The following is a 112,760-nucleotide window of genomic DNA, read 5'->3' as shown; positions in this document are numbered from 1 at the left end:
GCCGTCCCTGGGGCGATACTGCGTCTCCATCGCCCGCTCGCTGGGCCGCGCCGCGGTCGCCAAGTACGACGGCGCGGCCCAGCGCGCGCAGGCGTGGTCGCGGCCGGTCTGTGACACGGGCTTCGCCACCGGGGTCGCCTCGGTCGGGTGAACTCGCGACGAGCCCCGCGCGAACTCCCCGCGGCCCCGCCGAACCACGCCCCGGTCCTCCTCCGGGCGGGGTGAAGCCGGGCCGCCCTGTCGTTTAGGGTGCGCTGCATGAAGCGTGCCGAGCAGTCAGCCGACCCCCACCGCCTCACTCCTACGGTCACGCAGGCGGTCCTGCTGGCCGGCGGGCAGGGGACGCGGCTTCGGCCGTACACCGACGACCGCCCCAAACCGATGGTGGAGATTCCCGGTACGGGGACGCCGATCATCGGCCACCAGCTCGAGTGGCTGGCCGCGGAGGGGGTGACGGACGCGGTGGTCTCGTGCGGGCACCTGGCCGGGGTGCTGCAGAACTGGCTCGCCGCGACGCCGCTGCCGCTGCGGGTCACCACGGTGGTGGAGAGTGAACCGCTCGGCCGCGGGGGCGGGTTGAAGTACGCGGCGAAGTCGCTGCCGCGCGCGGACGAGCCTTGGTACGCGACCAACGGGGACATCTGGACGCGGTTCTCGCTGCGGGAGATGGCGGCTTTTCACGAGGAACGGGACGCTACGGCGACGCTGGCGCTGGCCCGGCCGCGGATTCCTTGGGGGGCGGTGGAGACGAATGAGTTCGGGCAGGTGCTGGACTTTATCGAGTCGCCGCCGTCGCCGTATCTGATCAACGCGGGGGTGTACGTGTTCACGCCCGAGTTCACGTCGCTGCTGCCGGATCTTGGGGATCATGAGCGGACGACGTTTCCGCGGCTGGCGCGGGAGCGGAGGTTGGCGGGGTTTCCGATTCCGCAGGGGGCGTATTGGCGGGCGATCGATACGGCGAAGGATCTTAGTGAGGCGGCGCGGGAGTTGCAGGGTGACCGGACCGCACGGGGTACGTCTTGAGGGGGTGACCGGACCGCACGGGGTACGTCCTGAGGGGGTGACCGGACCGTCCGGGGTACGTCCTGAGGTGGGCGCCGGATCGTACGGCGGTGGGGGGTTGCTCGCGCAGTTCCTCGCGCCCCTGAAGGGGCCCGCAGCGGCCAGCCACCCTGAACCCCTGGCGGGGGCCGCACAGCCCAGCCCCCTGAGGTGGGCGCCGGATCGTCCGACCGTGGCCGGTTGCTCGCGCAGTTCCTCGCGCCCCTGACGAGCCCGTGCGGCTAGGCGCCCTGGGGGGTGGATTGGGGGGTGGCGCGCATGCCCAGGAGGAGGCCGGTGGCGGGGGGGCTGCCCAGGAGGCCGCCGATCGCGCCGGTGGGGGGTTTGGTGGCGGGTGGGGGAGCGGGGGCGGCGGTTGGTGGGGGTGGGGGGAGTTGGGAGGGCTGGGCGCCGCCGCCGGTGGTGGCGGAGCCGGTGGAGCCGGACTCGTGGGTCGGGGTGCCGCCGGCCCCACCGGAGGTGCCCGTGCCGTGGTTCTGGCCGGCGGCCGGCGGAGCCGCCTTCGTGGTGGGCGGCCGGGTGGGCTGAGCCGTGTGCTGCCGCCCGGTCCCGGCCGTGGCGGACCGCGACGGCGTCGGCGAGGGCTCGCCGGTGGTCCCGGGCGCGCCCGACACCTCGGGCAGCGGGGCGCCGGGGAGCTGGTTGGTGGGGGTCACGCTGGGACCCGGCCGGTGGTCGGCCGGTGTGGTGGCCCGTACGGCCGCGCCGAGCACGGAGCCGATCAGCAGCGTGGAACCGGCGATCACCGTGGCCAGCAGGGTGCCGCGGCGCAGCACCCGGCGGCGCAGGTCCCATACCGAGGCGCGCGGGCCGAGGCGCCGCCAGGCGTCGCCCGCCAGGTGGGCGTCGATCGAGTAGACGGGGGCGCCGGCGATGACCAGCGGGCTCCAGGCGGCGAGGTAGATGAAGTCGGGCGCGTCGTAGACCGGGACGGTCCGCCAGCTCACCGTGACCAGCAGGGCGACCGACAGGGCCGCGCCGAAGACCGCGGCGACCCGCTGCCAGAGGCCGCAGACGGTCAGTATCCCCACCACGACCTGGAGGAAGGCGATGCTGAGCCCGGCGCCCACCGGGTGGTCGAGCGCGGCGTTGCGCAGCGGTTCGGCGAGGCCCCACGGGTGCAGCGAGGAGAGCCAGTGGACCATCGAGCCGCGCTTGCCGCCGTCGAAGTAGACGCGGTCGCAGAGCTTGCCCATGCCGGCGTAGATGGAGACGAAGCCGAGGAAGACCCGCAGTGGGAGCAGCACGATGCCGAGGTTGAGCCGGCGGTCGGGATACCAGGCGTGCTTGGCGGATTCGCCGCGGCGGTCCCGCACCCTGCGGAGCTCGGGCTCCCCGTCGCCGCCGGTCCAGCCGACGCCCGGCTCGTCGTCCACCGGATCGTACGCACCCCTGACCGGCCGCACCCCGCCGAGCAGCCCGGTCTGGGAGCCGCCCGAGCGCTGGCCCACCACGGTGGGCATGGTCCGCTCCCGCATCCGGGGCAGGACCTGGGTGGCTCCCCGAGCGGCGACACCGCCGGCGGCATCCGCGCCGGCCCGCCGGACCGCCTGCTGCAGCTCGCCGGCCAACGGATCGCCCGGCGCGGAGTTCCCCGACCACACCAGCGGCGCCGGACGGCGCCTTCCGGCGGCGGAGCCGGCCGGCCGGGCCGAACCGCCCGCCGTGGCCGAGCGGCCGGAGACGCCCGAGACCAACGGAGCCATGGGAATCCGCGCCGACTCGGCCAGCCCGAGGGCACGTCCCGAGATCGCCCCGAGCTGCACCCGGAAGCTCGCGTGATTGACGATGACCTGGGCGGGATCGCTCGGAACCCGTGCCATGGTCATCACACGCTCATCAAATCCCGGCGCCCCTCCCCCCGTAGGAGTGCGGGGTGTTCTGGTGTCCACACTCATCTAACCGAGTGACGCGCCTTTAGGACACTGCCTGACCGCGTTACTGACTGCCGTCCCAGCCGATCAGGTCGCCCGGACGTACCACCCGTCCACCGTACGGCGGTTGACGGCGGTCACTACCGGGTGCCCATGGAACGAAGCCCACGGAACGACCCGCCCACGGAACGGCCCGCCCGCCGACCGCTACGCCCGCCGCCGCGACGCCTCGTACAGCACGACGCCCGCCGCCACCCCCGCGTTGAGCGACTCCGCCCCGCCCGGCATCGGAATCCGCACCAGTACGTCACAGGTCTCGCCGACCAGCCGGGAGAGCCCCTTGCCCTCGCTGCCGGCCACGATGACGACCGGGCCGCCGAGGAGTTCGAGGTCCTGGAGCTCGACATCGCCGTCGGCGGCGAGCCCGACCACGGTGAGGCCGGCCTTCTGGTAGGCCTCCAGCGTGCGGGTGAGGTTGGTCGCGCGGGCCACCGAGACGCGGGCCGCGGTGCCCGCCGAGGTCTTCCAGGCGCCCGCGGTCATGCCCGCCGCGCGCCGCTCCGGCACCACGACGCCGTGTCCGCCGAAGGCCGCCACGGAGCGGACGACCGCGCCGAGGTTACGGGGGTCGGTGACGCCGTCGAGCGCGACGATCAGCGGGTCCTCGCGCAGATCGGCCGCGTCGGCCACCAGGTCGTCGGGGTGGGCGTATTCGTAGGGCGGGATCTGGAGCACCAGGCCCTGGTGGTTGAGGCCGGCGGTGATCCGGTCGAGCTCCGGCTTGGCCGCTTCCAGCAGCGGCACCCCGCGGTCGGTGGCGAGCTTGATCGCCTCGCGGACGCGGTCGTCGTTGTCGATGTACTGCTGGACGTAGACCGCGGTGGCCGGGATGTCCGCGCGCAGCGCCTCCACCACCGGGTTGCGGCCGACGACCATCTCCGAGCTGGACTTGGAGCCGCGGCCCGAGGGGCGGCGGGACTGCGCCGAGACGGTCCGCTTGGCCTGGGCGTTGGCGACGCGGTTCTTCTTGTGGCCCTTGCGCGCCTCGGCGGGCGGCGTCGGGCCGCGGCCTTCGAGGGCCCTGCGCCGCTGCCCGCCGCTGCCGACCGTGGCGCCCTTCTTGTTGCTCGTACGGCGGTTCCTGCGCTGGCTGTTGCCGGCCATTTCGGCACTCTCACTTCATCGGTCAAGCTCAACAAACGTCAAAGGGCGCGCCGGACGACGCGCGGGGGGCCGGTGCCAGCGGGCACCGTCCCATGGACTCAGCCTCAGCCCCGCAGGGCCCAGCGGGAGCCGGTCGGTGTGTCCTCGATCTCCAGGCCCGACTGCACCAGCCGGTCCCGGATCGCGTCGGCCGTCGCGTAGTCCTTGCGGGAGCGGGCCGACTGGCGCTGCTCCAGCACGAGCTGGACCAGCGAGTCGACCACGCCGTGCAGGTCGTCGCCGCGTTCGGCGCCGGTCCAGTGCGGGTCGAGCGGGTCGAGGCCGAGGACGCCGAGCATGGCACGGACCTCCGCGAGCCGGGCGACCGCCGATTCCTTGTCGTCGGCGTTGAGCGCGCTGTTGCCCTGCCGGACGGTGGTGTGCACGACGGCGAGGGCCTGCGGGACACCCAGGTCGTCGTCCATCGCCTCGGCGAAGGCGGGCGGCACCTCGTCGGCGGGCAGCACGACCTCGCCCGCCTTCTCGGTGACGCGCTGGACGAAGCCCTCGATCCGCGCGAACGCGGACTCGGCCTCGCGCAGCGCCTCCTCGCTGTACTCGATCATGGACCGGTAGTGCGGGGTGCCCAGGTAGTAGCGGAGCACGATGGGCCGCCAGCGCTGGACCATCTCGGAGACCAGCACCGAGTTGCCGAGCGACTTGGCCATCTTCTCGCCGGCGATGGTGACCCAGGCGTTGTGCACCCAGTAGCGGGAGAAGGCGTCGCCGAACGACTTGGCCTGCGCGATCTCGTTCTCGTGGTGCGGGAAGATCAGGTCGATGCCGCCGCCGTGGATGTCGAAGGCGGTGCCCAGGTACTTGTGGGCCATCGCCGAGCACTCCAGGTGCCAGCCGGGACGGCCGCGGCCCCAGGGGGTGGCCCAGGACGGCTCGCCGGGCTTGGCCGCCTTCCACATGGCGAAGTCGCGCTGGTCGCGCTTGCCGACCTCGCCCTCGCCCTCCGGCTGGCGGAGGTTGTCCAGCTCCTGGTTGGAGAGCTCCAGGTAGTCGGGGTAGGAGCGCACGTCGAAGTAGACGTTGCCCTCTGCGACATAGGCGTGGCCGCGCTCGATCAGGCCCTGCATCATCTCGATCATCTCCGGCACATGGCCGGTCGCCCGCGGCTCATAGGTGGGCGGCTGGCAGCCGAGCGCGTCGTACCCCGAGGTGAAGGCGCGCTCGTTCTCATAGCCGATGGACCACCAGGGGCGGTCCTGTTCGGCCGCCTTCCTGATGATCTTGTCGTCGATGTCGGTGACGTTGCGGATGAAGGTGACGTCGTAGCCCCGGTAGTGGAACCAGCGCTGGAGGATGTCGAAGTTGAGTCCCGACCGGATGTGGCCGATGTGCGGGGCCGCCTGCACGGTGGCGCCACACAGGTAGATCGAGACACAGCCCGGCGTGAGCGGGACGAAGTCACGTACCTGGCGCGCGTTGGTGTCGTACAGGCGAATGGTCACCCCTCAAGGGTAGTCGGCCGGAGCGGGTGCCTTGTGACCTATAGGGCACAGGTGTACGTGGCGCCAGCCGCTCTTAAGATCCCCGACGCGCCCGGGCCGGGTCGGGGAGGCTCCCGAGGGCCCCGGTGCGCGCCCGAACACCCGCCCAAGGCCGTCCCAGGCGCTCCTCAGGCGGTGACGCGTACGACCAGGGCGGTGGCGATCGCCGACAGGCCCTCGCCGCGTCCCGGGAAGCCGAGGCCGTCGGTGGTGGCGCCGCTGACCGCGACCGGCGCGCCGACCGCGGCGGACAGCACCCGCTGGGCCTCCTCGCGCCGCTTGCCCACCTTGGGCCGCTGCCCGACCACTTGGACGGCCACGTTGCCGATGACGAAGCCGGCGGCGCGGACGATCCGGGCCGCCTCGGTGAGCAGGGTGAGCCCGGAGGCACCGGCCCATTCGGGGCGTCCGGTGCCGAAGTGGGCGCCGAGGTCGCCGAGGCCGGCCGCGGAGAAGAGCGCGTTGCAGGCGGCGTGCGCCACCACGTCGGCGTCGGAGTGGCCGGCGAGTCCGGGGCCCTCGCCCTCCCAGCGCAGGCCCGCGCACCACAGCTCGCGGCCTTCCTCGAAGGCGTGGATGTCGGTGCCGATGCCGACCTGCGGCAGCGGGTAGCCGGGGGGCAGTGCCGGGGGCCCCGCGGCGGGCCCAGGACCGGCGGCCGCGGGGCCTGCGAGGCCGGAAGAGCCGGCCGCGCCCGTAGGCGGCTCAGTACCCATCCGTGGCCCTCCTGCGGGCGAGTACGGCCTCGGCGAGCACCAGGTCCAGCGGCCGGGTCACCTTGAAGGCCTCCTCGTGGCCCGGGACGACCAGCACGGGCACCCCGAGCTGCTCCACCATGCTCGCGTCGTCGGTGACGTCGTGGGTGACCGTGGCGTGCGCCTTGGCCAGCAGGGCCCGGTCGAAGCCCTGGGGGGTCTGCACGGCCCGCAGCAGCGCCCGCCTCGGCGTGCCGGTGACCTGTCCGGTGTCCGGGTCGACGCTCTTGACGGTGTCGGCCAGCGGCAGCCCGGGGACGACCGCGGGCGCGCCACTCCGTACCGCGTCCACGACCGCTTCGACGGTCTCGACCGGCACCAGGGGGCGGGCCGCGTCATGGACCAGCACCACATCGACGTCCTCGGGCAGCGCGGCGAGGCCGAGCCGGACCGAATCCTGGCGGACGTCCCCGCCGGGCACGACCAGTATGTCGGTCGACTCGGGCAGGCCGTGGGCGTCGAGCAGCGCCCGCACCTCGGCGGCTCCCTCGGCGGGCGCCACCACGACGATCACCTGTACGGCGCGGACGCGGGCCATCGCGCGGACCGCGTGGACGAGGATCGGCACCCCGCCCAGGGTGCGCAGCGCCTTGGGCGCGCCGGGGCCGAGCCGGACGCCACGTCCGGCGGCGGGAATGACGGCTGCGGTACGCAGGTTTGTGTCCTTGCGGGAGATGGGTATCGCACTCAAGGTGCCTGGCACGGCGCTCCACCCGACCCCTTCCGTGAAGTCGGGTGGGACGCGCCGACAAGCATGCCGCAGCACCCGGTCATGGCGCTCAACCGGGTGCGGCGGCAGGTTCCCCGTGGTGTGCGGGGGTGTGCGTCTTCGTAGGTCGGTACGTCACATCGGCGCAGATTGGTGTGCCGTCGTTCGTCGCGATACGAGAGCGTCCGAGACCCGAAAGGGGGGACGGTCTTACGACGCGAGGACCTCGTCGAGCAGTGCCTCGGCCTTGTCCTCGTTGGTGTTCTCCGCCAGAGCCAGCTCGCTGACCAGGATCTGCCGGGCCTTGGCGAGCATGCGCTTCTCGCCGGCCGACAGACCGCGCTCACGCTCCCGGCGCCACAGGTCGCGCACGACTTCCGCGACCTTGATGACATCACCGGAGGCGAGCTTCTCCAGATTTGCCTTGTACCGGCGCGACCAGTTGGTGGGCTCCTCGGTGTACGGCGCGCGCAGCACCTCGAAGACCCGGTCCAGACCCTCCTGACCGACTACGTCGCGTACGCCGACGAACTCCGCATTGTCCGCGGGCACACGTACCGTCAAGTCGCCCTGGGCGACCTTGAGCACCAAGTAGGTCTTGTCCACGCCTTTGATCTGGCGAATTTCGATAGCCTCGATCAGCGCGGCCCCGTGATGGGGATAGACCACGGTGTCGCCAACCTTGAACGTCATGTGACAGGTACCCCTTCCGTGGCTATCCAGAGTAACACGGGAACGCCCTCTTCTGAATGGCGTTTTCGCAGGTCAGGGCACATCTCAGGGCTTGACAAGCGGCTATGGGACGTGCTGGAGGGTGCGCCCGGAGAAGGGTATTCGCAGGTCGGAGCGGGTATACGGCGGGGTGGAAACCTGCCCGTTACGGCCTCGGACACACAGGAACAAGGGGCCATACGTCCGTGTTTGTCCCTCCCGGAAGAGTGGATCTTCGCTACTCCGTTCGGGTTCAGGTCCGTGATGATCCAATTTTGCACCGTCATGGAATACAAGAACACGTAAAGGTGCGGGCCCGGTGCGCGGAGCCCGGGAGGGCTCGGTAATCTAAGGCCGCCAGAAGATCTTCCAGACCTGCCCAAGGAGATGCGCCGCCGTGGTCCGCAGCTTCCGTCGCGGCGCCTACGCCGCCGTTCTCGCGCTCTCCCTCGCATCCCTTGCCGCCTGCTCGGCCGGAAACGGCGCCGGGTCTTTGCAGATCAAGCCGGACAGCGCGTCGGGCATCGAGGGCCCCATCGAGGTGCAGAACGCCTTTGTGCTCACCCAGGCGAGTGGTCCGGCCACCGTCTCGGCCCGGCTCTACAACAACGGCACCACCGCACAGACCCTGGAGTCGGTGAAGGTGGCCGGCTCCCCCGCCGCCGTCAGCGGCGCGCACGGCGGCAAGACCGTCACCGTCCCGGCGCACGGCAGCGTCCTGCTCGGCGGCAAGGGCAATCCGGTGGCGACCATCGACACCGGGAGCGAGTCGCTGCGCGACGGCGACGTGCAGACCGCGGTCTTCGTCTTCAGCCGGACCGGACAGGTCGCCGTCGCGATCAACGTCACCCCGGCGACCGGCTACTTCAAGCCATTCGGGCCCGGGTCGCTGCCGACCACCGCGGCCCCCACCCCGAGCGGCGCGGCGACGCCGACGGGCAGCCCGGCGCCGGGCGCCACGGACACGGCCACACCGACCGGAACGCAAACCGGAACGCCGACCGGCACTCCGTCGGGCACGCCGACCGACACCGCCACGGACGGCACGACCACCAACTCGTAAGCGGGCAGGCGAAGGGGCCCGGCATCGGCCGGGCCCCTTCGCGCACCCCGTTCAGCCGCCCCTGGGCCCGATCCGGTGCACGGTCCGGTTTACGGATTTACGGTCCGGTTCACAGTCCGGTTTACGGCCCGGTTTACGGCTCGAACTTGTAGCCGAGGCCGCGGACCGTCACCAGGAAGCGCGGCGCGCCCGGGTCCGGCTCGATCTTGGCCCGCAGCCGCTTGACGTGGACATCGAGGGTCTTGGTGTCGCCCACGTAGTCGGCGCCCCAGACCCGGTCGATGAGCTGCATCCGGGTGAGCACCCGGCCGGCGTTGCGCAGCAGCATCTCCAGCAGGTCGAACTCCTTGAGCGGGAGGTCCACCTTGCCGCCACCGACGGTGACGACGTGCCGGTCGACGTCCATCCGGACCGGCCCCGCCTCCAGGGCGGCCGGGGAGATCTCCTCGGGCTCGCCCCTGCGGCGCAGCACCGCGCGGATGCGCGCCACCAGCTCGCGCGAGGAGAACGGCTTGGTCACATAGTCGTCCGCGCCTATCTCCAGGCCGACGACCTTGTCGATCTCACTGTCCTTGGCGGTGACCATGATCACCGGGACATTGGACTTGAGCCGCAACTGGCGGCAGACCTCGGTGCCGGGCAGGCCCGGCAGCATCAGATCAAGCAGGACCAGATCGGCGCCATTGCGTTCGAACTCGTCCAGCGCGTCGGGCCCGGTCGCGGAGATGGCGACCTCGAAGCCCTCCTTGCGGAGCATGTACGACAGCGCGTCACTGAAGGACTCTTCGTCCTCTACGACGAGTACGCGGGTCACGGGAGGACCTCCGGGGCGGGGATGTGTTCGGGGAAAGTCTGGAAAAGCTGGTCGTCCGACGGCTCGTCGGCCGGGTCGGCGTCCGCTTCGGCCTCGGGATCGGTGCCTGGCGGAAGCGCGCGGTCGCGGGCGATCCCTGCCTCGGGAAGCCGCAGTGTGAAGGTGGAGCCCTGGCCTTCGGCGCTCCACACCGTGACCTCCCCGCCGTGCGAGGCGGCCACGTGCTTGACGATGGACAAACCGAGCCCGGTGCCGCCGGTGGCCCGCGAGCGCGCCGGGTCCACCCGGTAGAAGCGCTCGAAGACCCGGTCGCGGTCCTTCTCGGAGATGCCGATGCCCTGGTCGGTGACGGAGATCTCGATGAGGTCTCCTCCCCCGGAGCCTGCGGCCCGGGAGGTACCCCCAGAGGCGGGGATCCGCCGGCCGGCTATCCCGACCCGCGTGCGGGCCGGGCTGTAGTTGACGGCGTTCTCCACCAGGTTGCCCAGCGCGGCGGCGAGCTGGCCCCGGTTTCCCCAGATGAAGAGATCGGGGGTGGTTCCGGTGGCCATGGTGATCTGTTTGGTGTTGGCCTGGTGCCTGCACCGGTCGACGGCCTCGGCCACCAGGTCTTCCACGGCGACCGGCTCGGCGTCGTCGAGCAGGTCGTCGTTCTGCACCCGGGACAGGTCGATGATCTCCTGGACCAGGCTGGTCAGCCGGGTGGCCTCGATCTGCATCCGGCCGGCGAACCGGTTGACCGCCTCGGGGTCGTCGGCCGCGTCCATCACGGCCTCGGAGAGCAGCGAGAGCGCGCCGACCGGCGTCTTCAGTTCATGGCTGACGTTCGCCACGAAGTCACGGCGCACCGCCTCGATCCGGCGGGCCTCGGTGAGGTCCTCGACCAGCAGCAGCACCAGCCGGGAGCCCAGCGGGGCGACCCGGGCCGAGACCGCGAGCCCTTCGCCGCGGCCGGCGCCGCGCCGCGGCAGATCGAGTTCGACCTGGCGTATCTCGCCGTCCCGCCGGGTCTCCCTGGCCATCTGGAGCATCTGGTCGACGGCCAGCCGGCCGCCGCGCACCAGCCCGAGGGCGTACGCCGCCGAGCTGGCCTTGACCACCGTGTCGCCCTCGTCCAGGACGACCGCCGAGGAGCGCAGCACCGAGAGCACCGTGTCCACGCCCGGCGGCAGTACGGCTGTCATGTTGTCGGGCCTCATCGCGGTACGGGTGGGGCGGGCCTGTTCCCGCTCACTCCAGCGGAACGCGAGCACGGCGACCACACCGGTCAGCAGACCGGCCAGCGCACTGGCTGCGGCGACTGCCGCGTTCACGTCCATACCTCCAGATTAGGTGGCTCGTTCAAACACTCCACAAGCCTGAGAGATACCTCTCGGATGTACGTTGCCAAGAGTTCACCTCCACGTGGGGGGCGATTCACTCTGGGTGCGCGGCCGGTACGCGTAGGACCGCGAGCGTGACAGCGTGGAGGAGAAACCTCTGTACGGACGGAAGGAACGCGATGCGGGACGCATACCACGAGGAGCTGGACTCGATCGGTGACGGGCTGGTCGAGATGGCGCGGCTCGCCGGCTCCGCGATCGGCCGGGCCACCACCGCGCTGCTCGACGCCGACCTGAATGTCGCCGAGAGCGTCATCGCCGCCGACGAGAAGGTGGACGACCTCCAGCGCGAGCTGGAGAACCGGGCCATCACCCTGCTGGCACGGCAGCAGCCGGTCGCGACCGACCTCCGGATCGTCGTCACCAGCCTGCGGATGAGCGCGGACCTGGAGCGTTCCGGCGATCTGGCCCGCCACGTCGCCAAGCTGGCCCGGCTGCGTTTCCCGAACTCCGCGGTGCCGAGCGATCTGCACAGCACCATCCTGGAGATGGGTCAGCTCGCCCAGCGGCTGATGGCGAAGTCCGCCGAGGTCATCGTGACCAAGGACGTGGACGACGCGCTCCAGGTCGAGGCGGACGACGACCGTATGGACGAGCTCCACCGGGCGCTCTTCCAGCACCTGCTGGACGACCGCTGGAAGCACGGCATCGAGACCGCGGTGGACGTCACCCTGGTCGGCCGCTACTACGAGCGGTTCGCCGACCACGCGGTCTCGGTCGCGAAGCGGGTCGTCTACCTGGTGACCGGTGAGCACGCGGACGAGCTGACGCCGGCGCCGACGGTGGTGGAGGGGGCCTGACGGGGGTCTGACGGCGGGGGGGCTGACGGCAGGGGGCGGGTCACGGCGGCGGGCGCGTAGCGGGAGGGCGCGGAACGGCGGACGTCAAGGCGGCGGGGCAGGCGGGGGCGCGGGGCGCGTACGGCGCGGGGGACGGCGCATCGGCGAAATGTCCGCGCGCGCCCTTGAAGCACGGGTTCGGGTGGGGGTTCACTGATGCCAGGCAAGTCCGAGGAGGCTGCACTGATGTCGGAATCCCCCACGCCACCGCCCGACCGCCACGACCGGCCCGCGCCCACCGATGGCGTGGCCCCCTTGCGTACGCCGCTTCCGCTGCTCGCCGCCTGCGGCTGCGGTTCCGGCTGCGGCTGCGGCTGCCAGTCCGGCGCCGCGTGCCAATGCGGCGGCGCTCACTAGGTCGTCCTGGCAGAGGTGACGTCCCCGTAGTGCCCGTAGAGCTTGCGGCGAAGGCCCGTTCGATTCCGCCCCGCCCGGATCCGTCCGGCGGGGCGGAGTGCGGTCAGGGGCGGAGTCCGGTCGGGGGCGACGTGCGGTCCGGCACGTAAAGCGATCGAGGGGCCGAAAGCGGCGATGCCCGGCGGGTCGGGAAGCTGAATGCGGGCGATTCGGGGCAGGTTACCTTCCACCGCATCCAGGGAGAAACCATGCGCATCCACACCGTCGCCACCATCGGGTTACTCGCCACCACCGCCTTGCTGACCGCCTGCGACCCGAACACCGCCACCGGGGGCAACGCGGCGAGCCCCGGCGGCAAGCCCGCGACGACCAAGACCGTCCCCAAGCTGACCGGTATGGGGTTGCAAGCCGCCCAGGACGCCGCCCAGTCGGCCGGCTTCCCCAACCTCACCTCGCACGACTCCGCCGGCCGTGGCCGTACGCAGCTACTGGACCGGGACTGGAAGGTGTGCTCGCAGAAGCCGGCCGCCGGCGCGCGGGCCTCGACGGCCACCAGGCTCGACCTCGGCGCCGTCAAGGAGAGCGAGACCTGCCCGAGCAGCGACAAGGCGCCGCCGGCCAAGGCGGGGAAGTCGATGCCCGACTTCCTCGGCAAGAGCCTCAACACCGCCACCGAAGCGCTGGCTTCCGGCACCTTCATCAGCACGCGCGACGCCACGAGCAAGCACCGGATCATCGTCGTGGCGTCCGACTGGAAGGTGTGCACGCAGTCCCCGAAGGCGGGGACGGCGCTCGGTGATCAGCACGTCAGCTTCACCGCGGTGAAGTTCGACGAGACCTGTCCCTGAGCGCGGCCGGTCTTCTCCCGCCCTCGGCGGCCTTTGGTGATCTCCGGGCGGGTTCGTGGGGGCCTTCCCCCGTTTGACGGAGAGAGCGGATGTCTCCGCCGTTCGTAGCCCAAGTGAATCTTCTCGTGCATGACTCTTGCCCCTCGGGGCGACGGTCGCCACGCTACTCATCGGATGTATCCATCCGATGTCCTGCCTGGCCGCTGCATACGGAGATCCCTTGACGCGCCTGCCCAGCCTTGCCGTTCCCCTCGCTCTGGCCGCCGCCTTCCTCGCCGCCGCCGGTGCGCCGCCCGCCCAGGCGGCGCCACCCGATCGCGGTTCGACCCCGACGTTGCATGTCTCCCCGGACGGCCGCGGCACCGCCTGTACGGTCGAGCGGCCGTGCGGGCTCGGCGTCGCGCACCGCGAGGCGGGAAGGCTGTCGGCGCTCGCCGTAAATCATGCCGGCCACGGCGGCCACAGCGCGCACCAGCCCGCCGCCTCCGTCCTGGTCGAACTCCAAGGCGGCACCTACCGGTTGACCAGCCCGATGCAGCTCGGCCCGCAGGACTCGGGTACGCCCGGCGCGCCCGTCGTCTACGAAGCGGCGCCCGGCCAGCAGCCGGTGTTCAGCGGCGCGGTCCAGGTGACCGGCTTCCGGCAGGTGGACGCGACCCGGCACATCTACCGCGCCACCGTCCCGGTCGGCACCCAGAGCCGTGAGCTGTTCGTGAACGGAACGCGGGCCGACCGGGCCCGCGGCCCGCAGAACCCCGGCGGCTTCTCCGTCACCGCCACCGGTTTCACCACCTCGGACCCCTCCTACGCCGCCTGGCCGCACACCCCCGGCATCGAGGTGGTCCGCAACAACGCCTGGAAGCAGCTCCGCTGCCCGCTGACCGCCATCTCGCCGAGCGCGTCCGGCGGTTCCGATCTGACCGTCGACCCCGACTGCTGGCGGAACAACCACACCGCGGTACCCAACCCCGGTTTCCCGCTGAACGGCGCCGGGTTGCCCACCCTTGACGGCATCACCTGGATCGAGAACTCACCGGCCCTGCTCGGCACGCCCGGCCAGTTCTATCTCGACAGCGCGGCCGGCCAGTTGTCGTACGTGCCGCGCCGCGGCGAGGACATGGCGACCGCGGATGTCGAACTCCCGCTCACCGAGGAGCTGGTGGACCTCGCCGGTACGCCGGGCCATCTCGCGCCGCTCAACGACACCGCGCCCGGGGCCGGTTACGCCGGCACCTGGACGTATCAGAGCGGGCGGCACTACGGCGATCTCCAGTCGGACGTCCACTACACCGCCACCAACGGCGACTCCTTCTCGTACACCTTCACCGGCACCGGCATCCAGGTGCTCTCGGAGACCAACTCCGACGAGGGCAGGGCCGATGTGTACGTGGACGGCGCCAAGGTCTCGTCTGTGTCGGGGACGGGCGGCGGCGGTACGGAGCGGCTGGCGCAGCAGGTGCTGGCGTCGGTGACCGGGCTCGCCAAGCGCACGCACACGGTGAAGGTGGTGAAGACCGGCGGGCAGTATCTGCTGGTCGACGGCTTCACGGTGATCCCGGACACGGTGGCGCCCGTGCACGACATCACCTTCGCCGGCATCACCTTCGCGTACACGACCTGGAACGCGCCGAGTTCGCAGGGCTACGTCGACAACCAGGCGGGCGTGCTGTGGGATCCGCGGACGCAGGCGCCGACGCGTATCCCGGCCGCCGTGCAGGTGCACCGCGGGGCGCGGATCTCCTTCACCGGGGACACCGTGTCGCACACCGGTACCAGCGGGATCGAACTGGCCGACCAGACACAGGACTCGACGGTCAGCGGCAGCACGATCACGGACACCTCGGGCGTGGGCGTGGCCGTCGGCGAGGTCGACGACTACTACCAGTCGTTGCCCGCGCTGATGACCAGCGGCAACACGGTCTCCGGCGACATCGTGCAGACGCCGGGGCAGGAGTTCTCGGACGCGGTCGGCATCTGGGTCGGCCACAGCCGCGGCACCACGCTCGCGCACAACGATGTCGGCTACACCCCGTACTCGGGCATCTCCATCGGCTGGGGCTGGGGCTGGGCGTCCTCCTGCGACCTCCAGGCGCGGCAGGGGCTGCCGGTTCCGTGTCTGCACGGCACGACGTACTCCGGCGACAACCACGTGGTCGGCAACCATGTGCACAGCGTGATGGGCAAGCTCTTCGACGGCGGGCCGGTCTACACGCTCGGCGGGCAGGCGCTGGCTTCGGAGTTCACCGGCAATGTGCTGTCGGAGTGCGTCGACGGGTGCAACATGATCTACCACGACGAGGGCAGCTCGCTGTGGAACACCCATGACAACGTGGTGCGTTACGGCAACGGCTCGCTGTGGCTGAACCTGTGGACGCCGAGCATCCACGACGACTCGATCCACGACAACTACACCGACACCGCCGCGTACAACAACAGCGGCACCGCCATCGACTTCCACCCGTCGACGGTGGTCACCGACGGCGACTGGCCGGCCGCCGCCAAGGCGATCATCGCCGCGGCCGGTCCCGGCACGCTCCCCGGCGCGACGGTGGACGACGACGATCTGCGGGTCGACTACCACGGCGCCTGGTCGTCGAGCGGCTCCCGGGCCCTCGGTGATCTGCACGACGGCGTCCACTACACGCAGGCCGACGGTGCTTCCGCGACGATCTCGTTCACCGGGACGGGTGTCAGCTTCTTCACCGAGACCAACTCCGACGAGGGGCTCATCGGGGTGTCGCTCGACGGCGCCGACCGGGGCACGGTGAATGCGGATAGCGCCCAACGCCAGTCGCAGCACGTGCTGTTCACGGCGAGTGGGCTGGCGCCGGGGCCGCACACCCTGACGCTGACGAAGGAGTCGGGGAGCTATCTGCTGGTGGACGGCTTCAGGTTGAGCTGACGGCTTAGGTTGAGGTGAGGGGTGGGGCCGGACGGGTAGGCGCGACGGCCCGCCCCGGCGCCGGACGGGGGCGGGCCCGCGGCGCAACGGGGGTCAGGCCTTGGACGGGCGGGGCAGGGCGAGGGTTTGGAGGGCGCGGACGAAGGCTGCCGCGTCCTCGGCGGGGAGCGGGGCCAGGAAGTGCCGCTCCATTTCCTGGCGGGCGGCTTCGGCGCGGCGGCGGAGGTCGTGGCCGGCGGGGGTCAGCCGTACCGCGTTCCTGCGGCGGTCCTGGGCGCTGCGTTGCCGTTCGACCAGGCCCTTGCCCTCCAGCGCGTCGACGAGCGCCACCATCGTCGTACGGTCCACGCCGAGCCGGTGCGCGGCGTCCGACTGGGACAGCGGCGCGGCCACCGGCTCCGTATCGGCCGCGAGGACGGCGAGCACCGCCAGTTCGCGGCCGTCGACCCCGTACGGCTCGAGCGCGCGGGCCGATGCCTCGGCGAGTTGGGCCTGGGCGTGCTTGAGGAGGTAGCCCAGGCGGGTGCCGAGCGGATGCGCGGGCGCGGGGGGCGGGTCGCCGGTCATGGCCGGAGCGTAGCCGAGACGGGTATAGTCAGCTTGACTGATGATCCGCTAGAGTGACGTTATGCCCGCCATCGCCGCACCCCCGTGGTGCGCGGCCGTCGAACCGAAGGGCCTCCACCGTGAGCGACCGGCAGAACCCGGTGACGTTCGGCGTCAAGACCACCCCGATGCGCGTCGGCTACGACGAGATCCTGCGCGTATGGCAGGAGGCCGACGAGCTGCCGCAGATCGCGGACGCGTGGCTGTGGGACCACCTGATGCCGATAGCCGGGCCGCCGGACGGCGGGATCCTCGAAGGGTGGACGCTGCTGAGCGCCCTCGCCGCGCGGACCCGGCGGCTACGGCTCGGCCTGCTGGTCACCAGCAACCGGGTCCGCGAGCCGGCCGTACTCGGCAAGATCGCCACGACGGTCGACGTGATCTCGCACGGCCGGCTGATCATGGGCCTCGGCGTCGGCGGCACCCGGCAACCGCCCGGCGCGGGCGGCATCGCGGGGGCGAACCCGGCGATCGCCGAGTACGCCGCTTACGGTCTGCCGCTGGTCTCCGCGGCGGAGGGCATCGCGCGGCTGGCGGAGACCATCGCGATCCTGCGGTCCATGTGGACGGAGGAGGTCTTCGACTTCGACGGCCGCCACTACACCCTGCGGGGCACCCGCAACGAGCCCAAGCCCGTGCAGCGCCCGGGCCCGCCGCTGCTGATCGGCGGCTGGGGCACCCGTACGCTGCGGCTGGTCGCCGAGCACGGGGACATCTGGAACGTGCCGGGGCCGCCGCACAACAGCCTTGACCTCATCGCCGAGCGGGGCCGGGTGCTGGACGCGCACTGCGCGGCGATCGGCCGCGATCCCGGGGCGATCGTCCGGTCCGTCCAGTACATCGTCTCGTACGACGATCCCGCCGCCGACCGCGCGGCCGTCCTCGACCTCATCGGGGCCGGCCTCACCCACATCGTGCTCAGCCTCCGCCCGCCCTATCCGCGGGGCGCGGCGCGGTGGCTCGTCGACGAGATCATCACACCGGTCCGCGAAGCCCTTCCGCCAAGCTGACTACCGCCCGGGCCGCCACCCGTGCCGCCGGTGCCGGCCGCGCAGCACGCGAAGCCCGTCGACCCCGCGCACGACCGACGCGACGCCGAGCACCACGAGCACGACCTCCAACACGGTGGTCGCCGTCGAGTTCCCGCCATCGGCCCCGCCGACCAGCACCACCGCCGCCTGAACGGCGACCAGCACCCCGGCGACGATGCCCAGATACCCGGCGGTCCTGCTCCTCGGCACGAACCGCCACCACGGCCCACCCGCCGGATGTCCCCAACTTCTTGCGTTCCCGGTCGACATACAGCCTCCCTCTCTCGCACGTACCCCCTCCGCTGCCCCGCCCCCCTGTCCTGAAACAGCCACCCCAGGTACGACGACGACGCGGAAGCCGCTGACGGCCGACGGAGGGTCCCAGGAGACGCCCCGCCGCGCCCGCTAGTGCCTGATACCGGACTTCGGCGCCCTGTCGCACCATGAGGTCCCCCAGGTCGCGGGTGTTCCTCTCCCAGACCGTGGTTGAACGTGTTCAAATCCTATGGGAGCATCATGGTCCAGCTTCAGGGGGAGGGCAGGATGGGAGCCACAGAGGCGTCTCAAAGAGCGAAGGACACAAGGGGCTTCGGCGGGGCGACCGTCGCGGCTCTCGTGTGGGCAGCAATGATTGCTGCCAGTCCTTGGCTGTCATCGGCCGTGAATGGTGCCGACTCGACGGGCCTTACCTTCGTTTTCAGCATGATGGTCTGCGGCTCCGTGCCCTCCTTCCTGCTGGGGGCACACCTGGGACTCAACCGCGCGTGCTGGGTTCTGGGGACATCTGGTGCCCTGGGGCCTGTCCTCTGGTTCCTGGGCTCAGCGGCCCTCGGCGATCCAAACTCGGCCTTCGCGGTTTTCGCTTTGGTGTTCGTCAGCGCACCCTTGCTGGGAGGTGCGATCGCGGGTTGGTGGTGGACATGTCCGCACCGATGAGGGGGCACCACAGCGCCCTCGGTCGCTAGTGCTGTGACCGCCGAAGGTTCGCCGGGTTGAGGGGGTGCACCCCGTGAGCGAGGCGGTCGGCGGTGAAATTCATGGATGCTTCGATCACTCGCCGCCTAGGGTCTGCCGCATGACTCTCGCTTACGATGCGACCGGAGACGGTCCCGCGCTGGTACTACTGCACTCCGCGGTGTGCGACCGAAGGATGTGGGATCCGCAGTGGCCGGCCCTGGTCGATGGCGGATACCGGGTGGTGCGTTGCGACTTCCGGGGCTTCGGCCAGACTCCCTTGCCGGACCGGCGCCACAACGACGCAGAGGATGTACTGGACCTGCTGGACGCCCTCGGCATCGAGCAAGCGGCGCTGATCGCCTCCTCGTATGGCGGACATGTTGCTGTGGAGATCGCCGCACGCCGTCCGGACCGGGTCTCCGCCATGGCGCTGTTGTGCGCCGGACTGCCGGGGCATGAACCCACCGATGAGCTGCGCGCGTTCGGCGAGCGGGAGGACGCGCTGCTTGAGGCGGGCGATATCGCGGGGGCCGTGAAACTGAACGTGGACACCTGGCTGGGACCGGACGCCGAGGAGGCGGTCCGGGAGGAGGTGCGCGGGATGCAGCGGCATGCCTTCGAGGTGCAACTGGCCGCCCCCGAGGGGGCCGGACGGACCAAGGTGGAGATCGACCTGTCAGCGATCAAGGCACCCTGTCTCGCTCTTTCGGGCGGCCGCGACCTGGCGGATTTTCGGCAGATCGCGGCCCGGCTGCCGGGTCTGCTCGCCGACACCCGGCACCTCGAACTGCCCTGGGCCGGCCATCTCCCCAGTCTGGAGCGGCCTGCCGCTGTGACGAACCTGCTGACCGGCTTCCTACGCGAGATGGTCCCCGCTGGCTGAGCGTGATTTCCGGGTGTCCCGGTCAGGCCGCCTGTGCGAGGCGGCGGCCGCCCCAGCGGACGCCCTAGTGGACCTCGACGGGGTTGGCCCAAGAGGCGTTGGTGGGGTGAAGCACGGTTCAACCTTGTTTTTCTTCGCCCAGGCGCGGATCTTGGTGCCGTTGTGGGCGGAGAGGTTGTCCATGATCACGTAGATCGGGGCGCAGTCCGGGCGCGAGGCGCGGATTGACTTCAGCGCGGTCAGGGAGTTCACGGCTCCTTTGCGGCGGCGGTTGACTCCCCACAAGGTGTCGTCGCCGACCGAGTAACAGCCGCGGAAGTAGGTCACCCCGTGGGTGCGGTGGTAGGTCGCAGGGGCCCGGTCGGGCCGGCTCCGCTTCGCCCAGCAGGACCCGGCGGTGGGTCGGATGCCCAGCGGGCCGAACCCGTCGAAGGCGAAAACGCGGTCGGGGAAGTGCTCCAGGACGTGTTCGATGCGGTCGAGTTTGGTGTCGCGCTCGGGGTCGGTGGACTCCTTCCAGGTCTTGGTGCACTGGAAGGTGATGCCGCGGCGGCCGATACGGCCCCGCACTGTCATGAGCCGGTAGTGCGCGGAAGACCAGGGCGACCGGCGCCGTGGACGTGAGCCGCCTGTCGGACGCGACGCATCGACAAGGAACCGTGCACCCGGTGTCAAAGCGGCGGCCCGCAGCCGGAACTACCGTCGTTGACAGCGGAGACTCCAACGGCCGCTCGACTGCGGGCACCGCGAGATGGATGTGATCCGAGCAGTGCACGAGGTGACCGGCCTGAGCTTCTGGGAAAGCCGGGGCCTGGCGCGCCAAGCTCCCGTCGTTCTTCTTGGGGGTCTGTCTGCGTACAGGGCCCAGTCCGCTGTCGCTCTGCTCCAAAGTGCGGGCGCCAGAGCGGAGTGGAGGCAGGAACCGGAGCCCGGAGAGCGCACCGCCACATTGCCCTGACGGCCCACGGACGGCCCCGGATGCCAACGTGCCCCCTGCCTGCGGGAGAAGCCGCAGGCAGGGGGCATGGTCGCGCCAGAGAACTACTTCTTGCCCTGGTTCTTGACGGCCTCGATGGAGGCCGCGGCGGCGTCGGGGTCGAGGTAGGTGCCGCCGGGGGTGAGGGGGTGGAAGTCGGGGTCGAGGTCGTAGGCGAGGGGGATGCCGGTGGGGATGTTGAGGCCGGCGATGTCGGCGTCGGAGACGTTGTCGAGGTGCTTGACGAGGGCGCGCAGGGAGTTGCCGTGGGCGGCGACGAGGACGGTGCGGCCGGTCAGCAGGTCGGGGACGATGCCGTCGTACCAGTACGGCAGCATCCGCTGGACGACGTCCTTGAGGCACTCGGTGCGGGGCCGCAGCTCCGGCGGGATCGTGGCGTAGCGCGGGTCGTCGGACTGCGAGAACTCCGTGCCGTCCTCGAGCGGCGGCGGCGGCGTGTCGTACGAGCGGCGCCAGAGCATGAACTGCTCCTCGCCGAACTCCGCGAGCGTCTGTGCCTTGTCCTTGCCCTGGAGCGCGCCGTAGTGCCGCTCGTTCAGCCGCCAGGAGCGGCGCACCGGGATCCAGAGGCGGTCGGCGGCCTCAAGGGCGAGCTGTGAGGTACGGATCGCCCGCTTCATCACGGAGGTGTGCACCACATCGGGGAGCAGGCCGGCGTCCTTGAGCAGCTCACCGCCCCGGACCGCCTCCTTCTCGCCCTTCTCGTTGAGGTTGACGTCCACCCAGCCGGTGAACAGGTTCTTCGCGTTCCACTCGCTCTCGCCGTGGCGGAGCAGGATCAGCTTGTACGCAGCAGCAGCCATGAGTCGAGCGTAGTGGAAATGCGTTGGCGCCTCCCAGCCCCCCTCTGTAATGTGCGCCAGGCACCATGGACCATTACGCAAGACGACCGGGAGAGCAGCGTATGAGGGTGGGCACGCAGGCGGCGCGGGCGGTACGGGAGACGGTCGGCGGATTCCCCAGCCAGTACTGGTGGTTGTGGACCAGCACCCTCATCAACCGCCTCGGCGGCTTCGTCGTCCCCTTCCTCGCGCTCTATCTGACCGTGCGGCGCGGCTACTCCCCCTCGTACGCCGGCCTCGTCGCCGCCCTCTTCGGCCTCGGTGGCGCGGCCGGCGCCGTCATCGGCGGGGTGCTCGCCGACCGCGTCGGGCGGCGCCGGACCCTGCTGGTCTCCCAGGTCGCCGCCGCGCTCGCCACCGCGGTACTCGGCCTGGTCGTCAACCCGCTGGGCATCGCGCTCTTCGCCACGCTGCTCGGCCTGACCGCCAACGCCTCGCGGCCCGCGCTCCAGGCGATGATCGCCGACCTCGTCCCGGCCAAGGACCGCGTGCGTGCCTTCTCGCTCAACTACTGGGCGGTCAACATCGGCTTCGGTGTGTCGGCGGCGGCGGCCGGCTTCATCGCGGCGGCCGGCTATCTGTGGCTCTTCCTCGGCGACGCGGCCACCACGCTGCTCTGCGCGGTCGTCGTCTTCGTCAAGGCCAAGGAGACGCTGGCGGCGCCGGCCCCCCGGGAGGCCGGCCCGGGCACGGGCATCGGCACCGCAACCGGCACGGGCACTGGCACCGGCACCGGCACCGGCACCGAGCCGGTCCGCATCACGCTGAAGGACGTCGTACGCCACCGCCGCTTCATGGCCCTGGTCGCCCTCACCTTCCTGATCGGCAGCGTCCAGCAGCAGGGCAACTCCACCCTCGCCATCGACATGGGCCTGCACGGGCTCTCGGCGCGGCAGTTCGGGCTGGTCGCCGCGCTCAACGGGGTGGTGATCGTGCTGCTCCAGATACCGCTGACCCGCGCCCTGCGCGCCCACCGCAGCGGCAGCCTGCTCGCTGCCGGGTCCCTCCTGCTCGCCTGGGGCTTCGGGCTGACCGCCTTCGCCGGCTCGGTCGGCTTCTACGCCTTCACCGTCGTCGTCTGGACGCTCGGCGAGATCGTGCACATGCCCGCCTCGATGTCCGTGGTCGCCGACCTCGCCCCGGCCACCGCACGCGGCCGCTACCAGGGCATGTACAGCCTCTCCTGGTCCGCCGCCGCCTTCGCGGGCCCGCTGGCCGGCGGCCTCGTCCTCGACCACCTCGGCAGCGACGCGGTCTGGATCGCCTGCACGGCCGTCGGCACGGTCGCCGCCGCGGGCTACCACCTCCTCCTCCGCCCCCGCCCCCACCCCGAGCGCCCCGCCGAACTCACCCCGACCCGCCTGACCTTGCCCTCCTGACCGGGGGGGTGCGGCGGGGGGATGCGCGGGGGTGGCCGCACACCCGGGGTTGATGGCCGGGCGCGGCAAGCGTGGTGGGAGGGTGGGGGTGTGGATGAGGCGCGGGTGAAGGCGGCGGTCGGGCGGATTGAGGGGTATCGGCGCGGGTTTGAGGTCGCGTTCGCGGAGTACTTCGCGGGGTTGGTGGCAGCGGGGGTGGAGGGGCCCGGGGGGAGTCGGTATCCGCGGGAGTGTGTGGAGTTGCTGCGGGACCTGTCGTTGCGGGGCGGGAAGCGGCTACGGGTCGCGCTGGTGTACGAGGCGGCGCGGCTGGTGACGGAGGAGGACGTGGCCGGGCTGGCGGAGGCCGCGTTGAGCGTGGAGCTGATGCAGACGTACGGCCTGGTCCACGACGACATCATCGACGACTCATCGGTGCGGCGGGGCGGCCCCTCGACCTATTACGCGTACCGGGAGCGGTTCCCGGGGCAGGAACGCAAGGCGCTGGGGCTGGCGGTGCTGGCCGGGGATCTGGCGTGGACGCTGGCGCTGCGCGTACTGGCGGAGGGCAAGGCCGATCCCGAGGTGCGGATGGCCATGCTCCAGGTGCAGTTGCGGGCCGGGCAGGACGCGGTCGTCGGGCAGTTGACCGACCTCGAACGGGACACCCACCCGCTGCCGAGCCGCGCACTCCTCGACGCTGTCACCGAGTTCAAAAGCACCCGCTACTCGATCCTCGCCCCGCTGCGGTTCGGACTGCTGGCGGCGGGCGAGGACCTCGACCGGTACGACGAGCGGCTGCGCCGGTACGCCTCGCTGGTCGGCCGCTACGAGCAGATGCGCGACGACTACCTCGACCTCTTCGCCGACCAGGCGGCCCTGGGCAAGTCGGCGGGCGCCGACCTCCGCGCTGGCCGCCGTACGTACGTCGTCTGCGCGATCCTGGAGGCGGCCACCGCCGCGGAGCAGGCGGAGGTCGAGGCCGCGCTCGCCGATCCGCACGGCACGGCCGAGACGATCGCCCGCGTCCGGGAGATTGCCCAACGGCACGGCGTGGATGCCCGGCTCCGCGCCGAGATGCGCCGCATCGCCGAGGCGGCCTCGGCGGAAGCGGGGACGTGGCGGGGGCAGTGGCGGGGGCAGTGGCGGGAGGAAGCGGTCGGCTTCTTCGAGCTGCTGCCGCTGTGGAGCGTCGACCGGACGAGGTAGGGGACGCGGCGCGGAAGCGGTCAGGTGGGGAAGCGGCCGGACTTTACGTCTGCCATGAACGCGGTCCAGCTCGCGGGGGTGAAGCGGAGGGCCGGGCCCTCCGGGTCCTTGCTGTCCCGGACCGGTACGACGCCGGGTACGCCGTCGGCGACCTCCACACATTCGCCGCCCTGGCTTCCGCTGTAGCTGGACTTACGCCACCGGCCGACCTCCACGCATTCCCCGCCGGAGCTGTTGCTGTAGCTCGACTTGTGCCAGTCCATGCCCTGCGACGTGTCGTCCATCATGCGCTGTACTCGTCCTTCAAAACGGAGCGGATGAAGTTAAGCGACTTGCCCGGGTCCAGGGCTACCGCTTGCAGGAGATCGTAGGACAAGTTAGCCGACACTACGTTTTGCCGCCCCTGCATAATCCGGCCGCTCATCATGCCTTCGGCGTACACCACGTCGTCTCCGTCGTCGTAGCCCCAGATCGTGAAGGAGCCATCGAGGCCCGCATGGTTCTCGGTGCGGAGGCGTACCACCTGAATCACCGTGTGCGGCGACTCGGCTTCGTGGAGCAGGCGTTGGAGCTGGTTGACCATGACGCTCCGGCCGCCGACCGGTCGCACCAGGGCCGGTTCGTCCAAGATCACCCAGATGAACGGAGGATTTTCCCGGGTCAGGATCTCCTGCCTCCGCATTCGGCCCGCGACCTCGATCTCCAGCCGGTCGGCGGGCATGCGGGGCAGCCCCCACTGCATCAGCGCACGGGCATAGTCCTCGGTCTGGAACAACCCATGCACGACCTGCGCCTGATACGCACGGACCTTGGCGGCCCGCGCCTCTTCCTTGGCCGCACCCTTGAACCACTCGGGAAACGGATCCTCCAGCACCCTCCGGAGGATCCGCTGGAACCGATCCCCCGTCTCCAGCGCCGCGTCCACCTCCCGGCTGAACGCCAGCGACGGCGTCCGCCGCGCCGCCTCGACATTGCACACCTGCTGGAAGCTGTACGTCGTGTGCGAGGCCAGCGCCCGGAGCGACATCCCCTTCGCCTCGCGGGTGGTCTTCAGCTCCTCCCCGTAGAAGTGCAGCCACGAGCCGCCCGGTTGCTCTTCGCCTGCTCGGCTCATGGCTCACCTTCCTAGTATTCGGACGGCGCCGGAGACGCCTGTCCTCTATCACTCAGGGTTGATCACGACCAGCCTAGGAGTAACGAAGGTCACATGAGACCCGAATGCTGAAAGACGAAAGGCCAGGCACGTGAGTGGAGTTCCGATCGCGGTGGTGATGCCCACAGATCCCGAGCAGGTCAAGCCCCGGCAGTACACCCCTCCCCAGCGGCTCTGGCCGGCGACTCCCAGCGGCGTTCGGAAGGCTCGGCACGCGCTCACGGATCAGCTCGCGGAGTGGGGCATGTCCGAGCTGGCCGACGACGCCGGGCTCGTGCTCTCCGAGCTGATGACCAACGCGCAACGGCACGGGCGCGTGCCGGACCGCCGGATCGGCACCAGTTTTCTGCGGGTGAAGGAGGGGGTGGTGATCGAGGTGCACGACGCCCGCAGCGAGCGGCCGGTGCTCACCAAGGCCGAGGAGACCGACGAACGGGGGCGGGGGCTGGCGATCGTGGAGGCGATCACCGATGGGCGCTGGGGCGTCACCGATCGGGACGGGCCCGGCAAGGTGGTCTGGGCCGCCGTCCTCGGGCTTCTGGCGTTTCTCGCCCTCGCGGAACCTACGCCTGATCTTCCGTCAGATGAGTGAACGCCTCAAGGTTCCTGGTGGGTTCGCCGCGGGCCACCCGCCAGGCGTACTCCTTGCGGATCGCGCTCGCGAAGCCCAGCTCCAGCAGGGTGTTGAAGGAACCGTCGGCGTTCTCCAGTACCGCGCCGAGCAGTTGGTCGATCCCTTCTGGAGTCACCGCGGCGAGCGGCAGGCGGCCGTTGAGGTAGACGTCGCCGTGCTGGTCGATGCCGTAACTCAGGCCGTACATCTTGAGGTTGCGCTCCAGCAGCCAGCGGTAGAAGTGCTCGTGGTTCTCGTCGGGGTGGCGGACCACGAAGGCGTTGAGGGAGAGCGTGTGGCGGCCGACGATGAGCTGGCAGGTGGTGGAGAGCTTGCGGGTGCCGGGGAGCTGGGTGACATACGTGCCGGGGGCCGGTGACTCCCAGGGCAACTCGGCTTCCCGGAGGGCCTGTTCGATGACACGGGCGGCGGTGCGGGAGGCGGCGCGGGCGGGGTCGTCGCCGCGGAGATCCCGGTCGGTGCCGCGTTCCGGGTCGTCGCCGCGGAGTGCCGGGTCGGTGCCGCGTTCCGAGTCGCTACCCGTTCCCGGGTCGGCCTCCGGACGACCGCCCGCCCCGGCGGCCTGGCCGGATTCCCGTGCGGTACCGGCCCCCGGGGCGGTACCCGGACTCCCCTGCTGCTCAGCCATGGGCCGATCGTAGGTGACGCCGGTGCTCGTACTGCGCCTCCGCGTACACGTCGGCCGTGTCCTCCGCCGCCGTGTCCCAGCCGAAGTGCCGCGCGTGCCGGGCCGCCGCCGCGCCGAGGACGTCGTCCAGGTGCGGCTGGTCCACGAAGCGCCGCAGCGCCACCGCGTAGTCGCGCGGATCGTGGCCGGAGACGAGGAAGCCCGTCTCCCCGTCCCGTACCGCCACCGGCAGACCGCCGACGGAGGCCGCGATCACCGGGGTGCCGCACGCCTGCGCCTCGATGGCGACCAGGCCGAAGGACTCGTTGTACGACGGCATGACCAGGACGTTCGCCGCCCGGTACCAGTCGGCGAGCCGCTCCTGGTCGACCGGCGGCTGGAACCGTACGACATCGGCGACGCCGAGTTGGGCGGCGAGCTTGTGCAGCGCCTCCGGCTTGGCGAGGCCGCTGCCGCTCGGGCCGCCGACCACCGGTACGACGATCCGCTCACGGAGCGACGGGTCCTCGTCCAGCAGCATCGCGGCCGCGCGGATCAGCAGGTCGGGGGCCTTGAGGGGCTGGATCCGGCCGACGAAGAGCGGGATCAGCGCGTCCGCCGGCAGGCCGAGCCGGGCCCTGGCCGCCGCGCGGCCCGACGGCACGAACCGGGCCAGGTTGACGCCGGGATGGACCACCGCGAGCTTGTCGGGGGCCGCCCCGTAATGCCGTACCAGCTCGGCGGCCTCCTCCTCGGTGTTGGCGATCAGCCGGTCGGCGGCGGAGACGATCTGGGTCTCGCCGATCACCCGGGCCATCGGCTCGGCGCAGTCGCCGGCGGCGAGCGCCGCGTTCTTCACCTTGGCCATGGTGTGCATCGCGTGCACCAGCGGCACGCCCCAGCGCTGGGCGGCCAGCCAGCCGACGTGGCCGGAGAGCCAGTAGTGCGAGTGGACGAGGTCGTAGTAGCCGGGGCGGTGGCCCGCCCAGGCCTGCATGACACCGTGGGTGAAGGCGCAGAGCTGCGCGGGCAGCTCCTCCTTGGCCAGGCCGCCGTACGGCCCCGCGTTGATATGGCGGACGGAGACGCCGGGCGCCAGCTCCACCTCGCAGCGCAGCCCGCCCTCGGTGGCGCGGGTGAAGATCTCCACTTCGATGTCCCGCTCGGCCAGACGCTTGGCCAGCTCCACGATGTACACGTTCATACCGCCGGCGTCGCCGGTGCCCGGCTGGTGGAGCGGGGAGGTGTGGACGCTGAGCATCGCCACCCGTCGTACCCGCCGGCCGCCGACGCCCCACCGCTTGCGCGGGCCGCCGCGCAGCGCGCCCAGCTTGGACGTGTACGTGGTCACCATGCGTTCCTTCCCGTCCCGCGGAGCTGATCCTGGCGTCAAACGTGCTCAACGTCGGGGAGCCGCATTCAATTTCCGCGTCGCCGAATCGATACGCGGGGAAGGTAGGGTGCGCTCCCGCCGAACGGGTGGTTGCCCCTCGGTGGCGGCCGGTGGTGGCCGGTGGTGGCCGGTCGGCGCTCTTTCGGCCTCTTCCGGGGGTGCCGGGCCGGCTCGGGGCGCTCGTCTAGGCTCGTCGGCATGAGCGGTGTACGCGCGGTGGGCGTGGTGACCAGGGGGACCACCAACCCGAACCGGCTGCGGCGGATGGACCGCTGGATCGCCGCCACCCACGGCCGGGCGCTGCGTGGCGCCGACGACCCGCTCGCCGTCGACCTCGGCTACGGCGCGGCGCCGTGGACCGCGGTGGAACTCCTGGGCCGGGTGCGCCGGGTGCGCCCGGACGCGGAGGTCGTCGGCATCGAGATCGACCCGGCGCGGGTCGCCGCCGCCCAGCCGTACGCCCGTGACGGCCTCACCTTTCTGCACGGCGGCTTCGAGGTGCCGCTGCCGGGCGGGCGGCGGCCGGTGCTGATCCGGGCGGCGAACGTTTTGCGGCAGTACGGCGAGCCCGAAGTGGCCGCGGTCTGGGAGCGGCTGCGGGCGCGGCTGGCGCCCGGCGGGCTGCTGGTGGAGGGCACCTGCGACGAGATCGGGCGGCGGCATGTGTGGGTCGCGGTGGGGCCCGAGGGGCCTCGTACGATCACCTTCGCGACCCGGCTCGCTTCCCTTGAGCGGCCCTCTGACCTGGCCGAACGGCTGCCGAAGGCGCTGATTCACCGCAATGTGCCGGGGGAGCCGGTGCACGCTTTTCTGACCGCGTTCGACCGGGCGTGGGCGTCGGCGGCGCCGCTGGGGGCGCTGGGGGCGCGGCAGCGGTGGATACGGGCGGTTGGTGAGCTGCGGGAAGCGGGCTGGCCGGTGGTGGACGGGCCGGGGCGGTGGCGGCAGGGGGAGGTCACGGTGGGGTGGGGGGCGGTACGGCCAGGGGGTGCTGGGGCGGTGCGGCCGGGAGGGGGGTGACGGGAGGGGCTGAGGGGGTCGCCTTCGGCGGGGTTCAGCGGGCCTTTCGGTGGGCAAAACGCGAAGGCTGGGCGTCAATTCGGGGCAAGGTTGTGCCCCTGAGGCGTGATGTTTGTCATGTGCGGATCCGCACATGAGGGCAGAAATCCCGCTCTGGCCACGGCATATGACACGGACGGTTGACACGTGACTCTCCCGTGACGGCCTCGGCTGCCACTAAGGTCGCCTGACTGAGCCCCTCGGGGGAGGCGAATCGACGTGGGGCCTGGTCGGAAGGAGTCGCTTGATGTCCGCTGCGAGGCGGGACACCGAAGGGCCCTCAGCCACCGTTCTCGGGGCCGAGGGCCCTGAGAACGTAGTGCCGCCGGCGGACGGCTCCGGCGAGCAGTCCGGCGCCCCGGTCCTCCCCCGTCAGCGGCAGGACTCGGCCGGCGTTGCCGCCATCACGCTGCTGGTGATCGGCGAGGACCCGACCGGCGCCTTCACCGCCCCCTGGTTCCAGGAGGGCAACGGCCCGCGCCTGCGGATCCTGCGGGCGCGTAACCTCACCGCGGCGGGCCGGCTGCTCAGCGACGACGTGCACTGCATCCTGCTCGACCTGCCCGACGTACTGGAGAACCTCCGGCAGGTGCTGCGGCTGGCGCCCGGCACCGCCGTCCTCGTGCTCACCGACGGTACGGACGAGGGGCAGGCGGCCGAGGTCGTACGGGTCGGGGCGCAGGACCATCTCGCCCGGCACGAGATCGATCCGGCCACCGTCACCCGGGCGGTCCGCTACGCGGTGGAGCGCAAACGGGCGGACCTGGCGCTGCGGCAGCTCACCGAGACGCGGCTGCTGGCGCAGGAGAACTCCCGGCTGGAACGGGGGCTGTTGCCCACTCCGCTGCTGGGCGGCGCCACCGGGCTGCGGTTCGCGGCGAGTTACCGGCCGGGGCGGAGCCGGGCGCTGCTCGGCGGCGACTTCTACGACACGGTGCGGACCCCGGACGGGGTGGTGCACGCGATGATCGGTGACGTGTGCGGGCACGGGCCGGACGCCGCCGCGCTGGGTGTGGAGCTGCGGATAGCGTGGCGCGCGCTGACTTTCGCCGGGATCCGCGGTGAGGCGCTGCTCGGCACGCTTCAGGAGGTGCTGGAGCACGAGCGGGCGGACGAGGAGACGTTCGCGACGTTGTCGGCGCTGGACATCGCGCCGGACGGGCGCGGGGCGGATCTTTATCTGGCGGGTCATCCGGCGCCGTTGCTCGCCGGGCCGGGGCGGGTGCCGGCGCTGCTGCCGTACGAGGACGGCGGGCCCGCGCTCGGGCTGCTGCCGGACGCGTCCTGGGCGCCGATCCGGGTCGGACTCGACCCCGAGTGGATGCTGATGCTCTACACCGACGGCCTGATCGAGGGCCGGATCGGCGAGGGGACGCTGCGGCTGGGCCAGGACGGGATGGTCCGCATCATGGCGCGGCTGCTGGCGACCGGGCTCTCCGGGGAAGCGCTGCTGGACGCGGCGGTCCGGGAGGCACGGGAGCTGAACGGCGGGGAGCTGACGGACGACGTGGCGGTCGTCCTGCTGGAGCGGCGCGTCTGAGGGTTGCCCTGCGGGGCGGCGGGGGTTTTGCGGGTTGCCCCGCGGGCGGCCGGGGTCGGGCTCAGCTCGCCGGCGCCGGCGAGGCAGGCGCGGGCCGGCTCGCGGGGGTCAGCGGCGGCCGTTGTACGGGCCGTAAGGGCCGTCGCTGCTGCTGCCGCCGCCGGGGCCGTTCGGGCCGCCGCGGCGGAAGCCGAGGCCGCGGCGGGGGCCGCCGAGGCCGCTGATCTCGCGGACGGCGGGCCGTACGTCCACCATGTAGACGATCACGGCGACCAGGGCGATCAGCGGCAGGAAGCTCATGATCGGCAGGAAGAACACCACCGCCCCGGAGACGGCCAGCACGATCAGCCAGAAGGTCTTGGTCTTCTTGTCGGCGGCGCGGTACGCCGCGTCACGACGGAACGCGGCATCGACGAACGCGTACGCCGCGAAGAGGGTGAGCGCCCAAGAGACCAGGGCCAGCCCGGAGAGAAACCCTGTGATCAGCACACCGTCCACCGCCTTCGTCGTAAGTCGCGTCGCCGTACGAGGTAGGTCGTACGGAGTGAGGTCGTACGGCGTGAGCCGTCGCGCCGGGCGGCGCCTTTCGCGGTCCCTTTGCCGGTTCTACTTGCTGGTCCTACCGTAACCGTCCTACCCACCGAACGGGTCGGGCGCACAAAGCGTGCCCCGACCCGTTCGGGTGAAGCGTCAAGGTCCCGTCAGGGTGCCCGCGGGCCTCTGCGGGGTGGCGGCGGCTCGCCTCGGGCCGCGGACTCGCCTCAGTCCGCGGTCTTGTCGGTGCGGGGCGTCTTGCGGGGGGTGGCCGTCCGGCGCGGCGCGGCCGGCCTCTTCGGCTCGGGGGCCGGCCGGGCGCTTGCCGGGGGCTCGACGACGGCGGCGATCTCCACCACCTCGTCGGCGGCCTCACCGCGCCAGATGGCCACCGCGCCCTTGCCGCGCTCGGCCAGCTCGTCGTACGTCTCGCGGGCCTTCACCGCGTACTCCGCCGCGCGGCCCACGCCCTGGAGCGCGAGGTCCTGCACGGACTCGCCGAGCTTGCGGAAGTCGCGCAGCTCCTTCAGGTCCTTCAGATTCAGCTCGGCCAGCGTCCCGTTGAGCCTGGCCTGCGTCTCCTTGGCCTGGGCGCTGACCCGGCCCTGGACGACCTTGGGGTCGGTGGCGCGCAGCTTCTCGATGTGGTCCGGCGCCTGCTCCCGGATCCGGCCGATCAGCGCGGGCACCTCGCGGAGCTTCTCGGCGGCCAGGTCGGCGGTGCCCGCGAACGCGTACAGCGGCCTGGGGTTGCGAAGGCTGTTCACGATGTCGTCGGTGATGGTCATCTCTGGTGTTCCTCCCGTACCGGGGCGGCGCCTGCCGTGTCGCGGCCGGCCGTCCCCGTCAGTTCGTCGATTGCGTCCGCTGCGTCCCCCGCGTTTCCGCTGTCTTCCCCGGCTGCTCCGGTCGACCCCGCCGGGGTCGCCGGCTGACCGGCGGCCGCCACGTTCTCCTTGCGGAAGGACTCGTAGATCTGGATGAGCACCTGCTTCTGGCGTTCGTTGATCGACGGGTCCGTCAGGATCGCCGCCGGGACCGCCAGCTCGTCCCGCTCCCGCGCGTCGAGGATCCCCGCCTGCACGTAGAGCGTCTCCGCGGATATGCGTAGGGCCTTGGCGAGCTGCTGGAGGATCTCGGCGCTGGGCTTGCGCAGCCCCCGCTCGATCTGGCTCAGATACGGATTCGACACACCGGCCGCCTCCGCGAGCTGCCGCAGGCTGAGCTGCGCACCACGCCGCTGCTCCCGCAGGAACTCCCCGAGCCCTCCCTTTGTCAGCGCTCCCATGGGGATAGCGTGCCTCTTAGCGCTAACTTTTGCAAGCATCCTGCTTGCAGCGGCACGCACCCGGGTGTGACGTCGCTGTGGCTGAGCACGATGGGGCGACAGGCCGGGCCCGGCGATCGTGCCTTCATGCGCCTCCGGCGCCGGGGGCCGGGGGCGCGGGCGGTCGCTCAATGGTGAACGCGCGGGTGACCGGGTTGACCCGGGCCGGCAGCACCGTCCCCTGTGTGGCGCTACCAAAACGGTACGTCGGGACGTGGTCGCCGCACTCGAACGGTTCGAAACCGGGGCCGCTGACGCGCATCAGGAGCCGGACCTGGTGGTAGTCGTCGTTGGTCGGCGGGGCGGAGGCGACCGCCAGGACCAGTGCGGTCGCGTCGACGCCGAGTGCGGCGAGCTGGAGCGTGGCCCGCCGTTCTTCGCGGGCGGAGAGGATGGTGGACAACCCGACGCAGGCGACGAACGCCGCGGCCAGGGCGAGGCCGGCGCCGGCCCACACCCACCCGCTGCCGGTCTCATCGAGATCGGCGGCGGTGCGGACGGTGACGTAGACGAAGGCCCCTCCCGCGCCCAGGAACAGGACCGCGCCCACAATGCACGCGATTGCCGTGATCACAGGGCCCTTGGGGTCCAGCAGGACGGGTTCGGGGGAGCGGGCGCTGGCCATGGCCGCACCCTAGCCAAGGAGACGCGGCGTGCGCAGGGGTGCGATCCGGCCGCCGGGCGTTCAGCGGGCGGCCGCTGCTCTGAAGCGTTCAGCCACGCGGACTCGTCACCCTGTCGTTGCCCGCTCGACGTCGGCTGCCGGCCCGGAACAGTGACCGGCTACCTCGCCGAACGCGGACTCGACGTCGGCCAGGGCGACGTCCCGTGGACATGCCTGGCCGACCCCGAGTGCCACGAGTCCTGCGTCCTCGCCCGGCCTTGACGCGGAGTGTCCTGGGTACCGCCGCTCCGCAGGGCCGTGCGTGGGGGCGGGGTCAGGCGGTGGTGAAGGCGCGGTAGACGGTGGTGACCGTCTGGGCGCCGCCGGTGGCGGTGATCCTCGCGCTCAGGGAGACTTCGGCGCCGGCGGGCTGGGCGGGCAGGGTGGCCGCCCAGGCGCCGCCGGGGCGGGTCACGGTGAGCTGGTGCCAGCCGCGGCCGCCGTCGGTGGAGCCGAACACCTCGACGGTCTTCGCGGAACTCGGCCACATCGGGACGCCGGCCTGGGTGCTGGTGCGGTCCAGGGTGAGCGGGATCGAGACGGCGTGGCCGGCCGGGAGGCGGTTGGACAGGTCGAGGCCGTTCGGCAGGAAGCGGGTGAGGAAGGCGGGCGGGACCGCGTCGGAGGCCGGGGCGGCGTGGAAGGAGAAGGCCACGTCGGTGGCGGTGGACATCATGCCCGCCGGCTGCGGCATGCCGGTGGCGTGGCGGTAGCCGTGGACCTTGAGGGTGTAGGCGGCCGAGGTGGTGATCGGCGCCCAGAAGGTCTTGGGGCCCTTGGCCGACTGGGAGTTGCCCAGGCCGGTCTTCGTCACGACCGCCTTGCCGTCGCGGTAGAGCGTCGCGGTGGCGTTGATGGTCATGTCGGAGCCGGTGGCGGCCGGGTCCGCGATCAACCCCGAGGTGTAGAAGCCGAGTTCGCCCTTCCGCACCCAGGGCAGGTAGCGGCTCGGGCCCCACACCGCCCGGCCGAAGGTGAGGGTGCCGGAGGAGCCCGCGGCGACGGTCCGGGCGCTGTGCCACGTGTCGAAGCCGAAGTTCCAGGAGCCGGCGGTCAGATGGTAATTCCGTTGGAGCGGCAGCTTGGCGAAGGCCGGGCGCGCCGAGGCGCTCTCTCCGCACGCCGTCCCCTGCTGCGCCACGTCCACGGCGCTCGTGTCGCCGTTGTACGAGGAGGGCCCGACCGTCGCCTTCACGGTGACGCTGCCCAGCGCGGCGCGGGGGACGGTCACGGCGGCCCCGTCGAGCCCGGTGACGCCCCTGACCGTATAGATGTCGGGCTGCGCCGCGGCCTCCCACATGCTGATGTAGCCGAGCTTTATCTGCGGGTCGGCGGAAGGGATCGTGTAGACCGGGGCCCGGGTGCCGAAGGAACCGTCGGTGAAGGTCGAGTCGGCCGCCAGACCCTGCACGGTCCCGACGCAGACGGTGGCGGTCGACTCCTGGACGTATCCCGCGCCCGGCGCGGTGTCGAGGCCGATCGCCAGCCGCTTGCCCTGCCGGGCGTCGAAGGTGAGAGCGCTCGGGGCGCCGTCGCCGATGGTCACGGTCTGCGCCGCGAGTGTCTGCCCGGTGTCGCCGTCCTCGCTGATGCGTACGGTGACTGCGTAGCGGCCCGGGGAGAAGGTCAGGGCGGTGCCGGTCCGGTAGTAGGACTGCGAAGGGTCCGGCGGGGTCGCCGGGTCCAGACTCGTCACGGTCATCCACGAGGCGACGGCCGTCCCCTCCCGGTCCAGCGTCGTCACCTTGAGCGATCCGGCGTCGGCGGCCGCGGGACCCGCCGTGCCGGCGATCACCGCGGGCACGGTCACGGCGACCGCGATGGCCGCGGCACATGCCCTGGCCCGCCCGGTTCGTATGCGTCGCAAAGAAAACCCCTCCCCTTGTTCTGTTGTCCTTCAGATGAACGAGAGGCCCGCGGGGTTGTCCCCCGCGGGCCTCTGACTTCGCGCCGCCGCCGTCCTGCTGCCGGGCTCAGCCGAGCGCGTACACCCGGTAGACCGTGGTCTCGGTGGTGTTGCCGCCGGCGTCGGTGACCGTCGAGCGCAGCGAGATCGCGCCGGAGGACGGGTTGGCGATGTTCACCGACCAGGCGGAGCCGCTGTGCCGCACGCTCTGCGCCGCCCAGGTGACGCCGCCGTTGTTGGACGCCCAGATCCGTACGGACTTGACGGTGTCCTTGGGCGTCGACGTGTCGCCGTTGCCGGGGCGTACCGGCCACAGGGCCACCGTGGTGGTGGTGTGCGGCTTGGCGGTGCTGTTCATGGTGAGGCCGCCGGGTACGAACTGGGTCAGGAACCCGGGGATCGTCGCGTCGGTCCTCGGGTTGACGTCGAAGTGGAACGTCGCCGTGGACGCGGTCGAGAGCATGCCCTTGGGGTATGTGACGCCCGGCCGGTAGCGGGCCGAGGTGACGGCGAGGGTGTACCAGCCGGTGGACTTCAGGCCCGCGCCGAAGAACATGTCCGGGTTTCCCCAGTCGGTCTCGGTGCCCTTGGCGATCACCTTGCCGCCGAAGCTCAGTTGGGTCGTGCTGCGTTCGCTCGCCTCGCTGCCCTCCGTGGAGGGGTCCTGGAAGGCCATGCTCGTGTCGTACGCGATGCGGCCGCCGGACACGTACGGCATCGCACGGCCCGGGCCCCAGGCGGAGCGGTAGAAGATCTGCGAGACCGGCGCGGTGCCGGGCACGGCGTTCACCACGCGGTAGTGGGAGCCGACCTCCGCCGTCGAGTCGCCGTCCGTGGCGTCCTCGGCCTCCTCGTCCGACTCGACGGTCCAGGAACCGGCGGTCAGGTGCAGGGTGGCGGTGAACGGGAAGGCGGCGGCGACCACCTGGTCGGACAGACCGCCGGCGCACGTGGTGTATCTCGGTTGCACCCGCAGGCTGCCGTCGATCCCGGCCTGCGGGCCGCGCCGCGCCTGGACGGAGACGGTGGTCATGTTGCCGCGGGCGAAGGTGCCGCCGGGCGCGCTGGGCAGGCCGGTGTAGCCGCCCTTGGCGAGCAGCGTGTCGGAGCCCTTCTGCCACAGGGAGGTGTAGCCGAACTGGAGGTCCTTGGACGCGTTCGGGATCACGTACACGTGACCCGCGTCGTTGTAGCCGGTCGCCAGGCCGATGCCGGACGGGCCGGCGCAGATGTTCGCGTCCAGGCGCTGGGAGTATCCGGCACCCGGACTCGAACTCAGGCCCACCTTCAGGGGCTTGCCCTTGCGCGCGTCGATGGTGGTCGCCACGTTCGAGCCGGCGACGGTGACGATCTGCGCGCCGAAGGTGTCGGTGTCGTCCCGGCTGTTCCAGATGTCGGTGGTGACCGCGTAGCGCCCCTTCGGCAGGGCGATGGCCTTGCCCGACGTACCGCTGTAGAACGTGCCGCTGGTCAGCTCGCTGAACGTGAGGTATGTGGTGATTTTGCCGCCCTCGCGGGTGAGCGCGGTCACCGTCACCGACCCGCCCGCCGCCTGCGCGGGCACGGCTGCCGCCGAGACCAGCACGGGTGCGGCGAGGGCCGCGGCACTCAGCAGCGCTGCGGTTCTTCGCATGAGTTTCCCCTCCCCTTGGTGTGGCTCACGCGGTTGTCGCGGCCCGCGCGAGCGGAAAACCGGCCGAGCATAACAGCGGGCGGCGGCGGGCCCGATGGAATGAGGTGTGGGTGGGGCGTGGGCGGGCATCGGGGGGCTCGCCGGACGGTGTGTCAGGGGTGATCGGCATCATGGGGGCATGATCAATCCGCATCTGTCCACCGGCAGTATCTGGAGGCTCCGGCACGGCGGCCGGGAGATCGCCCGGCTGACCGTGACCAGCACCGACATGTCATGGACGCGGGCCGATGTCGAGGCGCTTCCCGGGTTCGAGGAGTTCCGTCCGCTCTTCGCCGACCACGAGCGGGCTTTCCGCGAGGAGGACTGGGAGTTGGCCGATGCCTGCTACGCCCGGATACGCGGTGAGCTCACCCTGGCCTTCCCCGACGGGCGTCCTGTCGCCGGGTTCATCATCCGCATTCGTGACGACGGCACCGCGAGCTGGCGCTGGTACGACGAGCCCTTCGACAGGATCAGGGGGAGGCGGTGACGCGTCGGATCTGCTGCTTGTGGGACCAGGTGGTGGGTGGGGAGCCGGTCGGCCAGGCGTTGCCCTGACCAGTTGGGCGGATGGCTTGAGGGCCACCCGGAGCTGGGCGGGGCGTCGTCAGCCGGATCGGTCGGGTTGTGGCGGGCGGGTCATGAAGATGTCGATCGGGTCGTGGGATTCGACGGCGAAACCGTGGCGTTCGTAGAGGCGGCGGGCGGCGCTGCCTCGCAGGACGTTCAGGCGTACGGTCAGGCCGCGCGTGTCGGCGTGCTCCAGTACGGTGCGCAGGACGGCGGAGCCGAGGCCTCGGCCCTGGTGGGGCGGGGCGAGGTAGAAGTGCTCGAGCCACTGGCCGCCTTCGGCGGGGCGGACCGTGACGGAACCCGCGAGTTCGGCGGCGACCATGATGATCGAGGTGTGCCGCGCGGAGAAGGAATCGCGGAGCCGCTGCCGCACCCGGTGTTCGTCGTAGCGGCCGAGGCGGGTCAGATCCGGCCGCATGACCGTGGCCCGCAACTCGGCGATCGCCTCGACGTCCGCGGCCGTCGCGGTACGCAGGCTCCAGCCCGCGCCCAGCGCCGGCGTCCCCGCCCGTATCGCCGCGTCCCGTCGCGTCCCGTCCCCCACCTGCGCGTCCATGGCCGCAGTCTCTCAGCCCGGCCGCGCTGCATAAGAGACCCCCCGCGCTGGACAAGGAGCGGGCCCGCCGGGCGGGGGCTGCTTGTCAGGCGGGGACGCTCGAAGCAGACTCTCGCGGGTGGACAGCGTGGACAGCGTGGACAGCGTGGACGAGGTCGTGGTGGTGGAGGACGGGGTCCGGCTGTGGGCGACCCGGGCCGGCGAGGGAACTCCCGTCGTCTTCTGCCACGGCGGGCCGGGGCTGTGGGACTTTCTGGCGGAACCGGCGGCGCTGTTGGCGGACCGGGCCGTCGTGTACCGCTGGGATCAGCGGGGGTGCGGGCGGTCGGAGCGGCGCGGGCCGTATTCGGTCGGGCGGTCGGTGGCCGACCTGGAGGCCGTACGGCGCCACTACGGGCTGGAGCGGATGGCGGTGCTGGGGCATTCGTACGGCGCTCACCTGGCACTTCAGTACGCGGTCGACCATCCAGAGCGGGTGAGCCGGCTGGTCTACGTCTCCGGCAACGGGATCGACAGCCGTGACACCTGGCGGTCGACGTACCAGCGCAACCTGCGGGCCAACCTCGGGGAGCACCTGGAGCGCTGGGAGGCGCTGGGCCGGCTGGACGACCGCACCGAGGGGGAGGAACGGGAGCGGTGTGTGGCGCAGTGGTCCGCGGACTACGCCGACCGGGAGCGGGCCCTGGAACACGCCGAGGCGTCGGCCACCCCCTGGTTCGGGGTGAACCTCGAGTGCAACAAGACCATCAACGCCGAGGCCGACCGCACCGCGGGCATCCCGGAGCTGCGGGCGGCCTGCGAGCGGCTGGACGTGCCGGTGCTGATCGTGCACGGAGCCGAGGACATCCGGCCGGAGTGGGCCCTCGACTCCCTGGCGCAGGCCCTACCCCGGGTCTCGCGAACCCTGCTCCCCGGCGCCGGCCACCTCCCGTGGGTGGAGGACCCGAGCGGCTTCCGTACCGCGGTCGGCGATTTCCTGGCGGGCTGACCGACGGCTCGCCGCGAGGGAATGGTCAGGAATGGAGAAGCCCGCGGCCGCGGGGGGCGGCTAGCGTCACGGACAGGGACATCCGGGGTGCGCGTGGCTCATCCACGGATGTCCGTCCGCCAGGCGGCCGGGTGTTTCGGCCGGCGCATCGATTCTCAGGAGCGACCATGACCACCACCTCTTCCACCAAGGGAATCAGGACCGTGCTGCATCCCGTCTCCGACGTGGCCAAGGCGAAGGCGGTGTACGCCGCGCTGCTCGGCGTGGCGCCGGTGGCCGACGAGGCGTACTACGTCGGGTTCGAGGCCGAGGGGCAGCACATCGGGCTGGTGCCGAACGGCGCGTCGCAGGGGATGACGTCGCCGGTCACGTATTGGCACGTGGCGGACATCGAGGCGAAGCTGGCCGAGGTGACCGCCGCGGGCGCCGTGGTGAAGGAGTCCGCGCACGATGTCGGCGGCGGCCGCCTGGTGGCCACCTTCACCGACCCCGACGGGAATGTGCTCGGGCTGCTCCAGGACCAGTGAGCGCCGGCCCACGCGCGGGAGACGGCACGTCGACCAAGGGAGTCCCGATGAGCACGGCCGCGAGGAAGGGCACACCGCCCGCCGCGCCACCCCCCGCGTCGTCCCCGGCGCCCCACGCCGGGCCGGGCACCGCGCCCCAGGACGCGCCCCACCCCGCGCCGGCCACCGCACCCCACGCCGCGGACCGCCAGGACCTGATCCGGGTGCACGGCGCCCGCGTGAACAACCTCAAGGACGTCAGCGTCGAGATCCCGAAGCGCCGGCTCACCGTCTTCACCGGCGTCTCGGGATCAGGCAAAAGCTCCCTGGTCTTCGGCACGATCGCCGCCGAGTCGCAGCGGCTGATCAACGAGACGTACAGCGCCTTCGTCCAGGGCTTCATGCCGACGCTCGCCCGGCCCGAGGTCGACGTGCTCGACGGGCTGACGACCGCGATCATCGTGGACCAGCGGCGGCCGGCCGCCGACCCCCGCTCCACGGTCGGCACCGCCACCGACACCAACGCCATGCTGCGCATCCTCTTCAGCCGGCTCGGCCACCCGCACATCGGCTCACCGAACGCGTACGCCTTCAACGTCCCCTCGGTCTCGGCGAGCGGCGCGATCACGGTCGAGCGCGGCGCCGGCAAGACCGTACGGCGGACCTTCACCCGTACCGGCGGCATGTGTCCGCGCTGCGAAGGCCGCGGCACCGTCTCGGACATCGACCTCACCCAGCTCTACGACGACACCAAGTCGCTCGCCGAAGGCGCGATCACCATCCCGGGTTACAAGGTCGACGGCTGGTGGACGGTCGGGATCTTCATCGAGTCGGGGTTCCTCGACCCGGACAAGCCGATCCGCGACTACACCAAGAAGGAGCTGCACGACTTCCTCCACAAGGAGCCGGTGAAGGTCAAGATCAACGGCGTCAACCTCACCTACGAAGGGCTCATCCCCAAGGTGCGGAAGTCGTTCCTCGCCAAGGACCGGGAGGCGATGCAGCCGCACATCGGTGCGTTCGTGGACCGGGCGGTCACCTTCACCGCGTGCCCGGAGTGCGGCGGCACCCGGCTCAGCGAGGCGGCCAGGTCGTCCCGGATCGGCGAGGTCGGCATCGCGGACGCGTGCGCGATGCAGATCAGTGACCTGGCGCGGTGGGTGGGCGGCCTGGACGAGCCGTCGGTGGCGCCGCTGCTCGCCACGCTGCGCCGGACGCTCGACTCCTTCGTGGAGATCGGCCTCGGCTATCTCGCGCTCGACCGGCCGACCGGCACGCTGTCCGGCGGCGAGGCGCAGCGCGTCAAGATGATCCGCCACCTCGGCTCCGCGCTCACCGACGTCACCTATGTCTTCGACGAGCCCACCACCGGCCTGCACCCCCATGACATCCAGCGGATGAACGGCCTGCTGCTGCGGCTGCGGGACAAGGGCAACACGGTGCTGGTCGTGGAGCACAAGCCGGAGACGATCGCGATCGCCGACCACGTCATCGACCTGGGCCCCGGCGCGGGTACGGCCGGCGGCACGGTCTGTTTCGAGGGGACCGTGGCGGGGCTGCGGACCGGCGGTACGCTCACCGGCCGCCACTTCGGCGACCGGGCCGCCCTCAAGAAGGCGGTACGCGAGCCCGCCGGCGCGCTGGAGATCCGCGGCGCCACCACGCACAACCTGCGGAACGTGGACGTCGACATCCCGCTCGGGGTGCTGGCGGTCGTCACCGGGGTGGCCGGGTCCGGCAAGAGCTCGCTGGTGCACGGGGCGCTGCCGCGGCAGGCGGGGGCGGCCGGGGTGGAGGTGGTGTCGGTCGACCAGGGCGCGATCCGCGGCTCGCGGCGGAGCAACCCGGCGACGTACACCGGGCTGCTCGACCCGATCCGTAAGGCCTTCGCCAAGGCCAACGGGGTGAAGCCGGCGCTGTTCAGCGCCAACTCCGAGGGCGCGTGTCCCAACTGCGACGGCGCCGGCGTCGTCTACACCGACCTGGCGATGATGGCCGGGGTCGCCACCCCGTGCGAGGAGTGCGAGGGGAAGCGGTTCGAGGCGTCGGTGCTGGATCATCACCTCGGCGGGCGGGACATCAGCGAGGTTTTGGCGATGTCGGTGGGCGAGGCGGCGGAGTTCTTCGGCGCGGGCGAGGCGCGGATTCCGGCCGCGCACACCATCCTCGGGCGGCTCGGCGACGTGGGGCTCGGCTATCTCACGCTCGGCCAGCCGCTCACCACGCTCTCCGGCGGTGAGCGGCAGCGGCTGAAGCTGGCCACGCACATGGCGGGCAAAGGCGGGGTCTACGTGCTCGACGAGCCGACCGCCGGGCTGCACCTCGCGGACGTCGGGCAACTGCTCGGGCTGCTGGACCGGCTGGTCGACTCCGGCACGTCGGTGATCGTGGTCGAGCACCACCAGGCGGTCATGGCGCACGCGGACTGGATCATCGACCTCGGCCCCGGCGCCGGCCACGACGGCGGCCGGGTCGTCTTCGAGGGGACTCCCGCGGCGCTGGTCGCGGCGGGATCGACGGTGACGGGGGAGCATCTCGCGGGGTACGTGCGGGGGTGACCGGGAGGGGCTTGGGCCGCCGGCCCGGCGCCCGGCGTCCGCCGGCGGGAGGTCGCGGCGGGGCAGCCCCGTGCCGGGGTTCCGGGCCGTCGCACGGGGCGGGACCCGGCTACCCGCCCGGCGGCCGGGCCGCGTCCGGTCCCGGGACCCCGGACCCTGAGTGGGGGCACTTGTCGAACGCCGGGTGAAGCCAGGCCGGGTCCGGCGGGGGCCGGAACCGGGCGCATCCGGAGGTGTCACCTGGCCAGGGGCTGGGTGAAGCGGAGGAGGTTGCCGGCCGGGTCGCGGAAAGCGCAGTCGCGGACGCCGTAGGGCTGGTCCATCGGCTCCTGGATGACCTCGCCGCCCGCCGCGCTGACGCGTGCGAACGTGGCGTCGCAATCGTCCGTCGCGAAGATGACCCCGCGCAGCAGGCCCTTGGCCATCAGCTCCGCCATGGTCCTGCGGTCGGCCGGTGAAGCGCTCGGGTCGGCGAGCGGCGGTTCGAGGACGATGTTCACCTCCGGCTGCGCCGGCGCCCCGACGGTCACCCAGCGCATCCCCTCGAAGCCGACGTCATTGCGCACTTCGAGGCCGAGCACATCGCGGTAGAAGGCGATCGCCTTGTCGTGGTCGTCAACGGCGATGAAGCACTGCGAAAGCCTGATGTCCATGCGGCCAGGCTAGGCTGTGCCACCCTGGCCGCGCGCCCAGCGGCGTTTCCCGGGGCGGGCCGGAGGGGCGCCGTCGCCCGATCGGCCGCACGGCGAACAGAGGGGCAACCTTGCCCCGTTAACGCCGCGCCTCAAGGCCGTGCCGCCGAGCCCGCGCCCACCTTCCGGACCGGCCGGGTATGAATCATCGCCACGCACGCCGGGATCGCAGCGCCGTGCTCATGGCTCCGGGCCCGGTACCCGCTCGGCGTCTCGCCCACCAGCCGGGTGAAGCGCGTGCTGAACGACCCCAGCGACGTCGCCCCGACCGCGAAGCACACCTCCGTCACCGTGAGATCGCCGCGCCGCAGCAGCGCCTTGGCCCGCTCGATACGGCGGGTCATCAGATAGCCGTACGGTGTCTCGCCGAACGCCGCACGGAAGCTGCGGGAGAAGTGCCCCGGCGACATCAGCGCGTCCCGCGCCAGCGCCGCCACGTCGAGCGGCTCGGCGTAGTCGCGATCCATCCGGTCGCGGGCCCGCCGCAACCGTACGAGATCGTCGAGATCCTGCCGCTTCACCCGTTCAGTTTCCCACAGCGCCGAAGGCGGACTCCCCTGCGCCACCCGGCCGCCCTGCCGAAGGTCAGCGCAGCGTCCGCGTGCGGTGGGCGAGGTAGGGGACGAGAGGGGAGCGAGGGTCGAGGTGGTGCCAGGGGGTGGGGGTGGCGCGGTTTTTCAGGGTGCGGAAGAGGGGGCGGGCGGCGGGATCGGCGGCCAGGGAGAAGGCCATCGCGAAGGTGTTGAAGGGGAGGGTCCAGTCGCGGTGGCGGACGAAGGCGGGGTGGAAGACCGAACGGGCGGCGGCCTCGTGCAGGGCGGCGAGGACGCCAGGGCTGCCGAGGTAGCCGGACTCCGGATCGGCGCCGCGGTCCACCCACTCTTCGAGGTGCGCCAGGGCGACGAGTTCGCCGAGCGGGCCGCCGGCCGGAGCGGCCAGCATCGCCTCCCGGGCGAAGGCGTGCATCCGCTCGGGCGAGCCGCCCCACGTCCGCGACAACTGCCGCACCCACTCCCGGTGCGCGGCGGCATGGCCGGGAGCACGTGAGCGGGTCGCCTCGAAGCGGCGCTCGGCGCTCTCCTGCCCGGCGTCGAGGCCGCGGCCCGAGATCTGGAGGAAGTACCGGGGCGCGGCCCACAAGGGCTCCCGCTCGGCCACCTCGCGGAGGTGCTCCTCGGCGCTTTCCAGCCGGGCCCGGAAGAGCCGCCGCTGCGGCTCCGGCACGGACAGTGCCGCGTCCCCGCCCCGCGCGTGCCACGCCCACGCGATGTGCCGGGCCCCGGAGACCAGCAGGGCGAGCGGATCGTCGGGCGCGGCGGCGACCACCTCGCCGATCCACCGCTCCGCCCCCGAGACGGTCGCCATCCCCTCGACCAGGAACGTCAGATCCTCGGCGTCCGCCGCGGCGGCCAGCCGTTCCCGTATCAGCGGCCACTTCCCGGCGTCGCCGGCCCGGGCCGCCGCCCGGATCTCCGCCAGCCGCGGGTCGCCGTACGTCGCGTCGATCGTGGGGGCGCTCCCGCGCCGCTGCCAGAGGAACGTGTCCCCCTCGGCCTGGCGGACGACCAAGCGCGTGTACCACATGACGACGGGCCCTCGACCTTCACGGTGGGTGACGCGGGGCCGACCTGGAGCGGCCCCGCTTGGGTGGGTCTCCACCCAGTATCACGCCCCGCCGGCCACCCCCCGCCGCCACCGCCGAGCCGCTCCGCCGCAGGTCCGGGCCCGGGCCTCAGCGGGCGACCGGTGCCGCCGGGCGGTGGCCGGGCGGCGCGGTGAGTCGCCGGGCGGCGAACTCGCGATTGGCCGTCGTCTGCTTGCGGTAGGCGTCGGGCAGGTCCGGCAGGGCGAGCAGCCGGTCGCAGGCCCGCAGGGAAGCCGCCGGATCGCCGACCCAGTAAGCGGTGATCGAGTACTCGAAGAGCAGCCCCCAGCGGTACACCCACGGCTGGATGAAGAGCAGATCGTCCGGTTCTTCCCGGTCAAGCGCCGCGACGACGAGGGCGTGCGCGGCGTGGTGGCGGCCGAGCCCGCGCAGCCGGGAGACCAGTTCGTAGCAGGCCTCCAAGCGCTGCGGCCTGACCTCCCACGCCTGGGAGAGCGTGTCCATCGCACCCGGCCAGTCACCTGTCTCGGCCTTGAGGACGCCGACCTGCAACAGCGCGTAGTAGACCTCCTCGACCCAGCCGCCCATGTGCGCGCGCCGGTCGTAGAGCGCGATCGCTTCCTCGGTCCGCCCCACGTCGCGCAGCGTCTGCGCCAGGTAGAAGACGGTGCGCGGGTTTCCCGGGTCGCGCTGGAGCTCCGCGGTCAGCAACTGGGCGTCGCGCTCGAACTTGTCGCCGCGGGAACCGCCGTCCGCGAAGTCCTGGATCACCAGCGCGTCGAGGTTCACCTCCCCGAGATCCTGGTCGCAGGTCAGGTACTCGTGGGTGACGCCTTCATAGCGCCAGGCGACATCGCCCCTGACCAGCCGCTTGATGCGGTAGGAGACGGAGCCCTCGTGCCGGAGCATGTACGTGTCCGCGGTCAGCGGCGGAAGGTCGTCCTCCTGGCGCACCACCAGGTCCGCGTCGAGCAGCAGGAGGTAGTCGGCCTTGCCGCGCGCCCGCCGGATGTTCGAGGTGCGGTTGTGGCCGAAGTTCACCCAGGGCTCCTCGTGCAGCTCACCCGGGACACCGGCGAGGGCGGTGCGGATCAGCTCCTGGGTGCCGTCGGTGGAGCCGGTGTCGGAGATCACCCAGGTGTCCACCAGGCCCGCCACGGAGGCCAGGCATCGTTCGATGACCTCCGCTTCGTTCTTGACGATCATGCACAGGCAGATCGACGGCTTCATGTCATCACCGGTCCCGAGTTCTGTGGGGTGGTTGGCTGTGGTTCGCGCGCGTGGCGTCGTGTGCTGCCGACTGGTGCCGACTCGTACGGCAGGTGCCGGCCCCGGCCACGGCGCGCGGTGGCGTCGTGACCGGGGCCGGCGATCCCGCGATCAGCGGAGGTGCACGCCGTACTCTCCGGTCACGGGGAGCACTCGGCGACCGACGTGACCGTGCCGGCGAGCAGACCCACCGGGACGAAGGCCACGACATTCCACTGGTTGGGGTTGACGCCGTCCCGCGACGAGGAGGTGACCTGGAGGACGCTGGCGTTGCTGAGCTCGAACCCGCCGCCGAGCAGCGTCGATCCGACCGGGCAGACCGCGGTCGCGGTCACTGAGCCGAGCAGCGGCTGCGCCGTCACCGGGGTGCCGGCGACCTCGCTGCTGCTCACCGGTCCGGCCGCGCCGGTGGCGCCAGTGGCACCGGTGGCTCCGGTCGGACCAGCGGGCCCGGTCGCGCCCGTCGGACCCGCGGGACCGGTCGCACCGGTCGCGCCGGTGGCACCCGGAGCACCGTCAATGCCGGCGGCACCCGTCGCACCCGTAGCACCCGTGGGACCAGCAGGACCCGTAGCACCGGGAGCACCGGCAGCGCCGTTGGCGCCAGCGGCACCCGTCGAACCCGTGGCACCGGTCGGACCGGCGGGACCCGTCGCACCCGTGGCGCCGGTCGCACCCGGAGCACCGTCAATGCCGGCGGCACCCGTCGCACCCGTAGCACCCGTGGGACCAGCAGGACCCGTAGCACCGGGAGCACCGGCAGCGCCGTTGGCGCCAGCGGCACCCGTCGCACCCGTAGCACCGGTCGGACCGGTGGGACCCGTCGCACCCGTGGCGCCGGTCGCACCCGGAGCACCGTCAGTACCGTTCGCACCGGCCGGACCCGTGGCACCGGTCGCACCGTTGGTGCCGGGGGCACCCGCGGAACCTGTGGCACCCGTCGCACCAGTCGGACCAGTCGGACCAGCGGGACCCGTAGCACCGGTCGCACCCGGAGCACCGTCAGTACCGTTCGCACCCGCAGGACCGGTCGCGCCGGTGGCACCGTTGGTGCCGTTGGTGCCCGGCGCGCCCGCGGGACCCGTGGCGCCGTTGGAACCCGCAGGACCGGTGGCGCCCGTAGCGCCGTTGGAACCGGCCGGACCCGTCGGACCGGTGACGCCGGTGGCACCGTCGGTGCCATTGGTCCCGGCAGGACCCGTCGGGCCGGTGGCACCGGTCGGCCCCTGCGGGCCGGTGGGACCGGTCGGGCCGGTGGGACCGGTGTTGCCGTCGTGGCCGCAGTTCCACTGCTGCGGACGGCAGTGCTGGCCACCGCCGCCCTGCCCGCCGCTGGTCGCTGCGGAGGCGACGCCCACGGACGCGGTGCCCGCGAAGATGGCGCTCGCCATGGTCACACCGCCGACCAGACCCCACAGCCGCTGACGGCGTGCACGGGTGGATATGGCCTGCCTGGATCGTTCGCTCATGACTCACCTTTGTGAGAGAAGGGTCGGGAAATTGCCCTGGAACAGCGGCAACGCCCTTATCGTGACCATACGAACATGAGCGCGCACCCTCAGTAATGCATTCGAGCAGGGGGCGGATCCGCCACCCGGGGACACCCGGCGGCCCGGAATCCCGGCGCTCACACCGGGACACGCCGCCCCCGGCCGGGACGCGCCGGATCACCCCGGTGGCGCACGCCCCGAGCGGCCCCGGCACCACCCATCACGGGCGGATACCGGACACAACGGCAGCCGTACGGCACATGGCGCGACAGTGAACCAAACCGGACATCTCAGCTCGGACGAGATTTGTTGAACTCTTGAGCAAGGTTGCCCCGTGATAGAGGGCGAGGCTCCCGTCGGCCGCCGCGCGAGGCGGTCGACGGGGCCGGCCAGGCAGACAGCCTGGTGTGGATCTGCGAAGAGTGAACGATGGGTAAAAGCGCATGAAAGCAACCGCATGGGCCGTCGGCATCGCTGCCGTGGCGGCAGGACCGTTCATCGGAATGACGGCCGCGCAGGCCGCCCCCACTCCGCACACGGTGTACGTCGCCGGGCACGGTCAGAGCACCAAGGCCGGCCCGGTGTTCAGCTCGATCAACCAGGCGATCGGCGCGGTGGCGACCGGCGGGACGGTCGTGGTCGAGAAAGGCACGTACCACGAGGACGTGGCCGTCACCAAGGCCGTCCGGATCGAGGGTCAGCGCGGCGCCACCGTCGACGCGACCAACCTGATCAACGGCGTCAAGGTCACCGCCCCGGACGTGACGGTGAGCGGCCTCACCGTCGAGAACGCCGTCGGCGAGGGCATCCTCCTCCAGAACACCAGCTCCGTCACGGTGGTGGGCAACAACGTCCACACCAATGACACGGGCGTACGGCTGGTCGATCCCGTCGCGAACACCTACCCGTTCTGCCAGCCCCAGGGCGCGATGGCCAACGACTGCGGCGAGAACATCCACCTGGTCGGCAGTTCGCACAACGTGGTCCAGGGCAACACCGTCACCGACGGCGCCGGCGGCATCCTGCTCTCCGACGAGACCGGCCCGACCTCGCACAACCTGATCTCCGGCAACAACGTCGCCGACAACCACACCGCGTGCGGTGTGGTGCTGGCGGGCCACAACCCGGCGGCGGCCCCTGGCGGCACGCCCGCGCCCACGGTGGCCGGTGTGTTCGGCAACACCGTCATCGGCAACAGCATCAGCGGCAACGGCCTCCAGGGCGGCGGCGGCGCGGGCGTGCAGCTCGCCACCGGGCTGCCGGGCGGCGCGGTCTACCAGAACACCGTCACGCTCAACGCCATCAACGGCAACGGCCACTCCGGCGTCACCCTGCACAGCCACGCCCCGGGCCAGTACCTGAACGGCAACGTGGTGACCGCCAACCAGATCGGCACCAACAACCTCAACGGGGACAAGGACTTCACCCCGCAGGACAACGCGACCACCGGCATCTTCGTCGGGACGGCCGCCCCGGTCTCCATCACCGTCCGCGACAACGTGATCAGCAACGACAAGGTCGGCATCTTCACCACCGGCCCGGTCACCGCGACCGGCGAGCGCGGCAACGTCTTCCTGCGCGACGCGGTCTCCATCTCCACCAACTGAGCGGCTCGGGGCTTGTCGTCGGAGCGCGCCGAGGGCCCCGGTGAGCCTCCTCCCTTGATCCTCCCCCTGAGCGCTTGAGCCGGCGACCCCCGCCGCTCAAGCGCTCAGCCGCGTGCGGACCACGTACCTTGACCTTCACCCTGGGGAAAAGCCCAGCATCGGTGGGGCCGGACAAGACGTCCGGTACGAGGAGCGGCCGGGTGACCCGGTCCGGGCCGACGGGGCGAACAGGCGGTGGCGGAGATGACGGTGGAGCTGCTGAGCATCGGGGCCTTCGCGCGAGCCTCCCGGCTGTCGGCCAAGGCACTGCGGCTGTACGACGAGTTGGGGCTGCTGCCACCCGCCCGGGTCGATCCGGCGAACGGCTACCGGTTCTACGCGCCCGAGCAGTTGGCACAGGCCCGGCTGGTCGCATGGCTGCGGCGGCTCGGGATGCCGCTGGCCCGGATCCGGGACGTGTGCGCGCTGGACGCGGCGGCCGCGGCGCGGGAGGTCCGGGCGTACTGGGCCGGCGTCGAGGCCGAAACGGCCGCGCGCCGCGACCTGGCCGCCTTCCTCGTACACGAGCTGTCACGGAAGGACGACCCGATACCCATGTCATCGTCATCGAACGCGGCACCGCTGGCCATTCGTTACGCCGCACGCTCGGACCAGGGCCTGGTCCGCGCGAGCAACCAGGACACCGCCTACGCGGACCCCCGCCTGCTGGCCGTCGCCGACGGCTTCGGCGACGGCGGGGCGCGGGCCGCCGCCGGGGCCGTCGAGGTGCTGCGGCGGCTGGAAACGGACGGCGTACCGGCCGGTGAACTGCTCAACGTGCTGGAGGACGCGGTCGAGTCGGCCCGGCTCGCGGTGCGGGGCGTCGCGGCCACCGCGCCCAGGCCGGACGAGGTGGGGACCACGCTCACCGCCCTGCTCTGGACGGGCTCCCACCTCGGTCTCGTGCACATCGGCGACTCCCGCGCGTATCTGCTGCGGGACGGCGGGCTGTTCCGCATCACGCACGACCACACCATGGTGCAGTCGCTGATGGACGAGGGCCGGCTGACCGCGGCGGAGGCAGCCTCGCACCCGCAGCGGTCGCTGCTCGCCCGCGCGCTGGACGGCGGCTCCCCCGCCACCGCCGACCTCCGGCTGCACGAGGCCAGGGCGGGCGACCGCTATCTGCTCTGCTCCGACGGCCTGTCGACCGTCGTCGCGGAGGAGGAGATCCGCCGGGTGATCCGTACGGCCGCCGACCCCGACGAGGCGGTCCGCGAACTCATCGCACTGGCCCGCCAGGCCGGCGCCCCGGACAACGTCGGCTGCGTGATCGCCGACGTCGTCACCCCGTAAGGCCCTGACCCCTTCGCGGCTGCCGACGCCGCGCCCTAGCCGCCGAGGGCGTCCAGTTTGGTCCGGTCTTCGGGGGTGAGGGGGATCGCGGCGGCGGCGACGTTCTCGGTCAGGTGGGCGGGGTCGCCGGTGCCGGGGATGGCGAGGACGTGGGGGCCGCGGTGCAGGGTCCAGGCGAGGCGGATCTGCGCCGGGGTGGCGTCGTGGGCGCGGGCGACCTCGGCGATGACGTCCTCGGCGGCCGGCCCCATCGCGGCCGGGCCGGTGCCGCCCGGGCCCGCCGTGCCGACGATGGCGAAGAACGGTACGAAGGCGATGCCCCGCCGGCCGCACTCGGCGAGCAGCTCGTCGTCCAGGCGGTCACCGAGGGAGTAGCGGTTCTGGACGCAGACCACGGGGGCGATCGTCAGCGCCTCGGTGAGCTGGTGCGGGCGGACGTTGGAGACGCCCAGGTGCCGGATCAGGCCGGCCGCGCGCAGCTCGGCGAGGACGCCGAACCGTTCGGCCAGCGCGTCGGGGCCGTGGACCCGGAGGTTGACCACGTCGAGGTGGTCACGGCCGAGCTGCCGCAGGTTCTCCTCCACCTGGCCGCGCAACTGGTCGGGGCGGGCGGCCGGCGTCCACTCCCCCGACGCGTTCTTCCCCGGGCCGACCTTGGTGGTGATGACCAGGCCTTCCGGGTAAGGGCCGCCCAGCGCGGTGTTGATCAGCTCATTGGCCGACCGCAGCGGCGAGAAGTAGAAGGAGGCGGTGTCGATGTGGTCGACCCCCAGCTCCACGGCCCGCCGCAGCACCTCGATCACCCGGGCCCTGTCACTCGGCCCGCCGTCCGCGGCGGCGGTCAGCCGCATCGCCCCGAACCCCATCCGGTTGACGGTCAGATCGCCGAGCCGCCAGGTCCCCGCGGCCCCCGCGACCGCCTCTGAGCCGGCCGAAGTCGTCACCGTGTCCGCTGTCTCATCCCGTGCATCGCTCATTTCGCCGATCCTGGCACAGCGGGCTGTGCGCCGACCGCCTGGAAAGGGGCCGGAGAACCGTCGGGGCCGGTGAGCCATCGGGGCCGGGGTGCCGGGAAGGGACAGGCGCCGATCGGTGAAGGAACGGTGTCCGAGGGGGCGCCCTTGACACCAAACGGTGACCCGCAGACTCTGATCTGGGCGCGGGCCGAGGCCGTCGGCAGCCGTTCGGAACGGCCGATTCCGCTGCTCTGAGCGCGAGTTGGCGCCACGACCTGGGAAAAGCCGGTGGGAGGCAGGGGCAGGCCGGGGGGCGAGCCGGGGAAGCAGGAGAGGGGCCGGGAGGGGCCGGGAGGGGTCCGGGAAAGCCGGGAATGCCCGGGGAAGCGGGGAAAGCGACCTGTCGCAGGCGGGCCGGGGCACGGGCGGGTCGGACGGGGACCGAAACGCGGATGTGAGCAGAACCGGTCGGACAGAGCCGTCGGACCGCCGTCGCGTTGTGGAGGAGCTGTCATGCGCGGGCCAGACGCCTACCCGACCGTGTCAGGGGTGGCGGCGGCTGCCCGCGTGCTCACCGGGCGCCACCCCGACCTGTGCCGGATGCGGCTGGCCGGCGAGTCCCGGGCCGGGCGGCCGCTATGGCTGCTGTCGGTCGGGCACGGCCGCCGCCACGTGCTGGTGGTGGCCGGGGCGCAGCCGGACGCCCAGGTCGGCGGGGCGACCGTGCTGCTGCTGGCCGAGCAGGCGGTGTGGGATCGCCGGCAGCTCGCCGACGCCAACCTGACCTGGGATTTCCTGCTCTGCCTCGACCCCGACGGCACGATGCTCAACGAGACCGGGCCGGCCGGCCGGCGACCGTCCACGGTGCATTTCCGCCACGCCTTCCGGCCCGCGGCGGCCGAACGGCCGGAGTGGGCGGACGCCTTCCGCGCACCCGGCGACGGGCTCCCCGAGACCTACGCGCTGGCCGCCGTCATCGACGAGTTACGGCCGGTGCTCCAGTGCACGCTGCACGCCACGGACGTGGGCGGCGGCGGGGTCCGGCTGACCGCCGAACTGCCCGGGATCGCCGAGCCGCTGGGAAAGTTCGCCGCCGAGCTCGACATACCCGTGCAGACCGCGACGCACGAGGCGCTCTACTGGGACACGCCGGGGCCCGGCGTCCATGTGCTGCCGCCCGGCGGGGTGCGGCGGCGGCTGACCGGTGAACCGGCCGACGCCACCGGATCCACCTGGCACCGCCCGCACCGGCACGGCGGGACCACCGCGGTGGTCGAGGTGCCGCGGTGGGCGAGCCGGCGGATCGCCGACCCCGCCCCGCACCCCGACCCTGCGCACGCGGTCAGCGTGCTCGCGGCCGGGCTGCGCAAGGACGGCTCGGCGGTCAGCGCCGCGCTGGACCGTACGGTGGGGCTGATCGGGCGGGTGGACGACCCGCTGCTGCGGGGCGCGGAGCAGGCGGTCGGCGAGTTCGAGGGGATGGCCGACGACTGCGAGGCGCTGGTCGGGCCCTGCCGGGTGCCGCTGACCATGGCCCATGTCTGGGCCCTCGACATAGCCGCCCGGCGGCTCTCACTGCACGCCTCCGGCATGCTGCTCCGGCTGCTCGACGAGACCTGCGGCTATCTCGAGGACGATCCGAACGCCGAACCGTCCCGGCTCCGCGCCCGCCTGGACCGCCGGCTGGACGTGAGTGCCCGCGACCTCATCTCCGCGTCGGACGCGCGCTGGGTGCCGGTGGGCGCGCAGGCGGAGCTTCAGGCACGGACGGTGCTGGCGGCGGTCGAGCGGGTGGAGTGAGGGTTTTTTGGGGGCGCGGGGAACTGCGCGAGGGCAACCATCGCGCCGGGTGCCGTACGGGAAGGGGGTGGGTGGTTCGGCCTCCCCCCGGCTACCGCCCGGCGGGGGCTCCCCGCGCAGTTCCCCGCGCCCCTGACGGGACCCAGCAGAACCGCCGGGTACGGATCCGGCTACCAGGGACGCGAGCACCGCGCGACGGGTTCTTGGGGGCGCGGGGAACTGCGCGACGGCAACCACCGCGCCGGGTACGGATCCGGCTACCAGGGACGCAAGCACCGCGCGGGGGGCCGATGCCTTCCTGGCGAGGTCATGACATCTCGTTAATTGGCCGAGGCCGGTCTGGAGGGCCCGCAGGCCGGGCAGTCGGGGCGGCGGGGGTGGCGCTGGAGGACGGGATCGCCCAGGGACATCAGGTTCACGCCGTAGCGGAAGCCGGGCTCCATCGGGGGCACCCCGGTGAGCAGGGACAGCGCCGCGTGGGCGACGAGGCTGCCGGAGAGGGCGGCGGTGACGGCGCTCGCGGGGTTCCACGGCATCCGGGGGGACGCGGCGTCCTCGCTCTGGTCCGGGCCCAGCCGCAGATCGCGGCGCTCGGCCTCACCGGCCCGCAGACACTCCCAACAGGGGCCGTCACCGGGCACATGCACCCCGGCGGTGACCAGCGGGCCGCGATAACCACCCTCCACCCAGGGCAGGTTGATCTCCAGACAGATCCGGTTGGCCCAGCGGCGGATCTCGGCGGGCCGGTCGGCGCCGAGGACCAGCAGGTCGTACGGGCGGTCCTCGCCATAGGTCAGCAGCGCCCGGAGCTCGTCCGGGCCGCGCACCTCGCGCCGCTCGCCGGTCACCGTGACATCGGAGTTGAGCGACCGGAGCGCGGCCACCGCCGCCTCGGCCTTGGGCGAGCCGATGTCGGTCTCCCGGTAGATCAACTGCCGGTTGAGATTGGAGAGTTCGACCACGTCGGGGTCGACCGTGTGGACCTGGCCCACCCCGGAGGCGACCAGCAGTTGGGCGGCGAACCCGCCGGTGCCGCCGACGCCGAGCACGATCACCCGGGCCCCGCGTAATCGGAGCTGCGCGTACCAGGGGCTGAGCCGGGGGCTGAGGTCCATCCAGCGCAGCAGGGCGACCCCCCGGGCGTGCCGGACCGGGTCGCGGGCGCCGAGTCCGGCGGGCAGTGGCGCCGCCGCGTCGTCCACGTACCCCGCCTGCCGCAGCTCGGTCATGGCGGCGGCGACGGTCGCGGGGGTGATCTCCGGGTGCCGCCCGTGCACCTCGGCGACGGTCTGCGCGGCCGTACGGGTGCCGTCCATCGTCTCGGTGAGGGTCCAGATCCAGCCGTCCGGGTCGGCGATCTCGGCGCCGATGCCGAAGATCACACTGCCGATCCGGACATTGCCGTCGACGGTCCGGTAGGCGCGGTGCTCCGGCTTGATCCGCGGCCGGCCCGGTGTCGTCCCGGCGGTCCCCGCACCCGCGCCCGCGCCGGCTTCCATACCCCTACCGCTACCCGGCCCTGCGGCCATCACCGCGCCCGGCCCGGCCGCGGTGACCGCGCCGGCCGACGGCAGTCTCGTCCCGGCGCCGCCTCCGGCGCCCGCACACGGCTCGTCGGCTCCGGATTCATGAAGTGCGCCCACGTCAACCTCCCCCGTCAACGTCTGCCCCTTGACACTCTCGCGGCCCCGCCGCAGCCTTGGCAAGGCGCGTGGGACGACCGGGGGTAATTCGCCAACTACCCTGCGCCTCAACCGACTTGGACAGAGAGGAGCTCTTGTGGCAGCCGTTATCGTCATTCGGCCACTGGACAAGAAGGAGACCACCGGCGACAGCAACTCCAACGGCACGTGACGTCGGCGATGGCCGACGCGTACCCAAGCGTCGCGGGGGTCGCCGCTGCGGCCTCCGCGTTCGCTCGGGTCCACCCGCGGCTGAGCACCCTGCGCGACGTCGGCCGCTCCCGTGAGGGCCGCCCGCTGCGCCTGCTGAGCTACGGGCGCGGCCGGCGCAACGTGCTGGTGGTGGCCGGGCCGCACTCCGACGAGCGGATCGGCGCCGGGACGGCGCTGCGGCTGGCCGAACGCGTCGCCGCCGACCCCTCGCTGCACGCCCGCGCCGACGCCACCTGGCACTTCCTGCTCTGTCTCGACCCGGACGGCACGATCCGCAGCGAGGCGGGTCCAGAGGTCCGGCGCACCCCGGCCGAGCACTTCAGATACGCCTACCGGCCGCCCGCCGACGAACAGCCGGAGTGGGCCCCTTCGGTGCGGGACGCCGACGATCAGCTCCCGGAGTCCCAGGCGCTGATCGACCTGATCGACGAACTGCGCCCCTTCCTCCAGTGCTCGCTGCACGGCAACGACCTCGGCGGCTCGTGGATCCAGCTCACCCGCGACCTGCCGGGCCTGGCGGAACCGCTCGGCAAGCTGTCCGCCGAGCACGACGTGCCGGTGCAGACCGGCACCTACGACGCGCTGTACTGGACGGTCTCAGGACCCGGCGTCTACGTGATGCCCGCGCCCGGCCGGCCGGCCCAGTTCGACAGCCTGCCGGAGGACGTCAACCGCTCCACCTGGATCCAGCCGCACCGCTACGGCGGGATGACCGCGCTCTTCGAGGTGCCGATGTGGGCGAGCCGCAAGGTCGCGGACACCGACCCGCACCCGGACCCGGCCCGCGCGCTGTCCGGGCTGGCCGGGCTGCTGCGCCACCAGTCAGAGCGGGCCGGGGCGCTGCTGGGCCAGGTACGGCCGCTGCTGCCGGCCGGCCGGGCCGATGCCTCGGGGTTCACCGGACGGGGCCCGGAACCGGTGGCCGCGAGCCGGGCCACCCTGCTGCGGATCGCGGAGGACCTCACCACGATCTGTCCGCTGATCGCGGACGACTGGGACCGGCTGTACCCCTCGCCGGTGCCGCTCACCCGCGCCCACCTGACCGCCCTGGACATCGCGGCCCGGCGGATCTCGCTGCGGGCGACCGGCACCATGCTGCGGCTGCTGGACGGCCTGACCGGCCATGACGTCCCCGGGGGGCTGCCCGGCGAAAGACTGCCCGGCACCGCGGGGGGCCGGATCAGGGCGCAGTGCGAACGGCAGCTAGCCCGCTGGTCCGACGACCTGGCGGCCGGACACGACCTGTGCTGGGTGCCGGTCCGCGACCAGGTGGCCCTCCAGACGGAAAGCGTGCTGGCCACCTTCCGGCTGCTCAACGAGGAGTAGCCCCACCCACGGAACAGGCGGGGCCGGCCGTCGTCCGGCCCCGCACCTGCCGTCCGGTCAGACCCTGGCCGCGGTCAGCTCCGCCGCCACGAGTTCGGCGACCTGGACCGCGTTGAGCGCGGCGCCCTTGCGCAGATTGTCGTTGGAGAGGAAGAACGCCAGGCCGTTGTCGACCGTCTCGTCGCGGCGGATCCGGCCGACGAACGAGGCGTCGCGGCCGGCCGCCTGGACCGGGGTGGGGATCTCGGAGATCTCCACGCCGGGCGCGGCGGCGAGCAGTTCGTACGCCCGCTCGACGCTGATCGGCCGGGCGAAGCGGGCGTTGACCTGGAGCGAGTGGCCGGTGAAGACCGGGACGCGGACGCAGGTGCCGGAGACCTTGAGCTCCGGGATCTCCAGGATCTTGCGGGACTCGTGGCGGAGCTTCTGCTCCTCGTCGGTCTCGAAGCTGCCGTCGTCGACGATCTTCCCGGCCAGCGGCAGCACGTTGAACGCGATCGGACGGGCGTAGACGGCCGGCTCGGGGAAATCCACCGCGGCGCCGTCGAAGGTGAGCCGGTCGGCGTGCTCGGTCACCTTGGTGGCCTGGCCGTGGAGTTCGGCGACGCCGGCCAGACCGGAGCCGGAGACGGCCTGGTAGGTGGTGGCGACCAGCGCGATCAGGCCGGCCTCCTGGTGCAGCGGGCGCAGCACCGGCATGGCCGCCATGGTGGTGCAGTTCGGGTTGGCGACGATGCCCTTGGGCCGGTCGGCGAGCGCGTGCGGATTGACCTCGGAGACGATCAGCGGCACCTCGGGGTCGCGGCGCCAGGCCGAGGAGTTGTCGATCACGACGGCGCCCTGCGCGGCGACCTTCTCGGCGAGCTCGCGCGAGGTGCCGCCGCCGGCCGAGAAGAGCACGATGTCCAGACCGCTGTAGTCGGCGGTGGCCGCGTCCTCGACGGTGATCTCCCCGGCGGGCACGCCGCCCGCGCCCTCCCAGGCCAGCGGGCGCCCCGCCGAGCGGGCGGAGGCGAACAGCCGCAGCTCGGTCACCGGGAACTTCCGCTCGGCCAGCACCTTGCGCATGACCCCGCCGACCTGTCCGGTCGCGCCGACGATTCCGATCCTCATACCGGTCTCTCTCCGATCTGGTCGCGCCCGCCGGGCGTACCGGCCGGAGGCGTTGGTGTGCCCGCCGGTCCGAGTATCCTCCGGGCCGGCCCGGCGGCGGGCGCCGGTTTCAGGTGACGAGACGCACAGGCCCGGTCACGAGTCTGACCCGCCCGCACCGAGAAGGTCCAGTAAATTGTCGTGCGGTCGATCGTTAAGGCGTCCTAAACTCCCGCGCATGCACGAGATCGCGTACGAGATATCGACGGACCCGGACCGGCTGGACGTGGCCCGTGTCCACCGCTGGCTCGCCACCGACGCCTACTGGGCGCTCGGCCGCCCCCTGGCCAAGCAGCGGGCGGCGATTTCGGGGTCGCTGAACTTCGGTGCCTACCACTCCACCACGGGCGAGCAGCACGCGTACGCCCGCGTCGTCACCGACCACGCCACCTTCGCCTGGCTCTGCGACGTCTACGTGGCCCCGGACGCCCGGGGCGGCGGCCTCGGCACCCGGCTCGTCACCGCCGTACGCGACCACCTCGCCCCGCACGGTCTGCGCCGTGTCCTGCTGGCCACCGCCGACGCGCACGGCCTCTACGCCAAGGTCGGTTTCGAGCCGCTCGCCGACTCCGCCAAATGGATGACGCTGGGCCTTCAGTAGGGGCCGGGCGGGCGCGAAGGTCTCGACGGGTGCCAAAGGCCCGACCGGTGCCAAGGACCCGACCGGCGCGACCGGCGCGTCCGGCTCAGAAGACGTCCGGGCACCAGGGGCGGCGGGCGGTACGGAAGAGGGCCGTCGCGGTGCGGGCCGCGCCGGGCCGGTGCTCGGTGAGGCGGCCGAGGGCGGCCAGCCGTTCCGGCGACTCGTCCCCGAGGTAGAGCCAGGCCAGGTCGGCGACGGACAGACTCAGATCGGCGTCGGCGCCGGTGGGGGTGCACACGGCCGCGCCCGAGGCGTCGGTCTCCAGCAGGAAGCGGCCGCCTGCCAGGCCCGCCGGATCCCGCACGTCGAGGACCAGCGCGGCCGGGCCGCCGCCGTAGGTGCGGGCGGACAGCGCCGCCGGGGTGTCCAGCAGCCGCAGCCACATGAAGTCCGCGTAACTCTCCAGCCGGGCCGCCCGCGGGTCGCCGAGCAGCAGCGGAAGGACGTCGTCCGGCGCGCGGTAGGAGGAGTTGAGCCGGGTGACCCAGTCCAGGGAGAGCAGAAAACGCCACAGGGCCGCTTCGGCGGCCGGGGTGGCCCCGATCAGCTGAAGGACGTTCGCGTCCTCCTTGGGCAGCTTGTTCGGCCAGGGATGGTCCTTGACCCGCCACGAGGCGAGCCCCTCGATCCGTCCCGCCGCGTCCCGGTAGAAGGCGAAGAACGGCTCCTCCCACGGATCGTCGGTCGGATACCGCACCTCGCCGACGGCCCGGTCCCACCACACCTGCTCGCGGTCGATGGCGCCGGCGATGCCGGTGCGCACCCGCTCGTAGAGCCCGGGCCCGTGCTCGCGGACCTCGGCGATCGTCGCCAGGTCCACCCGGCCGCCGTCGGCGGGCCCGGCGTAGCGGCCGTCGAGCGCGGCCCGGGGTATGTCGATCTCCCAGACGGACACCCAGGCGGCGGGACCGAAGCCGAAGCGGCCGTAGATCGGGTACTCGGCGGCGATCAGGATCGCCAGCGGCTCCCCGCGCTCCTTGGCGGCGGCCAGGTCAGCACCCATCATCCGGCTGGCCAGGCCGCGCCGCCGATGGGTCGCGGTCACCGAGACATTGGTGATCGCCGACGCGGGCAGCACCGCCCCGCCCGGCACCGTCACCTGGCGCGGCATGCTGCGGAAGGTCGCCACGCACCGCCCCAGGTCGTACGCCCCCTGGGTCCGGTCCGGGTGGAGCCTGGGCAGACGCATCGCCAGCTCCTCGTCGGGCACCGGGGGCGAACGGTGGAAACCGACGTTCAGCGCCCGCATCCAGGCGGCGGCGTCGGCGCCCTCGGATGCTTCGAGCGTGCGGATCTCAAGGCTCATGGCCGCACGCTATGCGGGCCCCTCCGGCGGCCGCACCCGAATTTGTCCGGCGCCGGGCTCAGCGGCGGGGTGCGGGGGCCGAGGCGCGGGCAGGGGTGAAGCACGTCAGGGGTGAGGGTGCGGGCTCAGGGGTGCGGCGCGGGTTCAGGGGTCAACGTGCGGGCTCAGCCGTCCGCCAGCAGGTCGTCGACATGGGCCTCGCCGTCGCGATACCGCCGGGTGATCTCCGCGGAGCAGCCGTCCACCGTCGCTTGCAGCGTGTGCCGGCGGCGGGAGACCCGCTGCTCGTACCGCACCAGGCGGCCCTTCGCCGCGTGCAGTTCCGGGTCGGTGCGCGCCGCCAGGTCGGAGAGCTCAACCTCGGAGAGCATCTCCTCGGCGAGCAGCCGGACCCGCTCGGTGAGCGGTGTGCCGAGAGTGACGTGCCGGGCCGAGGAGCGCACCCGCGACGGCCCGTCGGTGAGGATCTCGGAGAGCCGGTCGACGATCGGCCCCTCCGGTTCGGCGGCGGAGCCGTCCTCGCGCGCACCGCCGGCCGGCCCGCCGCGGCGGGCCAACTCGGCCTGGAGGATGTCGATCCTGCCGTGCAGCATCCGCCGCAGATAGGAGAGATCGGCCTCCTCCTGCTGCGCGTCGCGGCGCAGCGCCCGCAGCGCGACCAGATCGAGCGTGCCCAGTTCGGGCCCGGGGGTGTCGGCGAGCGGACCGCGGGGGGCGGGCGGTCGCGGCGGACCGGGGGCGTCGGCCTTCAGCATGCGGTGGCCCTTCCTGGTGGGCGCCGTCGGCGCGGCGGTCGGGGCGGCCGTGCCGGACGCCGCGGTGGATGGTGTTAACGCGGTGCCGGAAGTCTGTCCAGCCCCAGATGTGGTCATACCTGTCATCCCCTCCTCGCGGCCCCTGCGCCGCCCGGCTCCGATGCTGCCACTTGCCGCTCACACGCCGCAGCGGGTCTGCACCCGAACGGCCGTCGCGACAGTTGTGCGAGGCGGCCGACCGGGTGTGCCACCGAGGCCGGCCGGCCCGATCCACCCAGGCGGGGGAGGCGGGGGCGGCGCCCGCCACAATGGGCGTATGCGAGCGGTGGCCCAACGGGTGAGCGAAGCGAAGGTCGTCGTCGGCGGAAAGACCGTCGGCGCCATCGAGGGACCGGGGTTGTGCGTCCTGGTCGGGGTGACGCACGACGACACCGAGGAGAAGGCGGCGGTGCTGGCCCGCAAGTTGTGGACGCTCCGCATCCTGCCGGACGAACGCTCCTGCTCGGACATCGACGCGCCGCTGCTGGTGATCAGCCAGTTCACGCTTTACGGTGACGCCCGGAAGGGGCGCCGCCCGACCTGGAACGCCGCCGCGCCCGGCGCGGTCGCCGAGCCGCTGGTGGCCGAGGTGGTCGAGCGGCTGCGCGCGCTGGGGGCGACCGTGCAGACGGGGCTCTTCGGCGCGGACATGAAGGTGTCGCTGACCAATGACGGGCCCTTCACGCTGGTGGTCGACGTCTGAGCACGGGCGGGCCTGGGGGCCGTGGGCCGCGGAGGCCCGAACCTCGGCCTGCGGCCCGGACCGCCTACGGCGCGACGACCGTTTCCTGGGCCGCCGCGGTGTCCTCGGCGAGCAGCACCGCCCGCTCCGGGGTGTTCCGCTTGACCAGCGCGAGCGCGATCGGGCCCAACTCCCAGTGCCGGGCCGAGGACGTGATGAACCCGACCGTACGGCCCTCGCCGCCGTCGGGTCCCTCGGCGCCGTCCGTCGCGATGCGGACCGGGGCGCCGTGCCCGGGCAGCCGGACCTCGCTGCCGTCCAGGTGCAGGAAGACCAGCCGGCGCGGCGGCCGGCCCAGGTTGTGCACCCTGGCCACCGTCTCCTGCCCCCGGTAGCACCCCTTGTTCAGGTGCACCGCGCTCTCCAGCCAGCCCAGTTCGTGCGGAATGGTCCGGTGGTCGGTCTCCAGGCCGAGCCGCGGCCGGTGCGCCTCGATCCGCAGCGCCTCATGGGCGAGCACACCGACCGCCGGACCCGTACCGGCCGCGAAGGACTCCAGTTCGGCGCGGGGGACGAAGACGTCCCTGCCGTACGGCGTCTCGCGCACCGCCCACTCGGCGGGCACCGGGGTGATGGACCCGGCGGGCAGGAAGACCACCCCGTAGGCGTCGGTGGCGTCGGCGACATCGACCCGGTAGAAGAACTTCATCGACTCCAGGTAGGCCAGCAGCGCCTGCTGGGTCCCCGGCTCGATGTGCATCCAGGTCGTGGCGCCGTCGTCCACCAGATACAGCGCGTGCTCGATATGACCGTGCGCGGACAGGATCAGCGCCTCCGTCGCGGTGTGCGGGGCGAGGTCGTCCACGTGCTGGGTGAGCAGCAGATGCAGCCAGGACAGCCGGTCGGCGCCGCTGACCGTCACCACGCCGCGGTGCGAGAGGTCCACGAAACCGCTGCCGTTCGCGAGCGATCGCTGTTCACGGAAGAGGTCGCCGTAGTGGGCGGCGACCCCCTCGTCGGGGCCTTCCGCGGGGACGGCGCCGGGCAGCGACAGCAAAGGGCTCATGGTCATGGGGTCAAGCGTACGACGCGTCAGTCGTGGCGCGGCCGGCCCGCCGGGTCGCCCGTCCCGGTGGTGGCCTCGGGGCCTTCGCCGGCCGCGGCCTTGCGGGCGCAGTCCCGGCAGCGGCCGAAGATCGCGAAGTGCTTCATGTCGGTCTCGAAGCCGAACCTGTCCCGCAGGTCGTCCTTCAGCGGCGTGGCCACCTCCACATCCGCCTCGGTGACGGAGTCGCAGTCGCGGCACACCAGATGCATATGGTCGTGCTGGTCGGCGAGGTGGTAGGTGGGGGCGCCGTGGCCGAGGTGGGCATGGGTGACCAGGCCCAGCTCCTCCAGCAGCTCCAGGGTGCGGTAGACGGTCGAGATGTTCACGCCCGAGGCGGTCTTGCGCACCTCGCAGAGGATGCCGTCGGGTGTCGCGTGCTCCAGGGTGCCGACGGCTTCCAGGACAAGCTGCCGCTGCGGGGTCAGCCGGTAGCCCCGCTGCCGCAGGTCGCTCTTCCAGTCGGTGGTCGCCACCCCGCCAGTGTAGGTCCGTTGGCGGCGCGGCTACTTGAAGAAGGCGATGCCGTCGTCGGGGAGGTCCTTCAGGTCGGCGACCCACTCGCGGGGATCGACCACCTTCTTCAGGTGCGCCGACATGTACGGCCGCAGCGGCACCGCCGGGGTGCTCTTCTCGCCCACCCACATCAGGTCGCTGTTGACGTAGCCGTAGAGCCGCTTGCCGCCGCTGTACTCGGCGGCGGTGGGCAGCCGGGCGACCGCGTCCGTGACCAGGTCGATCTGGGGCTTGCCCGCGGCCAGCTCGCCGGTCCAGATCTCGGCGACGCCCTCGTCACGGGTGATCGTCACATCGACCTGGCGCTCGGCGTCGATCCGCCAGTACCCCGTCTCGTTCTCCAGCGGGCGGACCTTCTTGCCCTCCGCGTCCAGCACCCAGGTGCGCGAGGTGTACTCCAGGAAAGGGCGGCCGTCGTGGGTGAAGACGACTTCCTGCCCGAAGTTGCACTTCTCGGCGCCGGGGAAGTCATGGACACCCGCGCCTGTCCACCGGCCGAGCAGGAAGGCCAGCGGCACCAGCTCGGGGTGCAGGTCGGAGGGGATCTCGATCATGTCAGCGCTGGCCCTGGTAGAGCTTCTTCACCGCGTAGAACGCGAACAGCGCGATGCCCACGCAGATCAGGACGAGCAGGGCGTCGAAGTAGTACTGAATTCCCACGGACGTGCTCCTAGAGCGGGCATGCGGTCAGGGCCGGAGACAAGTCTAATGCGCGGCCCCGACAGCGGCGCGGCCAGGCCCGACAGGTGATCTCCTGGTCCGCCGCCGGGTCCGGCGCGGGGGTGCCCCGGGGCACCTGAAACCGGGACGTTCCGGACGGCGGGGAAGAGCCGGTCAGCGGCCTGTCGTGAGGCGCTCGTACTGCGCGTCGAGCAGGCGCTGGAGGGTGCCGCCGGAAAGGGTCCGGGCGCTGCTCACGGTGAGCGTGATCTGCACGTCGCCCTGGTACGAGACGGCGGCCACGGCGTCCGAGCTCTCGGCCGACGCCGAGGTCAGGCGGTAAGCGCGAGCCGGGTACGCTCCGGCGAGCGCGATCCTGGCGCCCTGGAAGTGGCCCTGTTCGTAGTACGCGGCGGCCTGGTCCGGCGCACCGAACCTGGCCAGCTTGACGGTGACCTCGCAAACGCCGTCGGCCGTCAGATACGTACGGTAGGCGCCGCCCCGGAATCCGTAGGTCTTCAGCGCGGCGCGGGCTTCGGCGGGGTCGACGGCGGCCGAGGAGATGTCGTCCGCGCTGAGCGCCTCGCCGGCCGGGTCACCGTAGACATCGGCGTCGCCGGGCGGCGTCAGCAGGAAAAACCGCAGGTCACCGCTGTGCACACCCTTGCTGACGTGCCCGGTGAGGCGCCCGGCCGGGGCCGCGCCGGTCGGCGCGGGCTCGGCGGCGGTGCCGGCAGGGGACGGCGTGGCACCGGCGGGCGCCCCCGCGACCGTCCGCGCGCTGTGCGAGGTGCCGGGTGCCGCCGTCGTGTCGGCGGGCCCGGAGTGCGACGGGCCGAACGCGATCACCAGCCCGGCGGTGAGCGCCACCAGAGCGGTCAGCCCGACCCCGGTAGCGACGAAACTGCCCCGGCGGCGACGGGAGCCGCCGTCGTTGTGTTCCACGAAGCCCCCCCGGGCGATGACGTCCATGTGTGCGGTGCACACGGATCAGATGTATATCACCCCTAGGCTGTGGCCATGGCGAACAAGCTGGTGATCAAGGTGACGGCGGGGGCCGACGAACCCGAGCGCTGCTCCCAGGCCTTCACCGTCGCGGCGGTGGCGGTGGCCAGCGGGGTGGACGTCTCGCTCTGGCTGACCGGTGAATCGGCGTGGTTCGCGCTGCCGGGGCGGGCCGCCGAGTTCGAACTCCCGCACGCGGCCCCGCTGCCCGATCTGCTGGCCGCCGTCCTCGCCGCAGGCGAAGTCACCCTCTGCACCCAGTGCGCCGCCCGCCGTGACATCGGCGAGAAGGACGTCCTGGCGGGCGTGCGGATCGCGGGTGCCCAGGTGTTCGTCAGCGAGATCATGCCGGAGGGCGTCCAGGCCCTGGTCTACTGAGCGCCGGCGGGGTCACTTCCCGCCCCGGCCCCGGGCGTGGAAAGAGCCCGCCGCGCGCGTCGCACAGCGGACCCTCCGGCGCCTAAGGCTCGTGACGGTCCCCGTTCTTCGGGTTCTTCGGATCCTTGCCCCGGCCGGACTTCTTGTTGTCCTTGCCTTCCAGCTCCGCCCACCAGTCGTCGGACTGGGGATCGCCCGACTCCTCGTCGAACCACCGTTCGTGCGGACCGCGCCGGTTGGCGACAATCGCCGCGACCGGGGGAATCGCCGCCGCGATCAGGCACATGCCGATCGCGGCCGGCACAGACCAGAGACGTACGACCGACCAAGCGAGGACGAAAAGCACTACGCAGGTGCCCATCATGGCGAAATACCAGCGACGACGGCGCACGTGCACACCTCCCAAGTCCGTCCGACGCCGCGAAGTGACATCACCCGCCGGACGGAGTCCGGCGCAGCGGCTCGAAGCCGGCGAGGCCCGCCAGGGCCGAGCAGTGCGAGAAGCGCATCAGAGGGATTCAGCCCAGTGACGACGGCGCGCGAACACACTTCAAAGGTACGTCCCTCCCGGCCGATCGGCACCACGCGGACGAAGGGCCGCGACCCCCTTGCGCGGGGTCGCGGCCCTTCGGGTGCTAAACCTGTGGACGGTTAAAAACGCCGCTCGGGAAGCCGGCGCCCACCGGCCGTCTCACAGGGCGATGGCCACCTCGGCGGCCGTGCCCTGCTGGGCGACGACCGTACGGTCCACGGTGGCGCCGGGGACCAGGGCCCGCAGCGTCCAGGTGCCGGGAGCCGCGAAGAAGCGGAACTGTCCGGTCGCCGATGTGGGTACCTCGGCGGTGAACTCGCCGCCTCCGTCGAGCAGTCGTACATAGCCGGAGACCGGCTCGCCGTCGCGGGTGACGGACCCCTGGATGATGGTCTCGCTCGCCACGTCGACTCCCGCCAGATCCGGCCCGCCGGCTTTCGCTCCACACATATGGATCAGTCCTCGCCTTGTTCCGGTGGTCAGTTGGCGCCGAGCTCGATCGGCACGCCGACCAGCGAGCCGTACTCGGTCCACGAGCCGTCGTAGTTCTTGACGTTGCCCTGGTCGAGCAGCTCGTGCAGCACGAACCAGGTGAGCGCGGACCGCTCACCGATCCGGCAGTACGCGATGGTGTCCTTGGCGAGGTCCACGTTCTCGTCCTGGTAGAGCTTGGTGAGCTCCTCGTCGGACTTGAAGGTGCCGTCGTCGTTGGCGTTCTTCGACCACGGGATGTTGCGGGCGCTCGGCACGTGGCCGGGGCGCTGCGACTGCTCCTGCGGCAGGTGCGCGGGCGCCAGCAGCTTGCCGGAGAACTCGTCGGGCGAGCGGACGTCGACCAGGTTCAGCGAACCGATCGCGGCCACCACGTCGTCGCGGAAGGCGCGGATGGAGGCGTCCTGCGGCTTGGCCTTGTACTCGGTCGTGGCGCGCTGCGGCACCGCCGCCACCAGGTCGCGGGAGTCCAGCTCCCACTTCTTGCGGCCGCCGTCGAGCAGCTTGACCGCGTCGTGGCCGTAGAGCTTGAAGTACCAGTAGGCGTAGGAGGCGAACCAGTTGTTGTTGCCGCCGTAGAGCACCACGGTGTCGTCGTTGGCGATGCCCTTGGCCGACAGCAGCGCCTCGAAACCGGCCTGGTCGACGAAGTCGCGGCGGACCGGGTCCTGGAGGTCCTGCTTCCAGTCGATACGGACGGCGTTCTTGATGTGGTTCTTCTCGTAGGCCGACGTGTCCTCGTCCACCTCGACGATGACCACCTTCGGGTCGTCGATGTGGGCCTCGACCCAGTCGGCGTCCACGAGGACGTCACTGCGGCTCATGCTGTTCTCCTCCGGAGCGGTACGAATGTGCGGTGGCGCGGTGCGCGGTGCCGGAGCGGGCGCGGACGGCGTGCGGACATGCCGCGCGCCGAGGGAGGCGGCCGGTGCCTGCCGAAGACCGCCGATCGGCTGACGACCGCTGCCGACGTCCGCGGAAGACACGGACGCGGGACAGGGGCGGGCACCCTGCGACGAGGCCCTTCCGGCGGATCCGTGCCGGGTTCACGGCGGGATCCGGCCGGCCTCGGCGGCCGGCCGGCGGCCGGCGGCGTGCCGCCCCTAGGTCATGCGACACAGCATGGTGGACACGCGGCACAGGTCCACTGCCCGCCGCTTGGTGAGATCCACCTGTCGCTTCATAGTCCCGATCGTAGGGATATGAACCATCGAGTGTCACCGCCGTCTCGGATAACGAGACAGGATTGTCCGAATGGCGGAATAGGCAGACAGCGCGTGCGAGCCGTTCACCGGCGCGGGGGGAACGCGCTTTCGGAAGCCACCCCTCAGTTGGCGAGCACCACGTGCTTCCCGGTCGCGGAGACGGAGATACCGTCCGGCGTCGCGGACACGTCGGAGAGCGCGATACCGGCCGGCAGATGCGTGAGCTGGGTGGTGAAGTCGATCTGCTTCCTGACCTGGCTCTCCAGGCCGAGCGCGGTGAACGCCTTCGGCAGCCCCTGCGCGTGCAGGGTGATCGAGTCGGCGTTGTGCACGGTGACCTGGCTCAGCACGCTGAGCTTCGCGCTCAGGAAGGTGCCGGCGAGCTTGACCATCGCCCGGCCGCTCGGGTCCGTGCCGCCGTACGACACGGTGATGCCGGCCGGCGCCGCCTTGGTCAGATCCGCGTAGGTGATGAACGCGGTGCCGCTGGCGTTGTCGGCCACCGCCCGGCTGAAGCTGTTGGAGAGCTTCACCCCGTGCAGGTCGGCGCGGAAGCTGTCGATCCGCACCGACTCGCCGCCGTCGCCGGCCGCGATGTCATGGGCGGTGATCTTCACATCGTGCAGCTTGCCGGTGGCCGCCTGGGTCAGGAACGGGAACCCCTCGATCGACACCTTCGGCTTGTGGCTGAGCCCCTCGCTGCTCTGGGCATGGTCCGCCGCCTTGTTCTCGGCGAGATTGACGGCGACCCGGTCCGCCGCGACGAAGAGACCGCCGAGGATCACCACCACGATCAGAACTATCCGCGCCACTCGCATCCGTGCGCCACTCCCCGATTGTCCGCCGCCGATGTGCCGGCCGCTGGATCCGTACGTCCAGCCGGCCTTTGATCCGTGTCCCCGGCCTTCCGCTCCCGACACACCTGACGGGCGGCGGGGTCCCGCGGTTCCCGCGCAGGTCAAACCGTTATGGGCGGGTCGCTCTCGCCGGGTGTCCGCGGCGCCGTCAGCTCAGCACCCGGCCGAGGACGTAGACGAAGGGCGCGGCGGCGGTCAGCGGCAGCGCCACCCCCGCGGTGAAGTGGACGAAGCGGGACGGGAAGTCGTAGCTGGCCACCCGCAGGCCGATCAGCGCGCAGGCACCGGCGACCAGGGCGAGCAGCGCCGCGTGCGGACCGCCGAAGCCGGTGCCCGGACCGGTCGCGAGACCGGTGGCGGTCGCCGCGGCCAGGGCGAGCAGCAGCGACACGGGCTGACCGCCGGGCAGCGGCAGCGCGCGGACCACGGTGGCCGCGGCGACCGCGAGCACACCGACCACCACCGGGTCGGTCCCCGCGTGCGAGGTGGCGGTGGCGAGGAAGCAGGCGGCGAGCACGGCCAGCAGGGTCGAGGCGGAGGTCGCCGTCAGCGACGACAGCCGCTCGTCCGAGCTGCCGTGGTGCCGCAACTGGAGCACGAGCACCAGCAGCAGCCACACCCCGAGCGTGCCGGCCAGTGCGAGCGGGCCGTGCCCGCCGTCCACCGCGAGCAGCGCGCCATCGGCGGTGACGCCGCCGAGGAACGCCAGCGCGATGCCCTGCCGGGCCGGCCACATGCCGTTGAGCCGGAACCAGCCGGCCGCCGTGACCGCTTGCAGCACCACCAGCACGACGGCGAGGCCGGGCTTGCCGACCGCCGCCCCGCCGGCCAGCAGCAGGCCGAGCACGGCGGTCAGCCCGGCGGGCTGTATGCCCGGCGGGATGATCGGCGAGCCGGTACGGACGGGGGCGGCGGGCCGGCCATCGCCCTGGGGGGTGACCTGCGGCCCGGCCGGCGCCTCCTCGATGGGCGGCAGCACGGCGGTGTGCTCGATGCCGCCGCGATCGTACGGCCGGGGGTCGGCGTACGCGTGCGGCTGCTGGGGCTGGGGCTGCGACTGCGGCTGCGACTGCGGCTGGGGGTATCCCTGCGGCTCGGACCACTGCCGCGAGACGTCGTACGTCCGGCCGCCGGGGCCGGCGTGCGGCTGCGTCGCGGGGTCGGACCACTGCTGGGGGGCGCCGTACGCGGGGTCGCCGTACGGCTGACCGGCGTACGGCTGACCGGCGTACGGCTGACCGGCGTACGGCTGGGCGCCACTGCCCGCTGGGTCCACCGGGTTCTGGGGGCCGGCCCACTGGCCGGCGCCGTCGTCGTACGTCTGGCCGCCGCCGTACGGCCGCTGGTCCGTCCACTGCTGCGGCTCACCGTAGGACTGCCCGCCCGTGGCGGTACCGGCTTGGGCGGCCTGGCCGCTCGCGTCGCCGTACGCATGCCCACCGCCGTACGGCTGCTGGTCCGCCCACTGCTGCGGCTCGCCGTAGGACTGCCCGCCCGCGGCCGTCTGTTCCCAGGAGCCGGCCGGCGCGGTCGGTGACGCGTCGGGGCCGGGCCACTCGGCGCCCTGGGGGTAGCCGGCGCCGTAGCCGTACGCCTCCCCTGAGCCCTGGCCCGGGGCGAAGCCGTCGCCGTAGCCGTCCGGCGGGAACGCCGTGCCGTAGCCGCCGTCGTGGCCCGGGCCCGGGTCCCGGCGGTGGCCGCCCGAGCCGTCGGGCCCGGGGCGGTCCGAGGACGCCGAGGGGTCGGGGGTGGGGCCGTAATCGTGGGTACTCATGATCATCCTCCCGCGAACGGTGGGAGGACCTCCACCGTGCCGCCGTCAGGCAGAGGGACCGCGGTGTGGTCGCGGGTGCCGACCGGGGTGCCGTCGACGAGGAAGGAACAGCGGCGCAGGACCTGGGCGAACTCCGGCCGCGCGGTGTGCCGTTCGCGTGCGGCGGCGAGCGCCTCGGCGAGGGTCGCCGCACGGTAGGGCTCCTCCGCGGTGCCCGCGGCGGCCTTCGCGGCGGCCCAGTAGCGGATCCTGCCCGCCACCGGCCGCGGGGCCGTTTCGGGTCCAGCCATCACGGTCCGTCCTTCGTCTCCGTCGTCACTCCCCGACCGGCCGGGTCGGCCGGCTCGTCCCGGTCGTCCGGGTCGTCCGGCCGGCACCACGGCTGTCCGGGCTCCGCCGGGACCGCCGGTCGCTCGTTCTCGTCACGTGCGTCGTGCCGGGGTCCATCATGGCCCGTCCGCGTCAGATCCCGGGAATCACCGCGACGCGGGCGGTCAGCCAGTCGCCGATCCTGGCCAGCAGTTCGGGCCCGGCCGCGTTCTCCGCGTGCCCGAAACCGCGCTCGATCCACAGCTCCGCGTCCGGGTGACCGGCCGTCTCGGCCGCCGCGGCCAGCGAGTAGGGGTGGTCGAGCGGGAAGTAACCGTCCCTGTCGCCGTGCACGATCAGCAGCGGGGTCGGCGCTATGTACGGCACCGACTCGACCGGGGAGCGCGGCACCGGGTCCCAGTCCGCCGCCTGGATCCGGGTCTTCAGGCCGTACCGCGAGACCAGCCGCCCGGTGGGCCGGGTGATCGCCCAGTGCACCCGCCGCATGGGCGCGGTCCCCCGGTAGTACCAGCGGGCCGGCGAACTCACCGACACCACGGCCGCCACCGGTTCGTACGGTCCGTACGGCTCGGGTGGCTCATGTGGTTCTCGTGATTCTCGTGGGCCGTGCGGACCGGCACCGGCACCGTTTCCACTCCCGAGCCCGTAGCCGTCCGCCGAGCCGCCCGCGTGCCGCAGCACCACCGAACCGCCCATCGAGAAGCCGACGGTGGCGACCCGCTGGTAGCCGAGCCGCCGGGCCCAGCGGACGGCCGCGTCCAGGTCGAACACCTCGCGGTCACCGACCGTGGAGTGGCCGCCGGAGTTGCCGTGGCCGCGGAAGGAGAAGACCACCACTCCCCCGTAGGCCCGCAGGGTCCGCGCCGCCCGTCGTACCGCCGGCCGGTCGAGCGAGCCGGTGAAGCCGTGTGCCATCACGATGCAGAATCGATCCAGTCCGGCCGGGCCGCCCAGCCCGGCCGGCCCGTCCAGCCGGTCCGCGTCGGCGCCTTCGCCTGCCGAGTCCACCGAGTCCACCGAGCCCGCCAAGTCCGCCGGGCCCGCTCCCGGCAGGTGCTCCGCCTCGATCGTGACGCCGTCCGAAGTCAACAGAATCGCGCGCCGACCACCCGAAGTGATCGAAAAAACACGCGGACGTTTGTCATCGGTCTCGGCAGATCTGTCCATGTGGGCTATTCTTCCGTTCAAGAGGACCTGGGCAATGTCGCCCCCGGGTCCTTTCGTGCTTTCCGGTAGCGGGATGCGTCACCCCTGACGTGTCAGGTCCGGATGACGATCGACGGGAGCGCCCGGTGAGTTCACTCCTGCTTCTGACCAATGCCCTTCAGCCGTCCACCGAAGTGCTGCCCGCGCTCGGGCTGCTGTTGCACAGCGTCCGCGTGGCGCCCGCCGAGGGCCCCGCCCTGGTGGACACCCCGGGCGCCGATGTGATCCTGATCGACGGCCGGCGTGATCTGCCACAGGTCCGCAGCCTGTGCCAGTTGCTCCGTTCCACCGGCCCCGGCTGTCCGCTGCTGCTGGTGGTCACCGAGGGCGGCCTCGCCGCCATCACCGCCGACTGGGGCATCGACGACGTCCTGCTGGACACCGCGGGCCCGGCCGAGGTCGAGGCCCGGCTGCGGCTGGCGATGGGCCGGCAGCAGATCACCACGGACGACAGCCCGATGGAGATCCGCAACGGCGACCTGTCGGTCGACGAGGCGACGTACAGCGCGAAGCTCAAGGGCCGGGTGCTCGACCTGACCTTCAAGGAGTTCGAGCTGCTGAAGTACCTGGCGCAGCACCCCGGCCGGGTCTTCACCCGGGCCCAGTTGCTGCAAGAGGTCTGGGGATACGACTACTTCGGCGGCACCCGGACCGTGGACGTGCACGTGCGGCGGCTGCGCGCCAAGCTCGGCGTGGAGCACGAGTCGCTCATCGGCACGGTCCGCAACGTCGGTTACCGCTTCGTCACCCCGGAGAAGGTCGAGCGGGCGGTGGAGGAGGCGGCCCGCAGCGAGGCCGCCCAGGGCCGCGGCACCACCGGGCTCGGGACGGGACGCGCGCCGGGCAGCGGCGGCTTCGCGGACGGCCACACCAGCGGTGCCGCCGGCACCGGCAGCCGCACATCGGCTGAGCAGACGGTATGACGATCCGTGTGACGGCTGGATAGACCCGCGTAGACTCCGGTCGTGCCCAAGGTGACGCGCGACGACGTGGCCAGGCTGGCGGGGACCTCGACCGCGGTCGTCAGCTACGTCATCAACAACGGACCGAGGCCGGTAGCCCCGGCCACCCGCGAGCGCGTGCTCGCGGCCATCAAGCAGCTCGGCTATCGCCCGGACCGCGTGGCCCAGGCGATGGCGAGCCGCCGTACCGACCTCATCGGCCTGATCGTGCCGGACGCGCGCCAGCCCTTCTTCGCGGAGATGGCGCACGCGGTCGAACAGGCCGCGTCCGACCGCGGGAAGATGGTGCTGGTCGGCAACTCGGACTACCTCGACGAGCGCGAGGTGCACTATCTGCGGGCCTTCCTCGGGATGCGGGTCTCCGGGCTGATCCTGATCAGCCAGGGCCCCAGCCAGAACGCGGCCGCCGAGATCGACGCCTGGGACGCCCGGGTGGTGCTGCTGCACGAGCGCCCCGAGGCGATCGACGACATCGCGGTGGTCACCGACGACATCGGCGGCGCCCAACTGGCCACCCGCCACCTGCTGGAGCACGGCCATGAGTACGTCGCCTGCCTGGGCGGCATAGAGATCACGCCGGTCACCGGCGACCCGGTCACCGACCATGTGGTGGGCTGGCGGCGGGCGATGGAGGAGGCCGGCAAGTCCACCGAGGGCCGGCTCTTCCACGCCCCCTACAACCGCTATGACGCCTACAAGGTGGCACTTGAGCTGCTGGCCGGTCCTGACAAGCCGCCGGCCATCTTCTGCGCCACCGACGACCAGGCGATCGGGGTGCTGCGGGCCGCCCGCGAGCTGCGGATCGACGTGCCGGAGAAGCTCGCCGTCGCCGGGTTCGACGATGTGAAGGAAGCCGGGCTGGCCGACCCGCCGCTCACCACGGTGGCCTCCGACCGGCAGGCGATGGCCAGAGCCGCGGTGGACGCCGTGCTCGACGACTCGCTGCGGGTGCCGGGCGCGCGGCGCGAGCGGCTGCGGACCTTCCCGTCCCGGCTGGTGGTACGCGGTTCCTGCGGCTGCCACGCGAGCTGATCGCGCCCGCTGGCCGGCCCAGCGGCCGTGAGCCGGTGAGGAACCCCCACCGGGCGGCAGCCGGGGAAAGGCCGAACCGCCCACCCCCGCCCGTACGGCACCCCGCGCGGTGGTTGCCGTGCGCGGTTCCCCGCGCCCCCAAAACCCACCGCAACCCCGCCCGCAAACGTGCCTCGCGCCCCTGATAGCCGGATCCGCATCCGGCGGTTTCACCGGGTCCCGGCAGGGGCGCGGGGTAGTGCGCCGGCCCGATGCCGCCGGACCGGTGGGGCCGGCCAGGACGCCGGTGCGTGCCCGTAAGCGATCTTCCTTACATGGGGCATACCCACTTCTGTCGGGCTTCTCAGCGTGTGCTCAGGAAGCTCTCATGATCGGGCCGCACAGTCATAGGCATGACCGAGAGCAACCGCTACAGCGGAGAACCCCAGGACCCGCACGACCCGCAGGCACCGCTCTACTTCGGCCCGCACACGCCCCCCGCGGCTTACGGCAGCGATGCCGCGGCCGCCGGCGAGGGCGGGGTCAACGGTTTCCCCCAACCTCCTGGCTACGCGCCCATGCCCGCCATGTCCCCGGCGCCCGGCGCGCCCTACGGACCCGCCGAGCCGCAGCACCGGCGCCGGACCGGCCGGCCGATCGCGCTCTTCGCCGCGGTGGCGCTCGCCGCCGGGGTGATCGGCGGCGGCGCGGGCGCCCTGATCGGCAACTCGACCGACCACCACAGCAGCACGGCCGCGGCCGCCAGTGCCATCAACGCCAGTGCGATCAACGGCACGGTGGCCGGCGTGGCCAAGGCGGTCAGCCCCAGCGTGGTGCAGATCGACGCGACCACCAGCCAGGGCAAGGCGACCGGCGCCGGCGTGATCATCACCTCGGGCGGCCAGATCGTCACCAACAACCACGTGGTCGCGGGTTCCGACTCGATCTCCGTGACCTTCAGCAACGGCAAGACCGCCGCCGCGTCCGTGGTCGGCACCGACCCGCGGAAGGACCTGGCGCTGATCAAGGTGAACGGTGCGAGCGGACTGCCCGCCGCGACGCTCGGCGACTCCTCCGGCCTGGCGGTCGGCGACCAGGTGGTCGCCATCGGCTCGCCGGACGGTCTGACCGGCACCGTCACCAGCGGTATCGTCTCCGCGCTCAACCGCGATGTGACGGTGCCGGTCGAGGACGGCCAGAGCCAGCAACAGCAGCAGTTCGGCGGCGGCGGCCAGTGGCCCTTCTCCTTCGGCGGCAACCAGTTCAACGGCGACACCGGCTCCTCCACCACCACGTACAAGGCGATCCAGACCGACGCCTCGCTCAACCCGGGTAACTCCGGTGGCGCGCTGATCAATATGAGCGGTCAGATCATCGGCATCAACTCGGCGATGTTCGCGCCCTCCTCGTCCAGCGGCGACGACTCCGCCAACCCGGGCAGCGCCGGGCTCGGCTTCGCCATCCCGATCAACACCCTGAAGTCCGACCTGGCCCATCTGCGGGCCGGCGGGTCGAACGACAGCAGCGGGAACACCGGCGGGAACACCGGCTCCGGCAACGGCTCCACCAACGGCAACAGCGGCTTCGGCAACGGGTTCGGCGGCGGGTTCTGAGCCTGATCACGCGGCTGACGCGGGGACCGGGTCCGGGCAGGCGGCCGGGCCGGGACCCAGCGCCGATCCCGGGCCAGAGCCCGACCCCGATCCCCCCGAGTCCGGCCCGGAACCCGGCTCCGATTCCGGCCCCGATCCCGGCTTCGGATCCGAGCCCGATTCCGGGCATGCCGTCGACGGCCCCCGGCGATCCCGCCGCGCCGGGGGCGGGCCGTGCGACGCTGGACGCACCAGAGATCCCCGGCCCGATGTCCGTCAGCGAGGTATCCGAGACCATGAGCACCGGCGAGAGCGGCGAGGCCCCCGCCCGCATCCTGATCGTCGACGACGAGCCCGCCGTCCGGGAGGCGCTGCGCCGCAGCCTGGCGTTCGAGGGATACGACACCGAGCTGGCCGCCGACGGCATGGCGGCGCTGGAGCGGGCGGTCGCGTACCAGCCGGACGCCATCGTGCTGGATGTGCTGATGCCGAGGATGGACGGACTGACCGCGGCCCGCCGGCTCCGGGCAGCCGGGGTGACCACCCCGATCCTGATGCTCACCGCCCGGGACACCGTCGGCGACCGGGTCACCGGCCTCGACGCGGGCGCCGACGACTACCTCGTCAAACCGTTCGAGCTGGACGAGCTGCTGGCCCGGCTGCGCGCCCTGCTGCGCCGCAGCGCCTACGCGGCGGGCGGCGGCCAGGCCGGCGCCGGCCACGACCAGGCGCTCACCTTCGGCGATCTGCGGATGGACCCGGCCACCCGGGAGGTGACCAGGGGCGGCCACCCGGTCGAGCTGACCCGCACCGAGTACACCCTGCTGGAGCTCTTCCTCACCCACCCGCGCCAGGTGCTCACCCGGGAGCAGATCCTGAAGTCCGTGTGGGGCTTCGACTTCGAACCCTCGTCCAACTCGCTGGACGTCTATGTGATGTACCTGCGCCGCAAGACCGAGGCGGGCGGAATGCCGCGGGTCGTGCACACCGTGCGGGGTGTCGGCTATGTGCTGCGCGCCCCGGAGGGCGGCCGTTCGTGAGTAGTCTGCCGCTGCGGTCCCGGCTGACGATCCTGACCGCCTCCGCGGTGGCGATCGCGGTGGCGCTCGCCGCCCTGGCCTGCTGGCTGATCACCCGGGACCAGCTCATCAACCAGCTCGACTCCTCGCTGAAGGCGGTCCGGCTGGACACCAGACAGGTGCTGGACTTCGCCGAGCGATGTCCGCAGGACCCGCAGAACGGCGAGCTCGCGCCGAGCTTCTACACCGTCCAGCTCATCGCCACCAACGGGGCGGTGTGCACGGTCACCGGCCCGTCGCCGATCCCGGCGAGCGCGGGCGACCGCGCGGTGGCCGACCACCGGCAGCAGAGCAGCGTGCACAGCGCCAAGGCGAACAACGGCGTACGGATGCGGGTGGTCACCTACCGGGTGACGGACGCCGACGACTTCGGCGTGCAGCACGTCGTCACCGTCTCCGTCGCCCGCCCGCTCAGCGAGGTGAACCACGCGCTCGACACCCTCGCCCTGGTACTGCTCGGCGTCATCGGCGTCGGCGTACTGGGGGCCGGTACGGCCGGCCTGTGGATCGCCAGGACCGGGCTGCGGCCGGTCGACGATCTGACCCAGGCGGTCGAGCACATCGCCCGTACCGAGGATCTCAATGTGCGGATCCCGGTGGACGGGCAGGACGAGATCGCCCGGCTGAGCGCGTCCTTCAACGCGATGACCGTCGCGCTGGCCTCGTCCCGCGACCGGCAGCAGCAGCTCATCGCCGACGCCGGCCATGAGCTGCGCACCCCGCTCACCTCGCTGCGCACCAATATCGAGCTGCTGGAGCGCAGTGAGGCGACCGGGCGGGCGCTGCCGCCGGAGGACCGGCGGGCGCTGCTGGCCTCGGTCAAGGCGCAGATGACCGAGCTGGCCGCGCTCATCGGCGACCTCCAGGAGCTGTCCCGTCCGGACGCGGCCCGCACCCTGGAGGTCGTACCGCTGCACAAGATCACCGACGCGGCGCTGGAACGGGCCAGGCTGCGCGGACCCGATCGGCGGCTGCTCACCGATGTCCAGCCCTGGTACGTCAGGGGCGAGGCGCCGGCGCTGGAGCGGGCGGTGGTCAATCTGCTGGACAACGCGGTGAAGTTCAGCCCGTCCGGCGGCGAGATCGAGGTCCGGCTGCACGGCGGGCAGCTCACCGTGCGGGACCACGGGCCCGGCATCCCCGCCGAGGAGCTGCCGCATGTCTTCGAGCGGTTCTGGCGGTCGCCGACCGCCCGCAGCCTGCCCGGCAGCGGGCTCGGGCTGTCGATCGTCCGGCGCACCGTCCAGCAGTCGGGCGGTGAGGTGACGCTGGCCGCCGCGCCGGAGGGCGGCACCCTGGCGGTGCTGCGGCTGCCCGGCGCCCCGACTCCGCCGCCGGAGGAGCCGCCGCAGAGCTGACGGGCCTGGCCCGGCCCGCCCAGCCCTGCGACCGCTCTCCCGACGGAGCGATAGCGGCCGCTGCCGCTGGCCGCTATCGCTCGTGCCGTGTTGTTGCTGCCGGCCCGTCTAGCCGATGACGGTCACCCGGTCCCCGGCCGGCGGCGCGATCGGCGCCCCCGCGGTGGAGTGCGCGGTCAGGTAGGTGGCGAAGGCCGCCAGGTCGTCGCCGCCGACCAGCGGGTTCACGCCCTGGCCGAGTGCGGCGAAGCCGTCGCCGCCGCCGGCCAGGAAGTTGTTCTCCGCGACGCGGTAGGAGGCGGCCGGGTCGACCGGGGTGCCGTTGAGCTTGATCGACCCGGTCACCACCTGGTCGGCGCCGGTCTTGGTGGTGTCCAGGGTGTACGTCAGGCCCGCCGAGATCTGGAGGATCTTCGGGGCGGTCAGATTGGCGCCGCTGACCTGCTGCTGGAGCGCGGCGATGAGCTGCGCGCCGGTGAGCGTGGTGAGGTTGACGGTGTTGCTGAACGGCTGCACCGCGAAGCCCTCGGCGTAGGTGACGACGCCGTCGCCCTCGCTGCCGGTGGACGCGTAGACCAGGTCGGTACGGATGCCGCCGGGGTTCATCAGCGCGAGCTGCGTCGTCGGGTCGAGGGACTTGCCGTAGGCGAGCTGGGCGTCGGCTATCAGGTCGCCGAGCGGGGTCTCCCGGTTGCCGGTCCGGCCGATGTCACCGCTGATCCAGCCGATGGTGCGGCCGGCCACCGGCGCGGCGAGGGTGTTCCAGCGGGCGATCAGCGCGGTCATGTCGGCGGCCTTGGGCTGCACCCGGTCCACGACGTGGTTGGTGCCCTTGACCGAGGTACGGACGATGTCGTGGGTGCGGACGTCGTACTTCATGTCCAGCTCGGTGTAGAGCCGGCCGAAGGAGGAGGCGCTGGTGACCAGCCGGGGCCGGCCGGCCGGGTCCGGGATCGTGCAGACGTACGAGTTGTGTGTGTGGCCGGTGACCAGGGCGTCGACGTCCGGCGAGATCTTCTTGGCGATGTCCACGATCGGCCCGGAGATGCCGGTGCCGGGGCCGCCAGCGTCGCAGTTGTAGTTGTAGTTGCCGCTGACCGGCACGCCGCCCTCGTGGATCAGCGCGACCACCGCGTTGACGCCCTGGCTCTTGAGGATCTTGGTGTACTTGTTGACCGTCTCGGCCTCGTCGAGGAACTTCAGGCCCGCGACGCCCGCGGCGGTGACGATGTTCGGCGTCCCCTTGAGAGTGACGCCGATAAAGCCGACCTTGACGCCCTTGACGTTCTTGACCACGTAGGGCTGGAGCAGCGGGCGGCCGGTCTGCTCGTTGACGACGTTGGCCGACAGGATCGGGTAGTCGGCGCCGGGGAAGGTCTGACCGGGCTGGTAGCAGCCGTCGACCGGGTGGCAGCCGCCGTTCTGGAGGCGCAGCAGTTCGGTCTTGCCCTCGTCGAACTCGTGGTTGCCGACGCTGGTGACGTCCAGGCCGATCTTGTTCATCGCCTCGACGGTGGGCTCGTCGTGGAAGAGCCCGGACAGCAGCGGGCTCGCCCCGACGAGGTCACCCGCCGCCACCGTCAGCGAACGGTCGTGGCCCTTGCGGGCGGTGCGGAGGCTGGCGGCCAGATACTCGACGCCGCCCGCCTGCACCGCCTTCACGCTGCCGTCCGCCTGGAGCTCGTTCACGCTTCCCGAGGAGCCGGCCGGCGGCTCCAGGTTCCCGTGGAAGTCGTTGATGGCGAGCATCTGGAGGTCGACGGTCCGGTCCGCCGGCGGCCTGCCGTGGCCGCCGTGGCCGTGAGCGGGCGCGGGACAGGCCGCGATCAGGGCCCCGACGGCGGCCAGACCGGCCACTCCCATCGAGATTCTGCGTGCCAGAAACATGGATCCCCTCGCGTCGTGTGGTCAAGTACGGGTCGAGCGCGGACAAAGAGTGATTCACGCGGTGTGCAGCATAGGGTCAACGCGCGTAGCACGGCAGGCCTTTGGGGTGAATCCGGGATGACACACCGGTGCGCGCCCCGCCGGGGTCAGGCGCGGCTCGGCGGCCGACCCCGGCGGGCCGGGCCGGCCCGGGGGCGGTCGGCCCGGCGGCCGGGCCCGAGCGGACCCGGGACACCGCCCGCGGCGGGGTGCACACCGACACCGGCTCCCGAGGCGGCGCCGCGGCGCCCTCGGGGATGTGCTCGGTCAACTCCGCCGACGCCGCCGGATCGGCGGGCCGGCCGGGCGGCGTGGCGTCGACGTCCGGCAACACGTCGTCGACCGCTCGCCGATGCCCTCCACCCCCGGAAGGCCGTCGCCCGGGTCACCACGCAGGGCCGCGAAGTCCACCTCAAGGCGCCATGCACATCGATCATCCGGAGATCTCTCCCGAGCGGTACGCGCACTCCGCGGCCGAGGTCGGGGTGGAAGGGCGGCGGGGCGGACTGCGGGTGGGGTTCGGTGGTCCGGTGGGCTCGGGGGAGACGGCCACGGTGGCGGCGCGCTGCCGCAGTCGGCGGCTCCGTCTCAGGATGTGAAAAAAACTGTCTCACTCTGCGGATGGCTGGCATAGTTGGCGGCACCACCTACCGAGGAGGTGCCGTCATCGTGCGACGGTGGTTCATGCTGGCGCTGGGTACCGCCGCGCAGACCGCGGCCTGCGCGTTCGTCTACGGGGTCCCCTATCTGGCGGACGAGCTGCGCCACCGGCAGCACCTGACGCTCACCCAGGTGGGGCTGCTGGTGGCCTGCCCCACCGCCGGGCTGGTGCTCGCGCTCTATCTGTGGGGGGCCGCCGCCGACCGCTGGGGGGAGCGGGTGGTGATCGCGGCGGGTCTCGGCGGGGCGGCCGGGGCGCTCGCGGTGGCCGCCTGGGGGCCGCGCGGGATGGTCGCCTTCGGCGGACTGCTGGTGCTGGCGGGGGCGGCCGGGGCGTCGGTGTACTCGGCGAGCGGGCGGCTGGTGATGGGCTGGTTCTCGGCCCGCGAGCGCGGGCTGGCGATGGGCATCCGGCAGACGTCGACCCCTCTCGGCATGGGCGTGGCCGCGCTGGCCATGCCGCCGCTGGCCGGCGGGCACGGACTGACCGGCGCCATCGGCTTCCTGGCCGCGCTCTGCGGCGCCATCGCCGTGCTCATCGCGGTCTTCGCCGCCGACCCGGCCCGCCCGAAGGCCGCCGCGAGCGAGCCCGCGCCGAATCCGTACCGCGGCTCGAACCTGCTGTGGCGTATCCACGGCTCGGCGGCGCTGCTCGTGGTGCCGCAGTTCACCGCCGGGGCCTTCGCGCTGGTGCTGCTGGTGGACGTGCGCGGCTGGTCGCCGGTGCACGCCGGGCAGCTCATCGCGGTCGCCCAGGGGCTGGGCGCGCTGTCCCGCATCCTGGTCGGCCGCTGGTCGGACCGGGTGGGCAACCGGCTGCGGCCGATGCGCCAACTGGCGGCGGCGACCGCCGCGGTGGTCGCCGCCGCGGCCGTGTCCACCGCCTTTCCCTCGCCGCTCACCCCGGTGCTGCTGGTCGCCGCCATCGCGCTGACCTCAAGCACCAACGGGCTCTCCTTCACCTCCACCGCCGAGCGGGCCGGTCCCGCCTGGTCCGGACGGGCGCTCGGGGTGCACAACACCGGACAGAATCTGACCGCCGCCGTCGTACCGCCGGTCATGGCCGTTATCATCTCGGCCACCGCCTACTGGCCCGGCTTCGGGCTCGCCGCGGCCGCCGCCTGCGTCGCCGCGGTGATCGTTCCGGTGCCGTCACCGGTGGCTGCCACCGCCGACGCGGGGGCTGGTCGTACGATCTCGGCATGAGCGACCGGCGAATCGAGGAACTGTCCGAGCTGCCGCGGGACACCGCGGCCGCGGCCGCGGAGCTGATCGAGGCGGCGGCCGCCGCCGACGGCCGGCCGGCGGTCTCCGAGCAGGGGCGGCTGCACATCAGGCGCGGCGCCACGGAGGGGGTACGCCATCTGCTGCTGTGGACACCGCGTCCGACCGGCGAGACGGCGGGCGACGAGGGCGCCGGCGCATCGGGCGGGGCGTCCGGCGACTCGCCGAACGGCACGACGGACGGCACCGCGAGCGCCGCCGCCGATCAGGGCGGCGCCGAGGAGCTGACCGGATACGCCCAGATCGACGGCACCGACCCGGTGGAGGCCCCCGCCGCCGAGCTGGTCGTCCATCCGGGGCGCCGCTCGCAGGGCCACGGCCGGGCGCTCGGCGACGCGCTGCTCGCCGCCACCAGCAAGAGGGTGCGGGTGTGGGCGCACGGCGGCCACCCGGCCGCCCGCCACCTCGCCGTCGTGCTCAAACTCAAGCTCTTCCGCGAGCTCCACCAGATGCGCCGCCAACTGGACCCCGAGCTGACCGGCCTGCCGGAACCGAAGCTGCCCGCGGGCGTCACCGTCCGTACCTTCGTCCCCGGCCAGGACGAGGCCGCCTGGCTGGGGGTGAACGCCGCCGCCTTCGCCCATCACCCGGAGCAGGGCGGCCTCACCGAGCTCGACCTCGCCGACCGCGAGGCGGAGCCGTGGTTCGACCCGGCCGGTTTCTTCCTGGCCTTCCGGGGCGCCACGCCGGCCGGCTTCCACTGGACCAAGGTGCACGCCGACGAGCGCCTCGGCGAGGTGTACGTCGTCGGGGTCGCCCCCGATGAGCAGGGCAGCGGCCTCGGCAAGGCGCTCACCGCGATCGGCCTCCGCCACCTCGCCCGGGACCGCGCTCTGCCCACCGCGATGCTGTACGTCGACGCCGACAACGCCCCGGCCGTCTCGGTCTACGAGCGGCTCGGCTTCTCCGTGCACGAGACCGACCTGATGTACCGCACCGAGAACTGACGGATCCGGGCTCAGCCGAACCGGCGACCGGCGGATCCGGCCGCCCCCGCCACCCCGGCCGCCCCGGCCGCCCCGGCCGCCCCGGCCGCCCCGGCCGCCCCCCGCCGGAAGTGCCCCGCTTGCCTGACGGCCATGCGCGCGTTACCGGCGATTCAACCGCGCTTGCGAGCATCACAGGATGCAGCCCGCTGCGCCACCCCCCACCGTCCCGCCCGACCTGCCGAAACCCGCGGGTACCCGGGACAATGGAGCGACGGCCGAGCGACGCCTCGGAAACGCCGCCGGTCGCGCGTTCGACGTGCCGGAAGCGGAGGAGGGCTCGCACCCTATGGCCCAGACCAATCACCCCAGTGTTCCCATCGCGCCTCAGACGGCCGAGGGGGACCCCACCGGGGACGGCTCGTTCCGGCCGCGCGTCGTGCCCGACCTGGCGCCCGAGCCCCCCGACCTGGCCTCGGCCGGCGAGGAGTACGACGAGGAGCTGCCCGAGGGCCGCTTCCTCGACCGCGAGCAGAGCTGGCTCGCCTTCAACGAGCGCGTGCTGGAACTCGCCGAGGACCCGACCACCCCGCTGCTGGAGCGCGCCAACTTCCTGGCGATCTTCGCCAGCAACCTGGACGAGTTCTTCATGGTCCGGGTGGCCGGTCTCAAACGGCGTATCGCCACCGGCGTCGCCACCCGCTCCGCCTCCGGGCTCCAGCCGCGCGACGTGCTCGACCTGATCCTGACCAGGTCCCGTGAGCTGATGGCACGGCACGCCGCCTGCTTCCAGAACGACGTGGCGCCGCAGCTCGCCGACGAGGGCATCCACGTCATCCGCTGGGCGGATCTCACCGAGAAGGAGCAAGCCCGGCTGGCGACTCTCTTCCGGCAGCAGATCTTCCCGGTGCTGACGCCGCTGGCCGTGGACCCGGCCCACCCCTTCCCCTACATCTCCGGCCTGTCGCTCAACCTCGCCGTCGTGGTCCGCAACCCCGTCTCCGGGCACGAGCACTTCGCCCGGGTGAAGGTGCCGCCGATCCTCTCCCGCTTCCTTGAGGCGGGCGCGCAGCGGTTCGTACCGCTCGAGGACGTGATAGCGGCCCACCTGGACGAGCTGTTCCCCGGCATGGAGGTGCTCGACCACCACATGTTCCGGGTGACCAGGAACGAGGACCTGGAGGTCGAGGAGGACGACGCGGAGAACCTGCTCCAGGCGCTGGAGAAGGAGCTGATGCGCCGCCGCTTCGGCCCGCCGGTCCGGCTCGAGGTCGAGGAGTCCATCGCCCCCAGGGTGCTGGACCTGCTGGTGCACGAGCTGAAGATGAAGCACGCCGAGGTCTATCCGCTGCCCGGGCCGCTCGACCTGACCGGACTCTTCGCCATCGCGGGCCTGGACCGGCCGGAGCTGAAGTACCGGCGGTTCATCGCCGGCACCCACCGCGACCTGGCCGAGGTGGAGTCGGCGTCACCGCCGGACATCTTCGCGGCGCTGCGCGAGCGGGACGTACTGCTGCACCACCCGTACGACTCCTTCTCCACCTCCGTGCAGGCCTTTCTCGACCAGGCCGCCGCCGACCCGGACGTGCTGGCCATCAAGCAGACGCTCTACCGCACCTCGGGCGACTCACCGATCGTGGACGCGCTGATCGACGCGGCCGAGGCGGGCAAGCAGGTGCTGGTGCTGGTCGAGCTCAAGGCGCGCTTCGACGAGCAGGCCAACATCAAGTGGGCCCGCAAGCTGGAGGAGGCCGGCTGCCATGTGGTGTACGGCCTGGTCGGCCTCAAGACGCACTGCAAGCTGTCGCTCGTGGTCCGCCAGGAGGGCGACACGCTGCGCCGCTACAGCCACGTCGGCACCGGCAACTACCACCCCAAGACCGCCCGGCTCTACGAGGACCTCGGGCTGCTGACCGCCGACCCGCAGGTGGGCGCGGACCTCTCGCACCTGTTCAACCGGCTCTCCGGCTACTCGCGGCGGGAGGCGTACAACCGGCTGCTGGTCGCGCCGCGCAGCCTGCGCGACGGGCTGGTCAAGCGGATCGTGGCCGAGATCGAGCACCACAAGGCCGGCCGGCCCGCGTACGTCCGGATCAAGGTGAACTCCATCGTCGACGAGGTGATCATCGACGCCCTCTACCGCGCCTCGCAGGCCGGGGTGCCGGTGGACATCTGGGTGCGCGGGATCTGCGCGGTCCGCCCCGAGGTGGCGGGCCTGTCGGAGAACATCCGGGTCCGCAGCATCCTCGGCCGCTTCCTCGAACACTCCCGGGTGTTCGTCTTCGGCAACGGCGGCGAGCCCGAGGTGTGGCTCGGCAGCGCCGACATGATGCACCGTAACCTCGACCGCCGCATCGAGGCGCTGGTCAGGGTCGCCGACCCGACCCAACGCGCCACCATCGGCCGCCTGCTGGAGCTGGGGATGTCCGACGAGACGTCCTCCTGGCACCTGGCGGCCGACGGCAACTGGACCCGGCACAGCTCCGACTCCGAAGGCCGGCCGCTGCGCAACATCCAGGAGATGCTCATCGACGCCCGGAGGCGCCGGCGTGGCCCATCAGCAGCTACCTGACAGCCTTCGCGGCCCGGGCTCCCTCGCGGACGCCCCCGTCGACCGGGGCGCCGCGCGGCCGGGCGGCGCGCTGCCGCGGGGCCGGAGCGGCCGGGCCGCGAAGGCCGCCCAGGACACCGCGGCCGCTCAGGGCGCGCTGCCCTCGGCCGCCGGGGGCGGGCCCGACGCCGGTACGGACGTCGCGCACGAGCGGGCCGCCGGGGCGGGAACGGAAGCGGGCACACGGCCGGGCGACGGTGCCGGCGGCCGAAGGGCGCGCGGCGGCCCGGCGGGCAGGGACGTCACGCGTGATCGCGCGGACGACGGGGACACGGGGAGCGGCGCGGTGGCCAGCGGCAAAACGGCGGCGGGTGACCGCCCGGGCGGCGCCACCGGTGCCCGCACCGCGGGCGAGGCCCTGGCCGGCTATCTGCGGGAGCAGGCCACCACCTTCCTGCGCGGCCTGAGCCTGCGGACGGAGAACGAGGGCGACTCCGACCTCCTGCTGCGCGGCAGCTCCCGCCGGATCGCCGGGGTCCTGCACACCTACGCCCCGCTCACCGACCCGGCCTGGGCCGAGCCGCTGCGCGGCGAACTGGGCTGGCTGTCCAGCACGCTGGGCCGTGAACCGCAGTACGTGGGCCGGCTGACCCGGCTGCTCGAGGCGCTGCGCCGGCTGTCGGCGCCGGGCGCCGACCAGCCGGTGCCGGCCGGCGCGAAAGGGCCGGCCGGGCCGGCCGCGCCGGCCGGCGGCGGTCCGCTGGCACTGGGCGCCGCCCGCGCCGCCGCCCTGCTGGAGCGGCAGCTCACGCTGGCCCGTACCCGGGCGCACTCCGCGACGCTCCAGGCCATGGGCTCCGCCCGGTTCCACGGCCTCGCCGACTCGATCGCGGTGCTGGCCTCGGAGGTGCCGCTGACGGCGACCGGGAGCGAGCCGGCCGCGACCGTACTGCCGCCGCTGGCCGGGCAGGCGTACCAGCGGCTGTGGGACGCGGCCGGGACGCTGCCGCTGCACCGGGCGACGCAGCCGTACAACGCGGAGGCGATGCGGGCCTCACTCGGCGCCGAGCTGACCACCGACCTCCAGGACACTCCCTGGCACCAGGTACGGATCCTGCTGCGGCTGGGCCGTTACGCCGCCGAGGTGCCCGGTTGCGGGGTGCCGGAGGATCCGCGGCTCACCGAGGCGGGCCTGCTGCTGCAACGGCACCGGGAGGCCGCCGAGTCGGCCGCCGCGGTGGCCGCCGCGGCCCGCACGCCGCGGATAGCGCCGGCGACCGCCTACGCCCTGGGGGTGCTGCACGCCGACCAGCGGCACGAGGTGGAGGCCGCCCGCTTCGCCTTCTCCCGGCTGTGGGAGCAGTCCGGGCTGCCCACCCGTCCGCCCGGTGCGTCACCACGCCCGGGGCGGGGAACACGAAGCTCATGATCGGCCGGCCCGAGGACGGGCGCGACGACTACGGGCGCGACGACAACAGGCGTGGTGACCCGGCGACGGTGCGCGCGGCGGGCGTGGTGCTGTGGCGGCGCTCGCCCTACGACGGGGGCGTGGAGATCGCGCTGATCCACCGGCCGAAGTACGACGACTGGAGCCTGCCCAAGGGCAAGTTGAAACGGGACGAGGAGACCGCGGCGGCGGCGCTGCGCGAGACCCGCGAGGAGACCGGCATGGAGTGCGTGCTGGGCGCGCCGCTGCCGACCACCCGCTATCTGGTCGAGGGCCGCCCCAAGGAGGTCCGTTACTGGGCCGCCGAGGCGCGTTCCGGCGTCTTCTCGGTCAACCGGGAGGTGGACCGCATCGTCTGGCTGCCGCCGGTGGCCGCCCGGCACCGCCTCAGCAACGACCGCGACCGCCCGCTCATCGACGCGCTGCTGCGGACGTTCACGGTCTAGCGCAGGTCCGGCTCACGGTCTGGTGATCGGTCCGGTCCACGGTCCGGTGCACGGTCCGGCGCCCGGCCCGCGCGCACCCCGCCCGTCCGGCCCGGCCCCGCCGCCCCTCAGCCCTGTCCGCGCCCCACCCGCGACCTCTTCCCGGATCTCGTGATCGAGTCGTGATCCCGTCGTTATCGCGCCTTTTCCGTTAACCCCGTGTGTCCCATACGTGACAGCCCACGCAAGATCATCAAAGTGCGCCACCACCCTGACGGACGAGGTTCACCTTCCGTTCACCATCCACCGAAGGTCACTTCACCTCATCTGCCTACGTTCGGGTTACCGGTGAGCAGCGTGTCGCCGGGTGGATGCAGATACACCAACCCTCTGCTTCGCCGTCCACCGGCGGACTCTCGGAAGGAACACACGAAGGTGAAGTTTCAGCGTAAGAGCGGGCTCCGGGCCCTGACCGTCGGCGCGGTCGCGATTACCGGCGCGCTCGTCCTGACCGCCTGCGGTTCGGACGACAACAACGACAGCAGCGCCACCCCGTCCGGCAGCGGTCAGCCCTCCGCCAGCGCGAGCGCCTCCAACGCGTCGTCCATCTCCTGCGAAAAGGGCCAGATCCTGGCCTCGGGCTCCACCGCCCAGCAGAACGCGATCGACGCGTGGGTGAAGAACTACCAGCAGGCCTGCGCCGGCGCGACCATCAACTACAAGGGCTCGTCCTCCGGTGAGGGTGTCGTCGACTTCAACCAGGGCACGGACGCCTTCGCCGGCTCCGACTCCCCGCTGAAGCCGGCGGAGGTCGCCTCCTCCAAGAAGGTCTGCGCGAGCGGCGAGGGCATCTCCATCCCGATGGTCGGCGGCCCGATCGCGGTCGGTTACAACCTGCCCGGCGTCGACGGCCTGGTCCTGGACGCGCCGACCCTGGCGAAGATCTTCAACTCGAAGATCACCACCTGGAACGACCCGGCGATCAAGGCCCTCAACCCGAGCGCCACGCTGCCGAGCACCAAGATCCAGACGGTCCACCGCCAGGACGAGTCCGGCACCACGGACAACTTCACCAAGTACCTCAAGGGCGCGGCCCCGTCCGCGTGGCCTTACGAGCACGCCAAGGCGTGGGCGGGCAAGGGCGGCCAGGCGGCCGCCAAGTCCGCGGGCGTGTCGGCCCTGGTGAAGCAGACCGAGGGCTCCATCGGCTACTTCGAGCTGTCCTACGCGACCGCCAGCAGCATCCCCACGGTCAAGATCAACACGGGTGCCCCGGCGCCGGTCGAGGCCTCCTCGGCCAACGCCTCCACGGGTATCGCCTCCGCGAAGATCGTCGGCACCGGCTCGGACCTGTCGCTCGACCTGAGCGCCACGTACGTCACCAAGGAGGCCAACGCCTACCCGATCGACCTGGTGACCTACGAGATCGCCTGCGACAAGGGCAACAAGGCCTCGACCCTGCCGCTGGCCAAGTCGTTCCTGACCTACATCGCCAGCGCCGACGGCCAGTCGCAGCTCAGCACCCAGGGCTACGCCCCGCTGCCGGACGCCATCGCCGCCAAGGTCCGCAGCACCATCTCCACCCTTTCCTGATTGAAGCCGGCGGGTCCCGGGGCCGCTTTACGGCCCCGGGACCCGCCGCGCATCCGGTGCACCGCCGCCGGAGGAGCCACCCGGCCCCTCCACCCAGACCGGAGAGTCCCCATGACAACCACCGCTCCACCGACCGAAGCACCACCAGCCCCGTCCCGGACCGTGACGCGCCCCGGTGACCGGATCTTCTCCGGCCTGGCCCGCGGCTCCGGCATCTTCCTGCTCGTGGTCATGGCCGCGATCGCGATCTTCCTGACCATCCGCGCGGTCCACGCGATCTCCAAGGACCACGGCAACTTCATCACCACCTTCGAGTGGAACGCCGCCCTCAACCCGCCGTCCTTCGGCGTGGCGGTCCTGGCCTACGGCACCGTCGTCAGCTCGATCATCGCGATGGTCATCGCGGTCCCGATCGCGGTCGGCATCTCGCTCTTCATCACCCACTACGCGCCGCGCCGCCTCGGCGGACCGATCGCGTACGTCGTGGACCTGCTCGCCGCCGTGCCCAGCATCATCTACGGCCTGTGGGGCGCGATCTTCCTGGTGCCGCACCTGCACGGCCTGAACCTCTGGCTGGACAAGTACTTCGGCTGGACGGTCATCTTCGACAAGCAGGACCCCAACTCGTCGGCCCGCTCGCTGTTCACCGTGGGCATCCTGCTGGCGATCATGATCCTGCCGATCATCACCAACGTCAGCCGGGAGGTCATCCGGCAGGTGCCCAAGATGCACCAGGAGGCGGCGCTCGCGCTCGGCGCGACCCGCTGGGAGGTCATCCGGCTCTCGGTGCTCCCCTTCGCCCGCTCCGGCATCATCTCGGCGTCCATGCTGGGCCTGGGCCGCGCGCTCGGCGAGACCATCGCGGTCGCCACCGTGCTCTCCGCCTCGCCGCAGCTCTCCGCGCACCTGCTCGACCCGATGGGCGGCACCTTCTCGCAGAACATCGTGGCCAAGTTCGGCGAGGCCGACAACTTCGGCCGGGACGCGCTGATCGCCTCCGGTCTGGTCCTCTTCGTCATCACCCTGCTGGTCAACGGCGCCGCCCGGATCATCATCCAGCGCCGCAAGGAGTACTCGGGGGCCAACGCATGACCGACCTCACCACGACCCCGGTCGACAGCGCCCCCAAGCCCAACCACCTGGCCTCCCGCCGGCTGCCGCGCTGGACCCCGCTGGCCATCGCGGCCGGCGCCATCGCGGTCGCCTGCGCCATCGGCGCCGGCGCCGGCCTCGACAGCCAGATCCAGTGGGGCCTGATCGCCCTGGTCCTCTTCGTGGCCGGCAGCTACGTCATCACCAGCCGGGTCGAGGGCAGCCGGCAGGCCAAGGACCGGATGGCGACCAGCCTGGTCTGGGCGAGCTTCGTGCTCGCCGTCATCCCGCTCTACTCGCTGGTCGAGACGACCATCGCCAAGGGCGTGAAGGTCCTCAACGGCACCTTCCTGACCCACTCGATGAACAACGTGCTGACCATCGGGCCCGGCGGCGGCGTCTACCACGCCATCATCGGCACCCTGGAGCAGGTCGGCATCGCCACCGTCATCGCGGCGCCGCTCGGTATCCTCACCGCGATCTACCTGGTGGAGTACGGCAAGGGCTCGCTCGCCAAGTGGGTCACCTTCTTCGTGGACGTCATGACGGGTGTCCCCTCGATCGTCGCGGGTCTGTTCATCCTGTCGGTCTGGTTCGTGGTGGTCGGCTCCGCCCCGCAGTCCGGTTTCCCGGGCTCGCTGGCGCTGGCGATCCTGATGATGCCGGTGGTGGTCCGCTCCACCGAGGAGATGCTCAAGCTCGTCCCCAACGAGCTGCGCGAGGCGTCCCTGGCGCTCGGTGTCCCCAAGTGGCGCACCATCACCAAGGTGGTCCTGCCGACCGCGATCGGCGGTGTGACCACCGGTGTGATGCTGGCCATCGCCCGTATCTCCGGCGAGACCGCGCCGATCGCGCTGCTGGTCTTCGGCAGCAACATCATCAACAACAACCCGTTCAGCGGTCCGCAGTCCTCGCTCCCGTACTTCATCTACGAGCAGTACGGCAACGGCAACGACGCGAGCTACGACCGCGCCTGGGCGGCAGCCCTCGTCCTCATCGCCTTTGTGATGATCCTGAACCTGGTGGCCCGCGGCATCGCCCGCTGGAAGGCGCCGAAGTCCCGTTGAGCGGCCCCGCCGCGTGACCGGTGACCCGGTCAGAATCCAGCAGAAAAGAAGTGATCCCCATGGCCAAGCGAATAGACGTCAGCGGCCTGTCCGCCTTCTACGGCAGCCACAAGGCCATCGACGACATCTCGATGACCGTAGAGCCCGGCTCGGTGACGGCCTTCATCGGCCCGTCCGGCTGCGGCAAGTCCACCTTCCTGCGCACCCTCAACCGTATGCACGAGGTCACCCCCGGCGGCCGGGTCGAGGGCAAGGTCCTGCTGGACTCCGAGAACCTGTACGGCCCCGGTGTCGACCCGGTGACGGTACGCCGCACGGTCGGCATGGTCTTCCAGCGGCCGAACCCCTTCCCCACCATGTCGATCTTCGACAACGTGGCGGCCGGCCTGCGGCTCAACGGCGTCCGCAAGAAGAACGAACTCGACGGCGTCGTCGAGAAGTCCCTCAAGGGCGCCAACCTCTGGAACGAGGTCAAGGACCGCCTCAACAAGCCCGGCTCCGGCCTGTCCGGCGGCCAGCAGCAGCGGCTGTGCATCGCCCGCGCCATCGCGGTCGAGCCGGACGTGCTGCTGATGGACGAGCCGTGCTCGGCGCTCGACCCGATCTCCACCCTCGCCATCGAGGACCTGATCGGCGAGCTGAAGTCGAAGTTCACCATCGTGATCGTCACGCACAACATGCAGCAGGCCGCGCGCGTCTCGGACCGTACCGCCTTCTTCAACCTGTCGGCGGTCGGCCAGCCCGGCAAGCTCATCGAGATCGACGACACCCAGCGGATCTTCTCCAACCCGTCCGTGCAGGCCACCGAGGACTACATCTCCGGCCGCTTCGGGTGACACAGACCGCCGTGCGGTGCTGCATGGCGGTGCCATCGCACGGCGCACAGGCCCTGCTTCCCTGACGGGAAGCGGGGCCTGATCCGTCTCCTGGACGGTTGTGCCGATTGTGTGCCGGATCCCGGCCGGGGGTCAGCCGAAGAGGAACCTGATCACGTAGAAGCCGCCCGCGCCGACCAGCCCGGCGGCCGGCATGGTGATGAACCACCCGGCGACGATGTTCTTGGCCACACCCCAGCGCACCGCCTTCACCCGCTTCGTCGCGCCGACGCCCATGATCCCCGAGGTGATGACATGGGTGGTGGAGACCGGCGCGTGGAAGAGGTACGAGGTCGCGTAGAGGATGCCCGCCGACGTCGTCTCGGCCGCGAAGCCCTGCGGCGGGTCCAGATCGATGATCCGGCGGCCCAGCGTGCGCATGATCCGCCAGCCGCCCGCGTACGTGCCCAGCGACATGGTGGCCGCGCACACCAGCTTCACCCAGACGGGGATGCCGGTGCCCCGGGCCGGGTCGTGGATGATCAGCGCCAGCACCACCACCCCCATGGTCTTCTGCGCGTCCTGGAGGCCGTGGCCGAGGGCCATCCCGGCGGCCGAGATGGTCTGGGCTATTCGGAAGCCGCGCTTGGCCTTGTGCGGGTTGGACCGCCGGAAGAGCCACAGGATCAGCAGCATGATCGCGTAGCCGACGACGAAGCCCGCCACCGGCGAGACGAACATCGGCACGATGACCTTGTCCACCACGCCCGACCAGTGCACGGAGACCCCGCCCGCCAGCGCCGCGCCGACCAGCCCGCCGAAGAGCGCGTGGGTCGAACTGGACGGCAGCCCGAGGTACCAGGTGACCAGGTTCCACAGCACCGCGCCGGCCAGCCCGGCGAAGAGCACGCCCATGCCCGACCGGCCCTCGGGGGTGGAGATCAGGCCCTTGATGACGGTGTGCGCGACCCCCTGGCCGAGGAAGGCGCCGACCAGGTTCATCACCGCGGCCATCGTCAGGGCCGCCTTGGGCGTCAGCGCCCGGGTGGAGACCGAGGTGGCGATGGCGTTGGCCGAGTCGTGGAAGCCGTTGGTATAGGTGAAGGAGAGCGCGACGGCGACCGTCACGATCAGCACAAAGGTGTCCACGTCGGGTCAGGACTCCTTGACCGCGATGGTCTCCACCGTGTTCGCCACGTGCTCGAAGGCGTCCGCGGCCTCTTCCAGCACATCCACGATCTGCTTGAGCTTCAGCACCTCGATGGCGTCGTACTTGCCGTTGAAGAGCTGGGCGAGCAGCTTGCGGTGGATCTGGTCGGCCTGGTTCTCCAGCCGGTTGACCTCGATCCAGTACTCGGTGAGGTTGGACATCGTGCGCAGGTTGGGCATCGCGTCGGCGGTCAGCTCCGCGGCCCGGGCCAGCACCTCGATCTGCTGCTCGACGCCCTTGGGCAGTTCCTCGACGTTGTAGAGGACGACCAGGTCAACGGCCTCCTCCATGTAGTCCATGATGTCGTCGAGGGAGCCGGCCAGGGTGTAGATGTCCTCCCGGTCGAACGGCGTGATGAAGGATGAGTTGAGCTGGTGGTAGATCGCGTGCGTCGCGTCGTCGCCCGCGTGCTCCGCCGCCCGCATACGCTCCGCGATCTCCGGCCGGGTCGCCGAATCGGCCCCGAGCAGTTCCATGAGGAGCTTCGAACCGGTGACGATGTTGTCCGCGGACGCGGCGAACATGTCGTAGAAGCTCGTCTCCCTGGGGGTCAGACGAAAGCGCACGTTGAGGTCCTCGGGGTGCTCGGTTTCGGTCTCAGGTAATAAGCAGTGCTGAGCGGTGTCGCGCGGTGGTGATGGCTACCGTGACACCCAGTGTCGCCTATGGCCACAAGCCCCCCTGACGAGGGATGCCTCGCACAATGTATCGATTCGGTAAGGTATACCCATCGGGGGTATAACGGACAGAAGGGCGGGGAGGACGGATGGAGTCGGAGAGCGTCACGTCGGCGGGCGGCACCGGAAACGGTCACGCACAGCCGCACGGACCCCATGGCTACAGCCACGACAAGGAGTCCCATCTCAAGCGGCTGCGGCGGATCGAGGGCCAGATCCGGGGGCTTCAGCGGATGGTCGAGGAGGATGTCTACTGCATCGACATCCTGACGCAGGTGTCGGCGAGCACCAAGGGGCTCCAGTCCTTCGCGCTCCAACTGCTGGAGGAGCATCTGCGGCACTGCGTCGCCTCGGCGGCGGTCGGCGGCGGCCCGGAGATCGACGAAAAGGTGGCGGAAGCCACAGCGGCGATAGCGCGACTGCTGCGGGCCTGAGGGTCCCGCCCGGGGTCCGGGGGCGGGCCGCGAGGTCCCGGGAGAGTCCGGGGCCGCGGGGAATCACTCGACGGACGGCGCCACGGCTCAGTTGACGGCGGGCGCCACGACGCGGGCCACCTCGAGCACCTCGTCGATCCGGGCGAAGCTCAGCCGCTCCTCGTCGGCCGCGGACGCGGCGATCATCAGCTCACCGCACAGTTCGATCTCCATCAGTGCCACCGGGTCGTCCTGCACCGAAGTTCCGGGCGACGGCACCATGCGCGCACCACCTCCTCGCTCACGACCCGCCCCAGACCGGTCGGTCCGTCTCCAGCGTAGGGACCATACGTGCTCCGGCGCATGGCACGGATGGACCATTTCGATGAGGCCCGATCCGGCGGGGCCCTTACCCCGCTTGTGCAGAAACGATCTTTCCGCTCCAGATGTCCGCAGCTCGGGGCATGATCACGGGCACCGGTGAGCCGAACCGGTCGAAGCGGGTGGTAGAGACCACTGTCACATCCTGCCCGGTGCCGGGTGCCCGGCCGGCCGGGCTGAAGGTGAAGCGCTGGGTCAGCTCACGGATCCGGCCGGCCCCGTCGAGCCACGCGTCGAAGGGCACGTCCGTCACCGTGAAGCCCTTGGCCGCCGCCCGCAGCGGGCCGCGCGCCGCGGCGGGGGTGGCGCGGGCGGCACGGACGATGTCGGCGCTGCCCCGGTAGTGCCGCACCCGCACCCCGTCCACGGTCTCCTCGCCGACCAGCGTCACCTGCTGGGCGCCGCGCAACAGCTCGGCCGCCGCCAGCGGTTCGGTGGCGCCGCCGGTCACCAGGTTGCCGTCCGGCAGCCGGGTGGTGTCCACCCGCACCCACTTGCCCTCCGGCACACCCGCGCCGCGGTCCTTCATATAGAGGGCGCCCGGTGTCAGCAGCTCGGTGATCGGCTTGTGCTCCTCCGTGCCGGTCGCGTCGGCCGGCAGCTCCAGCGTGAACTCCCCCTGCCGGCGCTCGTAGTCGAACCCGCCGACCCCGGTGATCGTCAGCCAGGTGCCGCCGCTGGCCATCCGCATCGACGTCCGCACCCGCGAGCTGCCGGCCCGCACCAGCGCGTCGGCCGCCTGCCCGACGGCCTTCGCTCCGCCGGGCACCCCCTCCCGCCCCTCGGCGGCGGCGCCGCTCCCGCCGCACCCGCTGAGGCAGCCGACCACGAGCACGGCCAGCACGGCGGCGAGCGTCGTCGGCGGGACCGGGGTGACTTGGGCGGCCGGGACGACCGGGGGCACCGGGCCGCCGGTCCGGGCGGGTAGGGCGGGCGGGACGGGCGGGGCGGCGAGGTGTGGGCCGCCGGGCGCCGGCACCGCTCCCGGGACCACCGGGTCCGCCGGGACGCCGGGAACTACCGGGCCGCCGGTCCGGGCGGGCGGGGCGGCGGCGCGGCGTTGCGCCGGGGACTCGCCGTCCGGGGCTCGTCGGTCACGGGGCCGGCCGGCGGCTCCCAACCGCTCGGCACGCGCGGCGCGGGCCGCTCGGATCGGGCGCGCCGCTCGCAGCGCCCGTACCCCCGTGGACATCGGTGCCACCATCACTCATCCATCCCTGTACGGCCGCCGCCCGGCGCCGCCGGCCGATCGGCTGGGGGCCTCACCTCGCTAACGACGGTGTTCCGCGCGCCGTCACGCCCATTACCGTGGGGTCGTGCGCAATGTGATCACCACCGTTGCCCCCGCCCGCGCCGTCGCCGACGCGGGGGGCGGCGGAGTCGGCGCGCGCGGCGGCGACGCCGCGGAACACCGGACCTCCGTGCTCGAAAAGGGCTCCTTCGCCTCGGCCCGCTGCACCTGCGGCTGGCGCGGCCCCGCCCGCCGCTCCAGAGACCGCGCCCGCCGCGACGCCACCACCCACACCGCGACCTGACCCCCCGCCAACGCCCCGCCCCGGCGGCCGGGCGGGAGATCCCGGGCCGACCACCGGCACCCGCCGCGAACCCACGCACCGGCCGCGGGCGGCCCCGCGCCGCGCCCTCGGAAGATCGTCGCAACCGCGACCCCCGCTGGCGGAGGCGCTGCGGACCCCCAGGATGCCCGGGGCAGCGCGGGGCTCGAATCCCGGCGGCTGCACCTGCGGCTGGCGCGACCCGGCCCGCCAACGCCCCGCCCCGGCGGCCGGGCGGGAGATCCCGGGCCGACCACCGGCACCCGCCGCGAACCCACGCACCGGCCGCGGGCGGCCCCGCGCCGCTCGCCCCGAAGATCGTCGCAACCGCGACCCCCGCTGTGTCGTCTTGGGTTACCGAAGGTGCCAGGGGGCAGTAGGCACCTGCCCAGGGGTCGGTCGGATCCCGTGCGTGATGTGGCGGTGGAGCAGGTGAACGCGGTGAAGGCTCTGAATGCGGCGAACCCCGTGAGTGCGGAGGACGCGGTGGGTACGGCGGCGGGTCGCCGCCAGGACCGGCTGTTGGGGCGGCCGTTGGAGCGGCGGGACGCGCTGAAGGCCGGCGGCGGTCTGCTGGCCGCCGCCGTACTGACCGGCTGTACGGACAAGGGTCCCGGCGACGACGCCAAGGGCGCGGCGCCCAGCGGCAGCGCCCCGGTCGCCGCCACCTCGGCCGCCTCCCCCAGCCCCAGCCCCCGCCCCACCCACGTCACGGCGGACTGGAAAGCGCTCGGTTCCTCCCTCGACGGCGATCTCGTCCGGCCGCAGGACAGCGCGTACGAACGCGACCACCGTCTCTACAACACCCGTTACGACAATCTGCGCCCGGCCGCCATCGCCTACGTCACCGGCGCCGCCGACATCCGCACCTGTCTGGACTTCGCCACCCGCACCGGCACCGTGCCGGTGGTCCGCAGCGGCGGCCACTCGTACGCCGGCTGGTCGAGCGGCGACGGCCGCCTGATCATCGACGTCTCCCGGCTCAACTCCATCCACCTGGACGGCACCAGCGCCACCATCGGGGCCGGCGCCAAGCTGATAGACGTCTACAACACCCTTGGCCGGCAGGGCCGTTGCGTCCCGGGCGGCTCCTGCCCCTCGGTCGGCATATCCGGCCTCACCCTGGGCGGCGGGCACGGCGTACTGAGCCGTTCGATGGGCCTGACCTGCGACAACCTGACCGGCGCCACCCTGATCACCCCGGACGGCCACACCCACGAGGTCTCCGCCGACGCCGAACCGGACATCTTCTGGGCGCTGCGCGGCGCGGGCAACGGCCAGTTCGGCGTCGTCACCTCGCTGCGCTTCGCCACCCACCCGACGCCTGACGTGGTCACCGGTTATCTGACCTGGCCGTGGAGCAAGGCCGCCGCCGCCGTCCGCTCCTGGCAGCGCTGGGGCCCCGACCAGCCCGACCGCATCTGGTCGTCGCTGCATCTGGACTGCGCGCCCGGCGGCTCACCGACCGTCTCGGTGGCGATGATGTCCACCGGCTCGCGGGACGATCTGGCCGACGCGGCCGACGCGTTGGCCGACGCGCCCGGCGGCCCCGGACCCGCCGCCACGGTCTCGCTGCGGCCGCACGCCTTCCTCGACGCGATGTTCTCCTACGCGGGCTGCTCGGGGCTCTCCGACGCCCAGTGCCATCTGCCGCCGACCGGTGGCCTCGGCCGCGAGACGTACACCGCCCGCTCCGACTTCTACGACCGCGAACTCCCGGACACCGGCATCCAGACGCTGCTCGCCCAGACCCAGCGGCTCGCCAACCAGTCCGGCGGCGGCGCGGGCAGCATCGCGCTCACGGCGCTCGGCGGCGCGGTCAACCGGCCCTCGCCCACCGCGACGGCCTTCGCCCACCGCACCTCGCGGGTCCTGGTCCAGTACCTCGCCTCGGACGCGCTCGCCAAGACCTCCTGGCTCGACACGACGCACGCCGCCCTGCGCCGCTACGCCTCGGGCGCGGCCTACCAGAACTACACCGACCCCACGCTGGCCGACTGGCGCACCGCCTACTACGGCCAGAACGCGGCCCGCCTCACCGCGCTGAAGGCCAAGCTGGACCCGGGCAAGCTCTTCACCTTCCCGCAGTCCCTCTGAACGCCTCTGGTCACGCGCGAGCCCGGCCGGCCGGTCCCCAGGAGGGCCGGCCGGCCGGGCTCGCGGCCGATCAGCCGCTAACGGCTTCACCGCTCAGCGGCTGACGGCTCAGCGGTTGACGGTCTGGATCTCCTGCACGGTGACGTCCGTGGTGTGCCCGAAGGTGCCGTCCGGCAGGTTCCCGCCGGTCCCCCCGGAACCGGTCCAGGACACCTTCCAGGTGATCGTCGCCCGCAGCGGGTACGAAGAGCCCTCGGGCGTGGAGCGGCGGTAGGCCACGCCGCACGGCGGGGCGGCGTTTCCACTGCCCGCCGCGTAGGGGGAACCGATCCGGCCCGCCGCGTCGATGGGGCAGTCCCCGGAGGCCGGGTAGACGTCGGCGTCGGGCGTTCCCGGGTCGAGGTGCAGCGCCACCGGGGTCGCGGTGGTCGTGGCGGAGATGCCGAGCAGCACCGCCGTCGCGGTCACCGACACCGGCTTGAAGGTCGCCCGGTCCAGCCAGGCCCAGGTGGGCAGGTTCACCGTCTGGCCGCCGGCCGGGTTGAGGTCGATGTCCGTGTCCGGCACCCGGATCCGGGCGTAGGCGAGTTCGGCGAGGATCAGCGGGGAGAGGGCGTTCTGGATGTCCGGCGGGGGCGCGGCGCCCTTGTCCACCCAGAAGTAGGGGGCGGTGCAGTCCAGGGCCCCGGGCCGGCCGGCACCGTCCTCCGGCACGTAGGAGGTCCACCAGTAGCCCTTGCCGGCCTTGTCAAGGTTGAAGTTGGTGTACGGACCGCCGTCGACGTACCGCGCGCGCTGGGTGGCGTCCCAGTCGGAGCCGGTCGAGTCGAGCCCCCAGAGCGGCTCGACGTAGTCCTTGAACTGCTGCGGGCTCCATGTCGGGGTGTACCAGCAGGGCGGCGGGCTCCAGTCGGAGGTCGCGGTCACCGGGCCCACTCGGGGACCCGAGCCGTTGTTACCGGTGTCGTAGGACACCCCGCCGGCCTTGGCGGAGATGACCTGGGCGTCCTCGCCGCCGTTCTGCACCTGGTCATCGGTGCCGCGGCCGCCCGCGTGGGCCACCCCCGGCGCCAGGGCGAGCAGCGCGGCCGACACGGCGACCACCGCGGCGGTCAGGGTCCGGTTGGGCCTGGTCACGGCTGGCACTGTTTCGCCCCCCGGTCGGAGAGGACACTGACGGTCTGCCATATGCCCTGCTTGTTCTTGACCAGCTTGGTGTTGTAAAGGACGTAACTGTCGGCGGAGGTCGGGGTGTTCTGGACCTTGCCGGTCTTGCGGTCCTTGACGAACGACTTGCTCTCGTCGGAGCAGTAGATGACGGAGGCGGTGCCGTCGGCGGCGAGCGTCGCCTTCCGGTCGAAGAACCGGGTGGTCCCGATCCAGGTGTGACCCTTGCTCAGATAGCCCTGGACGTAGCTGACGGCGCCCTCAAGTGCCTTGTCGGTGCTGTAGAACCCGATCGCCGCGGTCTTCGACGAGCCGTTGAGTATCGCCGCGTCCATGGAATCGACCCACTGCTGGTTGTCGTAGAGAACGGCGTCCTTCGTGGCGTCTCCGGTGCGCTGGTCCTCGAAGACGTTGCGCGCCCCGGCGGGCAGGGCGATCCGCGGCAGCTCCGCGGCGTTCGTCGGCGAGGGCATCGGCGAGGCGGTGGCCGGGGCCGTGGTGGGCGGGGCGGTGCTGGCGGTCGGGATCGTGTCGGAGCCGCCGGAGCCGCCGGAGCCGCCCGAGCCGCCGTCGCAGGCGGTCAGCAGGAGGGCCGCCGCGGCGGCGAAGGCGGCGGCCATGGGTAGGGAAGAGCGGGTCACTTCGGAATCCCCCGTGCGTCGTCCGGTTCACGTCTTCACGTCGTCGCGTCGCTCCATCGTCGCGCCGCTGCGCCGCTTTACGCCGGTGCGTCGGCGCGTCGTCGCGCTGGACATCGACACTACCGGCGGTCGCCGCGGCGCTGTAGGGGAGAATCCACGATCGGTACCGCCCTATGCCGCGAGCCCTTTGTCGTCCGCCCGCTGCCGGGGAAGCGGGGTGCCCTCGGACGGCACCGGCCCGGCGCCGGTCCGGCGGACGAGGAAGGACAGCCGGGTCCTGGCCACGAACCTGGTGAGCGCGGTGAGCAGCGCGAGACCGAGCGGCGCGAGCAGCAGCGCCGTGGCCGCGCCGAGGGCGAAGCCGCCGAAGACATCGGTGGGGTAATGGACGCCGAGGTAGAGGTCGGAGAGTCCTTGCAGAAAGGCGATCGCCAGGGCGGCGGCGCCGAGCCGGCGGCTGACCATGAAGAGCCCGACGGCGACCGCGGCGGCCAGCGCGGCTCCGTCGCTGACGAAGGCGTAGTGGTGGCCCGCACTGCCCAGCACTTCGAGGCCGTCGTAGTCGACCGACGGCCGGGGGCGCTGGACCAGTTCGCGGACCGGGATGTTGAGCAGCAGGGCGAGACCACCGGCCGCCAGGGCCCACAGCACGCCCGCGACGGCTTCCGGCGCGTCGGGCGAGCGGCGGGCGACCCGCCACCAGCACCAGCAGGAGACCATCCCGATCAGGACCAACAGGCCGTACTCACCGAGGATTTCCGCCACGCGGTTGACGCCGTGCGGCACCCGCCCCGCGATGTCGTTGATCGCGCGGAGCAGACTGATATCGGGGTTCACGCTGTCGTTAGCGACCTCTGCCATAGCGGTGGTGCCCCTTACGTACGGTGCCGTCCAGGCTGGGCTCGTCCGCAACCCCCGTCGCTTGCGTCCCGTGCCATTCTCCCCCGTACAACGGTCAACACGGTATGTAGCGTGCCCTAGTTCTCCAGAAGATCACCAGGCTGTTATGCAAGGGTGACCAGGCAGAAGGGACAAACCACCGCCGACCGACGAGGCTTGGGCCATGGCCTCACCGTGCGCATGCGTCACACACGCCCCAGGGTCAGGAGCCGGTCGCCGGAGGGCCGGGAGCCGGTGGCGACCGACGGTAACCGTACGGAGGTCAGGCCGCCGCTGCCGACGGCGACGGAGCCGCTGACGGCAGGGCCCGCGCTCCCGCCTGGGTGACCCGGGTCGCCCCGATGTAGTCCGGCGAGTCGATCGGGTCGAAGCGGATCACCGCCCCGGTGTGCGGCGCGTCGATCATGTAGCCGCCGCCGACGTAGATCCCCACATGGTGGATGGACCGCGGATCGTTCAGATCGAAGGCGAAGAACACCAGGTCCCCGGGGAGGAGTTCGGCCCGGGTCGGGTGCGGTCCGGCGTTCCACTGGTCGTTGGCGACCCGGGGCAGCGTGATGCCGACCGAGTGGTAGGACGCCTGCGTCAGACCCGAGCAGTCGAACCGGCCGCCCTGCGCCGCGGTGCCCTCGCCGCCCCACAGATACGGCTTGCCGAGCTGCTGCTGGGCGTAATAGATGGCGGCCGCCGCCTGCTCCGACGGCGCCACCCGCCCGACCGGCGCGGCGAAGCTCTTCTCCAGGGTGCGGATGGTCCTGACGTAGTTCTGCGTCTCGGCGTACGGCGGGACACCGCCGGCCGTGATCACCGCGTACGCCCCCGCGTTGTAGGAGGCGAGCATGTTGTCGGTGTTGTTCCCCGGCACGTCCTTCACATAGGAGGCCAGGTCGCAGTCATAGGAGGCGGCCGACGGTATGGCGTCCTCGGGGTCCCAGACATCGGCCTTGCCGTCCCCGTTGCCGTCCACCCCGTGGGTCGCCCAGGTGCCGGGGATGAACTGGGCGATCCCCTGCGCCTGCGCCGGACTCTGCGCCCGCGCGTCCCAGCCGCTCTCCTGGTAGAGCTGGGCGGCCAGCAGCGCCGGATTGATCGCCGGGCAGAGATCGCCCCACTTCAGCACGATCGGCTGGTAGATCGCCGGAACCGTGCCCTTGGCGAGGGTGACCGCCCCCGCGCCGTCCCTGGCCAGGCCGGCCGCCGCCGAGAAGGTGCCCACCACGAGCAGCGCGAGGAACGAAAGGCTCAGCCCTCCGCCGAGGATGACGGCGAGCCAGACTTTCCGCGCCACTGCCGCCCCGCCTTTCCCGCTCGCCTTGGTGGTCCAGGGTCCCGTACGTTGTCGTACGTTCCCATCGTTGCCCTGAGGTCAGGCCCGTGATACACAGAGTAGTGGGCTCCATCCCTCGAACACCGGTCCGGCATCCAGTCTGACGGCTGCGGACCGATTTGTGCGGAGGATCTGCCGAGAAAGTCGCCGAGTCGACATGCAACGGCCGAATCCTCCGTCAAACTGGATCCTGACACCCCTTGCGCCCCGGCGAGGGAGTCAACTGATCGAGCGGGGTGGTGAGTTACATGTACCTGGCAGCCGCGAAGGGCGACATCAACACCATCATCGGTGGCATCGCCCCCGACTGGGGTCCCTTCGGAGACCTGGGCAATGAAGCACGTGTGATGATCGAAGTGGTGATGGCGACAGCGATCCTGCTGTGCCTGGCCATCGCGATCTGGGGCGCCGCGAAACAGCGGATCGGCGCGACCGCGCTGCGCGACACCTTCAGCGCGGAGCAGGGCAAGGGGTTGATCATCGCCGGGCTGACCGGGGTGTTCATCATCGGGTCGCTCGGCACGCTCTTCACCATCGTGTACGGGATGGCTGTTTAGCGCGCTGGCCGGCACCGGCCCGGGCCGGGCCGGCCCCTGTCAGCCCTGTCGGCCCTGTCGGCTCCGTCTGACTCTGCCCGGTTCGGCCGGTCGGCCCCCCTGTTCACGCCTGATCGCCCCTGATCGCCTCTGATCACGCCGGTTCACGCCGGTTCACGCCTGTTACGTCCCGGAGCCCGTCCCCGGCTCCGCCTTCCCCTCCGAGGCTGCGTGCTGATGCCCACTCGACCAAGCGGCGGCGCCGTCCGCGACAGGCGCCGCTCCGGCATGCCCGCGAGCCCGGCGCCGGAGGGGGCGAGCGCGCGATGAGTCTCGGCCAGGACGGCCCGCCGACCCGGACCCGGATGCCCGAGGGGCACAACCCCCACGGCGCCGCCGCCCGCCGGCCACAGCCCCGGCGGACGCTGGTGACGGTGGTCGGCATCGTGGTGCTGCTCATCGCCGCGATCGCGTTCGCCAACCGCGGCCACCACAACGCGGCCGGGACGGCCACCGGTTCCACCACGACGGGCTCCACCTCCGGCGGCAAAGGGGCGGGCGCCGCGCCGACCGCCCCCACCGGCGAACACCCTGTCACCGGCCAGAGTGGCGGCCTCCCTTCGGGTTTCGCGCACACCGAGCAGGGGGCCCAGTCGGCGGCGGCGAACTACGCGGTCGCGCTCGGCGGCGTGGACATGTTCAACGCGGCGCGCCGGCACCAGATCGTCGCCGCGGTCCACGACCCCGCCGTCGTCGCCCGCCTCCAGACCGACCTGGACCGGGCCTATTCGGGTGCCGCCCTGAAGTCTCTCGGCCTCAACAACGACGGCACCGCGCCGGGCGGCCTCACCTTCGTCTCCCGGACCGTCCCGGTGGGCACCAAGGTGACGGCGAACGCCGCGGACGCGATGACCGTCGAGGTGTGGTGCACGGACCTGGTCGGACTCGCGGGCCAGGGGTCGACCAACCCGGTCAGCAGCGCCTGGTTCACCACCACCGAGAAGCTCGTCTGGGTCGGCGGGGACTGGAAGATCGAGTCCTCCAGCCAGCAGGACGGACCGGCGCCGGTCAGCGGCGACCAACGGGCGTCCACAGCCGATGAGATCGCCGGCGCCGTACGGGACTACGGAGGCTTCACTTATGCCAGGTAGCCGACTGCCCGATGGCCGACCGTCAGGTGGCCGTCCGGCGGAAACCCGAACAGCGGCAAGCCGCCCGCCGACCCGCCGCCGCTGGTCCGCGCTGGCCGCCCTCACCTTCGCGCTCACCGCGCTGCCCGCCGCCGCGTTCGCCGCGACGCCGACGCCCACCCCCACCGCGAAGGGCGGCGCGAGCGACCCCTGCCGGCTGCTCGTCGGCTCCGCCAAGGACTTCTGCGAGAAGGACAACGGCGGCGGCGGGGGCGGCGGCGGCAACAGCCTCACCGACACCCTCGACCCACTCACCTCCCTGGGCAAGGGATGCGCGGACGCCGCGTCGTGGACCATCGACAAGCTCTCCTCGGCGGTCACCAAGACCACCCAGGTGGACTTCACCAACACCGCGTTCCTGCGGCAGTACGCCGTGGTCTTCGCCGCCTCCACCATCCTGACCCTGGTGCTGTGGCTGCTCGCCGTGGCCAAGCGGGCCGTGCGCGGCGTCCCGCTGACCGAGGCGCTGACCGAGGCGGTCGGCTTCCTGTGGCTCACCGTGCTGGCCTCGGCCTTCACCCCGCTGATCCTCTACACCGTGGTCTCGGCGACCGACGCGGTGACCGATGTGATCTCCAGCGGGACCAGATCCAACACCGACGTCTTCTTCGGTTCCTTCTCCGGCGCCCTCACCAAAGGCGACGACATCGGCGGCGGCCCGATCATGCTGATCCTGGTGTCGCTGGTCTCCGTGGTGGCGGCCGGTGTGCTCTGGCTCGAACTGGTGATCCGCGCCGCGCTGCTGTACGTGGGCGCGCTGCTCGGCACCGCCGTCTACGCGGGCCTCGTCGACAAGAACATGTGGCACAACGTCCGCCGCTGGGCCGGGATCATGATCGCGGTGATCATGGTGAAACCGGTGATCGTGATCGTCCTCGGGCTGGCCGGCGCGCTGTCGTCGAGCGACGACGGCCCGGACGCCTTCTCCGCGGTGGTCTCCGGCCTGGCCATCATCCTGCTGGCCATCTTCGCCAGCTTCATGATCTACCGGTTCGTCCCCGGCTTCGGCGACGACGTGGTGAACCTGCGCAACAGCCGCAAGTCGGCCGGCGGCCAGAGCGGCGCCGCCGCGGTGATCTCCTCGCCCGCCGCCCTCGTCAAACAGGGCATCAAGACGCACAGCTCACGCGGCGGCCCCCAGGAGCAGGCCCAGGGCGGCGCCCAGCCGGCCAACCCGATGGCGGGCGGCATGGCCGCGCACAGCAGCCGCGGCGGAGGCGGCGGCAGCGGTGGCGGCACGGCGGGCGGCGCCAACCCGCCGGCCGGCAACCCGCTCGGCGGCTCCCCCTACCGATCGGGCCCCGGCACCAACCGGGGCCAGGCACCAGGCTCCAACAACAGCACTTCGCAGGGAGGTTGATCGCCGGTGACAACCCAGACCTTCACCCAGCCGCGCCGCACCTATCTGATCGGCAAGGCCCGGCCCAACGCGATCGTCGGCAAGAACCGGGAGACCGGCGAGATCGCGCTGATCATCGCCGGCGCCGGCCTCGGCATGCTCTGCGGCCTGCTGGTGCCCGTCCTGCTGCTGCGGATCGTCGGCCTGGTCGGCTGGCCGACCCTCGCCCTGGCCGCCGTCTACATGCCGTACCGGCGGCGCACCTTCTACCGCTGGTTCGAGATCAACCGCACCTACCGCCGTACCCTGCGCACCGCCGCCACCTACCGCTCCGCCGTCCAGGAGGCCGGCGTCGGGCTCGACGGACGCGAGGTGGAGATCGGCCCGCCGCCCGGGATCGGGCGGATCAGCTGGCTCGCGGCACCCTTCGGACCCGACGAGATCGCGGTGCTCCTCCACGTGGACCGGCGGACCGTCACCGCCGCCATCGAGATCGAGGGCCCGGGCGTCGGCCTGCGCGACAGCGAGGACCAGGAGGCGCTGGTCGAACGGTTCGGCACCCTGCTGAAGCACGTGGCCAACGGCGACGGCTTCGTCAACCGGCTCCAGATGCTCGCCCGCACCCTGCCCGCCGACCCCGACGCCCACGCCAAGGACGTCGCCCAACGCGGCGACCCGGACGCCGACCGCTGGCTCAAGGACTCCTACGACCAGTTGCAGTCCATGGTGTCCACCTCCTCCGAGCAGCACCGCGCCTACCTCGTGGCGTGCATGCAGTTCACCCGCGAGCTGGCCGCCGAGGGCAACGCCATGGCCCGCGCCACCGCCGGCCGCGGCGCCAAGGTCGACAAGGACTCAGGGCTCGCCGCGGTGATGGCCCGTGAGCTCAACGACATCTGCGCCCGCCTCGCCGAGGCCGACATCCGGGTGCGGCAGCCGCTCGGCCAGGCCCGGCTGGCCTCGCTCGTCCACTCGATGTACGACCCGGACCACCCCATAGACCACATCCAGGCGATGACCCGCCGCAACGCCTGGCCGGCCGAACTGGACGCCACCGACCCGACGTACCTCCAGGCCAAGACCCGCGAGTCGTCGACCCGGGCGCCCTGGCACCACTCCACCGCCTGGGTGAAGGAGTGGCCGATGACCCCGGTCGGCGTCAACTTCCTGGCGCCGCTGCTCGTCCACACCCCCGATGTGATCCGTACGGTCGCGGTGACCATGGACCTCGAACCCACCGACGTGGCCATCGAGCGGATGCTGACCGAGAAGACCAACGACGACGCCGAGGCGAGCCGGGCCGCGAAGATGAACCGGGTGGTGGACCCGCGCGACATCGCCCACCACGGACGGATCGACCAGCGCGGCGAGGACCTGGCCAGTGGCGCAGCCGGAGTGAACCTGGTCGGCTACATCACCGTCTCCTCACGCTCCGCGGAAGCGCTGGCGCGCGACAAGCGCACCATCCGCGCATCCGCCGGTAAGTCGTATCTGAAGCTCGAATGGTGCGATCGTGAACACCACCGGGCATTCGTCAACACCTTGCCGTTCGCCACCGGCATCCGCCGCTAGCCCGCCCGTACGAGGAGGCCACTGCCATGCCCATGCTGGACCCGCTGGCGGCGATCACCGACGCGTTCACCAGCTTCCTCTTCGGCCGGGTGGAGACGACACGGCTGCCCGTGCGCACCTCCACCGGCCAGGCGCAGGCGGTGTATCTGCCGACCGCGGCGCCCGGCCTGGGCGACTCCGGTGTGATCATCGGCCGCGAGGTCTACTCCGGCAAGGGCTACATCTACGACCCCTTCCAGCTCTACGGCCAGCAGCTCCCCGCCCCGCACTGGCTGGTCCTCGGCGAGTCGGGCAACGGCAAGTCCGCGCTGGAGAAGACCTACGTCCTGCGCCAGTTGCGCTTCCGCGACCGGCAGGTGGTGGTGCTCGACGCCCAGGGCGAGGACGGCGTCGGCGAGTGGAACCTGATCGCGAAGGCGCTCGGCCTCACCCCCATCCGGCTCGACCCGACCGCCGCCCTCAACGGCGGCATCAAACTCAACCCGCTCGACCCGGCGATCACCCTCACCGGCCAGCTCGCGCTGCTGCGGACCATCATCGAAGTGGCCATGGGCCGCGGCCTCGACGAGCGGTCCGGCTTCGCGCTGAAGGTCGCGCACGCCTACGTGGTCGAGACGGTGACGGAGCGCCAGCCCATCCTCACCGACATCGTGGAACGCCTGCGGCACCCGCTGGAGGAGTCCGCCGAGGCGATGAACGTCCAACTGGACGACGTCCGCGCCTGGGGCCTCGATGTGGCGCTCGTCCTCGACCGGCTGGTCGACGGCGACCTGCGCGGCATGTTCGACGGCCCGACCAGCGCCGGCATCGACCTCGACTCGCCGCTGATCGTCTTCGACCTCTCGCACATCGACCGCAACTCGATCGCCATGCCCATCCTGATGGCCATCGTCGGCGTATGGCTCGAACACACCTGGATCCGCCCCGACCGGAAGAAACGCATCTTCCTCGTCGAGGAGGCCTGGCACATCATCAACTCGCCCTTCGTGGCCCAGCTCTTCCAGCGGCTGCTGAAGTTCGGCCGCCGGCTCGGCCTGTCCTTCGTCGCCGTCGTCCACCACCTCTCCGACGTGGTCGACGGCGCCGCGGCCAAGGAAGCCGCCGCCATCCTCAAAATGGCCTCCACCCGCACCATCTACGCCCAGAAGGCCGACGAGGCCCGCGCCACCGGCAGAGTCCTCGGGCTGCCGCGGTGGGCGGTGGAGATCATCCCGACGCTCACCCCGGGCATCGCGGTCTGGGACGTCAACGGCAACGTCCAGGTGGTCAAGCACCTCATCACCGAGACCGAACGCCCCCTGGTCTTCACCGACCGCGCCATGACCGAGTCCTCGGTCCAGCACGCGGCCGATCTGGAGGCCGAGGCGGAAGCCGAAGCGGAAGCCCGCGCGGAGGCACACGCCGCCGCCCAGGTCGCACTCGCCAAACAGCTCGCAGACGACGCGGTCGCGTGACGGGAACGAGATGGCACAGCGGAAGAGGGAGCCCCAAGGGGGCCTGCCCGACGGCCTGATCGTCGGCATCATCGGCTTTCTGCTCGGCGTGACCATACTGACCTGGACCGCCACCGGCGTCGCCGGGCTGTTCGCGCACGGCGGCTGGCCGCACGCGCTGCACTTCACCCGCACCCCGCAGGCGATGCGCGCGCTGATCGGCCGGCCGCGCGACCTGCCCGGCGCGTGGCCCAGCACCCCGGTCGGCCAACTGCCAGGCCCCGGACTCTTCTTCGGCGTGTTCATCGGCCAGTTGATGGTGCTGTTCGTGCTGACGGTCTGGGCGCTCAACGTGGTGGCGCGGCTGCGGGCCGGCTCGGCGCGCGGCGGGTTGGCCCGCGCGGCGGACGACGGCACGGCGGTCCGGCCGGCCGCGGCGGTCACGCCGACCGTGTCAGGCGGGCTGGGCGCCGACGGCGCCCCGGGCGGGCCGGTCCCCACGCCCCGCCCCAACGGCCCCCGCACGGCCGGCAAGGACGCCGACAGCCTCGACGCCTGGTTCCGTACCGTGCCGCGGGCCGCGCCCTTCGCCCACGACGACACGCCCACCACCGTACTGACCCCGACCGGATTCGAGGGGCCCACCGCCGGGCCTGGCGCCGGACCTACCTACGGACCTCCCGCCGGACCCACCGCCGGGCCCGGCGACGGCTACGCGGCCGGCCGGCCGGTGCCCGCCGCCGACCACCTCGCCGACGGCGAGATCACCCGCACCTACGCCCTGTTCGCCGCGCCCCACGGCGACAAGTCCAAACGGATCATCCAGCCGGCCGTACTGGCCGCCGCGGGACCGGTCGTCGTCACCACCGCGGACCCCGACACGTACCACCAGACCGTCGGCAACCGCGCCAAGCTCGGCCCCGTACACGTCTACGACCCCGCGCACCTGCTCGACGTACCCGGCAGGCTGCGCTGGGCCCCGCACGGCGGCTGCGAGCACCCCGGCACCGCGAGGACCCGGGCCGCCGCGCTGCTGGCCCCGCTGCGGACCGCCCGCGCCGACGAGGCGATCGTGCACGACACCGCCGTCACCCTGCTGCGCTGCTGGCTGCACGCGGCGGCCGTCGACGGGCAGCCGTTCCGCCAGGTGCAGCGGTGGGCCGGCGGCGGCACCATCGCCGGCGAGCCGGTCCGGATCCTGCGCACCGACACCGGCGCCACCTCCGGCTGGAGCGGCGAACTCGAATCCGTCCTGCACGCCCACCCCGAACGCCGGGACGCCGCCCAGGCGTTGATCCGCCACCTGCTGGCCCCGCTCAACGCGGTGCACATCCGCGACGCCTGCAATCCGGGCCGGACCGGAGGGCTCGACCTGGAGTCATTCACCGCCGAACGGGGCATACTGTATGTAGTGGGCGAACGGATCGAAGACCCGCGATCCCATCCGGGTGCGATGCCCCTGCTCACCGCACTCGTCTCCAGCGTGGTCGAGCACGGCCGGAGCATCGCCGCACGGTCATCCGCCGGCCGGCTCGACCCACCAATGACGTTCGTGCTGGACGACATCGGGGCTCTCGCCCCCTTCCCCACGCTGCCCGCGCTGCTGGCCGAAGGACGTACGGCGGGCCTGCTCACCCTGGCCGTCCTCCGCTCCCCCGAACAGGCCCTCGCCCGCTGGCACGCCCCGCTCTGGCAGCACGCCGAGGTCCGGCTGGCCCTCGGCGAGGAGACAGCCGCCGCCCTGCCGCCTTCGGTGCCGGACGCGGTGCGGATCCGCTAGCGGGGTCCGATCCGCAGGAGGATCGAGGGCCCGGGCGTCCGGGCCCACCCGGCAGGCGTCCGGGCGCACCTGGTGGGCTTATCCGAAGGTGAAGGAGTACGCGCTGAGGCCCGGCGAGAAGGTCAGCTTCAGCGTCCCGCGCCGCTCACTGCTGCCGCCCACCACCGTGTAGATGTTCGGCGCGCCCGAGATCTTGAAGGTCTGGGTCCGCCCCCCGAAGGAGGCGGTGACCGTGCCGGTGCCGCCGACGTCCAGATAGACGTCGTCCGCCGCGAAGTTCAGCTCCATCGTCGCCGCCTCGCGCGCCGTCAGCGACTCCGCGTCGACCCCCCACGTCCCGCCGAGCCCGAACGCGTTGGCCGGCACCGAACCCGGCAGGGTGAAGGAGTGCGTGCCCAGGTCGAGCGACCCGCCGGCGAACCCGTGGGCCCGCTGGGCGCCCAGATACGTCTCCGGGGTCTGATTCAGATCGGTCGGCGTCCGGTCCGGCACATCCGTCGCCTCGGGCAGCTCCGTACCGGGATGCGCGGCCGCCAGCAGTTGCCTGATCAGCGACTCGTCGTCGCCGTAGCCGCCCTCACCGATGGTCACATGCCGCACCTTGCCGGACGCGTCGATGAGATACGACGCCGGCCAGGAGTCGTTGCCGAACGCGGTCCAGGTCCCGTAGTCGTTGTCGAGCGCCACCGGGTACTTGATGTGCAGCCGCGCGGCGCCCGCCTTCACATTGGCCGGCTGGTGCTCGAAGGCGTACTCCGGGGTGTGCACCCCGACCACCACCAGCCCGTCCTTCCGATACGCCTGGTACCAGGCGTTGACATGCGCGATCTCCCGCTGGCAGTTGATGCACGAATACGCCCAGAAGTCGACCAGCACCACCTTGCCCTTGAGGCCGGCCTCGGTCAGCGGCTGGTCGCCCGGGGTGTTGAACCACTGCTGGATGGCGCTGAAGGCCGGCGCCTTACCGCAGTCCATCAGCACCGAGCTCTCCGTCGACGCGCACGCCTGGAGCGCCGCGCTCTGCTGCGGACCCAGCCCCTTGACGGCACCGGCGTTGTCCAGCGCGTTGTTGAGCTTGCCGGTGTAGTCGGGCACGGCCCGCTGGATGGCGTCGGTGACGTTGAAGGTGAGCGCGACCGCCAGCCCGATCACCACCAGGCCCGCGACGAACCGCACCGAACGCTGCCGCTCCCGGAACGCCCGCACCCGCTCGGCGACCCCGCGGCCGGCCAGCGCGAAGAACAGCAGCGGCGCCGCGGTCCCCACCGCGAACGCCAGCGTCAGCGCGACCGTCTGGGCGCCGATCCGATGGGTGGCACCCGCCACCGTGATGGCCGCGAGCACCGGCCCCGCACACGGCACATAGACCGCGCCGAGCGCCAGCCCCAGCACGAACCCGCCGTGCCCGCCGCTGACCTGCCGCCGGCCCACGTAGGAGAACGGCCGCTCCAGCAGATCCTGCACACGGGGGAACATCATGGCGATGCCCAGCACCGTCAGCACCACCAGGCCGGCCCACCGGATGGTGTCCGACGGCAGCGGCAGCACACTGAGCACGAGGGTGCCCAGCAGGGTGAACACACTGAAGCTGAGCGCCAGGCCCGCCACCACCAGATACGGCCGCCTGCTGCCGTGGCCCCGCCCCTGGACCGGGGTGCCGCCCGGATAGCGGGCCGCCTTCCCGCTCCCGCCCTGCTCCCCCGCGGCTCCCGTGGGTCCGGCGGCTCCGGCGGCTCCGGCGGCTCCGGCGGCTCCGGCGGCTCCGGCGGTCAGAAAGATCACCGGCAGCACCGGCAGCACACACGGTGAGATACCGGTGATGAAACCGCCCACCAGCCCGATCAGCACCAGCGTGACCACAACGACCTCCGAGAGCGCCCGGCGCCACCTCGCGCGACCGGTTCCTCCGTACGCTAACCCCGCCGCCTGTGGACTCCGGCGGGCCGGGCCCAGCGGTCACCGATCCGTAAGAACCGTTCGCAGGGTGTGGGGGGTGGGGCAACGGCCGTTGACGGGCGGGGCGGTCCGGCTTAGCCTCCACGAGGTGACGCAGTAAGCGGTTTCTATCGGTGATGGTGAGGGGCAGTGATGGCGGAGCGGCCGACCCTGGTGCTGGCGATGCGACCTGACATCCTCGACCTGGTCCTTCCCGAACCGCTCCGCACCCGGCTCGACGCGCTGGCCGACGTCCGGCCCGGCCCGCCGCTCACCGACTGGTCGAACGCCTCCGACGCCGATCTCTCCGGCGCCCAGGTACTGCTCAGCGGCTGGGGCTGCCCGCCCCTGGACACCGCCTTCCTCGACCGCGCCCCCCGGCTGGCCACCGTGCTGCACGCGGCCGGCACCGTCAAGGGCCACCTGCCGCCCGAGGTCTGGGAGCGCGGCATCACCGTCTCCTCCGCCGCCGACGCCAACGCGGCCCCCGTCATCGAATTCACCCTGGCCACCGTGTGGCTGGCCGCCCGCCGCACCCTCGGCGCCGCCGCCGGATACGCCGCGGGTCACTACCCCGGCTATCAGGAACGGCAGGGCGCCGACGGGGCCGTGGTGGGCGTCATCGGCGCTTCCCGGATCGGCCGGGGCGTCATCGCCCGGCTGCTCGCCTCCTCGGCCGGCTTCCAGGTACTGCTCGCGGACCCGTATGTCTCGACCGCGGAAGCCGCCACGCTGGGGGTCGAGTTGGTCGACCCGGATGAGCTGTGCCGCCGCTCGGACATCGTCACCGTGCACGCCCCCGATCTGCCCGAGACCCACCATCTGCTCAACGCCCGCCGACTGGCCCTGCTGCACGACGGAGCCGCTGTCATCAACACCGCCCGGGGCCGGCTCATCGACACCGCGGCTCTGACCCAGCAGTGCGCCAGCGGCCGTCTCGACGCCTATCTCGATGTCACCGAGCCCGAGCCGCTGCCCCCGACGCATCCCCTGCGCGCACTGCCCAATGTCCTGATCACCCCGCACATAGCCGGCTGCCAGGGGACAGAGGTCCAGCGCCTGGGGGCGTACGCGGTCAGCGAGTTGGAGCGTTGGATCAGCGGCCGGCCCCTGCTGGGCACCATCACCGGGGAACAGCTCACCAGAATCGCGTGAGGCGCACGCGAGACGCGTGAAACGCAAAAAAGCTCGGAGCCCCCGACATGATCGGGGGCTCCGAGCTTTTAATATTTGTTCGGCGGTGTCCTACTCTCCCACAGGGTCCCCCCTGCAGTACCATCGGCGCTGAAAGGCTTAGCTTCCGGGTTCGGAATGTAACCGGGCGTTTCCCTAACGCTATGACCACCGAAACACCATGAAACACACACCAACCCCGGAGATTTATACCCTCACAGGGGGGTGGTGGCTGATTGTTTCAGAACCACACAGTGGACGCGAGCAAACATGGACAAGCCCTCGGCCTATTAGTACCGGTCAGCTCCACCCATTACTGGGCTTCCACATCCGGCCTATCAACCCAGTCGTCTACTGGGAGCCTTACCCCATCAAGTGGGTGGGAGTCCTCATCTCGAAGCAGGCTTCCCGCTTAGATGCTTTCAGCGGTTATCCCTCCCGAACGTAGCCAACCAGCCATGCCCTTGGCAGAACAACTGGCACACCAGAGGTCCGTCCGTCCCGGTCCTCTCGTACTAGGGACAGCCCTTCTCAAGACTCCAACGCGCGCAGCGGATAGGGACCGAACTGTCTCACGACGTTCTAAACCCAGCTCGCGTACCGCTTTAATGGGCGAACAGCCCAACCCTTGGGACCGACTCCAGCCCCAGGATGCGACGAGCCGACATCGAGGTGCCAAACCATCCCGTCGATATGGACTCTTGGGGAAGATCAGCCTGTTATCCCCGGGGTACCTTTTATCCGTTGAGCGACGGCGCTTCCACAAGCCACCGCCGGATCACTAGTCCCTACTTTCGTACCTGCTCGACCCGTCAGTCTCACAGTCAAGCTCCCTTGTGCACTTACACTCAACACCTGATTGCCAACCAGGCTGAGGGAACCTTTGGGCGCCTCCGTTACCCTTTAGGAGGCAACCGCCCCAGTTAAACTACCCACCAGACACTGTCCCTGATCCGGATCACGGACCGAGGTTAGACATCCAGCACGACCAGAGTGGTATTTCAACGATGACTCCACCACGGCTGGCGCCGCGACTTCACAGTCTCCCACCTATCCTACACAAGCCGAACCGAACACCAATATCAAGCTATAGTAAAGGTCCCGGGGTCTTTCCGTCCTGCTGCGCGAAACGAGCATCTTTACTCGTAGTGCAATTTCACCGGGCCTATGGTTGAGACAGTCGAGAAGTCGTTACGCCATTCGTGCAGGTCGGAACTTACCCGACAAGGAATTTCGCTACCTTAGGATGGTTATAGTTACCACCGCCGTTTACTGGCGCTTAAGTTCTCAGCCTCGCCACACCGAAATGTGACTAACCGGTCCCCTTAACGTTCCAGCACCGGGCAGGCGTCAGTCCGTATACATCGCCTTACGGCTTCGCACGGACCTGTGTTTTTAGTAAACAGTCGCTTCTCGCTGGTCTCTGCGGCCACCCCCAGCTCACACCGTAAAGATGATCAC

103 protein-coding genes, 2 rRNA genes and 2 pseudogenes (2 of these 107 only partly in view) are annotated in these 112,760 nt (G+C 71.9%); 50 read left to right on the top strand and 57 right to left on the bottom strand.

What is annotated here, in order from left to right:
• Together OG519_RS19575 and OG519_RS19570 are read left to right on the top strand one after the other, a co-directional pair.
• Nucleotides 1–151, top strand: partial view of a hypothetical protein gene (locus tag OG519_RS19575; protein ID WP_405585462.1) — the end only. It extends 254 nt beyond the left edge of the window; 151 of the gene's 405 nt are visible here — the last part of the coding sequence; its start codon lies off the left edge, out of view; the stop codon is at nt 149–151.
• Nucleotides 152–258: 107 nt separating this feature from the next.
• Nucleotides 259–1,026: an NDP-sugar synthase gene (locus OG519_RS19570; RefSeq protein ID WP_405585459.1), complete on the top strand. Its 768-nt coding sequence runs from the start codon at nt 259–261 to the stop codon at nt 1,024–1,026.
• A 260-nt stretch (nt 1,027–1,286) separates the two neighbouring features.
• Here the strand turns inward: OG519_RS19570 and OG519_RS19565 are convergent, their stop codons facing one another.
• The 6 genes from OG519_RS19565 to OG519_RS19540 form a co-directional block, all read right to left on the bottom strand.
• A complete protein-coding gene (locus tag OG519_RS19565; RefSeq protein ID WP_405585456.1) occupies nt 1,287–2,894 on the bottom strand; it encodes a DoxX family membrane protein in 1,608 nt (535 codons plus the stop codon).
• A 252-nt stretch (nt 2,895–3,146) separates the two neighbouring features.
• Nucleotides 3,147–4,103 (bottom strand): 23S rRNA (guanosine(2251)-2'-O)-methyltransferase RlmB, encoded by a 957-nt coding sequence (rlmB, locus tag OG519_RS19560; protein ID WP_405585453.1) that lies wholly within the window; start codon nt 4,101–4,103, stop codon nt 3,147–3,149.
• Between the two features lie 104 nt (nt 4,104–4,207).
• Nucleotides 4,208–5,602, bottom strand: coding sequence for a cysteine--tRNA ligase (gene cysS, locus OG519_RS19555; protein WP_405585450.1), 1,395 nt, complete (start codon nt 5,600–5,602; stop codon nt 4,208–4,210).
• A gap of 167 nt (nt 5,603–5,769) precedes the next feature.
• On the bottom strand, nt 5,770–6,357 hold the full coding sequence (gene ispF / locus OG519_RS19550; RefSeq protein WP_405585447.1) for a 2-C-methyl-D-erythritol 2,4-cyclodiphosphate synthase: 588 nt from the start codon (nt 6,355–6,357) through the stop codon (nt 5,770–5,772).
• Nucleotides 6,347–7,099, bottom strand: coding sequence for a 2-C-methyl-D-erythritol 4-phosphate cytidylyltransferase (gene ispD, locus OG519_RS19545; RefSeq protein ID WP_405585444.1), 753 nt, complete (start codon nt 7,097–7,099; stop codon nt 6,347–6,349). The genes ispF and ispD overlap by 11 nt, the downstream gene beginning before the upstream one ends.
• Nucleotides 7,100–7,315: 216 nt before the next feature.
• A complete protein-coding gene (locus OG519_RS19540; RefSeq protein ID WP_033174074.1) occupies nt 7,316–7,798 on the bottom strand; it encodes a CarD family transcriptional regulator in 483 nt (160 codons plus the stop codon).
• Between the two features lie 415 nt (nt 7,799–8,213).
• Between OG519_RS19540 and OG519_RS19535 the strand changes: the two genes are divergently transcribed.
• Nucleotides 8,214–8,879: a DUF461 domain-containing protein gene (locus tag OG519_RS19535; RefSeq protein WP_405585439.1), complete on the top strand. Its 666-nt coding sequence runs from the start codon at nt 8,214–8,216 to the stop codon at nt 8,877–8,879.
• 133 nt (nt 8,880–9,012) lie between these two features.
• Here the strand turns inward: OG519_RS19535 and OG519_RS19530 are convergent, their stop codons facing one another.
• Both OG519_RS19530 and OG519_RS19525 read right to left on the bottom strand, forming a co-directional pair.
• Entirely contained in the window at nt 9,013–9,693 is a 681-nt protein-coding gene (locus OG519_RS19530) for a response regulator transcription factor (protein WP_330799491.1), read from the bottom strand.
• Entirely contained in the window at nt 9,690–11,012 is a 1,323-nt protein-coding gene (locus tag OG519_RS19525; protein WP_405585436.1) for a sensor histidine kinase, read from the bottom strand. Before OG519_RS19525 ends, OG519_RS19530 begins: the two co-directional genes overlap by 4 nt.
• 182 nt (nt 11,013–11,194) lie before the next feature.
• Here OG519_RS19525 and phoU point away from each other — a divergent pair, with 182 nt between their 5' ends.
• From phoU to OG519_RS19510, 3 genes are all read left to right on the top strand, one after another.
• Nucleotides 11,195–11,875: a phosphate signaling complex protein PhoU gene (phoU, locus tag OG519_RS19520; RefSeq protein WP_405585433.1), complete on the top strand. Its 681-nt coding sequence runs from the start codon at nt 11,195–11,197 to the stop codon at nt 11,873–11,875.
• A gap of 644 nt (nt 11,876–12,519) precedes the next feature.
• A complete protein-coding gene (locus OG519_RS19515; RefSeq protein WP_405585430.1) occupies nt 12,520–13,119 on the top strand; it encodes a hypothetical protein in 600 nt (199 codons plus the stop codon).
• 220 nt (nt 13,120–13,339) lie between these two features.
• Complete coding sequence (locus OG519_RS19510; protein WP_405585427.1) at nt 13,340–16,021, top strand: hypothetical protein; 2,682 nt, start codon at nt 13,340–13,342, stop codon at nt 16,019–16,021.
• Between the two features lie 93 nt (nt 16,022–16,114).
• On the opposite strand, the gene OG519_RS19505 is transcribed toward OG519_RS19510, so the two are convergent.
• Entirely contained in the window at nt 16,115–16,588 is a 474-nt protein-coding gene (locus OG519_RS19505; protein WP_405585424.1) for a MarR family winged helix-turn-helix transcriptional regulator, read from the bottom strand.
• A gap of 167 nt (nt 16,589–16,755) precedes the next feature.
• Between OG519_RS19505 and OG519_RS19500 the strand changes: the two genes are divergently transcribed.
• Nucleotides 16,756–17,637, top strand: a complete 882-nt coding sequence (locus tag OG519_RS19500) for an LLM class flavin-dependent oxidoreductase (protein ID WP_405592848.1) — start codon at nt 16,756–16,758, stop codon at nt 17,635–17,637.
• Here the strand turns inward: OG519_RS19500 and OG519_RS19495 are convergent, their stop codons facing one another.
• The gene (locus OG519_RS19495; protein WP_405585422.1) at nt 17,638–17,928 is read right to left on the bottom strand and encodes a hypothetical protein; all 291 of its coding nucleotides are present in this window, start codon (nt 17,926–17,928) and stop codon (nt 17,638–17,640) included.
• 805 nt (nt 17,929–18,733) lie between these two features.
• On the opposite strand from OG519_RS19495, the gene OG519_RS19490 reads away from it, so the two are divergent.
• Nucleotides 18,734–19,498 (top strand): alpha/beta fold hydrolase, encoded by a 765-nt coding sequence (locus tag OG519_RS19490; RefSeq protein WP_405592846.1) that lies wholly within the window; start codon nt 18,734–18,736, stop codon nt 19,496–19,498.
• Nucleotides 19,499–19,565: 67 nt separating this feature from the next.
• Here OG519_RS19490 and OG519_RS19485 read toward each other — a convergent pair.
• Nucleotides 19,566–20,056, bottom strand: a pseudogene (locus OG519_RS19485) (transposase); the annotation flags it as partial.
• A 193-nt stretch (nt 20,057–20,249) separates the two neighbouring features.
• Between OG519_RS19485 and OG519_RS19480 the strand changes: the two are divergent.
• Nucleotides 20,250–20,456, top strand: coding sequence for a ribosomal protein L7/L12 (locus OG519_RS19480; protein WP_405585419.1), 207 nt, complete (start codon nt 20,250–20,252; stop codon nt 20,454–20,456).
• An 83-nt stretch (nt 20,457–20,539) separates the two neighbouring features.
• Here the strand turns inward: OG519_RS19480 and OG519_RS19475 are convergent, their stop codons facing one another.
• Nucleotides 20,540–21,298, bottom strand: coding sequence for a phosphoglyceromutase (locus OG519_RS19475; RefSeq protein WP_405585416.1), 759 nt, complete (start codon nt 21,296–21,298; stop codon nt 20,540–20,542).
• Nucleotides 21,299–21,399: 101 nt separating this feature from the next.
• On the opposite strand from OG519_RS19475, the gene OG519_RS19470 reads away from it, so the two are divergent.
• On the top strand, nt 21,400–22,716 hold the full coding sequence (locus OG519_RS19470; RefSeq protein WP_405585413.1) for an MDR family MFS transporter: 1,317 nt from the start codon (nt 21,400–21,402) through the stop codon (nt 22,714–22,716).
• A gap of 90 nt (nt 22,717–22,806) precedes the next feature.
• Nucleotides 22,807–23,904: a polyprenyl synthetase family protein gene (locus tag OG519_RS19465; protein ID WP_405585410.1), complete on the top strand. Its 1,098-nt coding sequence runs from the start codon at nt 22,807–22,809 to the stop codon at nt 23,902–23,904.
• A 20-nt stretch (nt 23,905–23,924) separates the two neighbouring features.
• On the opposite strand, the gene OG519_RS19460 is transcribed toward OG519_RS19465, so the two are convergent.
• Nucleotides 23,925–24,191 carry a DUF397 domain-containing protein gene (locus OG519_RS19460; RefSeq protein ID WP_405585407.1) on the bottom strand — a complete coding sequence of 89 codons (267 nt, stop codon included), beginning with the start codon at nt 24,189–24,191 and terminating at the stop codon, nt 23,925–23,927.
• Nucleotides 24,188–25,018, bottom strand: coding sequence for a Scr1 family TA system antitoxin-like transcriptional regulator (locus tag OG519_RS19455; RefSeq protein WP_405585404.1), 831 nt, complete (start codon nt 25,016–25,018; stop codon nt 24,188–24,190). The genes OG519_RS19460 and OG519_RS19455 overlap by 4 nt, the downstream gene beginning before the upstream one ends.
• 157 nt (nt 25,019–25,175) lie before the next feature.
• On the opposite strand from OG519_RS19455, the gene OG519_RS19450 reads away from it, so the two are divergent.
• Complete coding sequence (locus OG519_RS19450) at nt 25,176–25,649, top strand: ATP-binding protein (protein WP_405585401.1); 474 nt, start codon at nt 25,176–25,178, stop codon at nt 25,647–25,649.
• Here OG519_RS19450 and OG519_RS19445 read toward each other — a convergent pair.
• Nucleotides 25,621–26,088 carry a YbjN domain-containing protein gene (locus OG519_RS19445; RefSeq protein ID WP_405592844.1) on the bottom strand — a complete coding sequence of 156 codons (468 nt, stop codon included), beginning with the start codon at nt 26,086–26,088 and terminating at the stop codon, nt 25,621–25,623. The genes OG519_RS19450 and OG519_RS19445 overlap by 29 nt on opposite strands.
• Before the next feature lie 223 nt (nt 26,089–26,311).
• Nucleotides 26,312–27,649: a D-inositol-3-phosphate glycosyltransferase gene (gene mshA / locus OG519_RS19440; RefSeq protein WP_405592842.1), complete on the bottom strand. Its 1,338-nt coding sequence runs from the start codon at nt 27,647–27,649 to the stop codon at nt 26,312–26,314.
• Between the two features lie 240 nt (nt 27,650–27,889).
• Here mshA and OG519_RS19435 point away from each other — a divergent pair, with 240 nt between their 5' ends.
• Together OG519_RS19435 and OG519_RS19430 are read left to right on the top strand one after the other, a co-directional pair.
• Entirely contained in the window at nt 27,890–28,711 is an 822-nt protein-coding gene (locus OG519_RS19435) for a class I SAM-dependent methyltransferase (RefSeq protein ID WP_405585398.1), read from the top strand.
• A gap of 286 nt (nt 28,712–28,997) precedes the next feature.
• Nucleotides 28,998–30,290 carry a PP2C family protein-serine/threonine phosphatase gene (locus OG519_RS19430; RefSeq protein ID WP_405585395.1) on the top strand — a complete coding sequence of 431 codons (1,293 nt, stop codon included), beginning with the start codon at nt 28,998–29,000 and terminating at the stop codon, nt 30,288–30,290.
• A gap of 108 nt (nt 30,291–30,398) precedes the next feature.
• Here the strand turns inward: OG519_RS19430 and OG519_RS19425 are convergent, their stop codons facing one another.
• From OG519_RS19425 to OG519_RS19410, 4 genes are all read right to left on the bottom strand, one after another.
• Nucleotides 30,399–30,779: a DUF2516 family protein gene (locus OG519_RS19425; RefSeq protein ID WP_405592840.1), complete on the bottom strand. Its 381-nt coding sequence runs from the start codon at nt 30,777–30,779 to the stop codon at nt 30,399–30,401.
• Nucleotides 30,780–31,051: 272 nt separating this feature from the next.
• Nucleotides 31,052–31,612, bottom strand: coding sequence for a hypothetical protein (locus OG519_RS19420; protein WP_405585392.1), 561 nt, complete (start codon nt 31,610–31,612; stop codon nt 31,052–31,054).
• Complete coding sequence (locus OG519_RS19415; RefSeq protein ID WP_405585389.1) at nt 31,609–32,112, bottom strand: helix-turn-helix domain-containing protein; 504 nt, start codon at nt 32,110–32,112, stop codon at nt 31,609–31,611. The genes OG519_RS19420 and OG519_RS19415 overlap by 4 nt, the downstream gene beginning before the upstream one ends.
• Nucleotides 32,113–32,236: 124 nt before the next feature.
• Complete coding sequence (locus OG519_RS19410) at nt 32,237–32,776, bottom strand: hypothetical protein (RefSeq protein ID WP_405585386.1); 540 nt, start codon at nt 32,774–32,776, stop codon at nt 32,237–32,239.
• A gap of 177 nt (nt 32,777–32,953) precedes the next feature.
• Here OG519_RS19410 and OG519_RS19405 point away from each other — a divergent pair.
• A pseudogene (locus tag OG519_RS19405) lies at nt 32,954–33,037 on the top strand (VOC family protein); the annotation flags it as partial.
• A 52-nt stretch (nt 33,038–33,089) separates the two neighbouring features.
• Here OG519_RS19405 and OG519_RS19400 read toward each other — a convergent pair.
• Nucleotides 33,090–34,682, bottom strand: a complete 1,593-nt coding sequence (locus OG519_RS19400) for a hypothetical protein (protein WP_405585383.1) — start codon at nt 34,680–34,682, stop codon at nt 33,090–33,092.
• Between the two features lie 106 nt (nt 34,683–34,788).
• The gene (locus tag OG519_RS19395) at nt 34,789–36,354 is read right to left on the bottom strand and encodes a hypothetical protein (RefSeq protein WP_405585381.1); all 1,566 of its coding nucleotides are present in this window, start codon (nt 36,352–36,354) and stop codon (nt 34,789–34,791) included.
• A gap of 178 nt (nt 36,355–36,532) precedes the next feature.
• On the opposite strand from OG519_RS19395, the gene OG519_RS19390 reads away from it, so the two are divergent.
• The gene (locus OG519_RS19390; protein WP_405585378.1) at nt 36,533–36,883 is read left to right on the top strand and encodes a hypothetical protein; all 351 of its coding nucleotides are present in this window, start codon (nt 36,533–36,535) and stop codon (nt 36,881–36,883) included.
• Between the two features lie 117 nt (nt 36,884–37,000).
• On the opposite strand, the gene OG519_RS19385 is transcribed toward OG519_RS19390, so the two are convergent.
• Nucleotides 37,001–37,522, bottom strand: coding sequence for a GNAT family N-acetyltransferase (locus OG519_RS19385; protein WP_405585376.1), 522 nt, complete (start codon nt 37,520–37,522; stop codon nt 37,001–37,003).
• 118 nt (nt 37,523–37,640) lie between these two features.
• Between OG519_RS19385 and OG519_RS19380 the strand changes: the two genes are divergently transcribed.
• From OG519_RS19380 to OG519_RS19370, 3 genes are all read left to right on the top strand, one after another.
• Nucleotides 37,641–38,510, top strand: a complete 870-nt coding sequence (locus OG519_RS19380) for an alpha/beta fold hydrolase (RefSeq protein ID WP_405585374.1) — start codon at nt 37,641–37,643, stop codon at nt 38,508–38,510.
• Between the two features lie 167 nt (nt 38,511–38,677).
• Nucleotides 38,678–39,037 carry a VOC family protein gene (locus OG519_RS19375; protein WP_405585371.1) on the top strand — a complete coding sequence of 120 codons (360 nt, stop codon included), beginning with the start codon at nt 38,678–38,680 and terminating at the stop codon, nt 39,035–39,037.
• A gap of 47 nt (nt 39,038–39,084) precedes the next feature.
• A complete protein-coding gene (locus OG519_RS19370) occupies nt 39,085–41,574 on the top strand; it encodes an ATP-binding cassette domain-containing protein (RefSeq protein WP_405585368.1) in 2,490 nt (829 codons plus the stop codon).
• A gap of 236 nt (nt 41,575–41,810) precedes the next feature.
• Here OG519_RS19370 and OG519_RS19365 read toward each other — a convergent pair whose 3' ends face one another.
• From OG519_RS19365 to OG519_RS19345, 5 genes are all read right to left on the bottom strand, one after another.
• Entirely contained in the window at nt 41,811–42,227 is a 417-nt protein-coding gene (locus tag OG519_RS19365; protein ID WP_405585366.1) for a VOC family protein, read from the bottom strand.
• Between the two features lie 131 nt (nt 42,228–42,358).
• Complete coding sequence (locus tag OG519_RS19360; RefSeq protein WP_405585364.1) at nt 42,359–42,787, bottom strand: helix-turn-helix transcriptional regulator; 429 nt, start codon at nt 42,785–42,787, stop codon at nt 42,359–42,361.
• Between the two features lie 64 nt (nt 42,788–42,851).
• On the bottom strand, nt 42,852–43,850 hold the full coding sequence (locus OG519_RS19355; RefSeq protein ID WP_405585361.1) for a hypothetical protein: 999 nt from the start codon (nt 43,848–43,850) through the stop codon (nt 42,852–42,854).
• 148 nt (nt 43,851–43,998) lie between these two features.
• The gene (locus OG519_RS19350; protein ID WP_405585358.1) at nt 43,999–45,102 is read right to left on the bottom strand and encodes a glycosyltransferase; all 1,104 of its coding nucleotides are present in this window, start codon (nt 45,100–45,102) and stop codon (nt 43,999–44,001) included.
• Between the two features lie 179 nt (nt 45,103–45,281).
• The gene (locus OG519_RS19345) at nt 45,282–45,533 is read right to left on the bottom strand and encodes a hypothetical protein (protein WP_405585355.1); all 252 of its coding nucleotides are present in this window, start codon (nt 45,531–45,533) and stop codon (nt 45,282–45,284) included.
• A gap of 1,541 nt (nt 45,534–47,074) precedes the next feature.
• Here OG519_RS19345 and OG519_RS19340 point away from each other — a divergent pair.
• Both OG519_RS19340 and OG519_RS19335 read left to right on the top strand, forming a co-directional pair.
• Complete coding sequence (locus tag OG519_RS19340) at nt 47,075–48,238, top strand: nitrous oxide reductase family maturation protein NosD (protein WP_405585352.1); 1,164 nt, start codon at nt 47,075–47,077, stop codon at nt 48,236–48,238.
• A gap of 243 nt (nt 48,239–48,481) precedes the next feature.
• Nucleotides 48,482–49,573, top strand: coding sequence for a MerR family transcriptional regulator (locus OG519_RS19335; protein WP_405592838.1), 1,092 nt, complete (start codon nt 48,482–48,484; stop codon nt 49,571–49,573).
• A 35-nt stretch (nt 49,574–49,608) separates the two neighbouring features.
• On the opposite strand, the gene OG519_RS19330 is transcribed toward OG519_RS19335, so the two are convergent.
• Complete coding sequence (locus OG519_RS19330) at nt 49,609–50,550, bottom strand: oxidoreductase (RefSeq protein WP_405585349.1); 942 nt, start codon at nt 50,548–50,550, stop codon at nt 49,609–49,611.
• 492 nt (nt 50,551–51,042) lie between these two features.
• Between OG519_RS19330 and OG519_RS19325 the strand changes: the two genes are divergently transcribed.
• Entirely contained in the window at nt 51,043–52,329 is a 1,287-nt protein-coding gene (locus tag OG519_RS19325) for a M14 family zinc carboxypeptidase (protein ID WP_405585346.1), read from the top strand.
• A gap of 320 nt (nt 52,330–52,649) precedes the next feature.
• Here OG519_RS19325 and OG519_RS19320 read toward each other — a convergent pair whose 3' ends face one another.
• On the bottom strand, nt 52,650–53,828 hold the full coding sequence (locus OG519_RS19320; RefSeq protein WP_405585343.1) for a HesA/MoeB/ThiF family protein: 1,179 nt from the start codon (nt 53,826–53,828) through the stop codon (nt 52,650–52,652).
• Nucleotides 53,829–54,191: 363 nt separating this feature from the next.
• On the opposite strand from OG519_RS19320, the gene OG519_RS19315 reads away from it, so the two are divergent.
• On the top strand, nt 54,192–55,550 hold the full coding sequence (locus OG519_RS19315) for a M14 family zinc carboxypeptidase (protein ID WP_405585340.1): 1,359 nt from the start codon (nt 54,192–54,194) through the stop codon (nt 55,548–55,550).
• A 57-nt stretch (nt 55,551–55,607) separates the two neighbouring features.
• Here the strand turns inward: OG519_RS19315 and OG519_RS19310 are convergent, their stop codons facing one another.
• Nucleotides 55,608–56,663 (bottom strand): aspartate-semialdehyde dehydrogenase, encoded by a 1,056-nt coding sequence (locus OG519_RS19310; protein WP_405585337.1) that lies wholly within the window; start codon nt 56,661–56,663, stop codon nt 55,608–55,610.
• A 217-nt stretch (nt 56,664–56,880) separates the two neighbouring features.
• Here OG519_RS19310 and OG519_RS19305 point away from each other — a divergent pair, with 217 nt between their 5' ends.
• Entirely contained in the window at nt 56,881–57,303 is a 423-nt protein-coding gene (locus OG519_RS19305) for a GNAT family N-acetyltransferase (RefSeq protein WP_405585334.1), read from the top strand.
• Between the two features lie 85 nt (nt 57,304–57,388).
• Here OG519_RS19305 and OG519_RS19300 read toward each other — a convergent pair whose 3' ends face one another.
• Complete coding sequence (locus OG519_RS19300; protein WP_405585331.1) at nt 57,389–58,651, bottom strand: GNAT family N-acetyltransferase; 1,263 nt, start codon at nt 58,649–58,651, stop codon at nt 57,389–57,391.
• A 164-nt stretch (nt 58,652–58,815) separates the two neighbouring features.
• Nucleotides 58,816–59,523 carry an ABC transporter substrate-binding protein gene (locus OG519_RS19295; RefSeq protein WP_405592836.1) on the bottom strand — a complete coding sequence of 236 codons (708 nt, stop codon included), beginning with the start codon at nt 59,521–59,523 and terminating at the stop codon, nt 58,816–58,818.
• Nucleotides 59,524–59,722: 199 nt separating this feature from the next.
• Between OG519_RS19295 and dtd the strand changes: the two genes are divergently transcribed.
• Nucleotides 59,723–60,148: a D-aminoacyl-tRNA deacylase gene (gene dtd, locus OG519_RS19290; RefSeq protein WP_405585328.1), complete on the top strand. Its 426-nt coding sequence runs from the start codon at nt 59,723–59,725 to the stop codon at nt 60,146–60,148.
• Between the two features lie 64 nt (nt 60,149–60,212).
• Here the strand turns inward: dtd and OG519_RS19285 are convergent, their stop codons facing one another.
• From OG519_RS19285 to OG519_RS19270, 4 genes are all read right to left on the bottom strand, one after another.
• On the bottom strand, nt 60,213–61,199 hold the full coding sequence (locus tag OG519_RS19285; protein ID WP_405585325.1) for a YgfZ/GcvT domain-containing protein: 987 nt from the start codon (nt 61,197–61,199) through the stop codon (nt 60,213–60,215).
• 20 nt (nt 61,200–61,219) lie between these two features.
• Complete coding sequence (locus tag OG519_RS19280) at nt 61,220–61,708, bottom strand: Fur family transcriptional regulator (protein WP_405585322.1); 489 nt, start codon at nt 61,706–61,708, stop codon at nt 61,220–61,222.
• Nucleotides 61,709–61,738: 30 nt separating this feature from the next.
• Nucleotides 61,739–62,302, bottom strand: coding sequence for an FABP family protein (locus OG519_RS19275; protein ID WP_405585319.1), 564 nt, complete (start codon nt 62,300–62,302; stop codon nt 61,739–61,741).
• Between the two features lie 280 nt (nt 62,303–62,582).
• Nucleotides 62,583–63,395: a hypothetical protein gene (locus tag OG519_RS19270; RefSeq protein WP_405585316.1), complete on the bottom strand. Its 813-nt coding sequence runs from the start codon at nt 63,393–63,395 to the stop codon at nt 62,583–62,585.
• 33 nt (nt 63,396–63,428) lie between these two features.
• Between OG519_RS19270 and OG519_RS19265 the strand changes: the two genes are divergently transcribed.
• Nucleotides 63,429–63,791, top strand: coding sequence for a DsrE family protein (locus OG519_RS19265; protein WP_405585313.1), 363 nt, complete (start codon nt 63,429–63,431; stop codon nt 63,789–63,791).
• 82 nt (nt 63,792–63,873) lie between these two features.
• On the opposite strand, the gene OG519_RS19260 is transcribed toward OG519_RS19265, so the two are convergent.
• From OG519_RS19260 to OG519_RS19225, 8 genes are all read right to left on the bottom strand, one after another.
• Nucleotides 63,874–64,188 carry a DUF3099 domain-containing protein gene (locus OG519_RS19260; protein ID WP_405585310.1) on the bottom strand — a complete coding sequence of 105 codons (315 nt, stop codon included), beginning with the start codon at nt 64,186–64,188 and terminating at the stop codon, nt 63,874–63,876.
• A 294-nt stretch (nt 64,189–64,482) separates the two neighbouring features.
• A complete protein-coding gene (locus OG519_RS19255) occupies nt 64,483–64,773 on the bottom strand; it encodes a DUF1416 domain-containing protein (RefSeq protein WP_405585308.1) in 291 nt (96 codons plus the stop codon).
• A gap of 29 nt (nt 64,774–64,802) precedes the next feature.
• Nucleotides 64,803–65,639 carry a sulfurtransferase gene (locus tag OG519_RS19250; RefSeq protein WP_405585305.1) on the bottom strand — a complete coding sequence of 279 codons (837 nt, stop codon included), beginning with the start codon at nt 65,637–65,639 and terminating at the stop codon, nt 64,803–64,805.
• 279 nt (nt 65,640–65,918) lie between these two features.
• Nucleotides 65,919–65,999, bottom strand: coding sequence for a putative leader peptide (locus OG519_RS19245; RefSeq protein ID WP_405592834.1), 81 nt, complete (start codon nt 65,997–65,999; stop codon nt 65,919–65,921).
• A 143-nt stretch (nt 66,000–66,142) separates the two neighbouring features.
• Nucleotides 66,143–66,838, bottom strand: a complete 696-nt coding sequence (locus tag OG519_RS19240; RefSeq protein WP_405585302.1) for a DUF2993 domain-containing protein — start codon at nt 66,836–66,838, stop codon at nt 66,143–66,145.
• Between the two features lie 187 nt (nt 66,839–67,025).
• Nucleotides 67,026–68,651: a hypothetical protein gene (locus OG519_RS19235; protein WP_405585299.1), complete on the bottom strand. Its 1,626-nt coding sequence runs from the start codon at nt 68,649–68,651 to the stop codon at nt 67,026–67,028.
• 2 nt (nt 68,652–68,653) lie between these two features.
• Nucleotides 68,654–68,941, bottom strand: coding sequence for a MoaD/ThiS family protein (locus tag OG519_RS19230; RefSeq protein ID WP_405585296.1), 288 nt, complete (start codon nt 68,939–68,941; stop codon nt 68,654–68,656).
• Nucleotides 68,942–69,113: 172 nt separating this feature from the next.
• A complete protein-coding gene (locus OG519_RS19225) occupies nt 69,114–70,148 on the bottom strand; it encodes an alpha/beta hydrolase (protein ID WP_405585293.1) in 1,035 nt (344 codons plus the stop codon).
• 125 nt (nt 70,149–70,273) lie between these two features.
• Here OG519_RS19225 and OG519_RS19220 point away from each other — a divergent pair, with 125 nt between their 5' ends.
• From OG519_RS19220 to OG519_RS19200, 5 genes are all read left to right on the top strand, one after another.
• Nucleotides 70,274–71,110 carry a response regulator transcription factor gene (locus OG519_RS19220; RefSeq protein WP_405585291.1) on the top strand — a complete coding sequence of 279 codons (837 nt, stop codon included), beginning with the start codon at nt 70,274–70,276 and terminating at the stop codon, nt 71,108–71,110.
• Between the two features lie 42 nt (nt 71,111–71,152).
• Entirely contained in the window at nt 71,153–72,181 is a 1,029-nt protein-coding gene (locus tag OG519_RS19215) for a LacI family DNA-binding transcriptional regulator (RefSeq protein WP_405585288.1), read from the top strand.
• Between the two features lie 392 nt (nt 72,182–72,573).
• Nucleotides 72,574–73,773 (top strand): S1C family serine protease, encoded by a 1,200-nt coding sequence (locus tag OG519_RS19210; RefSeq protein WP_405585285.1) that lies wholly within the window; start codon nt 72,574–72,576, stop codon nt 73,771–73,773.
• Nucleotides 73,774–74,048: 275 nt separating this feature from the next.
• A complete protein-coding gene (locus OG519_RS19205) occupies nt 74,049–74,792 on the top strand; it encodes a response regulator transcription factor (protein ID WP_405592832.1) in 744 nt (247 codons plus the stop codon).
• Nucleotides 74,789–76,189, top strand: a complete 1,401-nt coding sequence (locus OG519_RS19200; protein ID WP_405585282.1) for a sensor histidine kinase — start codon at nt 74,789–74,791, stop codon at nt 76,187–76,189. The genes OG519_RS19205 and OG519_RS19200 overlap by 4 nt, the downstream gene beginning before the upstream one ends.
• 108 nt (nt 76,190–76,297) lie before the next feature.
• Here OG519_RS19200 and OG519_RS19195 read toward each other — a convergent pair whose 3' ends face one another.
• Complete coding sequence (locus OG519_RS19195; RefSeq protein WP_405585279.1) at nt 76,298–78,076, bottom strand: bifunctional metallophosphatase/5'-nucleotidase; 1,779 nt, start codon at nt 78,074–78,076, stop codon at nt 76,298–76,300.
• Between the two features lie 660 nt (nt 78,077–78,736).
• Between OG519_RS19195 and OG519_RS19190 the strand changes: the two genes are divergently transcribed.
• The 9 genes from OG519_RS19190 (at nt 78,737) to pstB (ending at nt 89,996) form a co-directional block, all read left to right on the top strand.
• Nucleotides 78,737–79,981 carry an MFS transporter gene (locus OG519_RS19190; RefSeq protein ID WP_405585277.1) on the top strand — a complete coding sequence of 415 codons (1,245 nt, stop codon included), beginning with the start codon at nt 78,737–78,739 and terminating at the stop codon, nt 79,979–79,981.
• Entirely contained in the window at nt 79,978–81,006 is a 1,029-nt protein-coding gene (gene mshD, locus OG519_RS19185) for a mycothiol synthase (RefSeq protein WP_405585274.1), read from the top strand. Before OG519_RS19190 ends, mshD begins: the two co-directional genes overlap by 4 nt.
• A 328-nt stretch (nt 81,007–81,334) precedes the next feature.
• A complete protein-coding gene (locus tag OG519_RS19180) occupies nt 81,335–83,557 on the top strand; it encodes an RNA degradosome polyphosphate kinase (protein ID WP_405585272.1) in 2,223 nt (740 codons plus the stop codon).
• Nucleotides 83,535–84,965 (top strand): CHAD domain-containing protein, encoded by a 1,431-nt coding sequence (locus OG519_RS19175; RefSeq protein ID WP_405585268.1) that lies wholly within the window; start codon nt 83,535–83,537, stop codon nt 84,963–84,965. The genes OG519_RS19180 and OG519_RS19175 overlap by 23 nt, the downstream gene beginning before the upstream one ends.
• A complete protein-coding gene (locus OG519_RS19170) occupies nt 84,962–85,429 on the top strand; it encodes an NUDIX hydrolase (protein ID WP_405585265.1) in 468 nt (155 codons plus the stop codon). The genes OG519_RS19175 and OG519_RS19170 overlap by 4 nt, the downstream gene beginning before the upstream one ends.
• A 414-nt stretch (nt 85,430–85,843) precedes the next feature.
• Nucleotides 85,844–87,001 carry a phosphate ABC transporter substrate-binding protein PstS gene (gene pstS / locus OG519_RS19165; RefSeq protein WP_405585262.1) on the top strand — a complete coding sequence of 386 codons (1,158 nt, stop codon included), beginning with the start codon at nt 85,844–85,846 and terminating at the stop codon, nt 86,999–87,001.
• Between the two features lie 111 nt (nt 87,002–87,112).
• Nucleotides 87,113–88,093, top strand: coding sequence for a phosphate ABC transporter permease subunit PstC (pstC, locus tag OG519_RS19160; RefSeq protein WP_405585259.1), 981 nt, complete (start codon nt 87,113–87,115; stop codon nt 88,091–88,093).
• Nucleotides 88,090–89,160, top strand: a complete 1,071-nt coding sequence (gene pstA / locus OG519_RS19155; protein ID WP_405585257.1) for a phosphate ABC transporter permease PstA — start codon at nt 88,090–88,092, stop codon at nt 89,158–89,160. The genes pstC and pstA overlap by 4 nt, the downstream gene beginning before the upstream one ends.
• 59 nt (nt 89,161–89,219) lie before the next feature.
• A complete protein-coding gene (gene pstB, locus OG519_RS19150; protein WP_405585254.1) occupies nt 89,220–89,996 on the top strand; it encodes a phosphate ABC transporter ATP-binding protein PstB in 777 nt (258 codons plus the stop codon).
• 132 nt (nt 89,997–90,128) lie between these two features.
• Here pstB and OG519_RS19145 read toward each other — a convergent pair whose 3' ends face one another.
• On the bottom strand, nt 90,129–91,124 hold the full coding sequence (locus tag OG519_RS19145; protein WP_405585251.1) for an anion permease: 996 nt from the start codon (nt 91,122–91,124) through the stop codon (nt 90,129–90,131).
• 6 nt (nt 91,125–91,130) lie between these two features.
• On the bottom strand, nt 91,131–91,751 hold the full coding sequence (locus OG519_RS19140; RefSeq protein WP_405585249.1) for a DUF47 domain-containing protein: 621 nt from the start codon (nt 91,749–91,751) through the stop codon (nt 91,131–91,133).
• Nucleotides 91,752–91,951: 200 nt separating this feature from the next.
• Here OG519_RS19140 and OG519_RS19135 point away from each other — a divergent pair, with 200 nt between their 5' ends.
• Nucleotides 91,952–92,296 (top strand): metal-sensitive transcriptional regulator, encoded by a 345-nt coding sequence (locus tag OG519_RS19135; RefSeq protein WP_405585246.1) that lies wholly within the window; start codon nt 91,952–91,954, stop codon nt 92,294–92,296.
• 87 nt (nt 92,297–92,383) lie between these two features.
• Here the strand turns inward: OG519_RS19135 and OG519_RS19130 are convergent, their stop codons facing one another.
• Both OG519_RS19130 and OG519_RS19125 read right to left on the bottom strand, forming a co-directional pair.
• The gene (locus tag OG519_RS19130) at nt 92,384–92,557 is read right to left on the bottom strand and encodes a hypothetical protein (protein WP_405585244.1); all 174 of its coding nucleotides are present in this window, start codon (nt 92,555–92,557) and stop codon (nt 92,384–92,386) included.
• 127 nt (nt 92,558–92,684) lie between these two features.
• Complete coding sequence (locus OG519_RS19125; protein WP_405585241.1) at nt 92,685–93,560, bottom strand: hypothetical protein; 876 nt, start codon at nt 93,558–93,560, stop codon at nt 92,685–92,687.
• 412 nt (nt 93,561–93,972) lie between these two features.
• On the opposite strand from OG519_RS19125, the gene OG519_RS19120 reads away from it, so the two are divergent.
• The gene (locus tag OG519_RS19120; protein ID WP_405585238.1) at nt 93,973–94,191 is read left to right on the top strand and encodes a hypothetical protein; all 219 of its coding nucleotides are present in this window, start codon (nt 93,973–93,975) and stop codon (nt 94,189–94,191) included.
• Between the two features lie 552 nt (nt 94,192–94,743).
• Nucleotides 94,744–96,306: an FAD-binding oxidoreductase gene (locus OG519_RS19115; protein ID WP_405592830.1), complete on the top strand. Its 1,563-nt coding sequence runs from the start codon at nt 94,744–94,746 to the stop codon at nt 96,304–96,306.
• 108 nt (nt 96,307–96,414) lie between these two features.
• Here the strand turns inward: OG519_RS19115 and OG519_RS19110 are convergent, their stop codons facing one another.
• From OG519_RS19110 to OG519_RS19095, 4 genes are all read right to left on the bottom strand, one after another.
• Nucleotides 96,415–97,452, bottom strand: a complete 1,038-nt coding sequence (locus OG519_RS19110; RefSeq protein ID WP_405585236.1) for a hypothetical protein — start codon at nt 97,450–97,452, stop codon at nt 96,415–96,417.
• Nucleotides 97,440–98,114, bottom strand: coding sequence for a hypothetical protein (locus tag OG519_RS19105; RefSeq protein ID WP_405585234.1), 675 nt, complete (start codon nt 98,112–98,114; stop codon nt 97,440–97,442). The genes OG519_RS19110 and OG519_RS19105 overlap by 13 nt, the downstream gene beginning before the upstream one ends.
• Nucleotides 98,115–98,285: 171 nt before the next feature.
• Nucleotides 98,286–98,975 (bottom strand): phosphatase PAP2 family protein, encoded by a 690-nt coding sequence (locus tag OG519_RS19100; RefSeq protein ID WP_405585231.1) that lies wholly within the window; start codon nt 98,973–98,975, stop codon nt 98,286–98,288.
• Between the two features lie 301 nt (nt 98,976–99,276).
• Nucleotides 99,277–100,302, bottom strand: a complete 1,026-nt coding sequence (locus tag OG519_RS19095; RefSeq protein ID WP_405585228.1) for an NlpC/P60 family protein — start codon at nt 100,300–100,302, stop codon at nt 99,277–99,279.
• A gap of 287 nt (nt 100,303–100,589) precedes the next feature.
• On the opposite strand from OG519_RS19095, the gene OG519_RS19090 reads away from it, so the two are divergent.
• From OG519_RS19090 to OG519_RS19065, 6 genes are all read left to right on the top strand, one after another.
• On the top strand, nt 100,590–100,898 hold the full coding sequence (locus OG519_RS19090) for a hypothetical protein (RefSeq protein ID WP_405585225.1): 309 nt from the start codon (nt 100,590–100,592) through the stop codon (nt 100,896–100,898).
• Nucleotides 100,899–101,203: 305 nt separating this feature from the next.
• Entirely contained in the window at nt 101,204–102,028 is an 825-nt protein-coding gene (locus tag OG519_RS19085; RefSeq protein WP_405585222.1) for a hypothetical protein, read from the top strand.
• Nucleotides 102,018–103,427: a hypothetical protein gene (locus OG519_RS19080; RefSeq protein WP_405585219.1), complete on the top strand. Its 1,410-nt coding sequence runs from the start codon at nt 102,018–102,020 to the stop codon at nt 103,425–103,427. Before OG519_RS19085 ends, OG519_RS19080 begins: the two co-directional genes overlap by 11 nt.
• Nucleotides 103,428–103,433: 6 nt before the next feature.
• The gene (locus tag OG519_RS19075) at nt 103,434–104,978 is read left to right on the top strand and encodes an SCO6880 family protein (protein ID WP_405585218.1); all 1,545 of its coding nucleotides are present in this window, start codon (nt 103,434–103,436) and stop codon (nt 104,976–104,978) included.
• A gap of 32 nt (nt 104,979–105,010) precedes the next feature.
• A complete protein-coding gene (locus tag OG519_RS19070) occupies nt 105,011–106,432 on the top strand; it encodes an ATP-binding protein (protein ID WP_405592828.1) in 1,422 nt (473 codons plus the stop codon).
• Between the two features lie 10 nt (nt 106,433–106,442).
• Nucleotides 106,443–108,191 carry a type VI secretion protein gene (locus OG519_RS19065; RefSeq protein WP_405585215.1) on the top strand — a complete coding sequence of 583 codons (1,749 nt, stop codon included), beginning with the start codon at nt 106,443–106,445 and terminating at the stop codon, nt 108,189–108,191.
• A gap of 78 nt (nt 108,192–108,269) precedes the next feature.
• Here the strand turns inward: OG519_RS19065 and OG519_RS19060 are convergent, their stop codons facing one another.
• Nucleotides 108,270–110,051: a cytochrome c biogenesis protein DipZ gene (locus OG519_RS19060; RefSeq protein WP_405585213.1), complete on the bottom strand. Its 1,782-nt coding sequence runs from the start codon at nt 110,049–110,051 to the stop codon at nt 108,270–108,272.
• Nucleotides 110,052–110,279: 228 nt separating this feature from the next.
• On the opposite strand from OG519_RS19060, the gene OG519_RS19055 reads away from it, so the two are divergent.
• A complete protein-coding gene (locus tag OG519_RS19055) occupies nt 110,280–111,281 on the top strand; it encodes a hydroxyacid dehydrogenase (RefSeq protein WP_405585210.1) in 1,002 nt (333 codons plus the stop codon).
• Between the two features lie 77 nt (nt 111,282–111,358).
• On the opposite strand, the gene rrf is transcribed toward OG519_RS19055, so the two are convergent.
• Both rrf and OG519_RS19045 read right to left on the bottom strand, forming a co-directional pair.
• Nucleotides 111,359–111,475, bottom strand: a 5S ribosomal RNA gene (gene rrf, locus OG519_RS19050).
• A 94-nt stretch (nt 111,476–111,569) separates the two neighbouring features.
• A 23S ribosomal RNA gene (locus OG519_RS19045) occupies nt 111,570–112,760 on the bottom strand (it continues 1,937 nt past the right edge of the window).

Source organism: Streptomyces sp. NBC_01190 (assembly GCF_045039895.1).
Lineage (GTDB): Bacteria > Actinomycetota > Actinomycetes > Streptomycetales > Streptomycetaceae > Actinacidiphila.
This window is presented reverse-complemented; position numbering and strand designations above follow the sequence as displayed.

What these genes read in the sequence shown, in the direction of transcription:
- OG519_RS19295 (WP_405592836.1), bottom strand. Translation starts at nt 59,523, where the DNA reads ATGACCACATCTGGGGCTGGACAGACTTCCGGCACCGCGTTAACACCA.
- OG519_RS19390 (WP_405585378.1), top strand. Translation starts at nt 36,533, where the DNA reads ATGATCAATCCGCATCTGTCCACCGGCAGTATCTGGAGGCTCCGGCAC.
- ispF (WP_405585447.1), bottom strand. Translation starts at nt 6,357, where the DNA reads ATGGGTACTGAGCCGCCTACGGGCGCGGCCGGCTCTTCCGGCCTCGCA.
- OG519_RS19460 (WP_405585407.1), bottom strand. Translation starts at nt 24,191, where the DNA reads ATGATGGACGACACGTCGCAGGGCATGGACTGGCACAAGTCGAGCTAC.
- OG519_RS19410 (WP_405585386.1), bottom strand. Translation starts at nt 32,776, where the DNA reads ATGGCCAGCGCCCGCTCCCCCGAACCCGTCCTGCTGGACCCCAAGGGC.
- OG519_RS19100 (WP_405585231.1), bottom strand. Translation starts at nt 98,975, where the DNA reads ATGGCAGAGGTCGCTAACGACAGCGTGAACCCCGATATCAGTCTGCTC.
- OG519_RS19230 (WP_405585296.1), bottom strand. Translation starts at nt 68,941, where the DNA reads ATGGCTGGACCCGAAACGGCCCCGCGGCCGGTGGCGGGCAGGATCCGC.
- OG519_RS19525 (WP_405585436.1), bottom strand. Translation starts at nt 11,012, where the DNA reads ATGGACGTGAACGCGGCAGTCGCCGCAGCCAGTGCGCTGGCCGGTCTG.
- OG519_RS19240 (WP_405585302.1), bottom strand. Translation starts at nt 66,838, where the DNA reads ATGCGAGTGGCGCGGATAGTTCTGATCGTGGTGGTGATCCTCGGCGGT.
- OG519_RS19385 (WP_405585376.1), bottom strand. Translation starts at nt 37,522, where the DNA reads ATGGACGCGCAGGTGGGGGACGGGACGCGACGGGACGCGGCGATACGG.
- OG519_RS19340 (WP_405585352.1), top strand. Translation starts at nt 47,075, where the DNA reads ATGAAAGCAACCGCATGGGCCGTCGGCATCGCTGCCGTGGCGGCAGGA.
- OG519_RS19085 (WP_405585222.1), top strand. Translation starts at nt 101,204, where the DNA reads ATGAGTCTCGGCCAGGACGGCCCGCCGACCCGGACCCGGATGCCCGAG.
- OG519_RS19265 (WP_405585313.1), top strand. Translation starts at nt 63,429, where the DNA reads ATGGCGAACAAGCTGGTGATCAAGGTGACGGCGGGGGCCGACGAACCC.
- OG519_RS19255 (WP_405585308.1), bottom strand. Translation starts at nt 64,773, where the DNA reads ATGTGTGGAGCGAAAGCCGGCGGGCCGGATCTGGCGGGAGTCGACGTG.
- OG519_RS19370 (WP_405585368.1), top strand. Translation starts at nt 39,085, where the DNA reads ATGAGCACGGCCGCGAGGAAGGGCACACCGCCCGCCGCGCCACCCCCC.
- OG519_RS19320 (WP_405585343.1), bottom strand. Translation starts at nt 53,828, where the DNA reads ATGGAAGCCGGCGCGGGCGCGGGTGCGGGGACCGCCGGGACGACACCG.
- pstC (WP_405585259.1), top strand. Translation starts at nt 87,113, where the DNA reads ATGACAACCACCGCTCCACCGACCGAAGCACCACCAGCCCCGTCCCGG.
- rlmB (WP_405585453.1), bottom strand. Translation starts at nt 4,103, where the DNA reads ATGGCCGGCAACAGCCAGCGCAGGAACCGCCGTACGAGCAACAAGAAG.
- OG519_RS19080 (WP_405585219.1), top strand. Translation starts at nt 102,018, where the DNA reads ATGCCAGGTAGCCGACTGCCCGATGGCCGACCGTCAGGTGGCCGTCCG.
- OG519_RS19330 (WP_405585349.1), bottom strand. Translation starts at nt 50,550, where the DNA reads ATGAGCGATGCACGGGATGAGACAGCGGACACGGTGACGACTTCGGCC.
- OG519_RS19055 (WP_405585210.1), top strand. Translation starts at nt 110,280, where the DNA reads ATGGCGGAGCGGCCGACCCTGGTGCTGGCGATGCGACCTGACATCCTC.
- OG519_RS19070 (WP_405592828.1), top strand. Translation starts at nt 105,011, where the DNA reads ATGCTGGACCCGCTGGCGGCGATCACCGACGCGTTCACCAGCTTCCTC.
- OG519_RS19285 (WP_405585325.1), bottom strand. Translation starts at nt 61,199, where the DNA reads ATGACCATGAGCCCTTTGCTGTCGCTGCCCGGCGCCGTCCCCGCGGAA.
- OG519_RS19515 (WP_405585430.1), top strand. Translation starts at nt 12,520, where the DNA reads ATGCGCATCCACACCGTCGCCACCATCGGGTTACTCGCCACCACCGCC.
- OG519_RS19250 (WP_405585305.1), bottom strand. Translation starts at nt 65,639, where the DNA reads ATGAGCCGCAGTGACGTCCTCGTGGACGCCGACTGGGTCGAGGCCCAC.
- OG519_RS19335 (WP_405592838.1), top strand. Translation starts at nt 48,482, where the DNA reads ATGACGGTGGAGCTGCTGAGCATCGGGGCCTTCGCGCGAGCCTCCCGG.
- OG519_RS19205 (WP_405592832.1), top strand. Translation starts at nt 74,049, where the DNA reads ATGAGCACCGGCGAGAGCGGCGAGGCCCCCGCCCGCATCCTGATCGTC.
- OG519_RS19225 (WP_405585293.1), bottom strand. Translation starts at nt 70,148, where the DNA reads ATGGACAGATCTGCCGAGACCGATGACAAACGTCCGCGTGTTTTTTCG.
- OG519_RS19315 (WP_405585340.1), top strand. Translation starts at nt 54,192, where the DNA reads ATGGCCGACGCGTACCCAAGCGTCGCGGGGGTCGCCGCTGCGGCCTCC.
- OG519_RS19325 (WP_405585346.1), top strand. Translation starts at nt 51,043, where the DNA reads ATGCGCGGGCCAGACGCCTACCCGACCGTGTCAGGGGTGGCGGCGGCT.
- OG519_RS19180 (WP_405585272.1), top strand. Translation starts at nt 81,335, where the DNA reads ATGGCCCAGACCAATCACCCCAGTGTTCCCATCGCGCCTCAGACGGCC.
- OG519_RS19135 (WP_405585246.1), top strand. Translation starts at nt 91,952, where the DNA reads ATGGAGTCGGAGAGCGTCACGTCGGCGGGCGGCACCGGAAACGGTCAC.
- OG519_RS19375 (WP_405585371.1), top strand. Translation starts at nt 38,678, where the DNA reads ATGACCACCACCTCTTCCACCAAGGGAATCAGGACCGTGCTGCATCCC.
- OG519_RS19300 (WP_405585331.1), bottom strand. Translation starts at nt 58,651, where the DNA reads ATGAGCCTTGAGATCCGCACGCTCGAAGCATCCGAGGGCGCCGACGCC.
- OG519_RS19190 (WP_405585277.1), top strand. Translation starts at nt 78,737, where the DNA reads ATGGCTGGCATAGTTGGCGGCACCACCTACCGAGGAGGTGCCGTCATC.
- OG519_RS19480 (WP_405585419.1), top strand. Translation starts at nt 20,250, where the DNA reads ATGGATGTGATCCGAGCAGTGCACGAGGTGACCGGCCTGAGCTTCTGG.
- OG519_RS19395 (WP_405585381.1), bottom strand. Translation starts at nt 36,354, where the DNA reads ATGCGAAGAACCGCAGCGCTGCTGAGTGCCGCGGCCCTCGCCGCACCC.
- OG519_RS19305 (WP_405585334.1), top strand. Translation starts at nt 56,881, where the DNA reads ATGCACGAGATCGCGTACGAGATATCGACGGACCCGGACCGGCTGGAC.
- OG519_RS19235 (WP_405585299.1), bottom strand. Translation starts at nt 68,651, where the DNA reads ATGAGTACCCACGATTACGGCCCCACCCCCGACCCCTCGGCGTCCTCG.
- OG519_RS19210 (WP_405585285.1), top strand. Translation starts at nt 72,574, where the DNA reads ATGACCGAGAGCAACCGCTACAGCGGAGAACCCCAGGACCCGCACGAC.
- OG519_RS19355 (WP_405585361.1), bottom strand. Translation starts at nt 43,850, where the DNA reads ATGTGGTACACGCGCTTGGTCGTCCGCCAGGCCGAGGGGGACACGTTC.
- OG519_RS19065 (WP_405585215.1), top strand. Translation starts at nt 106,443, where the DNA reads ATGGCACAGCGGAAGAGGGAGCCCCAAGGGGGCCTGCCCGACGGCCTG.
- OG519_RS19245 (WP_405592834.1), bottom strand. Translation starts at nt 65,999, where the DNA reads ATGAAGCGACAGGTGGATCTCACCAAGCGGCGGGCAGTGGACCTGTGC.
- OG519_RS19420 (WP_405585392.1), bottom strand. Translation starts at nt 31,612, where the DNA reads ATGACCATCACCGACGACATCGTGAACAGCCTTCGCAACCCCAGGCCG.
- OG519_RS19475 (WP_405585416.1), bottom strand. Translation starts at nt 21,298, where the DNA reads ATGGCTGCTGCTGCGTACAAGCTGATCCTGCTCCGCCACGGCGAGAGC.
- pstB (WP_405585254.1), top strand. Translation starts at nt 89,220, where the DNA reads ATGGCCAAGCGAATAGACGTCAGCGGCCTGTCCGCCTTCTACGGCAGC.
- OG519_RS19505 (WP_405585424.1), bottom strand. Translation starts at nt 16,588, where the DNA reads ATGACCGGCGACCCGCCCCCCGCGCCCGCGCATCCGCTCGGCACCCGC.
- dtd (WP_405585328.1), top strand. Translation starts at nt 59,723, where the DNA reads ATGCGAGCGGTGGCCCAACGGGTGAGCGAAGCGAAGGTCGTCGTCGGC.
- OG519_RS19495 (WP_405585422.1), bottom strand. Translation starts at nt 17,928, where the DNA reads ATGTCGACCGGGAACGCAAGAAGTTGGGGACATCCGGCGGGTGGGCCG.
- OG519_RS19540 (WP_033174074.1), bottom strand. Translation starts at nt 7,798, where the DNA reads ATGACGTTCAAGGTTGGCGACACCGTGGTCTATCCCCATCACGGGGCC.
- OG519_RS19430 (WP_405585395.1), top strand. Translation starts at nt 28,998, where the DNA reads ATGTCCGCTGCGAGGCGGGACACCGAAGGGCCCTCAGCCACCGTTCTC.
- pstA (WP_405585257.1), top strand. Translation starts at nt 88,090, where the DNA reads ATGACCGACCTCACCACGACCCCGGTCGACAGCGCCCCCAAGCCCAAC.
- OG519_RS19570 (WP_405585459.1), top strand. Translation starts at nt 259, where the DNA reads ATGAAGCGTGCCGAGCAGTCAGCCGACCCCCACCGCCTCACTCCTACG.
- phoU (WP_405585433.1), top strand. Translation starts at nt 11,195, where the DNA reads ATGCGGGACGCATACCACGAGGAGCTGGACTCGATCGGTGACGGGCTG.
- OG519_RS19435 (WP_405585398.1), top strand. Translation starts at nt 27,890, where the DNA reads ATGAGCGGTGTACGCGCGGTGGGCGTGGTGACCAGGGGGACCACCAAC.
- OG519_RS19130 (WP_405585244.1), bottom strand. Translation starts at nt 92,557, where the DNA reads ATGGTGCCGTCGCCCGGAACTTCGGTGCAGGACGACCCGGTGGCACTG.
- OG519_RS19090 (WP_405585225.1), top strand. Translation starts at nt 100,590, where the DNA reads ATGTACCTGGCAGCCGCGAAGGGCGACATCAACACCATCATCGGTGGC.
- OG519_RS19365 (WP_405585366.1), bottom strand. Translation starts at nt 42,227, where the DNA reads ATGGACATCAGGCTTTCGCAGTGCTTCATCGCCGTTGACGACCACGAC.
- OG519_RS19310 (WP_405585337.1), bottom strand. Translation starts at nt 56,663, where the DNA reads ATGAGGATCGGAATCGTCGGCGCGACCGGACAGGTCGGCGGGGTCATG.
- OG519_RS19470 (WP_405585413.1), top strand. Translation starts at nt 21,400, where the DNA reads ATGAGGGTGGGCACGCAGGCGGCGCGGGCGGTACGGGAGACGGTCGGC.
- OG519_RS19455 (WP_405585404.1), bottom strand. Translation starts at nt 25,018, where the DNA reads ATGAGCCGAGCAGGCGAAGAGCAACCGGGCGGCTCGTGGCTGCACTTC.
- OG519_RS19415 (WP_405585389.1), bottom strand. Translation starts at nt 32,112, where the DNA reads ATGGGAGCGCTGACAAAGGGAGGGCTCGGGGAGTTCCTGCGGGAGCAG.
- OG519_RS19170 (WP_405585265.1), top strand. Translation starts at nt 84,962, where the DNA reads ATGATCGGCCGGCCCGAGGACGGGCGCGACGACTACGGGCGCGACGAC.
- OG519_RS19350 (WP_405585358.1), bottom strand. Translation starts at nt 45,102, where the DNA reads ATGAAGCCGTCGATCTGCCTGTGCATGATCGTCAAGAACGAAGCGGAG.
- OG519_RS19195 (WP_405585279.1), bottom strand. Translation starts at nt 78,076, where the DNA reads ATGTTTCTGGCACGCAGAATCTCGATGGGAGTGGCCGGTCTGGCCGCC.
- OG519_RS19490 (WP_405592846.1), top strand. Translation starts at nt 18,734, where the DNA reads ATGACTCTCGCTTACGATGCGACCGGAGACGGTCCCGCGCTGGTACTA.
- OG519_RS19565 (WP_405585456.1), bottom strand. Translation starts at nt 2,894, where the DNA reads ATGACCATGGCACGGGTTCCGAGCGATCCCGCCCAGGTCATCGTCAAT.
- mshD (WP_405585274.1), top strand. Translation starts at nt 79,978, where the DNA reads ATGAGCGACCGGCGAATCGAGGAACTGTCCGAGCTGCCGCGGGACACC.
- OG519_RS19450 (WP_405585401.1), top strand. Translation starts at nt 25,176, where the DNA reads ATGCCCACAGATCCCGAGCAGGTCAAGCCCCGGCAGTACACCCCTCCC.
- OG519_RS19275 (WP_405585319.1), bottom strand. Translation starts at nt 62,302, where the DNA reads ATGATCGAGATCCCCTCCGACCTGCACCCCGAGCTGGTGCCGCTGGCC.
- OG519_RS19500 (WP_405592848.1), top strand. Translation starts at nt 16,756, where the DNA reads ATGCGCGTCGGCTACGACGAGATCCTGCGCGTATGGCAGGAGGCCGAC.